At 49.9% G+C, this 114,854-nt stretch carries 121 protein-coding genes, 1 tRNA gene and 1 pseudogene; 51 read left to right on the forward strand and 72 right to left on the reverse strand.

Translation table 11 applies throughout. The features are described from left to right. Window positions 1–275: 275 nt before the first annotated feature. From A9587_RS05580 to A9587_RS05595, 4 genes are all read right to left on the reverse strand, one after another. Window positions 276–698: a DUF977 family protein gene (locus A9587_RS05580; protein WP_001534244.1), complete on the reverse strand. Its 423-nt coding sequence runs from the start codon at window positions 696–698 to the stop codon at window positions 276–278. 40 nt (window positions 699–738) lie between these two features. Beyond that, a complete protein-coding gene (locus A9587_RS05585; protein ID WP_105263273.1) occupies window positions 739–1,833 on the reverse strand; it encodes a phage replisome organizer in 1,095 nt (364 codons plus the stop codon). A gap of 71 nt (window positions 1,834–1,904) precedes the next feature. Next, window positions 1,905–2,330 (reverse strand): toxin YdaT family protein, encoded by a 426-nt coding sequence (locus A9587_RS05590; protein WP_000693883.1) that lies wholly within the window; start codon window positions 2,328–2,330, stop codon window positions 1,905–1,907. Further along, a complete protein-coding gene (locus A9587_RS05595) occupies window positions 2,314–2,556 on the reverse strand; it encodes a Cro/CI family transcriptional regulator (RefSeq protein WP_000747951.1) in 243 nt (80 codons plus the stop codon). Before A9587_RS05595 ends, A9587_RS05590 begins: the two co-directional genes overlap by 17 nt. Before the next feature lie 391 nt (window positions 2,557–2,947). On the opposite strand from A9587_RS05595, the gene A9587_RS24400 reads away from it, so the two are divergent. The 5 genes from A9587_RS24400 (at window position 2,948) to A9587_RS05620 (ending at window position 4,542) form a co-directional block, all read left to right on the forward strand. Further along, window positions 2,948–3,286: a LexA family protein gene (locus A9587_RS24400; protein WP_001397087.1), complete on the forward strand. Its 339-nt coding sequence runs from the start codon at window positions 2,948–2,950 to the stop codon at window positions 3,284–3,286. Between the two features lie 292 nt (window positions 3,287–3,578). Continuing rightward, window positions 3,579–3,734, forward strand: a complete 156-nt coding sequence (locus tag A9587_RS05605) for a DUF1391 family protein (protein ID WP_000379575.1) — start codon at window positions 3,579–3,581, stop codon at window positions 3,732–3,734. A gap of 1 nt (window position 3,735) precedes the next feature. Next, complete coding sequence (gene ydfB / locus A9587_RS25415; RefSeq protein WP_000344964.1) at window positions 3,736–3,864, forward strand: protein YdfB; 129 nt, start codon at window positions 3,736–3,738, stop codon at window positions 3,862–3,864. A gap of 29 nt (window positions 3,865–3,893) precedes the next feature. Next, a complete protein-coding gene (gene ydfC, locus A9587_RS05615) occupies window positions 3,894–4,112 on the forward strand; it encodes a protein YdfC (RefSeq protein ID WP_001171942.1) in 219 nt (72 codons plus the stop codon). 22 nt (window positions 4,113–4,134) lie between these two features. After that, the gene (locus A9587_RS05620; protein WP_105263272.1) at window positions 4,135–4,542 is read left to right on the forward strand and encodes a hypothetical protein; all 408 of its coding nucleotides are present in this window, start codon (window positions 4,135–4,137) and stop codon (window positions 4,540–4,542) included. Here the strand turns inward: A9587_RS05620 and A9587_RS05625 are convergent. Continuing rightward, complete coding sequence (locus tag A9587_RS05625; RefSeq protein WP_000920491.1) at window positions 4,520–4,753, reverse strand: hypothetical protein; 234 nt, start codon at window positions 4,751–4,753, stop codon at window positions 4,520–4,522. The two genes, A9587_RS05620 and A9587_RS05625, sit on opposite strands and share 23 nt — an antisense overlap. A gap of 560 nt (window positions 4,754–5,313) precedes the next feature. Between A9587_RS05625 and dicB the strand changes: the two genes are divergently transcribed. The 5 genes from dicB to A9587_RS05655 all read left to right on the forward strand — a co-directional run bounded on the left by dicB (window position 5,314) and on the right by A9587_RS05655 (window position 9,672). Beyond that, window positions 5,314–5,502 carry a cell division inhibition protein DicB gene (dicB, locus tag A9587_RS05635; protein ID WP_000449192.1) on the forward strand — a complete coding sequence of 63 codons (189 nt, stop codon included), beginning with the start codon at window positions 5,314–5,316 and terminating at the stop codon, window positions 5,500–5,502. Continuing rightward, the gene (locus A9587_RS05640; protein ID WP_001090200.1) at window positions 5,499–5,690 is read left to right on the forward strand and encodes a DUF1482 family protein; all 192 of its coding nucleotides are present in this window, start codon (window positions 5,499–5,501) and stop codon (window positions 5,688–5,690) included. Before dicB ends, A9587_RS05640 begins: the two co-directional genes overlap by 4 nt. 92 nt (window positions 5,691–5,782) lie before the next feature. After that, a complete protein-coding gene (locus A9587_RS05645; protein WP_105281906.1) occupies window positions 5,783–8,254 on the forward strand; it encodes an exonuclease in 2,472 nt (823 codons plus the stop codon). A 61-nt stretch (window positions 8,255–8,315) separates the two neighbouring features. Further along, a complete protein-coding gene (locus A9587_RS05650) occupies window positions 8,316–8,585 on the forward strand; it encodes an excisionase (RefSeq protein ID WP_000003742.1) in 270 nt (89 codons plus the stop codon). Then, a complete protein-coding gene (locus tag A9587_RS05655) occupies window positions 8,554–9,672 on the forward strand; it encodes a phage integrase Arm DNA-binding domain-containing protein (RefSeq protein ID WP_105263270.1) in 1,119 nt (372 codons plus the stop codon). The genes A9587_RS05650 and A9587_RS05655 overlap by 32 nt, the downstream gene beginning before the upstream one ends. A gap of 140 nt (window positions 9,673–9,812) precedes the next feature. On the opposite strand, the gene A9587_RS05660 is transcribed toward A9587_RS05655, so the two are convergent. Continuing rightward, window positions 9,813–11,174, reverse strand: coding sequence for a Fic family protein (locus A9587_RS05660; protein WP_236941993.1), 1,362 nt, complete (start codon window positions 11,172–11,174; stop codon window positions 9,813–9,815). A 384-nt stretch (window positions 11,175–11,558) separates the two neighbouring features. Here A9587_RS05660 and potC point away from each other — a divergent pair, with 384 nt between their 5' ends. The 4 genes from potC to A9587_RS05680 are packed head-to-tail and all read left to right on the forward strand — an operon-like array spanning window position 11,559 to window position 14,692. Further along, window positions 11,559–12,353, forward strand: a complete 795-nt coding sequence (gene potC, locus A9587_RS05665) for a spermidine/putrescine ABC transporter permease PotC (RefSeq protein WP_000580316.1) — start codon at window positions 11,559–11,561, stop codon at window positions 12,351–12,353. Then, entirely contained in the window at window positions 12,350–13,396 is a 1,047-nt protein-coding gene (gene potD / locus A9587_RS05670) for a spermidine/putrescine ABC transporter substrate-binding protein PotD (protein ID WP_000759322.1), read from the forward strand. Before potC ends, potD begins: the two co-directional genes overlap by 4 nt. A 58-nt stretch (window positions 13,397–13,454) precedes the next feature. Next, window positions 13,455–13,910: a DUF3592 domain-containing protein gene (locus tag A9587_RS05675; protein ID WP_001516204.1), complete on the forward strand. Its 456-nt coding sequence runs from the start codon at window positions 13,455–13,457 to the stop codon at window positions 13,908–13,910. Next, on the forward strand, window positions 13,907–14,692 hold the full coding sequence (locus A9587_RS05680; RefSeq protein ID WP_105263269.1) for a TPM domain-containing protein: 786 nt from the start codon (window positions 13,907–13,909) through the stop codon (window positions 14,690–14,692). Before A9587_RS05675 ends, A9587_RS05680 begins: the two co-directional genes overlap by 4 nt. A 138-nt stretch (window positions 14,693–14,830) precedes the next feature. Here the strand turns inward: A9587_RS05680 and cobB are convergent, their stop codons facing one another. From cobB to lolC, 5 genes are read right to left on the reverse strand one after another with little or no spacing between them, the layout of a single operon-like run. After that, entirely contained in the window at window positions 14,831–15,652 is an 822-nt protein-coding gene (gene cobB, locus A9587_RS05685; protein ID WP_016248601.1) for a Sir2 family NAD+-dependent deacetylase, read from the reverse strand. A 15-nt stretch (window positions 15,653–15,667) separates the two neighbouring features. Further along, a complete protein-coding gene (gene nagK / locus A9587_RS05690) occupies window positions 15,668–16,579 on the reverse strand; it encodes an N-acetylglucosamine kinase (protein WP_016261918.1) in 912 nt (303 codons plus the stop codon). A gap of 27 nt (window positions 16,580–16,606) precedes the next feature. Next, window positions 16,607–17,851, reverse strand: coding sequence for a lipoprotein-releasing ABC transporter permease subunit LolE (gene lolE, locus A9587_RS05695; RefSeq protein ID WP_105263268.1), 1,245 nt, complete (start codon window positions 17,849–17,851; stop codon window positions 16,607–16,609). Continuing rightward, on the reverse strand, window positions 17,851–18,552 hold the full coding sequence (gene lolD / locus A9587_RS05700; protein WP_001033706.1) for a lipoprotein-releasing ABC transporter ATP-binding protein LolD: 702 nt from the start codon (window positions 18,550–18,552) through the stop codon (window positions 17,851–17,853). The genes lolE and lolD overlap by 1 nt, the downstream gene beginning before the upstream one ends. Beyond that, complete coding sequence (gene lolC / locus A9587_RS05705) at window positions 18,545–19,744, reverse strand: lipoprotein-releasing ABC transporter permease subunit LolC (RefSeq protein ID WP_000284703.1); 1,200 nt, start codon at window positions 19,742–19,744, stop codon at window positions 18,545–18,547. The genes lolD and lolC overlap by 8 nt, the downstream gene beginning before the upstream one ends. Window positions 19,745–20,005: 261 nt before the next feature. Between lolC and A9587_RS05710 the strand changes: the two genes are divergently transcribed. The 3 genes from A9587_RS05710 to ldtC all read left to right on the forward strand — a co-directional run bounded on the left by A9587_RS05710 (window position 20,006) and on the right by ldtC (window position 25,862). After that, window positions 20,006–21,076, forward strand: a complete 1,071-nt coding sequence (locus tag A9587_RS05710; protein WP_001516199.1) for an acyltransferase family protein — start codon at window positions 20,006–20,008, stop codon at window positions 21,074–21,076. A 127-nt stretch (window positions 21,077–21,203) separates the two neighbouring features. Beyond that, a complete protein-coding gene (mfd, locus tag A9587_RS05715) occupies window positions 21,204–24,650 on the forward strand; it encodes a transcription-repair coupling factor (protein WP_024196607.1) in 3,447 nt (1,148 codons plus the stop codon). A 249-nt stretch (window positions 24,651–24,899) separates the two neighbouring features. Beyond that, window positions 24,900–25,862, forward strand: a complete 963-nt coding sequence (gene ldtC / locus A9587_RS05720) for a L,D-transpeptidase LdtC (RefSeq protein WP_077784515.1) — start codon at window positions 24,900–24,902, stop codon at window positions 25,860–25,862. 82 nt (window positions 25,863–25,944) lie between these two features. Here the strand turns inward: ldtC and bhsA are convergent, their stop codons facing one another. Continuing rightward, entirely contained in the window at window positions 25,945–26,202 is a 258-nt protein-coding gene (bhsA, locus tag A9587_RS05725; protein ID WP_105263267.1) for a multiple stress resistance protein BhsA, read from the reverse strand. 240 nt (window positions 26,203–26,442) lie between these two features. On the opposite strand from bhsA, the gene comR reads away from it, so the two are divergent. Next, entirely contained in the window at window positions 26,443–27,075 is a 633-nt protein-coding gene (comR, locus tag A9587_RS05730) for a TetR family copper-responsive transcriptional repressor ComR (RefSeq protein WP_000179798.1), read from the forward strand. A 61-nt stretch (window positions 27,076–27,136) separates the two neighbouring features. On the opposite strand, the gene A9587_RS05735 is transcribed toward comR, so the two are convergent. From A9587_RS05735 to hinT, 8 genes are all read right to left on the reverse strand, one after another. Next, window positions 27,137–27,676 (reverse strand): glycine zipper 2TM domain-containing protein, encoded by a 540-nt coding sequence (locus A9587_RS05735; RefSeq protein WP_001516195.1) that lies wholly within the window; start codon window positions 27,674–27,676, stop codon window positions 27,137–27,139. A gap of 227 nt (window positions 27,677–27,903) precedes the next feature. Beyond that, window positions 27,904–29,208, reverse strand: a complete 1,305-nt coding sequence (gene ndh / locus A9587_RS05740) for an NADH-quinone dehydrogenase (RefSeq protein WP_010377285.1) — start codon at window positions 29,206–29,208, stop codon at window positions 27,904–27,906. A gap of 386 nt (window positions 29,209–29,594) precedes the next feature. Then, entirely contained in the window at window positions 29,595–30,137 is a 543-nt protein-coding gene (gene ycfP, locus A9587_RS05745; protein WP_000587920.1) for an alpha/beta hydrolase YcfP, read from the reverse strand. Between the two features lie 22 nt (window positions 30,138–30,159). Further along, complete coding sequence (gene nagZ / locus A9587_RS05750; protein WP_000529327.1) at window positions 30,160–31,185, reverse strand: beta-N-acetylhexosaminidase; 1,026 nt, start codon at window positions 31,183–31,185, stop codon at window positions 30,160–30,162. A 10-nt stretch (window positions 31,186–31,195) separates the two neighbouring features. Beyond that, window positions 31,196–32,020, reverse strand: a complete 825-nt coding sequence (thiK, locus tag A9587_RS05755) for a thiamine kinase (RefSeq protein ID WP_001516193.1) — start codon at window positions 32,018–32,020, stop codon at window positions 31,196–31,198. Further along, complete coding sequence (gene lpoB, locus A9587_RS05760) at window positions 32,001–32,642, reverse strand: penicillin-binding protein activator LpoB (protein WP_001516192.1); 642 nt, start codon at window positions 32,640–32,642, stop codon at window positions 32,001–32,003. Before lpoB ends, thiK begins: the two co-directional genes overlap by 20 nt. Window positions 32,643–32,655: 13 nt before the next feature. After that, window positions 32,656–33,033, reverse strand: a complete 378-nt coding sequence (locus tag A9587_RS05765) for a YcfL family protein (protein ID WP_001225274.1) — start codon at window positions 33,031–33,033, stop codon at window positions 32,656–32,658. 2 nt (window positions 33,034–33,035) lie between these two features. After that, window positions 33,036–33,395, reverse strand: a complete 360-nt coding sequence (gene hinT / locus A9587_RS05770; protein WP_010377279.1) for a purine nucleoside phosphoramidase — start codon at window positions 33,393–33,395, stop codon at window positions 33,036–33,038. A 286-nt stretch (window positions 33,396–33,681) separates the two neighbouring features. Here hinT and A9587_RS05775 point away from each other — a divergent pair. Then, a pseudogene (locus A9587_RS05775) lies at window positions 33,682–33,837 on the forward strand (TonB-dependent siderophore receptor); the annotation flags it as partial. A 59-nt stretch (window positions 33,838–33,896) separates the two neighbouring features. Here A9587_RS05775 and ptsG read toward each other — a convergent pair. From ptsG to pabC, 6 genes are all read right to left on the reverse strand, one after another. Next, window positions 33,897–35,330 (reverse strand): PTS glucose transporter subunit IIBC, encoded by a 1,434-nt coding sequence (ptsG, locus tag A9587_RS05780; RefSeq protein ID WP_000475699.1) that lies wholly within the window; start codon window positions 35,328–35,330, stop codon window positions 33,897–33,899. A gap of 294 nt (window positions 35,331–35,624) precedes the next feature. After that, the gene (locus A9587_RS05785; protein WP_105263266.1) at window positions 35,625–36,422 is read right to left on the reverse strand and encodes a metal-dependent hydrolase; all 798 of its coding nucleotides are present in this window, start codon (window positions 36,420–36,422) and stop codon (window positions 35,625–35,627) included. Window positions 36,423–36,432: 10 nt separating this feature from the next. Then, window positions 36,433–37,437, reverse strand: coding sequence for a DNA polymerase III subunit delta' (gene holB, locus A9587_RS05790; RefSeq protein WP_001267909.1), 1,005 nt, complete (start codon window positions 37,435–37,437; stop codon window positions 36,433–36,435). Beyond that, a complete protein-coding gene (gene tmk, locus A9587_RS05795) occupies window positions 37,434–38,075 on the reverse strand; it encodes a dTMP kinase (RefSeq protein WP_001257001.1) in 642 nt (213 codons plus the stop codon). The genes holB and tmk overlap by 4 nt, the downstream gene beginning before the upstream one ends. Then, window positions 38,065–39,087, reverse strand: coding sequence for a cell division protein YceG (gene yceG, locus A9587_RS05800; protein ID WP_000756887.1), 1,023 nt, complete (start codon window positions 39,085–39,087; stop codon window positions 38,065–38,067). Before yceG ends, tmk begins: the two co-directional genes overlap by 11 nt. 2 nt (window positions 39,088–39,089) lie before the next feature. Continuing rightward, window positions 39,090–39,899, reverse strand: coding sequence for an aminodeoxychorismate lyase (gene pabC, locus A9587_RS05805; RefSeq protein WP_105263265.1), 810 nt, complete (start codon window positions 39,897–39,899; stop codon window positions 39,090–39,092). A 382-nt stretch (window positions 39,900–40,281) separates the two neighbouring features. Between pabC and A9587_RS05810 the strand changes: the two genes are divergently transcribed. Genes A9587_RS05810 through A9587_RS05835 form a run of 6 tightly spaced genes read left to right on the forward strand, consistent with a single transcriptional unit; the run spans window position 40,282 to window position 46,235 of the window. After that, window positions 40,282–40,818: a fimbrial protein gene (locus A9587_RS05810; protein ID WP_038354430.1), complete on the forward strand. Its 537-nt coding sequence runs from the start codon at window positions 40,282–40,284 to the stop codon at window positions 40,816–40,818. 59 nt (window positions 40,819–40,877) lie between these two features. After that, window positions 40,878–41,552 carry a fimbrial biogenesis chaperone gene (locus A9587_RS05815; protein ID WP_105263264.1) on the forward strand — a complete coding sequence of 225 codons (675 nt, stop codon included), beginning with the start codon at window positions 40,878–40,880 and terminating at the stop codon, window positions 41,550–41,552. A 29-nt stretch (window positions 41,553–41,581) separates the two neighbouring features. Then, on the forward strand, window positions 41,582–44,152 hold the full coding sequence (locus A9587_RS05820) for a fimbria/pilus outer membrane usher protein (protein WP_105263263.1): 2,571 nt from the start codon (window positions 41,582–41,584) through the stop codon (window positions 44,150–44,152). Further along, on the forward strand, window positions 44,152–45,180 hold the full coding sequence (locus tag A9587_RS05825; RefSeq protein WP_072041559.1) for a fimbrial protein: 1,029 nt from the start codon (window positions 44,152–44,154) through the stop codon (window positions 45,178–45,180). The genes A9587_RS05820 and A9587_RS05825 overlap by 1 nt, the downstream gene beginning before the upstream one ends. A 20-nt stretch (window positions 45,181–45,200) precedes the next feature. After that, entirely contained in the window at window positions 45,201–45,707 is a 507-nt protein-coding gene (locus A9587_RS05830; protein ID WP_038354433.1) for a fimbrial protein, read from the forward strand. 15 nt (window positions 45,708–45,722) lie between these two features. Next, window positions 45,723–46,235 (forward strand): fimbrial protein, encoded by a 513-nt coding sequence (locus A9587_RS05835; protein ID WP_038354434.1) that lies wholly within the window; start codon window positions 45,723–45,725, stop codon window positions 46,233–46,235. A 69-nt stretch (window positions 46,236–46,304) separates the two neighbouring features. Here A9587_RS05835 and fabF read toward each other — a convergent pair whose 3' ends face one another. The 8 genes from fabF to yceD form a co-directional block, all read right to left on the reverse strand. Continuing rightward, window positions 46,305–47,546: a beta-ketoacyl-ACP synthase II gene (gene fabF / locus A9587_RS05840; protein ID WP_000044680.1), complete on the reverse strand. Its 1,242-nt coding sequence runs from the start codon at window positions 47,544–47,546 to the stop codon at window positions 46,305–46,307. A gap of 87 nt (window positions 47,547–47,633) precedes the next feature. Continuing rightward, window positions 47,634–47,870, reverse strand: coding sequence for an acyl carrier protein (acpP, locus tag A9587_RS05845; protein WP_000103754.1), 237 nt, complete (start codon window positions 47,868–47,870; stop codon window positions 47,634–47,636). A gap of 210 nt (window positions 47,871–48,080) precedes the next feature. Beyond that, entirely contained in the window at window positions 48,081–48,815 is a 735-nt protein-coding gene (gene fabG / locus A9587_RS05850; RefSeq protein ID WP_001008542.1) for a 3-oxoacyl-ACP reductase FabG, read from the reverse strand. A 12-nt stretch (window positions 48,816–48,827) separates the two neighbouring features. After that, window positions 48,828–49,757, reverse strand: coding sequence for an ACP S-malonyltransferase (fabD, locus tag A9587_RS05855; protein ID WP_001516187.1), 930 nt, complete (start codon window positions 49,755–49,757; stop codon window positions 48,828–48,830). A gap of 15 nt (window positions 49,758–49,772) precedes the next feature. After that, window positions 49,773–50,726, reverse strand: a complete 954-nt coding sequence (gene fabH / locus A9587_RS05860; protein WP_000288127.1) for a beta-ketoacyl-ACP synthase III — start codon at window positions 50,724–50,726, stop codon at window positions 49,773–49,775. 67 nt (window positions 50,727–50,793) lie between these two features. Beyond that, window positions 50,794–51,864: a phosphate acyltransferase PlsX gene (gene plsX, locus A9587_RS05865; protein WP_000197582.1), complete on the reverse strand. Its 1,071-nt coding sequence runs from the start codon at window positions 51,862–51,864 to the stop codon at window positions 50,794–50,796. A gap of 80 nt (window positions 51,865–51,944) precedes the next feature. Then, entirely contained in the window at window positions 51,945–52,118 is a 174-nt protein-coding gene (rpmF, locus tag A9587_RS05870; protein WP_000290727.1) for a 50S ribosomal protein L32, read from the reverse strand. A 51-nt stretch (window positions 52,119–52,169) separates the two neighbouring features. Next, entirely contained in the window at window positions 52,170–52,691 is a 522-nt protein-coding gene (gene yceD / locus A9587_RS05875) for a 23S rRNA accumulation protein YceD (RefSeq protein ID WP_001174477.1), read from the reverse strand. 198 nt (window positions 52,692–52,889) lie between these two features. Here yceD and yceF point away from each other — a divergent pair, with 198 nt between their 5' ends. After that, window positions 52,890–53,474, forward strand: a complete 585-nt coding sequence (yceF, locus tag A9587_RS05880) for a 7-methyl-GTP pyrophosphatase (RefSeq protein WP_001516185.1) — start codon at window positions 52,890–52,892, stop codon at window positions 53,472–53,474. Between the two features lie 111 nt (window positions 53,475–53,585). On the opposite strand, the gene rluC is transcribed toward yceF, so the two are convergent. Next, complete coding sequence (rluC, locus tag A9587_RS05885) at window positions 53,586–54,545, reverse strand: 23S rRNA pseudouridine(955/2504/2580) synthase RluC (RefSeq protein ID WP_024191859.1); 960 nt, start codon at window positions 54,543–54,545, stop codon at window positions 53,586–53,588. A gap of 572 nt (window positions 54,546–55,117) precedes the next feature. Between rluC and rne the strand changes: the two genes are divergently transcribed. Beyond that, on the forward strand, window positions 55,118–58,297 hold the full coding sequence (rne, locus tag A9587_RS05895) for a ribonuclease E (protein WP_105263262.1): 3,180 nt from the start codon (window positions 55,118–55,120) through the stop codon (window positions 58,295–58,297). Window positions 58,298–58,492: 195 nt separating this feature from the next. On the opposite strand, the gene flgL is transcribed toward rne, so the two are convergent. From flgL to flgB, 11 genes are all read right to left on the reverse strand, one after another. Beyond that, the gene (gene flgL / locus A9587_RS05900) at window positions 58,493–59,446 is read right to left on the reverse strand and encodes a flagellar hook-associated protein FlgL (protein ID WP_001212793.1); all 954 of its coding nucleotides are present in this window, start codon (window positions 59,444–59,446) and stop codon (window positions 58,493–58,495) included. A gap of 12 nt (window positions 59,447–59,458) precedes the next feature. After that, window positions 59,459–61,102 carry a flagellar hook-associated protein FlgK gene (gene flgK, locus A9587_RS05905; protein WP_016242625.1) on the reverse strand — a complete coding sequence of 548 codons (1,644 nt, stop codon included), beginning with the start codon at window positions 61,100–61,102 and terminating at the stop codon, window positions 59,459–59,461. Window positions 61,103–61,167: 65 nt separating this feature from the next. Beyond that, a complete protein-coding gene (gene flgJ, locus A9587_RS05910) occupies window positions 61,168–62,109 on the reverse strand; it encodes a flagellar assembly peptidoglycan hydrolase FlgJ (RefSeq protein ID WP_105263261.1) in 942 nt (313 codons plus the stop codon). Then, complete coding sequence (gene flgI / locus A9587_RS05915) at window positions 62,109–63,206, reverse strand: flagellar basal body P-ring protein FlgI (RefSeq protein ID WP_001516179.1); 1,098 nt, start codon at window positions 63,204–63,206, stop codon at window positions 62,109–62,111. The genes flgJ and flgI overlap by 1 nt, the downstream gene beginning before the upstream one ends. Window positions 63,207–63,217: 11 nt before the next feature. Continuing rightward, window positions 63,218–63,916 (reverse strand): flagellar basal body L-ring protein FlgH, encoded by a 699-nt coding sequence (gene flgH, locus A9587_RS05920; protein WP_016248589.1) that lies wholly within the window; start codon window positions 63,914–63,916, stop codon window positions 63,218–63,220. A gap of 52 nt (window positions 63,917–63,968) precedes the next feature. Next, window positions 63,969–64,751: a flagellar basal-body rod protein FlgG gene (gene flgG, locus A9587_RS05925; protein ID WP_000625823.1), complete on the reverse strand. Its 783-nt coding sequence runs from the start codon at window positions 64,749–64,751 to the stop codon at window positions 63,969–63,971. Between the two features lie 171 nt (window positions 64,752–64,922). Next, entirely contained in the window at window positions 64,923–65,678 is a 756-nt protein-coding gene (gene flgF, locus A9587_RS05930; protein WP_000349270.1) for a flagellar basal-body rod protein FlgF, read from the reverse strand. 19 nt (window positions 65,679–65,697) lie between these two features. Further along, entirely contained in the window at window positions 65,698–66,903 is a 1,206-nt protein-coding gene (flgE, locus tag A9587_RS05935) for a flagellar hook protein FlgE (protein ID WP_000885838.1), read from the reverse strand. 24 nt (window positions 66,904–66,927) lie between these two features. Then, a complete protein-coding gene (flgD, locus tag A9587_RS05940) occupies window positions 66,928–67,623 on the reverse strand; it encodes a flagellar hook assembly protein FlgD (protein ID WP_000020468.1) in 696 nt (231 codons plus the stop codon). 11 nt (window positions 67,624–67,634) lie between these two features. Further along, the gene (gene flgC / locus A9587_RS05945; RefSeq protein WP_001196470.1) at window positions 67,635–68,039 is read right to left on the reverse strand and encodes a flagellar basal body rod protein FlgC; all 405 of its coding nucleotides are present in this window, start codon (window positions 68,037–68,039) and stop codon (window positions 67,635–67,637) included. 3 nt (window positions 68,040–68,042) lie between these two features. Then, the gene (gene flgB, locus A9587_RS05950) at window positions 68,043–68,459 is read right to left on the reverse strand and encodes a flagellar basal body rod protein FlgB (protein ID WP_000884689.1); all 417 of its coding nucleotides are present in this window, start codon (window positions 68,457–68,459) and stop codon (window positions 68,043–68,045) included. A 153-nt stretch (window positions 68,460–68,612) separates the two neighbouring features. Here flgB and flgA point away from each other — a divergent pair, with 153 nt between their 5' ends. The 3 genes from flgA to flgN all read left to right on the forward strand — a co-directional run bounded on the left by flgA (window position 68,613) and on the right by flgN (window position 70,061). Further along, window positions 68,613–69,272 carry a flagellar basal body P-ring formation chaperone FlgA gene (gene flgA / locus A9587_RS05955; RefSeq protein WP_001166613.1) on the forward strand — a complete coding sequence of 220 codons (660 nt, stop codon included), beginning with the start codon at window positions 68,613–68,615 and terminating at the stop codon, window positions 69,270–69,272. Window positions 69,273–69,346: 74 nt separating this feature from the next. Further along, a complete protein-coding gene (gene flgM / locus A9587_RS05960) occupies window positions 69,347–69,640 on the forward strand; it encodes a flagellar biosynthesis anti-sigma factor FlgM (protein WP_000020864.1) in 294 nt (97 codons plus the stop codon). A gap of 4 nt (window positions 69,641–69,644) precedes the next feature. Continuing rightward, window positions 69,645–70,061 carry a flagella biosynthesis chaperone FlgN gene (gene flgN, locus A9587_RS05965; protein WP_105263260.1) on the forward strand — a complete coding sequence of 139 codons (417 nt, stop codon included), beginning with the start codon at window positions 69,645–69,647 and terminating at the stop codon, window positions 70,059–70,061. 39 nt (window positions 70,062–70,100) lie between these two features. Here the strand turns inward: flgN and murJ are convergent, their stop codons facing one another. The 4 genes from murJ to rimJ all read right to left on the reverse strand — a co-directional run bounded on the left by murJ (window position 70,101) and on the right by rimJ (window position 73,913). Beyond that, window positions 70,101–71,636, reverse strand: a complete 1,536-nt coding sequence (murJ, locus tag A9587_RS05970) for a murein biosynthesis integral membrane protein MurJ (RefSeq protein WP_001050690.1) — start codon at window positions 71,634–71,636, stop codon at window positions 70,101–70,103. 109 nt (window positions 71,637–71,745) lie between these two features. Next, a complete protein-coding gene (locus A9587_RS05975) occupies window positions 71,746–72,669 on the reverse strand; it encodes a Gfo/Idh/MocA family protein (RefSeq protein WP_105263259.1) in 924 nt (307 codons plus the stop codon). Window position 72,670: 1 nt separating this feature from the next. Beyond that, window positions 72,671–73,318: a YceH family protein gene (locus A9587_RS05980; RefSeq protein ID WP_000877132.1), complete on the reverse strand. Its 648-nt coding sequence runs from the start codon at window positions 73,316–73,318 to the stop codon at window positions 72,671–72,673. Between the two features lie 10 nt (window positions 73,319–73,328). Continuing rightward, the gene (gene rimJ / locus A9587_RS05985) at window positions 73,329–73,913 is read right to left on the reverse strand and encodes a ribosomal protein S5-alanine N-acetyltransferase (protein ID WP_000468210.1); all 585 of its coding nucleotides are present in this window, start codon (window positions 73,911–73,913) and stop codon (window positions 73,329–73,331) included. A 235-nt stretch (window positions 73,914–74,148) separates the two neighbouring features. Between rimJ and mdtH the strand changes: the two genes are divergently transcribed. From mdtH to A9587_RS06030, 9 genes are all read left to right on the forward strand, one after another. Next, window positions 74,149–75,357, forward strand: coding sequence for a multidrug efflux MFS transporter MdtH (gene mdtH, locus A9587_RS05990; protein WP_105263257.1), 1,209 nt, complete (start codon window positions 74,149–74,151; stop codon window positions 75,355–75,357). A 170-nt stretch (window positions 75,358–75,527) separates the two neighbouring features. Further along, entirely contained in the window at window positions 75,528–76,088 is a 561-nt protein-coding gene (locus A9587_RS05995) for a lipoprotein (protein WP_010377240.1), read from the forward strand. 106 nt (window positions 76,089–76,194) lie between these two features. Further along, window positions 76,195–77,241, forward strand: a complete 1,047-nt coding sequence (pyrC, locus tag A9587_RS06000; RefSeq protein ID WP_000126569.1) for a dihydroorotase — start codon at window positions 76,195–76,197, stop codon at window positions 77,239–77,241. Between the two features lie 74 nt (window positions 77,242–77,315). Then, the gene (gene dinI, locus A9587_RS06005; RefSeq protein WP_001217758.1) at window positions 77,316–77,561 is read left to right on the forward strand and encodes a DNA damage-inducible protein I; all 246 of its coding nucleotides are present in this window, start codon (window positions 77,316–77,318) and stop codon (window positions 77,559–77,561) included. A gap of 275 nt (window positions 77,562–77,836) precedes the next feature. Continuing rightward, on the forward strand, window positions 77,837–78,091 hold the full coding sequence (bssS, locus tag A9587_RS06010; protein WP_105263256.1) for a biofilm formation regulator BssS: 255 nt from the start codon (window positions 77,837–77,839) through the stop codon (window positions 78,089–78,091). 114 nt (window positions 78,092–78,205) lie between these two features. Then, window positions 78,206–79,324 carry an N-methyl-L-tryptophan oxidase gene (gene solA, locus A9587_RS06015; protein WP_105263255.1) on the forward strand — a complete coding sequence of 373 codons (1,119 nt, stop codon included), beginning with the start codon at window positions 78,206–78,208 and terminating at the stop codon, window positions 79,322–79,324. Window positions 79,325–79,372: 48 nt separating this feature from the next. Further along, the gene (locus tag A9587_RS06020; RefSeq protein ID WP_001253738.1) at window positions 79,373–79,486 is read left to right on the forward strand and encodes a YceO family protein; all 114 of its coding nucleotides are present in this window, start codon (window positions 79,373–79,375) and stop codon (window positions 79,484–79,486) included. Between the two features lie 261 nt (window positions 79,487–79,747). Then, window positions 79,748–80,314 (forward strand): cytochrome b, encoded by a 567-nt coding sequence (locus A9587_RS06025; protein WP_010377234.1) that lies wholly within the window; start codon window positions 79,748–79,750, stop codon window positions 80,312–80,314. Between the two features lie 3 nt (window positions 80,315–80,317). Then, a complete protein-coding gene (locus tag A9587_RS06030) occupies window positions 80,318–80,893 on the forward strand; it encodes a YceI family protein (RefSeq protein WP_000749251.1) in 576 nt (191 codons plus the stop codon). Between the two features lie 41 nt (window positions 80,894–80,934). Here A9587_RS06030 and trhO read toward each other — a convergent pair whose 3' ends face one another. After that, entirely contained in the window at window positions 80,935–81,987 is a 1,053-nt protein-coding gene (gene trhO, locus A9587_RS06035) for an oxygen-dependent tRNA uridine(34) hydroxylase TrhO (RefSeq protein WP_001144620.1), read from the reverse strand. Between the two features lie 224 nt (window positions 81,988–82,211). Between trhO and lpxL the strand changes: the two genes are divergently transcribed. The 3 genes from lpxL to A9587_RS06050 all read left to right on the forward strand — a co-directional run bounded on the left by lpxL (window position 82,212) and on the right by A9587_RS06050 (window position 84,993). Beyond that, window positions 82,212–83,132: a kdo(2)-lipid IV(A) lauroyltransferase gene (lpxL, locus tag A9587_RS06040; RefSeq protein WP_001516170.1), complete on the forward strand. Its 921-nt coding sequence runs from the start codon at window positions 82,212–82,214 to the stop codon at window positions 83,130–83,132. A gap of 177 nt (window positions 83,133–83,309) precedes the next feature. Next, the gene (gene mdtG / locus A9587_RS06045; protein WP_000075038.1) at window positions 83,310–84,536 is read left to right on the forward strand and encodes a multidrug efflux MFS transporter MdtG; all 1,227 of its coding nucleotides are present in this window, start codon (window positions 83,310–83,312) and stop codon (window positions 84,534–84,536) included. A gap of 82 nt (window positions 84,537–84,618) precedes the next feature. Continuing rightward, window positions 84,619–84,993: a MysB family protein gene (locus A9587_RS06050; protein ID WP_001516169.1), complete on the forward strand. Its 375-nt coding sequence runs from the start codon at window positions 84,619–84,621 to the stop codon at window positions 84,991–84,993. Here the strand turns inward: A9587_RS06050 and A9587_RS06055 are convergent, their stop codons facing one another. The 3 genes from A9587_RS06055 to mdoG all read right to left on the reverse strand — a co-directional run bounded on the left by A9587_RS06055 (window position 84,994) and on the right by mdoG (window position 89,430). Beyond that, window positions 84,994–85,221: a YceK/YidQ family lipoprotein gene (locus tag A9587_RS06055; protein WP_001211026.1), complete on the reverse strand. Its 228-nt coding sequence runs from the start codon at window positions 85,219–85,221 to the stop codon at window positions 84,994–84,996. 137 nt (window positions 85,222–85,358) lie between these two features. After that, a complete protein-coding gene (mdoH, locus tag A9587_RS06060) occupies window positions 85,359–87,902 on the reverse strand; it encodes a glucans biosynthesis glucosyltransferase MdoH (RefSeq protein WP_010377224.1) in 2,544 nt (847 codons plus the stop codon). After that, a complete protein-coding gene (gene mdoG / locus A9587_RS06065) occupies window positions 87,895–89,430 on the reverse strand; it encodes a glucans biosynthesis protein MdoG (protein WP_010377222.1) in 1,536 nt (511 codons plus the stop codon). The genes mdoH and mdoG overlap by 8 nt, the downstream gene beginning before the upstream one ends. A 393-nt stretch (window positions 89,431–89,823) precedes the next feature. On the opposite strand from mdoG, the gene mdoC reads away from it, so the two are divergent. Next, a complete protein-coding gene (gene mdoC, locus A9587_RS06080; protein ID WP_001516166.1) occupies window positions 89,824–90,981 on the forward strand; it encodes a glucans biosynthesis protein MdoC in 1,158 nt (385 codons plus the stop codon). 7 nt (window positions 90,982–90,988) lie between these two features. Here mdoC and clsC read toward each other — a convergent pair whose 3' ends face one another. The 6 genes from clsC to csgB form a co-directional block, all read right to left on the reverse strand. Further along, complete coding sequence (gene clsC, locus A9587_RS06085) at window positions 90,989–92,470, reverse strand: cardiolipin synthase ClsC (RefSeq protein WP_123057472.1); 1,482 nt, start codon at window positions 92,468–92,470, stop codon at window positions 90,989–90,991. Further along, entirely contained in the window at window positions 92,412–92,945 is a 534-nt protein-coding gene (ymdB, locus tag A9587_RS06090) for an O-acetyl-ADP-ribose deacetylase (protein WP_000842235.1), read from the reverse strand. The genes clsC and ymdB overlap by 59 nt, the downstream gene beginning before the upstream one ends. A gap of 94 nt (window positions 92,946–93,039) precedes the next feature. Further along, entirely contained in the window at window positions 93,040–93,351 is a 312-nt protein-coding gene (locus A9587_RS06095; RefSeq protein ID WP_000489594.1) for a type 1 fimbrial protein, read from the reverse strand. Between the two features lie 121 nt (window positions 93,352–93,472). Further along, the gene (gene csgC / locus A9587_RS06100) at window positions 93,473–93,805 is read right to left on the reverse strand and encodes a curli assembly chaperone CsgC (RefSeq protein ID WP_000992824.1); all 333 of its coding nucleotides are present in this window, start codon (window positions 93,803–93,805) and stop codon (window positions 93,473–93,475) included. Between the two features lie 58 nt (window positions 93,806–93,863). Continuing rightward, window positions 93,864–94,325 (reverse strand): curli major subunit CsgA, encoded by a 462-nt coding sequence (gene csgA / locus A9587_RS06105; protein ID WP_000771420.1) that lies wholly within the window; start codon window positions 94,323–94,325, stop codon window positions 93,864–93,866. Window positions 94,326–94,365: 40 nt separating this feature from the next. After that, window positions 94,366–94,821: a curli minor subunit CsgB gene (gene csgB, locus A9587_RS06110; RefSeq protein ID WP_001516164.1), complete on the reverse strand. Its 456-nt coding sequence runs from the start codon at window positions 94,819–94,821 to the stop codon at window positions 94,366–94,368. Window positions 94,822–95,578: 757 nt separating this feature from the next. Here csgB and csgD point away from each other — a divergent pair. From csgD to csgG, 4 genes are read left to right on the forward strand one after another with little or no spacing between them, the layout of a single operon-like run. Next, window positions 95,579–96,229 (forward strand): biofilm master transcriptional regulator CsgD, encoded by a 651-nt coding sequence (csgD, locus tag A9587_RS06115; RefSeq protein WP_000481523.1) that lies wholly within the window; start codon window positions 95,579–95,581, stop codon window positions 96,227–96,229. A gap of 4 nt (window positions 96,230–96,233) precedes the next feature. Next, window positions 96,234–96,623, forward strand: a complete 390-nt coding sequence (gene csgE, locus A9587_RS06120) for a curli production assembly/transport protein CsgE (RefSeq protein ID WP_000833232.1) — start codon at window positions 96,234–96,236, stop codon at window positions 96,621–96,623. 25 nt (window positions 96,624–96,648) lie between these two features. Beyond that, on the forward strand, window positions 96,649–97,065 hold the full coding sequence (gene csgF, locus A9587_RS06125) for a curli production assembly/transport protein CsgF (protein ID WP_001264092.1): 417 nt from the start codon (window positions 96,649–96,651) through the stop codon (window positions 97,063–97,065). Window positions 97,066–97,091: 26 nt separating this feature from the next. After that, entirely contained in the window at window positions 97,092–97,925 is an 834-nt protein-coding gene (gene csgG / locus A9587_RS06130; RefSeq protein ID WP_001189334.1) for a curli production assembly/transport protein CsgG, read from the forward strand. A 50-nt stretch (window positions 97,926–97,975) separates the two neighbouring features. On the opposite strand, the gene A9587_RS06135 is transcribed toward csgG, so the two are convergent. From A9587_RS06135 to ghrA, 4 genes are all read right to left on the reverse strand, one after another. Further along, window positions 97,976–98,467 carry a DUF1097 domain-containing protein gene (locus A9587_RS06135; RefSeq protein WP_010377210.1) on the reverse strand — a complete coding sequence of 164 codons (492 nt, stop codon included), beginning with the start codon at window positions 98,465–98,467 and terminating at the stop codon, window positions 97,976–97,978. A gap of 101 nt (window positions 98,468–98,568) precedes the next feature. Further along, window positions 98,569–99,123 (reverse strand): molecular chaperone YcdY, encoded by a 555-nt coding sequence (gene ycdY, locus A9587_RS06140; RefSeq protein WP_001516162.1) that lies wholly within the window; start codon window positions 99,121–99,123, stop codon window positions 98,569–98,571. A gap of 23 nt (window positions 99,124–99,146) precedes the next feature. Beyond that, a complete protein-coding gene (gene ycdX / locus A9587_RS06145) occupies window positions 99,147–99,884 on the reverse strand; it encodes a zinc-binding phosphatase (RefSeq protein ID WP_000283676.1) in 738 nt (245 codons plus the stop codon). Window positions 99,885–99,938: 54 nt separating this feature from the next. Beyond that, window positions 99,939–100,877, reverse strand: coding sequence for a glyoxylate/hydroxypyruvate reductase GhrA (gene ghrA, locus A9587_RS06150; RefSeq protein WP_000351274.1), 939 nt, complete (start codon window positions 100,875–100,877; stop codon window positions 99,939–99,941). Between the two features lie 232 nt (window positions 100,878–101,109). On the opposite strand from ghrA, the gene A9587_RS06155 reads away from it, so the two are divergent. Beyond that, window positions 101,110–101,197: transfer RNA gene (locus tag A9587_RS06155), tRNA-Ser, on the forward strand. Window positions 101,198–101,475: 278 nt separating this feature from the next. Here the strand turns inward: A9587_RS06155 and phoH are convergent. The 6 genes from phoH to A9587_RS24625 all read right to left on the reverse strand — a co-directional run bounded on the left by phoH (window position 101,476) and on the right by A9587_RS24625 (window position 108,200). Further along, complete coding sequence (phoH, locus tag A9587_RS06165; protein WP_000533531.1) at window positions 101,476–102,264, reverse strand: phosphate starvation-inducible protein PhoH; 789 nt, start codon at window positions 102,262–102,264, stop codon at window positions 101,476–101,478. A gap of 560 nt (window positions 102,265–102,824) precedes the next feature. Beyond that, on the reverse strand, window positions 102,825–104,096 hold the full coding sequence (efeB, locus tag A9587_RS06170) for an iron uptake transporter deferrochelatase/peroxidase subunit (protein WP_016248580.1): 1,272 nt from the start codon (window positions 104,094–104,096) through the stop codon (window positions 102,825–102,827). Between the two features lie 5 nt (window positions 104,097–104,101). Next, on the reverse strand, window positions 104,102–105,229 hold the full coding sequence (gene efeO, locus A9587_RS06175; protein ID WP_016248579.1) for an iron uptake system protein EfeO: 1,128 nt from the start codon (window positions 105,227–105,229) through the stop codon (window positions 104,102–104,104). A gap of 57 nt (window positions 105,230–105,286) precedes the next feature. After that, window positions 105,287–106,117 carry an iron uptake transporter permease EfeU gene (efeU, locus tag A9587_RS06180; protein WP_000497945.1) on the reverse strand — a complete coding sequence of 277 codons (831 nt, stop codon included), beginning with the start codon at window positions 106,115–106,117 and terminating at the stop codon, window positions 105,287–105,289. A gap of 210 nt (window positions 106,118–106,327) precedes the next feature. After that, on the reverse strand, window positions 106,328–107,836 hold the full coding sequence (putP, locus tag A9587_RS06185) for a sodium/proline symporter PutP (protein ID WP_105263254.1): 1,509 nt from the start codon (window positions 107,834–107,836) through the stop codon (window positions 106,328–106,330). Window positions 107,837–107,996: 160 nt separating this feature from the next. After that, entirely contained in the window at window positions 107,997–108,200 is a 204-nt protein-coding gene (locus A9587_RS24625) for a hypothetical protein (RefSeq protein ID WP_000939659.1), read from the reverse strand. A 57-nt stretch (window positions 108,201–108,257) separates the two neighbouring features. Between A9587_RS24625 and putA the strand changes: the two genes are divergently transcribed. Then, complete coding sequence (putA, locus tag A9587_RS06195) at window positions 108,258–112,220, forward strand: trifunctional transcriptional regulator/proline dehydrogenase/L-glutamate gamma-semialdehyde dehydrogenase (RefSeq protein WP_105263253.1); 3,963 nt, start codon at window positions 108,258–108,260, stop codon at window positions 112,218–112,220. 39 nt (window positions 112,221–112,259) lie between these two features. On the opposite strand, the gene rutR is transcribed toward putA, so the two are convergent. Then, on the reverse strand, window positions 112,260–112,898 hold the full coding sequence (gene rutR, locus A9587_RS06200) for an HTH-type transcriptional regulator RutR (RefSeq protein WP_000191701.1): 639 nt from the start codon (window positions 112,896–112,898) through the stop codon (window positions 112,260–112,262). A gap of 212 nt (window positions 112,899–113,110) precedes the next feature. Further along, window positions 113,111–113,284: a general stress protein gene (locus tag A9587_RS06205; protein ID WP_001273657.1), complete on the reverse strand. Its 174-nt coding sequence runs from the start codon at window positions 113,282–113,284 to the stop codon at window positions 113,111–113,113. A gap of 361 nt (window positions 113,285–113,645) precedes the next feature. Here A9587_RS06205 and wrbA point away from each other — a divergent pair, with 361 nt between their 5' ends. After that, window positions 113,646–114,242, forward strand: coding sequence for an NAD(P)H:quinone oxidoreductase (wrbA, locus tag A9587_RS06215; RefSeq protein WP_001151439.1), 597 nt, complete (start codon window positions 113,646–113,648; stop codon window positions 114,240–114,242). A gap of 20 nt (window positions 114,243–114,262) precedes the next feature. Then, the gene (locus tag A9587_RS06220) at window positions 114,263–114,490 is read left to right on the forward strand and encodes a YccJ family protein (RefSeq protein ID WP_001143120.1); all 228 of its coding nucleotides are present in this window, start codon (window positions 114,263–114,265) and stop codon (window positions 114,488–114,490) included. The last annotated feature ends 364 nt before the right edge of the window (window positions 114,491–114,854 follow it).

The following is a 114,854-nucleotide window of genomic DNA, read 5'->3' on the forward strand; positions in this document are numbered from 1 at the left end:
TTTCTGCATCCCGTATTGGGCACTATGATGCCGGAAATCTGCCAGGTTCCACACCTTCCCGATATTCTCCCCATCCATCACCGCGCTCCGGATTTGATGATTGGGGATGCGTTCATTACATTTACTGGGGAATCCCCCCCTTTACCTGCTCCCATTAAACTAACATAGCACGATGTAAGCAACTTCCGCTTCTGGCACAAAGCGGACAACCACGCTAGCTCTACCCTGTGCCACAAAATGTCAATTTACATCTGAACTAATGCACTTTAATCTCGTCACTTCAAAAAATACCGAACATCCCCCTGATAAAACGACAATATCCGCTGCATAACTTCGCTTTTACGACACTCAGTACAAATTATATTATGACGCCTGTCGTAACGACGTATTTCTCCATCAGGTAATGACCAGATAAGGTCCGGATCAACCGCAGATGGTTTCTTCAGCTTTGCCCTTGAGAGCTTTTTACGGGCATTTTGCCAGTCCTTACGCGCCTGTTCAGACGGGAATAACCCGTAACCAGAGTTGTATACATCGCCACTGGCAACCAGCTCTCTGGCCAGAACGCTCATCAGATATCTTGTTGCCCCAGTTTTAGCTTCCAGTTGTCGTAACGTCTCGCGCCCACTCTGGCGTACGAGTTCAAGAACCTGCCCTTTAATTTTTTCCCGCTCTTCTTGTGTAAAAACTTTTGCCACAAGCCCTCCTGAAAATTACCTCATGACCAGAAATACACACTTACCCCCTGAAGCCCAGTGGAATTTCGGTATCCGGTTCAGAAATATGATTCACACAACGCTGGTTGTTCGTACCGCTTACCGGGAGCAACCAGGGGTTTTCAAAATTCCGGTCCGGTCCAAAAAACGTCGTCGCTCGCTGAACAAATTCCGTTCCCGTTTTCCCGGTAGCCGCCAGGTATCTTGCGTAACGCCTCACACCATCCAGCATGGCCTCTGGTGGCACCCCCTCGCGTAATCTGGCCTTCCAGGCACTGAAAGCGGATTTCTTCGGGTTTGCCCCAGCACGCAACGGGTATTCCCGCCAGACCTGTTCGAACACATCCGGATAATCTACTCGTCCCACAGGCTGCCCGGTGTTTTCCGGGACTACCCGATCGGCTTCCCGCTGAATGGCGGAATCGGCTTCAGGCTGCTGCAGTTGGTGTGATTGCTCCGGCCTTGCGGTCATCACCTGCTGCACAGCGCCCGAATCGGCTTTCAGCGCATACGCTGAATCGGCTTCCGGTGTCGTGCCTGCTGGCTGACCAAGATTGACGGTCTGAACATCCCCTGCCTGGTTCGTGGCGTTTTTTACGCCATGGACCATAGTGTTTTGATCTTCTTGATCTGTATCTTTATCTGTATCTTTATCTGTATCTTTATCTGTATCTTTATCTGTCGTGACTCGTCGTGACATGTGCGTGACATTTCGTGACGCGCCGTGACAATCGCCATTTTGTTCCCGCTTTCTTTCCCTCTCTCGCTGCGCCCTCTTGCGCTCTGCAGGAGATTTTGCGGTTTGCGAAATATTGCCGTTGTCCTCTTTAAGCACCTGGCGTTTTTCCCATCCAGTGATTAAATCACCATCAAGTACCCGCCCCTGCATCGTCTGCAAAATTGAATCAATTACCTCTTCTGTCACGTCGAGCGCACTTGCCAAATCTTCTGTCGTGACATCAATGTGACCTCGCGTGACATTTCGTGACGCGCTCACCAGGAGGTGGATATACACTGCCATCACTGTTGCAATTGGCTGCCCTGACACCCTGGCAATTGTTCGCCACTTAGGGTCATTTGGCATGTCATGCCATAATCTGAGCCAAGCGTTAGCCATACTCACCTCTTCTGATACCGAATCTTTTTACTCACGAGTTGCCGGAAGCGATTCGATATGGCTATTGTCAGTCAATGTACTGCCACAGCATTTCCTGCCGGGCCACCACGGTTCATCTGATTGAAACCGGCGATTGCCACTGCGACAAAATCATCAGCGTCTCTCACCAATCGCTCCCGCGTCTCCACCAGCTCCCGAAAATAAGCTGAACTGTGGCTGCGCATTCTGGCCACCAGCAAAGGTGGCATTGCCTTTTCGATCGCTGGTAACAACGCCTGAATTTTTTCAACTGCATCAGGGGTGTCTTTCTCTACCCAGCGGAAAATTTTCTGGGTATTGCGAGCCAAGGCTTCCGGATGGCTGTCGTCATACAGTTCAGGAAACGTCATACCCAACTCAAAATAAGCCTGGGTTATTCCAGCTGCTGGAACTTTTTCGCCATCAGGACGCGCCCAGGCATTCATCGCCATGCGGATGTGTTCATGCTTGATTTTCATGAATCCCCCCTTGGTTAGAAGGCGGATTATGATCAGAACCGGGAATGACAACCGTCGGTATGTGTAACTCATATTTGAGCGCCCCGGCAGTGACTGCCTGAATTAGCAACGCCCATTTCCACGGAACCTCTTCCCCCCACATGCTGACTGTGGTTTTTGACGTTCCTAGAGCTGCGGCTGTTTTAACAACTCCGCCAAAATAGCCTAATACTTCTGATTTTTTCATGAGTCGCTCCATAAAACTGAACGCCAAAAGTTTAATAATCAAAACCAAAGAAAGTCAAGAAACAAAACCATCTGTGTTTTAAAATCAAAACATGAGCAAGCAAACAATATCTGAACGCATAACCCAACGTATGCATGCGCTAAACCTGAAAGGCAAAGACCTTGTCAATGCCACTGGCGCATCAAAAGGCTCCGTAAGTCAATGGATGAACGGTGGAGGAGCGCCGTCCTCGCGTTACATAAGTTCACTGGCAAAGATATTGAAAGTAAACGAAAATTGGCTTCTTAATGGAGGAGAGTTAAATACAGGTGATTCGCTTGATCTATCTTTACCGCCGATAAAAACGGTTCCGCTACTATCACTTCAGCAGGCAGCAAGCTGGAGTGATTATATGAAAAATTCCTCAATAACCTCTTGTGTGCAGCTTGTCGGAGAAATCCCGGCCAATACCTTTGCAGTTGTTCTAGAGAGTGACAGTATGTCAACATCTGGTGGGGGAGTTTCCATCCCAAATGGTTCAACAGTTTTTGTTGATCCCGATCGAACCGTACAACCAGGAAATATTGTCCTTGCCTTACCCAAAGGGACCACAACACCTGTCATTCGTAAACTGGAGATAGAAGGGCCGGATATTCTTTTAGTCCCCACGAATCCTCGCTACCCTTCAATTATGCTGGATGATCTATCTTGCATATTGGGCGTATGCTTTAAAATTCAACAAGATATTTAACCAACCTCATCTATTTGATTAACTGTATGCCATCGTGATGATGGCTTAACAGCTGCCTGCTTAAAATGTTTTGATAAAAAAACATTGACCTGAAAAGTTCATTTTTCTAAACTTCATTCATTCCCTCACCCCACCCCACAGAATGCAGGGTAATACTTCGAGTTACTAGGCAGTGGTCAGGGGTTAAGTAGCCAGCCCGAGGCGTAAGAACATGACGGCAGGGTTCAACTTTAATAACTATGCAGCAGGTTTTTGTTCCGCTACCCCGGCGTTAAGGGGAAATGAGGTCAACATGGATACTATCGATCTTGGCAACAACGAATCTCTGGTGTACGGCGTGTTTCCCAACCAGGACGGCACATTCACCGCGATGACGTATACCAAAAGCAAAACGTTTAAAACCGAAAATGGTGCCCGTCGCTGGCTGGAAAGAAACTCAGGTGAGTGATATGGATTTCGACACAATCATGGAAAAGGCTTACGAAGAATACTTCGAAGGCCTTGCCGAAGGCGAAGAAGCTCTCAGCTTCAGTGAGTTTAAACAGGCGCTTTCCAGCTCGGCAAAATCTAACGGCTGATAAGCGAAGCAGCACCGCGAGGAATCAGTATGCAGAAACGAGAACCCGTCATCATCGCGCCAGACTATACCGATGATGAACTTTATGAGTGGATGCGCCAGAAAATTAATGCAGCGCAGGATCTGAAATGGGCCAATGAAGCCAGGGCTAAGCAGGCTGAAAATCTGTCCGCTCTGGAGCAGGATATCACCAATCTGGAAAAAGCAGCGGCATTAAGCATTGCCAGAATGATTACATACCCACGTTAATAGCTAACCAACAAGGCTAATAATGGAATTTAAAGATTTACCAAAAGAAATCCAGACAATTGCTGCAACGACTCTCGGTGATAGTCTGGTGAAAATTGACCCGGCATACACCAAAAAAGAAACCATCGATAATATGGTTCGTAATGTGCGCAATGCTTTTTCTGGGCTATATGGTTCTGATAATCAAAAGCAGGAAAGCGACGTTAATGAACGGGTAATTTCTGTTTGCGTGAATGGCCATGTTCTTTCATCAATCAAAACAGAAACAGCAACACTCTTCGATTGCCTTTGCATTGTACAGAGTCTTGTTGATGCCCTGTTTCGTTCAGTGAATTTAGAAAATGATGCAAATCTGCGAGGGCGCACAATAGCACATCCATATGCACATACTTTAGGCTCGGTGGATATCAAAGATCCCACAAATCTTTAATGAAATAGTTAACGCGAATTGTACTTGCTCTTTCAGTTGCTTTCAGAATACGCGTTGAAACTGCTGGCGGTAATTTGGTATTCCATTTATTAAAATCATGCCCGGGAAAGTACTCTTCGAAAATACTTTTAACTGCAGACTCGCCTATTGAAATGCTGCTTACCATGCGATTTTGATAAAGGCATTTAGCAATAAGAGTTGATTTTAACATTCACCCTCCTGAGGGTTGGTAATTAAGGAGTTCTCCACGGGTGAGGTGGAGTGCGTGCGCCGGACACGGGTGAACATCCGGCACTGACAGTTTACTGAAAGGATATTTCCCTGAAAAGTCAGACCATAACGCGAAAGCGCACGGCGAGGTAGTTGGTTCATAGATAGCCTGTCGTTAAATTTTCGTCGACCGTGCGCTTCCGGTTGTGGCACTCCGCGAAATGGCGCGGCGGTAAGTATGGCGGGGTTATTCCTTCCCCGTTGAGGACACCGGGTTGTCAGGTTGACCATACGCTTAAGTGACAACCCCGCTGCAACGCCCTCTGTTATCAATTTTCTGGTGACGTTTGGCGGTATCAGTTTTACTCCGTGACTGCTCTGCCGCCCTTTTTAAAGTGAATTTTGTGATGTGGTGAATGCGGCTGAGCGCACGCGGAACAGTTAAAACCAAAAACAGTGTTATGGGTGGATTCTCTGTATCCGGCGTTAATTGTTAACTGGTTAACGTCACCTGGAGGCACCAGGCACTGCATCACAAAATTCATTGTTGAGGACGCGATAATGGAAACGTTATTACCAAACGTTAATACGTCTGAAGGTTGTTTTGAAATTGGTGTCACTATCAGTAACCCTGTATTTACTGAAGATGCCATTAACAAAAGAAAACACGAACGGGAGTTATTAAATAAAATATGCATTCTTTCAATGCTGGCTCGTTTACGTCCGATACAAAAAGGATGCTGGCAATGAATACAGCATTTGCACTTGTTCTGACAGTTTTTCTTGTTTCCGGAGAGCCAGTTGATATTGCAGTCAGTGTTCACAGGACAATGCAGGAGTGTGTGACTGCAGCAACCGAACAGAAAATTCCCGGTAACTGTTACCCGGTCGATAAAGTTATTCACCAGGATAATAACGAAATCCCGGCAGGTCTTTAAAACAGTTCCGTAATAAACATCCGATTTCATTCTTATATGCCAGCAATGGCAGGGATTTGTTCACCCTTAAATCTGTAATGAGGTAAAACAAAATGAGTAAAGTCTTTATTTGCGCCGCCATTCCGGACGAACAGGCAATAAAGGAAGAAGGTGCAGTCGCTGTAGCCACTGCCATTGAAGCCGGTGATGAACGTCGCGCACGCGCAAAATTTCACTGGCAATTCCTGGAACATTATCCGGCTGCTCAGGACTGCGCTTATAAATTTCTTGTCTGCGAGGATAAACCCGGTATACCCCGCCCTGCCCTCGATTCCTGGGATGCTGAATATATGCAGGAAAACCGCTGGGATGAGGCGTCTGCTTCCTTTGTCCCGGTCGAGACTGAATCCGATCCGATGAACGTCACTTTTGACAACCTAGCCCCTGAAGTACAGAACGCTGTCATGGTTAAGTTCGACACATGTGAAAACATCACTGTTGATATGGTGATTAGCGCACAGGAATTGTTGCAGGAAGACATGGCAACATTCGACGGCCATATCGTTGAAGCGTTGATGAAAATGCCAGAAGTTAACGCCATGTATCCGGAGCTTAAGCTGCATGCCATCGGGTGGGTTAAGCATAAATGTAAGCCTGGTGCCAAATGGCCCGAAATTCAGGCAGAGATGCGCATCTGGAAAAAACGTCGCGAAGGTGAACGCAAGGAAACCGGAAAATACACGTCTGTTGTTGATCTCGCCCGCGCCAGAGCCAATCAACAGCACACTGAAAATTCAACAGGAAAAATCAACCCGGTCATTGCTGCCACTCATCGCGAATACAAGCAGACATGGAAAACACTGGATGACGAACTGGCCTACGCTCTCTGGCCTGGTGATGTGGATGCCGGAAACATTGACGGCAGCATCCATCGCTGGGCAAAAAATGAAGTTATCGACAACGACCGCGAAGACTGGAAGCGTATCTCGGCATCAATGCGCAAACAGCCCGATGCCCTTCGCTACGACCGCCAGACTATTTTTGGCCTTGTCCGTGAACGTCCGATCGACATTCACAAAGACCCTGTGGCACTGAACAAATACATTACTGAATACCTGACTACAAAGGGCGTGTTTGAAGATGAAGGAAGAAATCAGAGCGCAACTGATACTCTCTCGTCGCCAGTACCAGAAACTGATGCAGTGGAAACGGCAATTCCGGACAACGAAAAAACCGAATGCAAAGTGGAAGTCGAACCATCTGTAGAGCGTGAGGGGCCGTTCTACTTCCTCTTCACCGACAAGGGTGGCGAAAAATACGGTCGCGCAAACAAACTTTCTGGTCTGGATAAGGCACTGGCTGCCGGGGCTACTGAAATCACGAAAGAAGAATATTTCGCCCGCAAAAACGGTACATACTCAGGTTCACAACAAAATACTGGTGCATCTGACACGACCGCACAACCAGGGCCGGTAAAAGTTACCGCTGACAAAGTAAACAAAATTATGCAGGCAGCCAATATCAGCCAGCCTGACGCCGATGAACTGCTTGCAGTATCACGTGGTGAATTTGTTGCAGGGATTAGCGATCCGAATGATCCGAAATGGGTGAAGGGGATTGAAACCCGCGATTCTGTGAACCAGAACCAGCAAGAAACGGAACAGAACGACCAGAAAGCGGAACAAAACAGCCCAAATACGCAACAAAACGAGCCAGAAACGAAACAACCTGAACCAGTAGTGCAACAGGAACCGGAAAAGATCTGCACCGCCTGCGGTCAGAGCGGTGGCGGCAACTGCCCTGATTGTGGTGCGGTGATGGGCGACGCAACATACCAGGAAACATTCGATGACAAGAACCAGGTTGAAGTTCAGGAAGACGATTCGGAGAAAATGGAAGGCGCTGAACATCCACACAAGGAGAATGCTGGCAGCGCTCAGGACCACGCCAGCGATAGTGAAACTGGCGAGACGGCAGATCCCTTAATTACGATGAACGGTCATCACTTTATCACATCCACCAGCAGGACGTGTGACCATCTAATGATCGACCTTGAAACCATGGGAAAAAATCCTGAGGCCCCGATTATCTCAATAGGTGCAATATTTTTCGATCCGCAAACCGGAGATATGGGACCGGAATTTAGTAAGACTATCGATCTGGAAACTGCTGGCGGAGTCATTGATCGGGACACCATTAAATGGTGGCTTAAGCAATCACGCGAAGCGCAATCTGCCATTATGACCGATGAAATCCCGTTAGATGATGCACTGTTACAATTGCGGGAATTTATCGACGAAAACTCCGGTGAGTTTTTTGTTCAGGTCTGGGGAAATGGAGCCAACTTCGACAACACGATTTTGCGCCGTTCATACGAACGGCAGGGGATCCCCTGCCCGTGGCGCTACTGCAACGATCGCGATGTACGCACAATCGTTGAACTGGGGAAAGCCATAGACTTCGATGCCAGAACGGCTATTCCATTCGAAGGTGAGCGCCATAATGCACTTGATGACGCCCGTTACCAGGCAAAATACGTTTCAGCTATCTGGCAAAAACTGATCCCGAGCCAGGCTGATTTTTAATGTTCAACCGTCGCCAGTTGTCGTTGGTATTCTGCAACTGGCGCGTTCCGGAGTGATAGCCATGAGCGAACAGTACCTGATAACGCTCGACGAGTGGAAACCAAAACGGTTCAGTCTCCCAATAACAAACACTACCCTGGTGAAATACGGAAAACTAGGATACATCGTTCCAAGACCACAAAAAATTCGTGGGCGTTGGCTGATAGATCGCCGGGCAGTATTTGTTGGACCTGGTGAAACGGGAATTGCGCCGGAAATTCATACTGGCGATGATGATGCACTGAAGGAGATTTTAACTCATGTCACCGAGGCCACGAAAAAACAGCACTGACGTAACCGGTCTTTACGAAAAGTTTGATCGCAGAACTGGCAGGGTTTACTACCAGTATAAAAACCCTGTGACTGGAAAATTTCACGGTCTCGGAACAGACAAAGGCAAAGCAGAAAAAATCGCTTCCACAGCCAATCAGCGAATAGCTGCAGCAGAAGCTGAATATTTCATGCGCAAAATTGATGAAAGTCCGTCAGCAACAAAACGTCGGGGTATCAGATTAAAGGCATGGGTTGATCGATATCTGAAAATACAGGATGCGCGACTGAAAAATGGAGATATTGCAGCTACAACTCACAAAGAAAAAGCCCGAATGGCTGCATACCTGGTTTCCCGTCTGGGAAGCCACCCATTGAAAGAACTGGAAGTAAGAGACTTTGCATTAATACTGGATGAGTGGCTGGATAAAGACATGGTCAGCACAGCGAGAGTAAATCGTGGATTATGGGTTGATATTTATAAAGAAGCACAGCATGCAGGGGAAGTTCCTCCTGGATGGAATCCTCCGGAGGCTACCCGTAAACCGATCCCTAAAGTAACCAGAGCCAGACTCACCCTGGAAGACTGGCAAAAAATTTACAATGCAACGCCTGAAAAACACTTTATCCGTAACGCAATGCTTCTTGCGATTGTAACTGGTCAGCGCCGTGATGACATTTGCCACATGCGTTTTTCAGATGTGTGGAACGAACACTTGCATATCACCCAGGGAAAAACCGGAATGCGTCTGGCGTTACCGCTTACACTACGCTGTGATGCCATTGGGATAACGTTAAAAGAAGTTATTGATGGGTGCCGAGACAGAATATTAAGTCCATATCTAATCCATAGTCGGCACCAGAAACAACCAAAGCCGATGAGTAAAGACAACCTGAGCGACTACTTTGCCAAAGCACGGGATCTAGCTGGGATAATTCCACCAGCAGGAAAAACGCCAACCACATTCCACGAACAGCGCTCTTTATCCGAACGGCTATATCGCGCACAGGGGATCGACACTAAAACGTTACTGGGCCACAAGGTGCAGGCAACAACAGATCGATACAACGACACTCGCGGCCAGGAATGGGTAAAGCTGGTCATTTAGAGAACATAAAATGAAAACGAAAAATACGATTTATCGAGCAATCAAAAAGTTCATTCTTTCAAAGTCCTGAGAGTAATCTCCATCAACAACTGTCAGCATCCCCCTTTATGCCGAGCATCAAACAAAGGGGGATGACATATTTATAATTTTTTAAGTTTATCCAAAACACCTTTAAGAGATTTTGGTGACACATAAAGAGTTTGCTTTCCCCGTTCAATTTTTTCGAACAAGCCACATTCAACCAACGCTCTAAGATCAGAGCGAGCTGTATTATCTGACACATTAAGATTGTCACTAACTTCCTTAACAGTAAATAATTTCCCGACATGTTCAATTGCCACAAATAGTATGGTTTTTTGCCTGTCATTTAATTTACGCATTAATCCACTGGACCATAGCAAACTATCAATCTCAGCCCGTTGGGTAGAGATTTTCTTTATATATTGAGTGAAGTTTGTTGTTGCCCGACAAATCACCTGACATTGATAATCCACAAAATAAGTAAGATCAAAGTTATCCGTTTCTGTATACAGATAGGCCATACCATAGGCCGTAGAAGCTTCTTTCAGCAGACGACTTATTGATATAAATTTGAACGCTGTGTAACCACATTTAAATAAGTACCAATAAAATAAAGCCCTCGCCGTTCTACCATTCCCATCATTAAAAGGGTGCTCATAACCTATCATGAAATGCAATATACATGCTTTAATGAGAGGATGCATATATGAAGATGTAACAGAATCCTCATGTCTAACATTTGCCCATTGGCATATGCTGTCAACCCTTTGTTCCAATTCCCCAAACTCAGGTGGATAATGAACAACATTACCATCATAATCACATATTACTATATCATTTGTGTCTCTAAACTGTCCCGGTTTGTATTTCTCATTATTAATATCTTTGGTTCCGATTGCATGGAATTCCTTGATTAGATCTAATGATAATTCTTCATTTCTTTTATCCCACACACTCCCCATCAAACGATAATTTCCCAAAATCATTCTTTCATCTTCTGTTCTGGGCTTTCTTTGGGCCGACAACATGGCTTTTGCAACAACTGTCGTTGTTGCTGCTCCTTCAAGCTGACTGGAAGATATGGATTCTTCTTCTTTCAAATCATTCATCAAATACTTAACACCCTCTAAGTTTGATATCATAGCTTCAAATGCAGCCTTAGATGTTTGCTGGTCAATAAGTGAACATGCTTTATGCATAGAGGGTAGAATGTTGATTTTAGCAATTTCGCCATTTTTGTCTTTATAGTCAATTTTATTAATATGGGCTTGCCTGGCCATTTGTTGAACAGACCATGCGTAGACCGCATCAACCCCTTTGTCGACTCTATATTGGAAATCTTCCCAATGATGGTACCGCCCCTTCTCATCTGTTACCCTATGATAATTCATAAGTTTAACTAAATCTTTGTTGTTGTCAGATGTAGTTTTTTTGATTATTTCTGCAAAGGACACTACTTTTGGTGGATTTTTGATTTTCATTTTTTATCTCAAAATCGTATCATTTTGAGATAAATTGAACCAAAGATGAAGGCTTGTCAACATACAAACTCCATCTATACGGATCCGCCCGCACAAATCGGAAAATGGAATCTCCTCGCCACATATGGGATGACTCCTATTTTATTGTGTTGACTCAATGGAGAAAGGCTACTGACCATTGGGTATATAGGTCATTTGAATGGGCATTTTTTTCCGATCACCTGGAAAATTGTTGTAAAATTCGCGGCCTTGGTGATGACTGCTTATTTTTTTGGCTGTCTGTTTTGGTGGGAAGTTTTGGAGAGATTTTGGAGAAGAGAAAAAGTTGATTATTTTCAATGCTCTGAAAGCATTCCACCTTCTGAACAAGAAGGTGGAACTCGAATGATCGGTCGACTGCTCCGCGGCGGTTTTATGACCGCTATCTATGCGTACCTGTATATTCCAATCATCATTTTGATTGTGAACTCCTTTAACAGCTCGCGCTTTGGCATCAACTGGCAGGGTTTTACCACCAAATGGTATAGCCTGCTGATGAACAACGATAGTCTGTTACAAGCAGCGCAACATTCACTGACGATGGCGGTGTTTTCAGCGACATTCGCTACGCTTATTGGCTCACTGACGGCTGTTGCGCTGTACCGCTATCGCTTCCGCGGTAAGCCGTTCGTTAGCGGGATGCTGTTTGTGGTAATGATGTCGCCAGATATCGTGATGGCGATTTCCCTGCTGGTGCTGTTTATGCTGCTGGGTATTCAGCTTGGCTTCTGGTCGCTGCTGTTCTCACACATTACCTTCTGCCTGCCATTTGTGGTGGTGACGGTGTATTCGCGTCTGAAAGGCTTTGATGTGCGGATGCTGGAAGCAGCGAAAGATCTCGGTGCCAGCGAGTTCACCATTCTGCGGAAAATCATTCTGCCACTGGCAATGCCAGCGGTGGCGGCGGGTTGGGTGTTAAGCTTTACCCTGTCCATGGACGATGTGGTAGTTTCGTCGTTTGTCACCGGGCCGAGCTATGAAATTCTGCCGTTAAAAATTTATTCGATGGTCAAAGTCGGCGTATCGCCGGAAGTTAACGCGCTGGCAACCATTTTACTGGTGCTGTCGCTGGTGATGGTGATTGCCAGCCAGCTTATTGCTCGTGATAAAACGAAAGGTAACACAGGGGACGTTAAATGAAAAAATGGTCACGCCACCTGCTCGCGGCGGGTGCTCTGGCACTGGGCATGAGCGCCGCTCACGCCGATGACAACAACACGCTGTATTTCTACAACTGGACCGAGTACGTACCGCCAGGACTGCTGGAACAGTTCACTAAAGAAACCGGCATTAAAGTTATCTATTCGACTTATGAGTCGAATGAAACCATGTACGCCAAGCTGAAAACGTACAAAGACGGTGCCTATGACCTGGTGGTTCCTTCAACCTATTACGTCGATAAAATGCGTAAAGAAGGGATGATCCAGAAGATCGACAAGTCGAAGTTAACGAACTTCAGCAACCTCGATCCAGAAATGCTCAACAAGCCATTTGACCCGAATAACGATTACTCCATTCCGTATATCTGGGGCGCGACGGCGATTGGCGTTAACGGTGATGCGGTTGATCCGAAATCCGTGACGAGCTGGGCCGATTTGTGGAAGCCTGAATACAAAGGCAGCCTGCTGCTGACCGACGACGCCCGTGAAGTGTTCCAGATGGCACTGCGTAAGCTGGGTTATTCTGGCAACACCACCGATCCGAAAGAGATTGAAGCCGCGTATAACGAGCTGAAAAAGCTGATGCCAAACGTAGCGGCGTTTAACTCCGATAACCCGGCTAACCCGTACATGGAAGGCGAAGTTAACCTCGGCATGATCTGGAACGGTTCTGCTTTCGTTGCCCGTCAGGCAGGCACGCCAATTGACGTGGTCTGGCCGAAAGAAGGCGGCATTTTCTGGATGGACAGCCTGGCTATTCCGGCAAATGCCAAAAACAAAGAAGGCGCGCTGAAACTGATCAACTTCCTGCTACGTCCGGATGTGGCAAAACAGGTTGCGGAAACTATTGGTTATCCAACACCAAACCTCGCCGCACGTAAACTGTTAAGCCCGGAAGTGGCGAACGACAAGACCCTCTACCCGGATGCCGAAACCATCAAAAATGGCGAATGGCAGAGTGACGTTGGCTCAGCCAGCAGCATTTATGAAGAGTATTATCAGAAGCTGAAAGCAGGACGTTAATTCAGCAAGCGGGCGGAGTTATTACCGCCCGCTTTTTTATTAAGCAAGGATGTTGCTTATGAGTCAGGACAATCAAATTTTATCCCGCGTTTTCCCTGGAGTCGGTCTGATACTCCTCCTTATTTCTATTGTTATCTTTTATAACCAGTTCACCTACAGCAAAAATACTGTACATACCGAAGGGATCATTGTTGATACCGTCTGGCACAATTCACGCCAGATCGGTAATGATGGTTCATGGCATCCTGTTGTCGCATTTCGTCCTACGCCAGACTACACGCTCATTTTCAATTCGAGTATCGGTAGTACTTTTTATGAAGACAGCGAAGGCGATAAAGTTAATGTTTATTATCCTCCAGGACATCCTGAAAAGGCTGAAATAAATAACCCGTGGGTTAATTTTTTCAAATGGGGATTTATCGGCATGATGGGCGTTATTTTTATCGCCGTCGGTTTATTAATCAGTATGCCCTCCTCTAAAAAGACGCGCAGGAAAAGGAAATCCCGCCAATGAAAAAGTTATTTATATTGCTTTACTTACTGATTTTTCTGCCACTGGCGGGAATAAGCCAGCCTGTAATACCCGTAATGAAAACATTCTTTACGGATACCACTGGCACCGTTCCCGATGGCGAGGATATCGCGCGTAAAGCGGAGATCTTTCGTCAACAAACCGGGATTGCGCCATTTATCGTGGTTGTTCCTGACATCAATGAAACCAGTCTCAGGAAAAATGGCAAAGCGATGCTGGCGCATGCGTCATCTTCATTGACTGATGTAAAAGGGAGTGTTCTGTTAATCTTTACTACCCGGGAGCCACGGTTAATTGTGATAACCAACGGCCAGGTTGAAAGCAGTATGGACGATAAACATCTGGGACGGCTGATAGAAAATTACACACTGGCTTATTTAAATGCTGATCTCTGGTATCAGGGTATGAATAATGCACTGGATATTTTACAAGCACAGATATTAAAACAACCGACGCCGCCACTGACATATTATCCGCATCCCGAACAAAAGCATGAGAGTGATCCGCCAGGCAGCACCTCGACATTAGGTTTTATCTCCTGGGCTGCAGCGTTTGTCTTATTTTCCAGGATCTTTTACTACACGACACGTTTTATTTATGCGCTAAAATTTGCAGTAGCTATGACTGTTGCCAATATGGGCTATCAGGCTTTATGCCTGTGTATCGATAATAGCTTTACGATTGCCAGAATATCGCCGCTCTGGGCGGTGCTGATTGGTGTCTGTACGTTTTTTGCCGCGCTGTTATGGCCGAGTAAAAGTTAAAAGAGGTCGGTAAAATGCGCGTGTATTATGCCGGATGCGGCGTGAACGCCTTATCCGGCCTACAAAACCCACAAATTCAATTAATTGTGCCCTTTTATAGGCCTGATAAGCGTAGCGCATCAGGCAATGACTTCTGCTTTATAAGCCCTTCAGCAACTTCTCAACAAACTCTGGCACGACCTGACTTGCCGGGCCGTAATATTTCTCGGCAAACTCATTGCCAACCTGGCTCGGTTCAAGGTTCAGTTCAACCGTATGCGCGCCATGCAGCTTCGCTTCGTGGACAAATCCTGCTGCCGGATAAACATGCCCGGACGTGCCAATAGCAATGAAAATATCCGCCATCGATAACGCCATATAGATTTCATCCATACCGAACGGCATTTCACCAAACCACACCACGTGTGGGCGCAGCGGTGCCGGAAACTGGCAGCAATGGCATTTATCTTCTGGCGTGACATCGCCCGTCCAGTCGAGCACCTGCCCGCTTTGCGTACAGCGTACTTTCAGCAATTCCCCATGCATATGAATCACATTGGTATTGCCCGCGCGTTCATGCAGGTTATCGATATTCTGCGTCACCAGCAAAAAGTGATCGCCCAGGGCGTCTTGCAGTTTTGCCAATGCAAGATGCGCAGCGTTAGGTTGAATTTCTGGCTGCTGTAGTTGACGGCGACGGGCGTTATAAAATGCCTGTACCAGTTCAGGATCGCGGTTAAAGCCTTCTGGCGTCGCGACATCTTCAACACGATGTTCTTCCCACAGGCCGTCTGCAGCGCGAAAGGTACGAATACCTGATTCCGCAGAAATGCCTGCCCCTGTCAGTACGAGTACTCTTGGTTTTTCCATTGCTTCCGGCACCACTTTATCTCTGAAAAAAATACGCTGACGCAAACGCTCGTGCAGGCGGCGTTTGTTTTTACGAAAACGACTTAACCGATGACCCCGACGCGACAGCATAGCAACCTCTATTGATTAATCGGTAAGATGTAAGAAGGCAGCTCCACGCATTCCTCCTGCATCCCCATGACGCGCACGCTCAATGCGTGGGACACGAGCTACAGGTAAGAGATGACGAGGCAACCTGTCCGTTAGTTGCGTTGTGATTGCCGGGAAATTGGATAACCCGCCACCAATGACCAGCAAATCAGGGTCAATGATAGTCAGGATATTTCCCAGACAAACCGCTAATAAATCCAGATAACGCTCAACGTGCGCCCTTGCCTGCTCATCGCCTTGATCGTAAAGCGCAATAATCTCTGGAGCCTGCAACGGTTGATGATAATAATGTTGATACAGCCACGCAAAACCGCGACCAGAAAGATAATTCTCGATACAGCCATGCTGGCCACAACCGCAACGGCGTAACGGGAAATCCAGTCCCATCATGGTTAACGCATCGACCGGCAGACGCATATGCCCAAACTCGCCGGTAATATAGCGTTTTCCCGTCACCGGTTTACCGTTGAATACCAGCCCGCCACCAACGCCAGTACCAAGAATTAACCCCATCACCAACGGATATTGGGTAAATTCCTCATCCCAGGCTTCAGAAAGGACAAAACAGTTGGCATCGTTATTAAGGCGCACATCGCGATCAAGACGTGCGCTCAGGTCGGCACGCAGCGGTTTACCGCTGGCAGCAGGAACATTGACGGCATACAAAGTGCCATCTTCCGTTTCCGGCATTCCAGGAATGCCAATGCCAACAGAACCTTTACAGCCAAAACGCAGGTCAGCTTCGGTCACCAACTCGCACACCGCATCTAAAAATGCGTCATAGCTGTCACGCGGCGTCGACACCCGCTTTTCCCATTGCAGTTGCCGATTGTTATCAAACACGCCAAGCGCAATTTTCGTCCCACCAATATCAAACCCGTAATACATTGCCACTCCTTGTTTTAATGTACTGCCTTACTGGCCGCTAAGGACTCGCGCAGGGTCAATATTACTGGCGCGCCGCGCCGGATACCAACTTGCCAAAAGACTCAGCAACAATGCTGTGACCAGTACGTAGAAGACGTCCAGCCAGTGTAATTCCGATGGCAGAAAGTCAATAAAATAGATGTCACTGGAGAGGAACTGATGACCGATCAGACCTTCAATCCACTCAATAATCGGAGTAAGTTGCAGCGAAACCACCACGCCGATAACCACGCCACACAGGCTGCCAAACAGCCCCGCCAGTAGTCCATACCAGACGAAAATAGCGCGAATTAAACCGTCTTTAGCACCCAGCGTTCTCAATACTGCGATATCGCCGCTCTTGTCTTTCACCGCCATCACTAAGGTGGAGACGATGTTGAAACAGGCTACGCCAATCACCAGTACCATTGCCAGATACATAATGGCGCGGATCATCTGGATATCCCGATACATATAGCCGTAAGTACCGATCCAGCTCTTGATATAGACATAGCTGTTGGTCACTTCACCCGCATCGCGTACCAACTTGTTGGCGTTAAAAACATCCGTCATTTTAAGGGCAATACCTGACACACTGGAACCCATATCAAGATATTGTTGAGCGTCCGTCAGCGGGATCATGGCAAAACTGTGATCAAGTTGACCGCTTAGCTGCAAAATTCCGGTAATTTGCAAGCGCACACGTTTCGGCTGCATCAGCTTATGCTCAGGGTTTGAGTTCGGGATCATGATCGACACCCAATCGCCCTGCTTCACTTTCAACGCATCCGCCACGCCTTTGCCGATAATAATCTGCTGTTCACCGGCTTTAAAATTTTTCCAGGCATCTCCCTGGACAAACGATGGCAGCGCGCTCAGTCGCTGTTCCTGCTGTGGGTCAACACCTTTTACCTGCAGAGCGCGCAAATTTGCACCGCTCTCCACCAGCCCCGTGAAATTGATATATGGCGCAGCGGCGGCAATACCCGGCACTTTCTGCACTTTATCCAGTGCTTCTTGCCAGTTCGTCCACGGCTGATTCACCGCTTCAATTTCACCATGCGGCACCACTGCCAGAATGCGGTTGTTCAGTTCACGTTCGAAGCCGTTCATCGCACTTAAACCGACAATCAATACTGCCACGCCCAGGGCAATGCCAATGGTAGAAATAACGGAGATCAGCGACACCATGCCGCCGCGTCGCCGTCCGCGACTAAAACGCAAGCCAATTAATAACGATAAAGGCATCGCCATTACTCCGCCCCCATCAGGCTCAGTTCCGCCGTCAGACGACCATCACGCATTTCCAGTTGACGGCTCATACGTTTCGCCAGTTGCAGATCGTGAGTAACCACCAGAAAGGCAGTGCCCTGCAGGCGATTCAATTCTCCGAGCAACTGGAAGATGCTGTCAGCGTTACGCGCATCAAGGTTACCAGTAGGTTCATCCGCCAGCACCAGACGCGGGTTATTAACCAGCGCCCGGGCAATCGCCACACGCTGACGCTCACCGCCAGAAAGTTCTGACGGGCGGTGATTCGCCCGGTGCTCCAACCCCACAGCTTTTAGCATTTCCAGCGCCCGACTGTTAATTTCAGCAGGCTTTTTCTTGCCAATCAGCAGCGGCATAGCGACGTTTTCCAGCGCGGTAAAGTCCGGCAGCAGGTGGTGGAACTGATAAATAAAGCCCAACTTCTGGTTGCGCAGTTCCGCTTTCGCCGCCGACGACAGTTTGCTCATCGGCTGACCGCTAAAAATCACATCACCGGAGGTTGGCGTATCCAGCCCGCCCAGTAAATGCAGCAAGGTACTTTTGCCAGAACCGGAGCTACCGACAATGGCCATCATTTCGCCTTCGCCCACGCTGAAACTGACATTGTGCAGCACGTCGGTTTGCACACTGCCTTCCTGATAGCGTTTGCACAGGTTGTCGCATTGCAACAGGATCTTATTCATAACGTAAAGCCTCAGCGGGTTGAGTGGCGGCAGCGCGCCAGGAAGGGTAAAGCGTAGAAAGCAGCGCGATAGCCATCGCCACCAGCGCAATAACAATGACCTGTAAAGGTTCGATAGCGACCGGTAACGCCGCGCCATCAAGCAGGACGCCGATTATCGGCATCAGATTATTTAACTGGCTGGCAAGCAGTGCACCAAGCGCAGCGCCCAGGATCGCACCGATAACGCCAGCGCTGGCTCCTTGTACCATAAAGACCATCATGATTTGTCGTGGAGTTAAGCCTTGTGTCTGTAGGATCGCCACTTCGCCCTGCTTCTCCATTACCATCAGCCCCAGCGATGTAATAATGTTAAACGCTGCAACGGCGACAATCAGACTCAGCAGCAGGCCCATCATATTTTTTTCCATGCGCACGGCCTGGAACAACTCGCCTTTACGATCGCGCCAGTCCTGCCACTTGCTGCCTTCTGGCAGTTTTTGCTGGCTTAAAGAGTCGACTTTCAGCGGCTCATCCAGCCACAGACGCCAGCCGGTGATATTACCCGCCGGATAACGCATCAGACGCGAGGCATCCTCAATATTCACCAGCATTTCATAGCCGTCGACTTCACTGTTGGCAGCAAAAGTGCCAATCACATTGAACAGACGCTGACTTGGAATACGCCCCATCGGCGTAAACTGGCTGGCAGACGGCACCATCACACGGATTTGATCGCCGCGATTGACGCCTAACTGTGAGGCAAGTTGTTCACCGAGGATGACATTATATTTCCCCGGTTCGAGGTCGGCTTGCTTCACATTGACCAGATACGGGGTTAGCGGATCTTTTTGCGCCGGGTCGATACCCAGCATCACCCCGACCGCCACGCTGCGCGCGCTTTGCAGCACCACATCACCTGTAGTGAGAGGCGCAATACGATTTACGCCGTCAAGTTTGACCGCAGTCTCCGGGAGTTGTTGCGGGTTAAGGGAGCCATGCTCCGAAGAGAGAATTGCCTGTGGCATCAGGCCAAGGATGTTGTTTTGCAGTTCGCGCTCAAAACCGTTCATCACTGACAATACCGTGACCAGCGCCATCACCCCGAGGGTAATGCCGATGGTAGAAAGCCAGGAGACGAAACGACCGAAGCGATCCGCTGCACGCCCACGCATATAACGCAGGCCAATAAATAGAGCGACAGGTTGGTACATGAAATCCGTCTGGTTGCTGTTAGCAAAGACACGAGTATATAAGCGAAAGCAGGATGGGTAAACGCCTGAACTGTAAGTGATCGTCAGGGCTAATCTGAAAAGTATCAGTAAATCAATCGGCTAAAGTGTCTCGTTTTCTCATCTGCCTTGTAACCTGATCTTTATCTGAAAAATAACCAAATACAGACAGATACGCATTACACCACGCCTCTCACCCCGCAGGATCAACGGCATGTTAAATTTTATGAGCGTGTTGTCCTGATGAAACAAAAAGAGCTATGGATTAATCAGATCAAAGGGTTATGTATTTGCCTGGTGGTGGTTTATCACTCGGTTGTTACCTTTTATCCGCATCTGACCACTTTCCAGCATCCGTTATCGGAAGTCTTGAGCAAATGCTGGATCTATTTCAATCTTTACCTTGCACCCTTTCGGATGCCGGTCTTTTTCTTTATATCCGGCTATTTGATTCGCCGCTACATCGACAGCGTGCCGTGGGGGAATTGTGTCGATAAACGCATCTGGAGCATCTTTTGGGTGCTGGCGCTTTGGGGCATTGTCCAGTGGCTGGCGTTGAGCGCGCTCAACCAATGGCTGGCACCAGAGCGCGATTTAAACAATACCGCCAATGCTGCTTATGCCGATTCCACCGGCGAGTTCCTGCATGGGATGGCCACCGCCAGCACCAGCTTGTGGTATCTGTATGCCTTAATCGTCTATTTCGTGGTGTGTAAAGCTTTTAACCGCCAGGCACTGCCGTTATTCGCCCTGTTTGTACTGATGAGCGTGGCTGTTAATTTCGTTCCCACACCGTGGTGGGGGATGAACAGTGTGATCCGCAATTTGCCTTATTACAGTCTTGGCGCATGGTTTGGCTCAACGTTGATGACCTACGTTAAAGAGGTGCCGCTACGTCGCCATCTGTTGATAGCAGTGCTGCTGGCTGTTCTGGCGATCGGAGCCTGGTTGTTGAACGTGTCGCTACTACTGTCGCTGGTGTCGATTGTGGTGATTATGAAGCTGTTTTATCAGTTCGAGCAGCGCTTCGGTATGCGTTCCCTCAGCCTGTTGAATGTGATTGGTTCCAACACCATCGCCATCTACACCACCCATCGCATTCTGGTAGAGATATTCAGCTTAAGTCTGATTCCGCAAATAAACGCGGCGCGCTGGTCGCCGCCAATCGAACTGGCGCTCCTGCTGGTTTATCCCTTTGTCAGTTTGTTGATTTGCACACTGGCTGGCTTGCTGGTGCGAAAATTTTCACAACGCGCATTCAACGATCTGTTGTTCTCCCCGCCTTCTCTGCCTGCAACCAGTTACTCTCGCTAAGCCATCGCCCCAGCCGGGGCGATTCAATTTGCTAAACCATGTCGATTCCGGATAATGAACAGCATTGCTTATCAGAGATATGCCCCCATATGTTGAGGCATATCCTAACGAGACTCTGACAACTGTTATGCCTGAACAATATCGTTATACGCTGCCCGTCAAAGCGGGTGAGCAGCGTCTGCTGGGCGAGTTAACCGGAGCTGCCTGCGCGACGCTGGTAGCCGAAATTGCCGAACGTCACGCCGGACCGGTGGTGCTTATTGCACCAGATATGCAAAATGCCCTGCGTTTGCACGATGAAATCAGCCAGTTCACCGACCAGATGGTGATGAACCTGGCGGACTGGGAAACCCTCCCCTACGACAGTTTTTCGCCTCATCAGGACATTATCTCCTCGCGTCTTTCCACCCTTTACCAGTTACCATCAATGCAGCGTGGCGTACTGATTGTTCCGGTGAATACGCTTATGCAGCGCGTTTGCCCGCACAGTTTTCTCCACGGCCATGCGCTGGTAATGAAAAAAGGTCAGCGGTTATCGCGCGATGCATTGCGTACCCAACTGGACAGCGCCGGTTATCGCCATGTTGATCAGGTGATGGAGCACGGCGAATACGCCACGCGTGGTGCGTTGCTGGATCTTTTCCCAATGGGCAGCGAACTGCCTTATCGTCTTGATTTTTTTGATGATGAAATCGACAGCCTGCGGGTATTTGACGTCGACAGCCAGCGCACGCTGGAAGAAGTGGAAGCCATCAACCTGCTGCCCGCACATGAATTTCCGACCGATAAAGCGGCGATTGAGCTGTTCCGCAGTCAGTGGCGCGATACTTTTGAGGTGAAACGCGATCCGGAACATATTTACCAGCAAGTGAGTAAAGGCACGCTGCCTGCCGGGATCGAATACTGGCAGCCGCTGTTCTTCAGCGAACCGCTGCCGCCACTGTTCAGTTATTTCCCGGCCAATACGTTGCTGGTGAATACCGGCGATCTGGAAAACAGTGCCGAACGTTTCCAGGCCGATACGCTGGCGCGTTTTGAAAGTCGCGGCGTCGATCCGATGCGACCGCTATTGCCGCCACAATCGCTCTGGCTGCGAGTGGATGAACTTTTCTCGGCGTTAAAAAACTGGCCTCGCGTGCAGCTTAAAACCGAGCATTTACCGACGAAAGCAGCGAATGCCAATTTAGGTTTTCAGAAACTGCCAGACCTGGCCATTCAGGCGCAACAAAAAGCGCCGCTGGATGCGCTGCGTAAATTTCTCGAATCCTTCGATGGCCCGGTGGTGTTCTCGGTAGAAAGTGAAGGCCGCCGCGAAGCACTCGGGGAACTGCTCGCCCGAATCAAAATTGCCCCGCAACGCATTATGCGTCTCGATGAGGCCAGCGAGCGTGGACGTTATCTGATGATCGGTGCTGCCGAACATGGTTTTATCGATACAGTACGTCATCTGGCGCTGATTTGTGAAAGCGATCTGCTCGGTGAACGTGTTGCCCGTCGTCGTCAGGACTCTCGTCGCGCCATCAACCCAGACACGCTGATCCGCAACCTCGCGGAGCTGCATATCGGCCAGCCGGTTGTTCACCTGGAACATGGCGTCGGGCGCTATGCCGGAATGACCACGCTGGAGGCTGGCGGCATTACGGGCGAGTATCTGATGCTCACCTACGCCAACGACGCCAAACTGTATGTTCCGGTGTCATCGCTGCACCTGATTAGCCGTTACGCCGGTGGCGCAGAAGAAAACGCTCCGCTGCATAAACTTGGCGGAGATGTTTGGTCACGGGCGCGGCAGAAAGCGGCGGAAAAAGTGCGTGATGTGGCAGCAGAACTGCTGGATATCTACGCCCAACGCGCTGCCAAAGAAGGCTTCGCGTTTAAACACGATCGCGAACAATATCAATTGTTCTGCGACAGCTTCCCGTTCGAAACCACGCCGGATCAGGCGCAGGCCATCAACGCAGTTCTTAGCGACATGTGTCGGCCACTGGCAATGGATCGTCTGGTGTGCGGTGACGTTGGCTTTGGTAAAACGGAAGTGGCGATGCGTGCCGCTTTCCTGGCGGTGGAAAACCACAAGCAGGTGGCAGTGCTGGTGCCAACCACCCTCCTCGCCCAACAACACTACGACAACTTCCGCGACCGTTTTGCTAACTGGCCGGTGCGCATCGAAATGATCTCCCGTTTCCGCAGCGCCAAAGAACAGGCGCAAATCCTTACGGAAGTGGCGGAAGGGAAAATCGATATTTTGATCGGCACGCACAAACTGCTGCAAAACGACGTCAAGTTTAAAGATTTGGGCTTGCTGATTGTCGATGAAGAACACCGCTTTGGTGTCCGTCATAAAGAACGCATTAAAGCGATGCGCGCGAACGTCGACATACTGACGCTCACCGCGACACCAATTCCGCGCACGCTGAACATGGCAATGAGTGGAATGCGCGATCTGTCAATTATCGCCACACCGCCCGCCCGTCGTCTGGCGGTCAAAACGTTTGTCCGCGAGTACGACAGCCTGGTCGTCCGGGAGGCCGTCCTGCGTGAAATTTTGCGTGGGGGACAGGTTTATTATCTCTACAATGACGTGGAAAACATCCAGAAAGCCGCCGAACGGCTGGCGGAACTGGTGCCAGAAGCACGAATTGCCATCGGTCACGGGCAGATGCGTGAGCGCGAACTGGAACGGGTGATGAATGATTTCCATCACCAGCGTTTCAACGTGCTGGTTTGTACCACAATTATCGAAACCGGGATCGACATTCCTACCGCCAACACCATTATCATTGAACGCGCGGATCATTTCGGTCTGGCGCAGTTGCACCAGTTGCGCGGTCGCGTCGGACGCTCACACCATCAGGCGTATGCGTGGCTGCTGACGCCACATCCGAAAGCGATGACTCCCGATGCGCAAAAACGTCTCGAGGCGATTGCGTCTCTGGAAGACCTTGGTGCGGGCTTTGCGCTGGCAACTCACGATCTGGAGATTCGCGGTGCGGGTGAACTGCTCGGTGAAGAACAAAGTGGTTCGATGGAAACCATCGGTTTCTCGCTGTATATGGAGTTGCTGGAAAACGCCGTTGATGCGCTGAAAGCCGGACGCGAGCCGTCGCTGGAAGATCTCACCAGCCAGCAAACGGAAGTCGAACTGCGGATGCCGTCGCTACTGCCGGACGATTTCATCCCTGACGTGAATACACGTCTGTCGTTCTATAAACGCATTGCCAGCGCCAAAACGGAAAATGAACTGGAAGAGATCAAAGTAGAGCTTATCGATCGCTTCGGCCTGCTGCCGGATCCGGCACGTACTCTGCTGGAGATTGCCCGCCTGCGCCAGCAAGCGCAGAAGCTGGGGATCCGGAAGCTGGAGGGGAATGAGAAAGGCGGCGTGATCGAATTTGCCGAGAAGAATCACGTGAATCCAGCCTGGTTGATTGGTTTGCTGCAAAAACAGCCGCAGCACTATCGTCTCGATGGCCCGACGCGCCTGAAGTTTATTCAGGATTTGAGCGAGCGGAAACAACGTATCGACTGGGTGCGCCAGTTTATGCGTGAGCTGGAAGAGAACGCCATCGCGTAGTAGTAAATCGGGGGGCGGTTATGCCCCCTTTAGACACAAAGCATAAACAAAATTTGCTACGCTTATCAGGCCTACCGTGTATTGAATTTGCAGGCGGATAAGGCGTTCACACCGCATCGGGCATGAACCAGCATCTCTCCTAATATTTACAAATTCTTTGCACTTCCCTGCACTACCCGACACTGCCACCATTCATAATTCATACTTATCTTTTTATTACAATAACCTTATATTTTTTATGGATTTTTGGTGATGATCAAAACGCGTTTTTCTCGCTGGCTGACGTATTTTACGTTCGCCGCAGCCGTAGCACTGGCGCTACCGGCAAAAGCCAATACCTGGCCGCTGCCGCCTGCGGGTAGTCGTCTGGTTGGTGAAAACAAATTTCATGTGGTGGAGAATGACGGTGGTTCGCTGGAAGCCATCGCCAAAAAATATAACGTCGGTTTCCTGGCGCTGTTACAGGCCAACCCTGGCGTTGATCCGTATGTACCACGAGCCGGAAGCGTGTTAACGATTCCGTTGCAAACGCTGCTGCCGGATGCGCCACGTGAAGGCATTGTGATCAATATTGCAGAGTTACGTCTCTATTATTATCCACCGGGTAAAAATTCGGTGACCGTATATCCGATCGGCATTGGCCAGTTAGGCGGAGACACATTGACGCCAACAATGGTAACTACCGTTTCGGACAAGCGAGCTAACCCAACATGGACACCTACCGCAAACATCCGCGCCCGTTATAAAGCCCAGGGCATCGAACTTCCGGCTGTTGTTCCGGCAGGACCGGATAATCCGATGGGTCATCATGCGATCCGTCTGGCGGCCTATGGCGGCGTTTATTTGCTTCACGGTACAAACGCCGATTTCGGCATTGGTATGCGGGTAAGTTCCGGCTGTATTCGTCTGCGCGATGACGATATCAAAACACTTTTCAGCCAGGTCACCCCTGGCACCAAAGTGAACATTATCAACACACCGATTAAAGTCTCTGCCGAGCCAAATGGCGCACGCCTGGTAGAAGTGCATCAGCCTCTGTCAGAGAAGATTGATGACGATCCGCAATTGTTGCCGATTACGCTCAATAGTGCGATGCAGGCATTTAAAAATGCAGCGCGAACTGACGCCGAAGTAATGCAGCATGTGATGGATGTACGTTCAGGAATGCCGGTGGATGTACGTCGTCATCAAGTTAACCAACAAGCGTTGTAAATACCGGATAAAAAAATCCCCGCGGCACGGCATGTCGCGGGGAAAAAAAGCAGCAGTAGCGGGCATTAATGAGGGTTAATGCTTATTTATAAATTACTGCCGTTCCATGAAGGGTATTCGGGCCGGTTACTGAAGTAATACGGAAAGATTTTGCGCCCATCTCATCCGCTTTTTGTGCCAGTTGTTCTTCCAGCGATCCCAGATTTGTCCCCGCGTTAGCACTGATAGTACCCACTTTTTGTTGACCTTCTGGTGTTGCCTGAACTTCGACAGCCGCAAAGCTGGCAAATGACATGGAGCTTAAAATCGCCGCAGTGATGAGGTTTTTTACGTTTTTCATAATAGTGACCTTATGCAGATGAATGGCGTCGCAAGCAATTACTTAACGATCGATAACTAAATGATAGATGTGATCTGGATCACATACAAGATATTTTTTATAACACTCATTAATTAAATTAAAATTCTTTAAATTTCAGTTAAATAGAGAGCAATTATTTTTCTGCTCTCTGGACTGGTGAACGGTGGTGATTATTTTTATAATAATCATTCATTCACAGCTACAAGGTACAACGGCATCATGGCAACTGACTCAGCACATTGTGTAAAAAAAAGCCGTGGCCGCCCCAAAATGTTCGACAGGGAAGCCGCGCTTGATAAGGCTATGAAACTGTTCTGGCTGCACGGTTATGAAGCAACTTCCCTTGCCGATCTCGTCGAAGCGACCGGAGCCAAAGCGCCGACGCTGTATGCGGAATTCACCAACAAAGAGGGATTATTCCGCGCCGTACTTGACCGCTATATCGACCGTTTTGCCGCAAAGCACGAAGCGCAATTGTTTTGTGAAGAGAAAAGCGTGGAGTCTGCACTGGCAGACTATTTCGCCGCCATCGCGAGCTGTTTTACCAGTAAAGACACCCCTGCAGGTTGCTTTATGATTAACAACTGCGCCACGCTCTCCCCGGATTCTGGAGATATCGCCCATACCGTAAAGTCACGCCACGCGATGCAGGAACGCACCTTGCAACAGTTTTTATGTCAACGCCAGGCTCGCGGGGAAATTCCTGCCCACTGTGACGTAACGCATCTTGCGGAATTTCTTAATTGTATAATTCAGGGGATGTCGATCAGTGCCCGGGAAGGCGCATCGCTGGAAAAACTAATGCAGATTTCGCGGACAACATTGCGCTTATGGCCAGCGCTGGTGAAATAAGACGCAAAAAAAGCCCCTCAGCCTGAGCGAATGAGGGGCTAAATTGCAGAGTACAGCTTTTTTATACTTTGTTATTCAGAACCAGTTGTCCGTTGTTATCCAATGGGATTTGTGTGCCCGGATCGCTACCCATGCGGATTTTGCCCTGCTGATCGCCAATCTTATAGGTCACGTCATATCCCAGCATTTTTTCTGACTTGTCATATACCGTTTTACAACGCTGTTGGGTGGTCGTGTAAGTATCGCTTTCCTGGAGAGAGCCCTGAATCTGATTACCGGCATACCCACCACCAAGCGCCCCCACAACGGTGGCAACATCTTTACCGCGCCCACCGCCAAACTGATGCCCTATAACCCCGCCCGCCACAGCGCCCAGAACCGAACCGGCGATGCGATTTTCATCCTGCACCGGTCGGCGGTGAGTCACCGTGACGTTGCGGCACTCCTGGCGCGGTGTTTTAACTGTTTCCTTGATTGGGATTGCAGAAACAACCTGAGCGTATTGCGGGCCACGTTCAAACACGTTCAGACTGGCTACTGCCGCTACGCCGAGCGCAGCCGCGACACCAATCCCGATACCCGCCAACATTGATTTATTCACGGGAACACCTCCTTCTTTGCAGTTATGCCAATCATGCAAGCGAAGAGGAAAAGCCGCTATCAGACAGAAGATGAAAAACGCGGGAATAGCAGGAAATACTGAATGATTCAGATGAGTCTGAAGGGATGCCTGATGCGACACTTAACGCGTCTTATCAGGCTCACAAATCGTCCTCTTCCTGTAAGGGCGGATGAGGCGTTCACACCACATCCGCCAGTACAAGCCAATTAATGCAGTTTCAGACGCGGACGGATCACGCGGTTAATGCTACCTACCAGCATCATCAGCCCCGTTTTAAAGTAGCCATGCAGCGCAATCTGATGCATGCGGTACAGAGAAACGTACACAAAACGCGCAATACGTCCTTCAATCATCATCGAACCTCGGGTCAGGTTACCCATCAGGCTACCAACGGTAGAGAAGTTCGACAGTGATACCAGCGAACCGTGATCCTTATACTGATAATTTTTTAGTGGTTTACCGTTCATCTGCGCCAGAATATTGTTCATTGCGCAGGTAGCCATCTGATGTGCGGCCTGGGCGCGCGGCGGTACAAAGCCCCCTTCCGGACGCGGACACGACGCACAGTCGCCAATGGCATAAATGTTTGGATCGCGCGTGGTTTGCAGCGTCGGTTCCACCACCAGTTGGTTGATACGGTTGGTTTCCAGCCCACCAATATCTTTCAGGAAATCCGGCGCTTTAATTCCGGCAGCCCACACCATCAGATCGGCCTGAATATATTCGCCATCTTTAGTGTGCAAACCGCCTTCATCGGCACTGGTCACCATCGTTTGCGTCAGTACACGAACGCCCAGTTTCGTTAACTCACTGTGAGCCGCAGCAGAGATACGTGGCGGCAATGCTGGCAAAATTCGCTCGCCCGCTTCCACCAGCGTTACATTCAGGGCTTCGTTGGTCAGCCCTTTGTAACCGTAACTATGTAGTTGTTTCACCGCATTGTGCAGTTCGGCAGAGAGTTCCACGCCAGTAGCGCCGCCGCCGACAATCGCAATGTTCACTTTGCCATTGGCGCCCAAATTAGCAGAGTACTTCAGGAACAGATTCAGCATCTCCTGGTGGAAACGACGCGCCTGGTGCGGGTTATCGAGGAAAATGCAGTTCTCTTTTACACCCGGCGTATTGAAATCGTTGGAGGTGCTGCCCAATGCCATTACCAGCGTGTCATAGGCAATTTTGCGTTCAGGCACCAGCAGTTCGCCTTTTTCGTCGCGCAGTTCAGCAATGGTGATTGTTTTCGCTTCACGATCGATATCAACCACAGAACCCAACTGGAACTGGAAACCATGATTACGTGCATGGGCCAGATAGCTCAGCGCATCAACGCCTTCATCGAGCGATCCAGTCGCCACTTCGTGCAGCAGCGGTTTCCACAGATGGCTGTGGTTACGATCTACCAGCGTAATTTTGGCTTTTTTCTTGCGCCCCAACTTATGTCCAAGCTGTGTCGCCATTTCCAGCCCACCAGCACCGCCGCCGACAATCACAATCTTTTTCAATGGCGTAGTCAACGTGACCCCCTTAAATTTATTAACCAATTGTTAATTAATGGTTATGATCATAGCCCTTAATTAACAGCAGGTTACAGTGATGAAAATGTTCTTCGCTATTGAGAATAACATGAATGGTGCATTGGTCATACCAAAATTGATGTGAATCAAGTTTTGTTGCTGAAAAGATAATCGGATTTACCGGATGAGATCAAAAAACACAGTGCTTTGTTTATTGTTCAAGCAGCTTCGGGAGAGTGAAACAGGGTGAGGTGTTAGGCCTGATAAGATGCACATCAGACATTGGTGCACGGCTGTCGGATGCGGCGTGGACGCCTTATCCGACCTACAGAATCCGGGGCGCATCAGATAGCGGCAAGGTTACCTGATGCGACCGATGATAGCTTTTAACCGAGGGTTTTGAACGCTTTAATACGCTGCAAATGCGGGGAGATGTTTTTGAACTTGTGCGTCTGCTCTTCGTCCCAGACAATCTCGTAATAATGATGCAACTCTTCAGATGTCCGCTGGCTATTAAGCGCTTCATCGTGACGCGACAAGATCACCAGGCAACGATCGCGATTCTTCTCGCGGAAGTTGGTCACACACTTAGTAGCAATATCAGCGTACTCTTCCGGGCGATCAATCTTCCCTTCCATGTTTTCATAAGGGAACAGATTAGGGTTGAAGATCACCTGGCGGATATCACAGAGAAAACCAATCCGCTCCGCCCAGTAACCACCCAGCCCAACACCGCAAATTAACGGGCGCTCGTCAACATTCAGTTGCAGCATTTTGTCCACTTCTTTGAGCAGATGCTGCATATCGTGTTTCGGGTGCAGAGTGCTGTAGCTTATCAGCCGTACATCGGGATCAATAAACTGCAATTGTAAGACTTTTTCGTGGTTACCCGGACTGTTAGAGTCAAAACCGTGTAAATAGATAATCATCGCTTCCTCACATAAGCCAGGGTTAGTGACTTGCTTTCTCTTCCTGCCAGCGTTCATGTAACTGATTCAGACGGGCGCTGATCTCTTTCCAGCGAGCCAAGTCCATCAGTTCCTGTCGCGAAAATGAACCTTTATGATACAAACGTGTAACACGTTCTGCCTTGATCGGTGACAGATTATCTAACACGCTGACGGCCCCTTTACGATTATTGCAGACCAGGATCATATCGCAACCCGCATCCAGTGATGCCTGCCCACGTTCAGCATAACTGCCCATAATCGCTGCGCCTTCCATCGATAAATCGTCAGAGAAAATCACACCGTCAAAACCCAGTTCCTGACGTAAAACGGTCTTAAGCCAGTGGGGAGATCCGCTCGCCGGACGCGGATCAACATCACTGTAGATCACATGCGCAGGCATAATGGCGTCGAGTTTATTTTCGCGAATTAACGTGCTGAAGACTGACATATCTTTGGCACGAATTTCCGCTTGCGGACGCGGATCACACGGCGTCTCTTTATGTGAGTCAGCAGTTACTGCGCCGTGACCAGGAAAGTGTTTACCGGTGGTTTTCATTCCGGCTTCATGCATACCATCAATAAATCGGCTGGCGATTGCGAGGGCTTTTTCTGGATCAGCATGATAAGAACGCTCACCAATCGCCGCGCTGATATGCCCTACGTCCAGCACTGGCGCAAAGCTGATATCAATATCCATAGCGATCATTTCGCTGGCCATTAACCAACCCGCCTCTTGCGCCAGTTTGCCACCCTCTTCCATTCCCAGCAGTGCAGCGAATGATTGCGCCGCCGGTAAGCAGGTAAAACCCTCACGAAAACGCTGCACACGCCCACCTTCCTGATCCACCGCCACCACCAGGTGATTGCGCGAAGCTGCTCGGATCTGACGCACCAGTTCGCGTAACTGCTCTGGATCGTGATAGTTACGCGTAAAGAGAATCAGCCCTCCGACCAGCGGATGCGCGAGAATCTCACGCTCTTCCGCGTCCAGTTCGTAACCTTCAACATCCAACATTACTGGACCCACACTGCTCTCCTTATTGTTTTATTGATAGCTGCCGCCAGGTGTCATTGGCCAGCCTGATAAATTGTTGATCGCCGGTTTGTTGCCAGCGGTACTCAAACCACCCTGCTTTCAGCATCAGCAACCAGGGAAACCAGCGCCTGACCTGACGCCACAATTGCGCCGGATTAATCTTCGCCCGCACGGCATAATCATTAACCAACCGTCGGTGCTGGTCAGTATTTTCCACCCACACCGCCGCCAGTTCCAGCGCGATATCGCCATCACCGGCATACTCCCAGTCGATGAGTTTTAACCCTGACGCGCTATGCACCAGGTTTCCGGCATGAACATCCATATGCAACGGACTCAGGCGTAGTGGCTGTGGTTCCCGCGCTTTGCGCAGACGTTTCAACATTCGCAGCCACCCCGTTGTTCGCCGCGCAGGATCGCTTTGCTGCCAGTACAGTTCCAGTAGCGGCAACAACGTTACTCGCCAGCCAAAACGCGGTTGTTGATGCAAATAATACAGCAAGCCAGCCAGTTCGTCGGTATCTGGCAATTGCGTTTTTACCTCGCCGGGTAAATAGTCAACCACCATCCAGCCACGAAGATATAAATGCGGCTTTGGCGCAAGGTATGCAGGTAATTGTGATAACACCCGATACTGACGTAAAAACGCGGACTGCGACGCATCAGGATCGTGCGGCTGACGCACAACAAAACGCTGATCCTTATATTCAATGAGAAAACTCCCGCCGCTAAGCCCATGATTAAACGTCGCGACGGGATGATACTGCGGAAAATAGCGCGACAGTAATTCGTCGCGCGTGATGGGATTATTGCTGCTGAACGGCACCTTTACCTGACCAAATAATTTCGCCCGTCTGCACCAACATCAGTTGCATTTGTAGGGTCGGTGCATTGACGTTGCCAGAGGCACTGGAGTAAAGCACGTAATGAGCTCCGACATTGCGAGCAATGCCTATGGCTTTACTACGCGTGCCTAAGCTGTCCTGCGGCGACAAACCTAGCTGCTGCTTAGCCATAGAAAGCTGCTGGGCGGAAACAAGGGTAAATTTACCGTTATTGGCCAGCGCATTACGCAGCGTTTCAGTCGCTTCTCCGGTATTCAGCGAACCGTTAGTACGGTTGTTAACGCTATCAACCAGCAGAACGCTCCCCGCAGTCACGCCATCAGCCCCAAGCATCTTACTGACCATTGGTTGCATTGCGCCATTCCAGTCATAATGACGAATATGCGGTGCAGGAGGCGCGGTTTGATCTTCGTGCTCAATTGGCCCTGGCTGCTGCGGGATCGTCGGCACCGATGGCACCGTGGGTACTGGCTGTTGCGGCTCGGCAGGTTGCTCCGGCGCAGGTTTCACCTCTTCTACCGGTGCGGGTTCACGTGGCCCCACACACCCGGCGAGAAACATCGCCAGCGCGGTGATTAAGGCGTAGCGACTCATTTTTGTCATCAAGATTCACCCCTTACAAATAAATATAAAGTCTGACTTTGTGCGCCCCAAGATAATTGGCGCTGCCGTACAGAGTCACCGCTGAACGCGCGGGAATCGTGACACTGCGTGGCGTTTCCAGAGGATGCATCTCCAGCCCTCTGGCGTCATACCAATAAAAACGATAATGAACGGTAACGGGTTCTTGCCTTTCGTTATAGAGCGTCGAGGATGCTGAAGACTGAATGTCAGACATTGAAAAAACAGGCTTTTCTGCGCTGATACCAGCAGCCAGAAGTGATGACTCCATCACCAGAGATTGTTCATCATTCACCGGAATTTCCGGATGTGAGCGACAACCCACCAGCAATAACAGCGCCAGAGACACCAGCCCAAAGCATCCTTTTCTCATCGTTACAGACCTTTATGCGCCAGCATTGGCCCCAACGGACGGCCACCCAGCAGGTGCATATGGATGTGGTACACCTCTTGTCCACCATGACGGTTGGTATTCATGATCAAACGGTAACCATCTTCGGCAATCCCTTCCTGCTCAGCGATTTTTGCCGCCACGGTGATCATGCGCCCCAGCGCCTGCTCATGCTCGGTTGACACGTCATTCACGGTAGGAATGAGGATATTAGGAATGATCAGAATATGTGTTGGCGCTTGCGGCGAAATATCGCGAAACGCCGTTACCAGATCATCCTGGTAAACGATATCGGAGGGGATCTCACGACGAATAATTTTGCTGAAAATAGTTTCTTCTGCCACGACATTTTCCTTTTTCATAATAGCCATGCGTTGCGCCATGCTACGCCGCGCCACACTGCGAGTATAGAGTATGGTCGAGTTAAACCCGCTCTTTCAACCTTAACTCACGATTTATTAAGCAAAAAATCGCTTTACTGCCGCATACATCGCTATTATTCCCATTTCCGCCTGCTAATGAACCGAAAACATGATTTCTCTTTAGTTTATATATTAAACAGGGATACACAGCCGCCATTGTTACCCGCCTGTATTGCGTTGGCATTATTCTTTCGCGCCGAAAACGACAGTTGATCTGTTCACCCGTTATCAGGTGACAAAAAACTTCTCGTTACAGGGGAACGTCAATAACCTGTTCGATAAAACCTATGATCCCAACGTAGAAGGTTCTATCGTCTACAGCGCACCGCGTAATTTCAGCATTACCGGAACGTACCCGTTCTGATTGACGCCAGTAAAAAAGGCAGCCATTCGGCTGCCTTAGTCTCCCCAACATCTTACGGATTAGTGGTTACGGATGTACTCATCCATTTCAGTTTTCAGGTTATCGGATTTAGTACCGAAAATCGCCTGAACACCAGAACCAGCAACCACTACGCCCGCTGCGCCCAGTTTTTTCAGGCCAGCCTGATCCACTTTGGACACATCAGCAACGCTGACGCGCAAACGGGTAATACATGCGTCGAGGTTAGTGATGTTTTCTTTACCGCCAAATGCGGCAACCAGAGCCGGTGCCATTTCGCTAGTACCGGTTGCTTTCGCATCTTCAGTTGCGTCTTCACGGCCCGGCGTTTTCAGATCCAGAGCTTTAATCAGCACGCGGAAGATAGTGTAGTAAACAATCGCATAACCGATACCGACAATCGGGAACAGCCACAGGTTGCTGCTGTTACCAGACAGTACGATAAAGTCAATCAGACCGTGCGAGAACGAAGTACCGTCACGCATCCCCAGCAGAATACAGATTGGGAATGCCAGACCTGCCAAAATCGCGTGGATGATGTACAGGATCGGCGCAACGAACATGAAGGAGAACTCGATCGGCTCGGTGATACCGGTCAGGAACGAGGTCAGTGCCGCGGAGATCATGATACCGCCCACTTTAGCGCGGTTTTCTGGTTTAGCAGAGTGCCAGATAGCAATCGCGGCAGCCGGCAGACCGTACATTTTGAACAGGAAGCCGCCAGACAGTTTACCCGCAGTCGGGTCACCCGCCATATAACGCGGAATATCGCCGTGGAACACCTGACCTGCGGCATTGGTGTATTCACCAATCTGCATCTGGAAAGGTACGTTCCAGATGTGGTGCAGACCAAACGGTACCAGGCAGCGTTCGATGAAGCCGTAGATACCAAACGCAACTACCGGGTTCTGGTAAGCAGCCCACTGGGAGAAGGTCTGGATTGCGGAACCAATTGGCGGCCAAATGAAGGACAGCACAACGCCAGTAAAGATGGCAGCCAGGCCAGAAATGATCGGCACAAAGCGTTTACCGGCAAAGAAGCCAAGATACTCAGGCAGCTTAATACGGTAGAAACGGTTAAACATGTACGCTGCAATCGCACCGGAGATGATCCCCCCGAGTACGCCTGTATCCGCCAGATGTTTAGCGGCAATTTCTTCAGCAGGTAAATGCAGTACCAGCGGCGCAACCACGGCCATGGTTTTTACCATGATGCCATAGGCAACAACTGCGGCCAGCGCAGATACGCCATCGTTATTGGTAAAGCCGAGGGCAACACCAATCGCAAAAATCAGTGGCATGTTTGCAAAGACGGAACCGCCTGCTTCTGCCATAACATGCGATACAACGGCGGGTAGCCAGCTGAAATTCGCGGAACCGACGCCCAGCAGAATACCTGCGATAGGCAGTACGGATACCGGCAGCATCAGCGATTTACCGACCTTTTGCAGGTTAGCAAATGCATTCTTAAACATAATTGAGAGTGCTCCTGAGTATGGGTGCTTTTTTAACGTTCTCACGCGTGGCAAGGGGGGAGAGCCTTACCGTATACAGGGCATCTAAGCGCCCCTTATTTATTACACAGAGTAAAATAATTCAATGTTGATTTGTTTGACGGTTATCACGTTTCAACTTCTGGTCATGAGAGAAGTTGCACATTTTGACAAAACATATGTCAAGATATTTCAAACGTGGTTATCCACCGCCCAATTTGCGGCGGTGAACTTTACTCGTTTTACCCATTAATTACGAGCTTAAAAAAAATTCATTCAACAGATGGATTGAAGGCGGGAAGCGTCGATGTGAAACAGACGGGCGAAGTTATCGGTGGTTACCTGCGCCAGTTCTTCAACGGCAACACCTTTCAACACAGCCATGTATTCTGCAACGTCACGAACCATCGCAGGTTGATTCTCTTTTCCTCGATGCGGTACGGGTGCCAGATAAGGTGAGTCAGTTTCGACCAACAACCGATCCAGAGGCACATAGCGCGCGGCATCGCGTAGCTGTTCCGCATTTCGGAAGGTCACAATGCCGGAGAAGGAGATGTAAAATCCGAGATCCAGTAACTTGCCCGCTGTTTCTCTGTCCTCTGTAAAACAGTGTAGTACGCCACCGCAATCCGTCACTCTTTCTTCGCGCAGAATTGCCAGCGTATCGGCACGGGCATCGCGCGTATGAACGATAACCGGTTTGTTCAGTTCGCGGCCAATCTGGATATGGTGAATAAAGGACTCTTGCTGACGCACTTTAGTTTCCGGCGTGTAATAATAATCCAGCCCGGTTTCACCCAGCGCAACAACCCCCTCTTCTGCCGCCAGGCGGCGTAAATCTTTCACATCGTAGGGATCGTTCTGGTTGAGCGGATGTACACCGCAAGAAAATGCAACGTTGTCACGTTCGCCTACCAGATCTCGCATATGCAAGTAACCCGGTAATGTCGTGGCAACCGCCAGACAAAATTTCACATCGCGCGCGGCGGCTTTCGCCAGAACGTCATCCACGTCCTTATGCAAAGATTCATAATTCAGACCATCAAGATGGCAGTGTGAGTCGACTAAAAACATAATGTCTCTCTTAAAGATGAGGAACCGGTAACACAACGCCCGGTTGCAGGTAATGCTCAATACGCAGTAAAAGATCGGTGATGAGAAGCTCGCGGTTTACGCCTGTGACAGAAATTAACTGTTCACGACTTTGGCAAACATCCCCCAGTATAGCCTGCAGGCGAGAGGGAGAAAGCTGGTTTGCCAGCGCGGCGACAACGCCAGGAACATCAACATTGGTGACATGTGAGGCGTCATAATGGCGTTTGAGCGCATCCATCAACAAAGTTGCCAGCCAATGTAAACGCGCCGGAGCTTGTTCGTGATTAAGTGCCGACAACATCGAATACCAGTCGCCAGATTGCACGCTATGTGCCAACGCCTGACAAAGAGTCTCACGTGCCTGCCAGGTATCTCCCTGAAACAACACCAACGCCGCACCAGGCGAACCGGCGCTCAGGCGCAATGCGGTGAGTATGGCCTCTGGTGACATTGTCACTTCACGCGCAAGCCAGCTCACCGCGTACTGTTCTGGCGGTGGTGCAAGGTAATGCAAGCGACAACGGCTGCGCAGTGTGGCCAGTAAGCGTTCAATTTCTCGTGTAGCGAGGAAAAACCAGGTTTCCGCTGGCGGCTCTTCCAGAGTTTTCAGCAAGGCATTAGCAGCAGCATCAGTCAGCAAGGCGGCATCGGTGACCCAGACAACTTTTGCACCGCCTAAGCGTGCGTGCTCATTCAATTTTTCAGTGACTTCACGCACAGCATCAATGCCCAGCGCGTTCTTTCCTTTTTCAGGTGCAAGAGTGTAATAATCGGGATGTGTCCCCGCCTGCATCAACTGGCATCCACGACAGTGACCACAGCTTTTGTGGCCCTGCGGTTGTTGGCAAAGTAAATAACGGCTCAGAGCATAGATTAAGGCATCATCGCCCATACCGGGTAACGCCTGAATCAGTAGCGCATGGTGACCCCTTCCGGCCTGATAGCTGGCTACCAGTTTTTCGAAATCAGGTCGTAACCATGGATACCATCTCATGCGTCCTGCTCCTTAACCCAGTGAGTCACGGTGGTGCGAATCGCGTCCATAACGGCTTCCAGCGGCTGGGTAGCATCAATGGTATGAATGCTTTTATCTTGTGCGGCCAGTTCCAGGTAGCGGGCGCGGGTACGATTAAAGAAATCAAAAGACTCTTGCTCAATGCGATCCAGCTCGCCACGCGCACGTGCGCGCTTAAGGCCGACTTCTGGGGTAACATCGAGATAGAGCGTTAAGTCAGGGCGAAAATCCCCAAGAACGGCATCACGTAACGTTGCCAGCATATGCTGGTCAATACCACGGCCACCGCCCTGATACGCCTGAGTGGAGAGATCGTGGCGATCGCCAATCACCCAGGTTCCATTAGCCAGCGCGGGTTTGATGACAGTCTCGACCAACTGAACGCGCGCGGCATAAAACATCAGCACTTCGGCTTTATCGGTAATGACTTCATCGCCTACCGATTTGATATCCAGCACCAGGCTTCTTAACTTTTCGGCAAGTTGCGTGCCGCCAGGTTCCCGAGTGAAAACCATGTCACGGATACCCAGTTGCTCAAGCGTCTCGACCACCACGTTACGCGCGGTAGTTTTGCCTGCACCTTCCAGCCCTTCAATGACGATATACTTACTGCGCATTTTTTTCCTTAAGCACTTTCAGATAATCCTGCACAGACTTGTTATGACTGGCAAGATTGGTATTAAACGTGTGACCGCCTTTACCATCGGCCACAAAATAGAGATACGGCGTTTTTGCCGGATGCGCAGCAGCCTTCAGCGAATCCGCCCCCGGTGTTGCAATTGCGCCTGGCGGCAGACCGGTAATGGTATAAGTGTTATACGCTGTTGGTGCTTCCAGATCTGCACGGGAAAGCTTGCCATTATAACGCTCTCCCATCCCGTAAATCACCGTCGGGTCGGTCTGCAGACGCATGCCAATACGTAAACGGTTGATAAATACCGAGGCAACCTGATCGCGTTCACTGGCAACGGCCGTTTCTTTTTCGATAATCGACGCCATGGTCACCAGTTGGTTTTTATCTTTATAGGGCAGCCCATCTGCACGGCCTTCCCAGGCGCTATCGACCGCTTTCACCATTTTCTTGTGCGCTCGTTTGAGTAACGCGACATCAGTGGTATTGGCGGTATACATCCAGGTATCTGGCCAGAACCAGCCTTCAATCCACTCCGGGTTTTCCAGCTCCAGCGCCTGTGCCACGGTGGCGTATTTATCGTCGCTCAACGTGTGCTTAACATACGGTGCCTCACGCAATTGTTTGAGGTAATCGCTCAGACGCATCCCTTCCACCAGGCGTAGCGGGAACTGCGCTTCTTTACCGCTTTCCAGCAATTTCAGCATCTCGCGCACGGTCATCTGTGGTGTAAAACGGTAAGTACCGGCTTTGAAATGAGAAAGATCCGGCTCGATACGCAGCAACCATTGAAATACACGTGGGCGATTGATGATCTTATCGGCATAAAGTTGTTCACCGAGCCCCCGTCGCCCGGTCCCCGGTTTCAAGGTAAATATAGTCTCTTCTTTAATAAGTAATTTGCTGTCAGCAAGGTGGCGAACTTTCCAGACGCCCACACCAGCGGCGATACCCAGTACCACCAGCAATAACAAGACAATCAATAACACTTTTTTCATGACTAATTCGGGTGCTCACAAAGTGGGGCTAAATATTCATATAGCGTTGTTGACGAAAAGGAGACATCGTCACAAGCGCGTACAGGGATAATCGGCATTAGCGCATTACAAACTATCATCTCATCCGCCTGCATCACTTCTTCCAGTGTGGCTTGCACTTCGACAACCTGATAAGAGGATTGTGCCAGTAAACGAATACAGAATTGTCGCATAATGCCGTTGACACCAGCCTGATCCAGACGCGGCGTATAAACTACGTTGTTCTTGCGCCAGAACAAATTAGCCGCACAGCATTCCGTAACCCACCCTTCGCTGTCAAGAACCAGCGCCTCATCAGCGTTTGTCTGCTCAAGATGAGAGCGGATCAGTACTTGCTCAAGGCGATTCAGATGTTTAATACCTGCAAGATGAGGATTGCGCCCCAGCCGTACAGGGCTCAGTGCCAGGGAAATGCCCTCTTGCCGCCAGCGGGCATAATGCTCTGGATATTCAGATACAGTCAAAATACGGGTTGGTGTATAGCAACTGACTGCACCGTATCCTCGACCTCCACAGCCTCGGCTAATGATCACTTTCAGAACACCATTCTGTGATTTTTGTGCTAAACATTGCATTTCGTCTGCCAGGAGTTCCCAATCTGTATATAGAATATTTAACCGCGAACACGCATCGCGAAGACGAGACAGATGGGAGGACAGCAACACGACTTGCCCGTCAACAATACGCGCGGTGGTAAAACATCCATCACCAAACTGAATACTTCTATCGCCAACTGGCAGATTTTCATTACAATACCCATTAATTAAAGGCATTTTTATCTCCGGACTTAAATATACTGAATCAGCTTAATTTCCATTTTGGCAAGAGTTTAGATTATTTTTCACCATTTGTGTCTTACATCTGAAAGTTAGTCAGTTTTATCCTTGCAATATATTCACACATTCAATAAAACATATCAATGTTCGAGGTGACATCATGTCATCTGCCGCCTTACATTCACCCAAATCATTATTCAAATTCTCCACAACATATACACACAAATTATTATTTAAGATAAATTTAAAAATACATTTAGAAGAAATAATTTGTTAAAGGCAATAATATTAATATAATGAAAAGGCCTGTGACATTTAATGTTCACTGGATGGTGAATATTTTTCGCTGTGAAAATAAACAAATACAAGGACAATGTTAATGAAAGTTAAACTAGCCGCACTGGCTTTAGCAACAACCGTGGGGCTTTCCGCAAACGCCTATGCAGATGACGGTAAAATCGATTTTACTGGCAATATTATTGAAGCCGGTTGTACTGTAGACAGTACTCTTACTACACCTCAAACAGTTAAATTAGGCGATGTTGCAAAAACCGCATTTAATGGCGCAGGTACTACTGCCGCAAATACCCGTTTTATCCTTGCTTTGAGCAACTGCCCAGATGCTCTCAAAAGCAAAGCGGTTGTCGTAAAATACGACGGCACGCCGGACAGTACTAACGGTGATTATCTTCAATTAACTGGCTACGGTACTGCTGGCGTTGCTAAAGGTGTCGCTATCCAGCTACTTAATGCCTCCGGTACTGCATTACCGTTAGCAACCTCTTCCGAAGCTAAGAACATTAGCGCAACCGGTGATGCTAAGTTGACCTTCTTTGCGCGTTATATCGCAACTGACGCCGTCGTTAGCGCTGGTACTGCTAACAGCACCGTGAACTTTACGCTGGCATATAACTAATACTCGCATTTTATTAAGGTAAAACCGGAGCATTCCGGTTTTACTTTCGAGGTTAATTAATGAAATCATTAAAGACACTGATTGCTACGGCATTATTTTTAACCATAAACACAGCGCATGCGGGTGTTATTATTGGCGGCACAAGGGTTGTGTATCAGGGTGAGAAAAAAGAAACCTCACTAAACATTAAAAATCCCGACAAATACTCATACCTGGTGCAGTCATGGATTGACGAGGATGACAGCAACAACAAAAAAACCTCTTTTATCATCACACCTCCATTGTTCCGTTTAGGTGCAAACGAAGAAAACATGCTGCGAATTATTCACACCGGTGACAATTTACCCACCGATCGTGAATCCATGTACTGGATGAATATAAAAACGGTTCCTGCGACGGAAGCGACACCGACCACAAATACGTTACAAATTGCGATAAAGACACGCATCAAACTCATTTATCGCCCGGTGGGTCTGTCTGATGTACCGGAAAAGTCAACGGATAAGCTGTCCTGGCGGCGGAATGGTCAGCAGTTGGTCGTCACCAATCCAACGCCCTATTACATGAACTTTAGCACCGTCAACATTGGTAACACGATGGTCAAAGACGCCACTTATGTTGCACCAATGGATAGCGCGAGCTTCACTATTCCTTCAAATGCGACAGGCAACGTCACCTGGACACTGATCTCAGATTTTGGTTCCACAGGTAACGAACATCGCGCCACGTTGTAAATTTTTACTCTAACCCGAAGGATAACGGAATGTCCGCAGACGTCAGACAAAAAAGAAAAATTCTCAGCAAGATAGCCTGCTTTATTGCCTTGCAATGCTCAATTTCGGCGTCTAATCCTGCATTTGCACGCGAATATTTCAACCCCGCCCTGCTCGGTATTGACGGCCCGAATACAGACCTAATCGATTTGAGTTCTTTCAGCGAAGGAATTGGGCAAATGCCTGGGACTTATCGTGTTGATATAATCATCAACCAGATGGCTCAGGGCACATATGATATTCCGTTTACGATGCAAAAAGAGACGAACGGAAATTCTTCATTACAACCTTGCATTAGCCCGGAAATGTTAAAGACATTTGGTGTTCGTACCGAACAATTTCCACAACTGAACAACAGCAGCGAGTGCGCCAATTTGTCCGCCATTCCGATGGCCAGCACTGAGTTTATATTCAACCGTCAGCAATTGATGATCACTGTGCCACAAGCCGCAATGAACAATTCAGTGCGTGGCTTTGTTCCCCCTGAACGGCTTGATGAAGGCATAAACGCGCTACTGCTCAACTACAATTTCTCGGGCGCGAATACCGCCACGCGAAATTCCGACGGTACAGACACCGACAGCTACTATCTCAACCTGCTTCCCTGCCTCAACATTGGCCCATGGCGAGTGCGTAACTATAGTACCTGGAGTCGAGACACCTCCGGTGGAGATAAGCAGGAAAACTGGGATTCAATTTATACTTACGCGCAGCGTAATATTATCGCACTGAAAAGCCAATTGACCGTCGGCGATAGCACTTCCGCGTCGGACATGTTTGACAGCGTGCCTTTTCGCGGCGCTCAAATAGCCTCCGATGACGATATGTTACCTGATAGCATGCGCGGGTATGCCCCTATGGTACGCGGAATCGCCCGTACCAATGCCCAGGTGATTATTAAACAGAACGGCTACACCATTTATCAGACTTATGTCTCGCCGGGTGCGTTTGAAATTACCGATATGTACCCTACCGGCAGCAGCGGCGATCTGGATGTCACGGTCAAAGAAGCCGACGGCAGTGAACAGCACCAGATTATTCCGTTTGCATCCGTACCGATATTGCAACGTGAAGGCCGGCTGAAATATAGCCTGACCAGTGGACAATATCGCCCCTACGATAACAATGTTGAAACGCCATGGTTCACACAAAGCACGGCTATCTACGGCCTGCCAGCCGGTTTCACACTCTATGGCGGCGGTCAGTTCTCTCAACATTATCAATCGCTATTAGGCGGTTTGGGTAAAAACTTCGGTACCTTAGGCGCAGTTTCCGTTGATGTCGCACAAGCCTGGTCACAGCAGCAGGATCAAGACAAAATAGGAGGTCAGTCATGGCGAATTCGTTACAGCAAGAATTTCCTTGAGACTGGCACGAATATTTCGATATCTGGTTATCGCTACTCGACATCTGGCTACTACAGCTTGCAGGAAGTGCTGGATACCTGGCGTGATAGCAACAAGAATACGACTGACGATCGGCGGCGCAATCGCGCAGAATTTTTGCTCGCGCAAAACCTCGGTTTAAACTATGGCTCCCTCTCGCTAAACGCAATCAGTGAAGATTACTGGAACAGCGATCGGAAGATGCGTTCGATTGGCGCAGGCTATAGCAATAGCTGGAATAACATTACTTTCAACATCAATTACAGTTATAACCGCAACACGAGCAACAGCAGCATCACGGCCAATAATAATGGACAGACGATCTACGACGAAGATCAGATCCTCTCACTGAGTATCAGCCTTCCGCTCGATCGTTGGCTAAGTAATAGTTCGGCAAGTTATAACCTGAACACCAGTAAAAAAGGCAATACCAACCATTCAATTGGGTTAAATGGCAGTGCCCTCGAGCAACAAAATTTGAACTGGAGCTTGCAGGAAAGCCAAACAAACCATGGAGAGGGTAACGGCGGCTACGCCAGTGTGGATTACCAGGGAACTTACGCCAGACTCAATGCAGCCTATAGCTATGATCAAAACCAGCAACGTGTGAACTACGGTATTGAAGGTGGCGTTGTAGCACATGCCGACGGTATTACATTGAGTCAGTCGTTAGGGGAAACCGTCGCCCTGGTGCAGGCACCTGGTGCCAATGGGGTTAGCGTGTCCAACCAAACTGGCGTCAAAACGGATTACCGTGGCTACACGATCGTTCCGTTCGTCAACGCATATAAGGAAAATGCCATTTCACTGGAAACCGAGACACTACCTGATGATGCCGATCTCACCATTTCCAGCAGAACAGTTACACCAACCCGTGGAGCAATTGTACGCGCCACCTTCAACACACAAGTGGGTAAGCGCGTACTCATAAACTTAACCCGACCAGGTGGAACAGCAGTACCATTTGGCGCACTGGCATCCATCGATAAGAGCACCAGCGCACAAGGCTTTATTGTGGGCGATAACGGTCAGGTATATCTCACAGGTATGACAGAAAGCGGTGCGCTAAAAGTGAAGTGGGGAAATGGTGTGGGTGACTCTTGCCAGGTATCATTTAATTTACCCGTCACCGCACAAACGGGTGGTGTCATTCAGACAAACGGGGTCTGTAAATAATGCAATATACAATTTTCAATCATAATGGAAAAAAAACTTTCCGCCGCACCACTATCCTCCGTCTGTTTGCCGCCATTGGGATGGCAACAAGCCCGGTAATAGTATCTGCAACCACATTTGATTTAAGCGCCGCTGATACGTCAACCAAACCATATATATTATCTAATACCGGTATTCCTGCGCAGGTAGGGGGAAAAACCTGGTTTGATGACTGGGGGCAGAACTGGTCGCTAAAAGTTTCTGGGGGCGGGTCGGGTACTGCTTATGCAGAAGTGACGATTAATGGGCAAGAGGTAGCAGGTTTTACTGGAGATGATGGCGCTACCGTTTATAAAACGAGTAACCCTGGTATTGGTATTGCCTATCAAGTAACTTACAGGCCTGACGTCTCAACACCGATAAAGGTTTTCAACCCGCCATTCCGGCTGGATTTTTCCGGTGCAGGCGCGGGTGGATTCTTCATTGTTCGCTATGAACTTATCAGACTGACTGACTTCTTGCCTGCCGGGCAGATTGTTCCACCTACAGTTACGGTGACTTATCATAATCCCGATGGAACCAGTAAGACGTTTACTGCCCGCTCGGGTACTAGCGGTCAACCAAAGTACACGGCCTGCACCATCACGGCACCAAAAGAGATAAAACTGCCAACGCTTTATGGCAAAGATTTAGTTAATGGTGTCCAGGGTGAGACAAGTGTTCCAAAAATAAGTTTAACCAATTGCCCGGGAGCAATGGATAGCATCAACTATAAATTCACAGCAACCTACGGCACACATGACGCGGCAAATGGCGTTATGAAGGCACAAACCGGTAATGATTATGCCAAAAATGTCTATATAAGATTTATGAATGGCGATAATACTCCCTACAACCAATTAAACAGCCCTAAAAAATTAACGAGTTATATTGGTTCAGGAAATTACGATTTGCCTGATTTTAAAGTTGGTTATTTCATCGACGATATAAATACAGTCACTGCCGGAAAGGTAAACTCCGCGCTTCAACTCGACGTGACTTATAACTGAACCTAAAGGAGAATATTATTATGGATAAAAAAATTGGTATAATAGCAGCTGCGTTAGTAAGTTTATTTTCTATCAACAGTTATGCTGTCGATATTAATATCACAGGGTTAGTCATCGCTTCGCCATGCATTGTGAATGGCAATAATCCGTCATTAGACGTTAATCTGGGTAATGATATTTTAGCCGATAGTCTGTCCACAGCGGGTAGTGCTACAAGCTGGAAAGATTTCACCCTTTCCCTGACTAACTGCCCTGCCTCCACCACCTCTTTTAGCGTGGCTTTTTCCGGCACAACTGATACCGATACCGATTACTATAAAAATACTGGTGGTGCAACCAATCTAAAACTGGAGCTTACAAATCAGGCTGGCGATGTGTCATTTAAAAACGGTGCGTCTCTGCAAAATGTCATTATCCCTGGTACTCACACTTACGATTTGAAGATGCGCTCTCGCGCGGTCTCCAAAGGCAACGTGATGCCTGGTTCTATTCAAGGTCAGGTTCAGGCAACCTTTACCTACCAGTAAATGCAGGAAGGCATCATGACGCGACAGGTTCTCAAATACATTCCCGCACTGGTATGCATGTGGGTTACCGGGGCACCCGCTGCAGATATTAATCTCAGTGGAACGGTAGTAGCGGCGGCCTGTACCGTTGATACGAATACCAAAGCGCAGACAGTGACGTTTCAACAGGCGCGCGCCGTAGATTATAAAACGGTAGGCAGTACCAGTGAATGGCAGGATTTCCAACTGTCGCTTTCCGGCTGCCCTGCTTCTACTACGCAGGTTACAGCATCATTCAGTGGCGATGCAGATACTGTAGATCCAACGAAATTTAGCAACAGTCTGGGAAATGCCACAGGGATGGCGTTGCAGATAATGACGCGCGACCATTTGACTGAAATCCAGCCGCTGGGCGCATTGACCGTAGGCGTTAACAGCACACAGAATAGCGTGATATTTCCACTCTCTGCCCGCTTGTACACTCCTACTGGCGTAGTAACGGCAGGTGAGTTTAAAACGGTTGTGCAGTTTTCTTTTACCTACCAGTAAATCTATCGGAAGACAAAAAAAAAAGCGGAGCGCCTGAGCGTTCCGCTTTTTTATTTGCTTCGCGAATCTTTAAACGCGTTTAAAGATCAACGAACCGTTAGTGCCACCGAAGCCGAAGGAGTTACACAGGGTGTACTCCATTCCGCTTACCTGGCGCGCTTCATGCGGCACAAAATCCAGGTCGCAGCCTTCATCCGGGTTATCCAGGTTGATGGTCGGCGGAACAGCCTGATCGCGCAGGGCCAGGATGGAGTAGATAGACTCTACTGCACCCGCTGCACCTAACAGGTGACCAGTCATGGATTTCGTGGAACTTACCAGCACACGGCTTGCAGCTTCACCGAAGATGGTTTTCACTGCCTGCGCTTCGGCCTTATCGCCTGCTGGCGTTGAAGTACCGTGCGCGTTAACGTAGCCAATCTGGCTCGCTTCAATGCCTGCATCACGCAAAGCATTCGCCATTGCCAGTGCTGCGCCTGCGCCATTTTCCGGCGGCGACGTCATATGGTAGGCATCGCTGCTCATACCAAAGCCGACAAGTTCAGCGTAAATTTTCGCACCGCGTTTTTTTGCGTGTTCGTACTCTTCGAGCACCAGCATACCGGCGCCATCGCCCAGTACGAAACCATCACGCTCTTTATCCCACGGGCGGCTGGCCGCTTGCGGGTTATCATTGCGGGTAGATAATGCACGTGCCGCGCCGAAACCACCAACGCCCAGCGGCGTACTGGCTTTCTCTGCGCCACCTGCAACCATCACGTCAGCATCGCCATACGCGATAATACGCGCAGCATGGCCAATGTTATGCACGCCAGACGTACAGGCGGTCGCGATAGAGATGCTTGGGCCACGCAGGCCATACATGATAGTCAGGTGACCTGCCACCATGTTCACAATCGTTGACGGAACGAAGAATGGGCTGATCTTACGTGGACCACCGTTCATCAGAGATGTGTGGTTTTCTTCGATCAGTCCGAGGCCGCCAATCCCGGAGCCAATTGCGGCACCAATGCGGGTTGCGTTCTCTTCCGTTATTTCAAGGCCAGAATCCTGCATGGCCTGAACGCCAGCGACAATTCCATATTGAATGAAGGCATCCATCTTGCGCTGTTCTTTGCGCGAGATAATGTCCTCACAGTTAAAATCCTTTACTAAGCCAGCAAATTTCGTTGCATAGGCGCTAGTATCGAAATGGTCGATTAGGCTGATGCCACTCTGACCGGCAAGCAGAGCTTTCCAGGTAGACTCTACGGTATTGCCGACAGGAGACAACATGCCCAGTCCGGTCACAACTACACGACGCTTAGACACGTTTGTCCTCCAGGGAGGGAAAAAATGATTCTAGTGGGACAAAAAGATAAAACTCAGGCGGTCGAACGACCGCCTGGAGATGTTCACTTACGCCTGGTGGCCGTTGATGTAATCAATGGCAGCCTGAACGGTGGTGATTTTCTCAGCTTCTTCGTCCGGAATCTCAGTATCAAACTCTTCTTCCAGAGCCATTACCAGCTCAACGGTGTCAAGAGAATCCGCGCCCAGGTCTTCAACGAAAGAAGCATTGTTGGTAACTTCTTCCTGCTTAACGCCCAGCTGTTCGCCGATAATTTTCTTAACGCGTTCTTCGATAGTGCTCATACTCTTAAATTTCCTATCAAAACTCGCTTTCGCGATGGTTTTCGTAGTGTATAAAATGTTGAAAAATTTGCAACTAAATCCCGGCAGGTCTTACCACGATTTTACGCTATTTTGAGGCCATACCCCCCAACAACGCAAATCATTTTGCACTAATTATTACTCATAACCACGCAGACTGCGCGCAACATGAGCATTTTGTGCAATTCGCGGTCAGACCATGTACATCCCGCCGTTCACATGCAAAGTTTCACCCGTGATGTAAGCTGCTTCGTCGGATGCCAGGAATGCAACCGCGTTGGCGATTTCCTGTGCGCCGCCAAGGCGACCCGCAGGAACCTGCGCCAGGATACCCGCACGCTGGTCATCGCTCAGCGCACGTGTCATGTCCGTTTCAATAAAGCCCGGAGCAACAACGTTTACAGTAATACCGCGTGACGCAACTTCGCGCGCCAGTGATTTACTGAAGCCGATCAAGCCCGCTTTCGCCGCAGCGTAGTTGGCCTGACCGCCATTTCCCATGGTACCAACCACAGAACCGATAGTGATAATACGACCATGACGCTTTTTCATCATAGCGCGCATTACCGCTTTTGACAGACGGAAAACAGATGAAAGGTTGGTTTCGATAATATCGTTCCACTCATCATCTTTCATTCGCATTAACAGGTTATCACGAGTGATACCGGCATTATTGACCAGGATATCGACTTCACCAAATTCTGCGCGAATTTTTTCCAGAACAGATTCGATAGATGCCGGGTCGGTCACATTCAACATCAGACCTTTACCGTTAGCACCTAAATAATCACTGATCGCCTGAGCGCCGCTTTCACTGGTCGCAGTGCCGATAACTTTCGCACCACGGGCTGCGAGCGTTTCAGCAATTGCGCGGCCAATCCCACGGCTTGCACCGGTTACCAGTGCGATTTTTCCTTCAAAATTCATGATTTTCCTCTTTTAAAGCTCGAGCGCCGCTGCCATCGCTGAAGGTTCATTCAGCGCCGAGGCGGTCAGGGTGTCGACAATGCGTTTTGTCAGGCCAGTAAGCACTTTGCCCGGGCCGACTTCATAAAGATGTTCTACGCCTTGCGTTGCCATGTATTCAACGGACTTCGTCCACTGAACTGGGTTATAAAGCTGGCGCACCAGGGCATCACGGATGGCATCACCATTGGTTTCGCATTTCACATCAACGTTGTTCACAACCGGAACGGTTGGGGCGTTAAAAGTGATTTTTGCTAATTCAACAGCCAGCTTGTCGGCAGCCGGTTTCATCAACGCACAATGAGACGGAACGCTCACTGGCAACGGCAACGCACGTTTTGCGCCAGCAGCTTTACAGGCAGCACCTGCACGCTCAACCGCTTCTTTATGACCGGCAATAACCACTTGGCCCGGAGAGTTGAAGTTTACCGGAGAAACCACCTGGCCTTCCGCTGCTTCTTCACAAGCCTTAGCAATAGACGCATCATCCAGACCGATGATTGCCGCCATTGCGCCAGTCCCTTCCGGTACAGCTTCCTGCATGAACTTGCCGCGCATCTCAACCAGACGCACCGCATCAGCAAAATCAATCACACCAGCACAAACCAGCGCGGAGTATTCGCCCAGGCTGTGACCAGCCATCATTGCTGGAGCTTTGCCGCCTTGCTGCTGCCATACGCGATACAGCGCAACAGATGCAGCTAACAGTGCTGGCTGGGTTTGCCAGGTTTTATTCAGTTCTTCGGCTGGCCCCTGCTGGGTCAGCGCCCACAGGTCGTAGCCCAGCGCTGCAGAAGCTTCAGCAAACGTTTCTTCAACAATGGGATAGCTCGCCGCCATATCAGCCAGCATTCCAACGGTTTGAGAACCCTGTCCAGGGAACACAAATGCAAATTGCGTCATCTTTAAATCCTTATCCTAGAAACGAACCAGCGCGGAGCCCCAGGTAAACCCACCGCCAAAGGCTTCAAGCAGGACCAACTGACCAGGCTTAATACGCCCATCGCGTACCGCTTCATCAAGTGCACAAGGCACAGAAGCAGCAGAGGTATTACCATGGCGATCCAGGGTCACGACGACATTGTCCATCGACATGCCGAGTTTTTTCGCCGTTGCGCTGATAATACGCAGGTTCGCCTGATGCGGAACCAGCCAGTCCAGTTGAGAACGGTCAAGATTATTCGCCGCCAGCGTCTCATCAACGATGTGCGCAAGCTCAGTTACCGCGACCTTGAAGACTTCGTTGCCTGCCATAGTCAGATGAATTGAATTCTCTGGATTCACACGGTCAGCGTTAGGCAGCGTCAGCAATTCACCATAGCTGCCGTCGGCATGCAGATGGGTGGAGATAATTCCTGGCTCTTCAGAGGCGGCCAGCACCGCAGCGCCCGCACCATCACCAAAAATGATAATGGTCCCGCGATCTGTTGGATCGCAGGTGCGCGCCAGTACATCGGAACCGACGACCAGAGCATACTTCACCGCACCAGATTTCACATATTGATCAGCTACGCTCAGGGCGTAGGTGAAACCTGCACAGGCTGCGGCAACGTCAAACGCCGGGCAACCTTTAATGCCCAACATGCTTTGAATCTGACATGCTGCGCTCGGGAAGGCGTGCGTGGCAGAAGTCGTTGCCACAACAATCAGGCCAATCTGGTCTTTGTCGATACCCGCCATTTCAATTGCACGTGTCGCCGCTTCGAAGCCCATGGTAGAAACGGTTTCGTTTGGTGCAGCAATATGACGTTCACGGATGCCAGTACGAGTAACAATCCACTCGTCAGAGGTATCCACCATTTTTTCCAGATCGGCGTTTGTCCGCACTTGTTCGGGCAGATAGCTGCCAGTACCAATAATCTTCGTATACATGTACGCTCAGTCACTTTTCGGTTATATACCGTCACTTGCAAACTGCGAGTTCGCTGGCAGCGTCCTGCTACCGCAGAGTTCCGCTTTTGCCACCGTCCAGCAGCTCAAAACCAGCTGGGTATACAGATTTCAGGCGAGCGGCAATTCGCTGAGGAACTTGTCGCTGCACCGCCTGCACTGCCTGTTCAATCGCGACCGCAAAAGCTCGCTGATTGGCCGCACCATGACTTTTTATCACCGTGCCGCGCAATCCTAACAGACAGGCGCCGTTATACTGGTCGGGGTTGAGGTGACTGAATCGCCTCGTCAGGCTCTTTTGTAGCCAACGCTTTAATAACAGTAGCCACCACGACCGTTTTTTCCCTTCTCCCTGGGATTTCAGCAGAGAAAGGAACATCCTGACAACACCTTCCATCGTCTTTAATGTGACATTTCCTGTAAAACCGTCACAGACCAACACATCTGTCTTGCCAGTTAATAACTCATTGGCTTCAAGATAGCCGATATAATTGACAGAAGGGATTGTTTTAAGCACAGCTGAGGCGTCCCGAATACTGTCGAGACCCTTTACTTCTTCTTCACCAATATTGAGCAACGCCACGCGAGGGTTAGGGATTTCCACCACCTCTTCTGCCAAAACAGAGCCCATAATGGCGAATTGCACCAACATTGTGCTATCACAATCGACGTTGGCCCCTAAATCGAGAACCACCGTTTTGCCCTTTTGCTGATGCGGTAACACCGTCACCAACGCCGGACGCTCAATCCCCTCCAGGGGTTTGAGCAATAATTTTGCCAGTCCCATCAGCGCCCCGGTATTACCGGCACTGACACAGGCCTGCGCTCGCCCCTCTTTCACCAGTTCCAAAGCCACGCGCATTGAGCTACCACGACTGCCGCGGATAGCTTGCGAAGGCCGGGCATCACTGGCGATAACTGACTGCGCAGGGATAATCTGCAAACGCGAACGTTGTTCGAAGTCAGCTTTAGCAAGTAATGGCGTGATGGCGTCGGGATTACCGACTAAAAGAAGAGTGAGTTGCGAATTAGAGTTCAGTGCCTGCAAAGCTGCAGGCACTGTCACAGAAGGGCCAAAATCGCCCCCCATGACATCTAACGCCAGGGTTAGACGTGTCAAGGTATCGTCGCCGCCCGGTTTGGTCTTTCCCCAGTTACCTGGGGAAAATCCTCACTAAGCTTCATCACGCAGACGCGTGATTACTTAGCGATGACCTTGCGGCCGCGGTAGTAACCGTCGGCAGTGATGTGGTGACGCAGGTGTTTTTCACCAGAAGTTTTGTCTACAGACAGGCTGGTGACTGCGGTCAGCGCGTCATGGGAACGACGCATGCCACGTTTGGAACGGGTTGGTTTATTCTGTTGTACGGCCATGGACCTTACTCCTCAATTACGGTTTATCCCCGATCCAACGGGGAGCACCAATTACTTACGCTTTAAGCTGGCTAATACGGCAAATGGGTTTGGTTTTTGCGCTTCATCAGGCAATTCACCAAAGACCATGTCCGCTTCGGACACTTCACAGTGTTCAGAATCATGCACCGGAACTACCGGCAAGGCGAGGATGATTTCATCTTCAACCATTGCAAGCAGATCGATTTCACCGAATTCGTTAACCTCAATCGGTTCATACGTTTCCGGCAGTGCTTCAGCCTGTTCGTCTGAACGCACAGGACTAAAACAATACGTTGTGTAGACCTGATGAGAAAACGGCTTCCCGCAACGCTGACACTCGAGCGTTACCGTCACCTTCGCATCGCCGTTTAACACTGCGAGACGTTGGTTATCGATAGCGAACGACATGGAGCATTCCACATCACTGTCCACACTGACTACAGATTCAGCGACGCGCTCAACCTGATCAGGAGTATAAATACCCTGGTAATCAAGGCGTTTTTGAGCCGTACGAACCGGATCGAGAGTCAGGGGTAATTTTACCTTTTGCATAGGGCGCGCATATTAACTTTGTAACGTCATAGAGTCAAAGAAAAAGGCAGCCTGTGGTTGCCTTTTGCCAATAATTCGCACACATTGCGGGTTACTGCTTTATTTTCGTTCAGTGCTGACAACGAACATCAACCTGCAAAACGAAGCGCATAGTTTAAAATGGCTATCATCAATACGCTATATCTGATGGAAAAAAATATGTCTAAACTTATTTTAGCCTCCACCTCGCCCTGGCGCCGCGCTCTACTTGAAAAACTGCAAATCTCTTTCGAATGTGCCGCGCCGGAGGTCGACGAAACCCCGCATAGCGATGAATCACCTCGCCAACTGGTGCTTCGACTGGCGCAAGAAAAAGCGCAATCCTTAGCATCACGTTATCCAGACCATTTAATTATTGGTTCTGACCAGGTGTGTGTTCTTGATGGTGAAATCACCGGTAAACCGTTAACGGAAGAAAATGCGCGCCTGCAATTACGCAAAGCCAGCGGCAATATTGTCACCTTTTATACCGGGCTGGCATTGTATAATTCCGCCAACGGACATCTGCAAACAGAAGTGGAACCATTTGACGTCCATTTCCGTCATCTGAGCGAGGCGGAGATTGATAATTACGTGCGTAAGGAGCATCCCCTGCACTGTGCAGGTAGCTTTAAGAGTGAAGGCTTTGGCATTACGCTATTCGAGCGTTTAGAAGGGCGTGACCCTAACACGCTGGTTGGTTTGCCGCTTATTGCGCTCTGTCAGATGTTACGTCGGGAAGGGAAAAACCCGCTGATGGGATAATTTTATGGGCCGGACGCGTTTACGCCGCATCCGGCAATTGGTGCTGACTGCCTGATGCGGCGTAAACGCCTTATCAGGCCTACCGCCTACTATCTGATTTATATGCTCGCATTAACGCGTATTACGCAGTTTCTGCAAACAACGCTTCAAACCATCATCCATCGGCGCTTCGATACGCATCACCTCACCCGTTCCCGGATGGGTAAACTTCAACGCCGCGGCGTGCAGGAATAAACGATTTAATCCCGTTCCCGCTTCAGTGAGTTGTTTATCAAATTCGCGGTCGCCGTAACGATCATCAAAGGCAATCGGATGACCAGCGTATTGCGTATGCACACGGATCTGGTGTGTACGACCGGTCACCGGGCTACAACGCACCAGCGTGGCAAACGCATAGCGTTCTTCCACTTTGAAGCGCGTTTCTGACGGCTTACCCTCCTGGCTCACACGCACAATACGCTCACCGCTTTGCAGAATGTTTTTCAGCAACGGCGCTTGCACGCTTTTCACGTGTGACTGCCACTGACCGCGCACCAGCGCCAGGTAATCTTTTTGCATACCTTTTTCACGTAATTGCTCATGTAGAGAACGTAACGCCGAGCGTTTTTTCGCTACCAGCAGTACACCAGAGGTGTCCCGGTCGAGCCGATGCACCAGTTCAAGGAACCGCGCTTCGGGGCGCAACGCCCTCAGTCCTTCAATAACGCCGAAACTTAAACCACTGCCGCCATGTACTGCTGTGCCAGACGGTTTATTCAACACCAGGATATGATCATCTTCATATAAGATGACATCCGCCAGCGCAGCGACTTTTTGCAGATGCGGCGAAACCGCGTCTTCTTCCCGTTCAGCAACGCGAACCGGCGGAATACGCACTTCATCGCCAGCTTCGAGTTTATATTCAGGCTTAATACGTTTTTTGTTCACCCGTACTTCGCCTTTACGCAAAATACGGTAGATCATACTTTTTGGTACGCCTTTCAATTGGGTACGCAAAAAGTTGTCGATACGTTGCCCCGCTTCATCAGCGGTAATAGCAACAATTTTTACGGATGGAGTCTCTGTTTTCATGGTGGGCGATTCTAAATAGCCAGCAGGATTCGCGCCACTCATTTTTCTATGCTTATATTTAGTTCTGCACCTTATTACTTCCCAGCGCAATCACTTAATTGCTGGTTATTAAACCAATCACCAGCAAGAAGTGAAAAAACTGTGAGTAAGTGGGTGATAAATGGTAAAAGTCATCTTGCTATAACAAGGCTTGCAGTGGAATAATGAGAACGTTTCCGTGTCCAACCTTGTTAAAACAAGAAATTTTACGGAATAACCCATTTTGCCCGACCGATCATCAACGCAGCAATGGCGTAAGACGTATTGATCTTTCAGGCAGTTAGCGGGCTGCGGGTTGCAGTCCTTACCGGTAGATGGAAATATTTCTGGAGAGTAATACCCAGTCTGTTTCTCTGATAATTGCGCTGTTTTTCCGCATGAAAAACGGGCAACCGACACTCTGCGCCTCTTTGAGCTGACGATAACCGTGAGGTTGGCGACGCGACTAGACACGAGGCCATCGGTTCACACCCGGAAAGGCGTTACTTTGCCCGCAGCTTAGTCGTCAATGTAAGAATAATGAGTAAGTTACGATGAAAAGAATGTTAATCAACGCAACTCAGCAGGAAGAGTTGCGCGTTGCCCTTGTAGATGGGCAGCGTCTGTATGATCTGGATATCGAAAGTCCAGGGCATGAACAGAAAAAGGCGAACATCTACAAAGGTAAAATCACCCGCATTGAACCGAGTCTGGAAGCTGCTTTTGTTGATTACGGCGCTGAACGTCACGGTTTCCTCCCACTAAAAGAAATTGCCCGCGAATATTTCCCTGCTAACTACAGTGCTCATGGCCGCCCCAACATTAAAGATGTGTTGCGTGAAGGTCAGGAGGTCATTGTTCAGATCGATAAAGAAGAGCGCGGTAACAAAGGCGCAGCACTGACCACCTTTATCAGCCTGGCGGGTAGCTATCTGGTTCTGATGCCGAACAACCCGCGCGCGGGTGGCATTTCTCGCCGTATCGAAGGCGACGACCGTACCGAATTAAAAGAAGCACTGGCAAGCCTTGAACTGCCTGAAGGCATGGGGCTTATCGTGCGTACTGCTGGCGTCGGCAAATCTGCCGAGGCGCTCCAGTGGGATCTGAGCTTCCGTCTGAAACACTGGGAAGCGATCAAAAAAGCCGCTGAAAGCCGCCCTGCTCCGTTCCTGATTCACCAGGAAAGCAACGTTATCGTTCGCGCTTTCCGCGACTACCTGCGTCAGGACATAGGTGAAATCCTTATTGATAACCCGAAAGTGCTCGAACTGGCGCGTCAGCATATCGCCGCGTTGGGCCGCCCGGATTTCAGCAGCAAAATCAAACTGTACACGGGTGAAATTCCACTGTTCAGCCACTACCAGATTGAATCGCAGATCGAGTCCGCTTTCCAGCGTGAAGTTCGTCTGCCGTCCGGTGGTTCTATTGTTATCGACAGCACCGAAGCGTTAACCGCCATCGACATCAACTCCGCACGCGCAACCCGCGGCGGTGATATCGAAGAAACCGCGTTTAACACTAACCTGGAAGCTGCTGATGAGATTGCTCGTCAGTTGCGTCTGCGTGACCTCGGCGGCCTGATTGTTATCGACTTTATTGACATGACGCCAGTACGCCACCAGCGTGCGGTAGAAAACCGTCTGCGTGAAGCGGTGCGTCAGGATCGTGCGCGTATTCAAATCAGCCATATTTCTCGCTTCGGCCTGCTCGAGATGTCCCGTCAGCGCCTTAGCCCATCGCTGGGTGAATCCAGCCATCACGTCTGCCCGCGTTGCTCCGGTACTGGCACCGTGCGTGACAACGAATCCCTGTCGCTCTCTATTCTGCGTCTGATTGAAGAAGAAGCCCTGAAAGAGAACACTCAGGAAGTCCACGCTATTGTTCCTGTCCCCATTGCTTCTTACCTGCTGAACGAAAAACGTTCTGCGGTGAATGCAATTGAAACCCGTCAGGACGGCGTGCGCTGCGTGATTGTACCAAACGATCAGATGGAAACTCCGCACTACCACGTGCTGCGCGTGCGTAAAGGAGAAGAGACGCCGACCTTAAGCTACATGCTGCCAAAACTGCATGAAGAAGCGATGGCATTACCTTCTGAGGAAGAATTCCCTGAACGTAAACGCCCGGAACAACCTGCACTGGCAACCTTCGCCATGCCGGATGTTCCACCAGCGCCAACCCCGGCTGAAACTGTAGCACCGGCAGCAACCCCAGCACCGAAAGCTGCGCCGACAACGCCTGCTGCTCCAGCACAACCAGGCCTGTTGAGCCGTCTTTTCAACGCACTGAAATCGTTGTTCAGCGGCGGCGAAGAAACCAAACCGGCCGAGCAACCCGCGTCGAAAGCAGAAGCAAAACCGGAGCGCCAACAGGATCGCCGTAAGCCTCGCCAGAACAACCGCCGTGACCGTAATGAACGCCGCGATACACGTAGTGAGCGTACAGAGGGCAGCGATAATCGCGAAGAAAACCGTCGTAATCGTCGCCAGGCACAGCAGCAGACTGCCGAGGCTCGTGAGAACCGTCAGCAGACCGATGTAACTGAAAAAGCACGCACCACTGACGAGCAGCAAGCACCGCGTCGTGAACGTAGCCGTCGCCGTAACGACGATAAACGTCAGGTGCAACAAGAAGCTAAAGCGCTGAATGTTGAAGAGCCATCTGTTCAGGAAACCGACCAGGAAGAACGTGTACGTCCGGTTCAACCACGTCGTAAACAGCGTCAACTGAACCAAAAAGTGCGTTACGAGCAAAGCGTTGCTGAAGAAGTTGTAGTCGCACCGGTGGTTGAAGAAACCGTCGCTGCCGAGCCTGTTATGCAGGAAACGCCTGCCCAGCGAACTGAACTGGTAAAAGTTCCGCTGCCTGTGGTTGCGCAAACTGCGCCGGAACAGCAAGAAGAGAACAATGCCGATAACCGTGACAACGGTGGCATGCCACGTCGTTCTCGTCGTTCGCCTCGTCACCTGCGCGTAAGTGGCCAGCGTCGTCGCCGCTATCGTGACGAGCGTTATCCGGTTCAGTCACCAATGCCGTTAACTGTAGCGTGCGCATCTCCGGAACTGGCCTCTGGCAAAGTCTGGATCCGCTACCCGGTTGTACGTCCGCAAGATGTACAGGTTGAAGAACAACGCGAGCAGGAAGAAGTACAGGTTCAGCCGATGGTGACTGAAGTCCCTGTCACCGCCGCTGTGGAGCCAGTCATTGCCGCGCCGGTTGTTGAAGAAGTAACTGAAGTCGTAGAAGCACCTGTTCAGGTTGCCGAACCGCAAGTGGTTGAAACGACGCATCCTGAAGTGATTGCCGCTGCAGTAACTGAACAGCCGCAGGTGATTGCCGGAGCTGATGTTGCCGTAGCGCAGGAAGTTGCAGAGCACGCAGAACCAGTGGTTGAACCGCAGGAAGAGACGGCTGATATTGAAGAAGTTGCCGAAACTGCCGAGGTTGTGATTGCCGAACCTGAAGTCGTTGCTCAACCTGCCGCGCCTGTGGTCGCTGAAGTTGCAGCAGAGGTTGAAACAGTAGCCCCTGTTGAAGCCGAGGTAGTCGTAGAGCATAACCACGCTACCGCGCCGATGACACGTGCTCCGGCACCGGAATATGTTCCGGAAGCGCCGCGCCACAGTGATTGGCAGCGTCCAGCCTTTGCCTTCGAAGGTAAAGGTGCCGCAGGTGGTCATACGGCGACGCATCATGCCTCTGCCGCCCCTGCGCGTCCGCAACCTGTTGAGTAATCATTAACTCAAAGCGATCAAGCCCTGGCAACCGCCGGGGCTTTTTTTATTTCAGTTATGAATCAATATATTCAACTTCACCCAATGGTATTCTTGCCAGCCACACTCAAAAATAAGGCAAAAAAATGCCCGCTCAGGCGATCCCAGAGCGGGCAGACAAAACATACCCAGTTTCATGATATGTTTGAAAAGTGCTTATTTATTGAGCTGAAAAAGCGATAATCCTTGCATATCAGTAAACGCTTTGTACGACGCCTGCAACGCCGTTTGCTGCATGATGTAAGATGAAATCGTCGCGTTCCAGTCCACATCAACCAAATCACTCATCTGCTGCGTCTGACCTAAAGCGCGATCGCTACCTAATGAATCCAGCGACTCCAGTTCGTTCAACTGTGTGCCTAATTCCGCACGTACGGTGAGCACATTATTCAGCGAGTTTTTCAGGCCACGGTTAGTTTTATCTAATGCCGCAGCAGCGGTTTCTTTATCCGCTTCACTATCTGCAACCGGTGTTTTCAGCGCAGCGATGGCGCTATCCAGCATAGCAAAAAGGCTGGTTTCAGAATCGCTACCATCTGGTTCCGCTACCGCATTACTGGTAATGCTATTAAAAATTTTGTCGCCGGTATGCCCTATCACCATCGAACGCGAAGCATCAACCTGTTGCTTAATACTTTCAGTTCCGCCGACATATTCACCTTTCGCTTCGCTAAACGGTGCGGATTCGGTTTTATAACCAGCAAAAATGTAGCGCCCGTTACCGTCAGTGGTATTCGCCAGATTCAACAACTGGTCGCGGAGTCCCTGAATATCCGTGGCTAACGATGCCCGATCATCGTCACTTAACGTGCCGTTGCTGGCGTAGACAATTTTTTCCTGGGCGTTCTGGATTGCCGTAGTAACCTGGCTAAGCACACTCTCTTCCAGCGACACTTTTTGCGTCGCGAAAGTACGCGCCAGCGTGTACTGACTGTTTTGCGCCTGCGCTTGTGAGAGCACGACAGCTTGTGATGCAGCAATGGGATCGTCAGAAGGGTTAACAACTCGCTTACCCGTCGACATCTGTTCGCCATACTTCATCCATTCCGCCTGGGAACTGGTGATACCGCGCATATTTTGCTGGTACATCATCTGGGTACTGAAACGCATTTTTTCTCTCCCTTAGCGAATGTTAATAAGCGCATCGAAAATGGCGTTCGCCGTCTGCAGAACCTGCGCATTCGCCAGGTAGTACTGCTGAAAACGTTGCAAGTTGCCGTACTCTTCATCAAGGTTGACGCCGGAAATAGATTGCTGCTGATTAGAGAGTTGCGTCACCACATTACCTTGCGTCGTACTGCTGGTTTTCAACGTAGCAGTTTTATTGCCGATATCACTCACTAACGAGGCATAGGCGTCGTTGAAGGATTTCGCCCCGCCCACCGTTTTACTGTTGCTTTGCAAATCCAGCAGCGCCTGACCATTACGGTTATCGCTCTCACCAGCGGTTTTATCGCTCGCCATGGCGATTTTCGCTTCGTCGGTGATTAAAACGTCCATGTTGACGATGGCATCGCTTACCGGTTTCAACGTGAAGCTGTCATTAGCATCTGGTGTGCCGATAAACGTCAACTCCAGACCGTCAAACGAAACTTTACCGTCGGCATCTGGCGTCACCGTAAAAGTAGTATTGCTGGCAAGGCGGGTGACCTGCCACTGATTATTGTTGAAAGAGATTTTGTAATCTGTTGCCAGCACCGCGGAGCCGTCGGTCACCGTGGCGCTGATCGCGCTACTACCCTGGTTTTTAGTATTCTCCAGCACAGCCGGTTTCCCGATGGCAAAAAAATCTTTCCCTGTATCGCCATTGGCATCAAACCCGTCTTTGTGTTGAGTATTGAAAGCCCCGGCAAATGCCAGCGCCAGTTGTCCGAGCGTATTGCGCGTCTGGTCGAGATCCTGAGAACGGAATGTCAGAAGGCCGCCCAGCGACCCGGTATTCAGTAATTTCTCCGGGATCTCGATATTGCCCACAGTACTATCAACATAAGCGACTGTCGTGCGGGAAGGATCGGCGCTGGACGGTACTGCCGCCAACTGACGCGCCGTGCTGCCCTGAACCAGTGAGTAACCATTGGCCATCGTGATGTTGTAAGTGCCGCCATCCTGAACGCTGACTTCTACACCAACGATCTGGTTTAATTCGCTCACCAGTTGATCACGTTGATCCAGCAGTTCGTTAGGTGACGCCCCTGCCCCCACACCTGTCAGGCGTGAGATTTGATCGTTCAGACTGGCGATTTGTTTAGCATAATTGTTGATCTGGTCAACGCTGGCACCTATCGCGATATTGACCTGTTTATCCTGGTCGCGCAGATACTGATCGGTGGTTTTAAACTGGTTTACCAGCCCTTCTGCTTTACCGATAAGCGCCTGACGTGCCGCCGGATCTTCCGCGTTACTGACCAGTGTTTGCAGACTGGTGAAGAAATCCTGCATCTGTGTTGCCAGCGAGGTCGTGCTGCCAGAGAGCATATTGTCGATTTTCGACATCTGTTCATAGCGGGAAGTCAGACCGCTACTCTGGGTTTGCGCCGCACGTAACTGGTTGGTAATAAACGCATCATACTCACGTTGCACACCGGATACGTAGACACCATTGCCAACCCAACCACCTGCACCCAGAGTGCTGTTGGCCTGCGCCATAATGGTGGTTTGGCGGGTATATCCGGCAACGTTATAGCTGGAAATATTATTACTCGCCGTATTTAACGCTGCCTGCGCCGCGTTAAGTCCGCTCATGGCGTTATTGATCAAGCTGGACATGGAGGTTCCTTATAAGCCTTCAATTACAGAGCATTATCGGCAGACACCCGCCGGACTTGAGTTCTTCAGAACAGATTATCGATACTCATGTTGTAAGTTTTGCTCACTTTGTCGCTTACCGATTTCATCTGCTGAATCATATGGGTTAGTTTGCGGGCATAATGAGGATCGGTCGCATATCCCGCGTCCTGTAATGCCTGCGCCCCCTGCTCAGCGCTTTTGGCATTCGTCACGGCGGCGTAACGCGGATTACGTGTTAATAGACCGACATAATCTGAAAGCGCTTCAAGATATGAGCTGTAAACCCGGAACTTCGCCTTTACTTTCTTCGCTTCGCCATTTTCATATTCGGTGGTGGTAATTTCAGTGATCGGCCCTTTCCAATTGCCGGAGGCTTTGACGCCAAACAGGTTATAGCTTGGCTCACCATTTTCACGACGGATTTGCCGTTGTCCCCAGCCTGATTCCAGCGCCGCCTGGGCAAGGATCAGATGATGCGGCACACCACTTTGCTGGCTTGCCCGTTGGGCGGGAAGCGAGAGTTGCGCGAGGAACGCTTTGCTGTCACCAGGTAGCGAATCATCGTAGTTACGTGGTACGGCTTTTTGCACCAGTTGCGAGATCGCCTGGTTTTGGTAACGCATCACAGTTTCAAGCGGGAATTTCATCGGTGCCGCTGGCGTTGCTTCATCTGGCAACGGCTGCTCTGGTGTCATCTGTTTAACCATCATCTCCGCCAGCCCCAGACCTTTGCCTGCTGTCATCTGTTGGGCAATCTGCTGGTCATACATACTGGTGTAGAGTCGGGTATGCTCGCTGCTGAACAGGCCATCTTTCGGTAAGGCTTCACGCATACTTTTCAGCATCATCTGCACGAACATCCCTTCTACCTGACGAGCCACCGGGCGAATATTTGCCGCCGGATCTTCACCCACTTTCGCTTTCAGGTCATTAAGCGATTGTGCATCCCAGGCGGCACTGGCCAGCAGTTTGCTGTCGCTAATCATCAAATGATTTCCAGTTTTGCCCGCAGACATCCCGCGCTTTGCATCGATTGCAGTATGGACATCAGATCCATCGGCGTAGCCCCCAATGCATTGAGCGCGCGCACTACGTTATTGAGGCTGGCGCTTGAACGCACGCTTTGCAGCGAACCACCGCTCTGACGTAAGTCGATCTGCGTTTGTGGGGTTACCACGGTTTCTCCACCACCAAACGGCGTATCTGGCTGGCTGACATTCACCTGCCGATTCACCGTAACCGAGAGGTTGCCCTGTGCCACCGCGCAGCTATCGAGGGTCACTTCACGATTCATCACCACTGAACCGGTACGCGAGTTAATAATCACTTTGGCGTCCTGCGGAGTGACATTGACCTGCATGTTCTGGATATCGGCAAGGAAACGCACCTGGGAACTGTTGCCACTCGGCACGCGTACCTGAATAGTTCGCGCATCTAACGCCGTCGCGTTGCCGTATCCGCGTGTGCGGTTGATGGTATCGGCAATTTCCTGCGCCAGGGTGAAATCTTCCTCATTTAGCTGCAAATTGAAGGTATTGCCAGCACCAAACTGGCTGGGCAATTCGCGCTCAATAATTGCACCATTGGTGATCCGTCCGCCATTCAATTGGTTAACCTGAACACTGCTGCCCCCCGCCGATGCGCCTGCGCCGCCGACCAGAATATTGCCCTGCGCCAGCGCATACACCTGGCTATCGACACCCTTAAGCGGTGTCATCAGCAGCGTACCGCCACGCAGACTTTTGGCGTTACCCATCGACGACACCACGACATCAATGGTTTGCCCCTGGCGTCCAAAAGGCGGAAGTGACGCCGTCACCATTACCGCAGCGACGTTTTTTAACTGCATATTGGTGCCTGTCGGAACGGTAATTCCCAACTGCGAGAGCATGTTATTTAGCGTTTGCGTGGTAAACGGCGTCTGGGTCGTCTGGTCACCCGTACCATCCAGGCCAACTACCAACCCATAACCAATCAGCGAGTTTTGCCGTACGCCCTGAACGCTGGTGAGATCGCGAATACGGTCGGCCTGCGCCACGACCGCAACCAGTAGAAGAATGAATGCAGAGAGAAATTTAATCACCACAGCCTCACTTACATTGGCGACAGGTTAAGGAAGAAACGCTGTAACCAGCCCATATTTTGTGCTTCGTTAATGTAGCCATTGCCAACGTACTCAATGCGCGCATCCGCCACCTGGGTAGACGGTACGGTGTTGCTACCACTGATAGTGCGTGGATTGACCACGCCGGAGAAGCGAATAAATTCGGTGCCCTGATTAATGGCGATCTGTTTTTCACCCACCACATGCAGGTTACCGTTTACCAGCACTTGATCGACCGTCACCGTCAACGTGCCGCTGAAGGTATTGCTGGCATTGGCTCCACCTTTCCCGTTAAAGCTATTGCCGCCAGAGGCATCGACATCAGCGCGGGCATTACCAAACAGCCCCTGCAAATAGCGCGGCACAGTATCAAAGCCAAAATTGGTTTTACCGTCGCGGCTGGCATTAGCGGAAGAACTCTTGCTGGCACTGACGTTTTCCTGCAACACAATGGTCAGCGTATCGCCAATATTACGTGGGCGGCGATCTTCAAACAGCGGTTGATAGCCATAGTTAATCGGCTGAGCAGACTGGAATATGGAACCGTTGGCGACGGGTGTCGGACCAGGAACCGGCTGTGCAGTAGTCGCCCCCTGTACCAACGGCGTGGAGGGTATCCAGGCACAGCCGGTCAGTGAAAACACCAACAAGCTGGAAATGGCGTAAATGCGCGCAGCGTTTTTTTGCATGGCTATCATCTTTAAAAATCAGTAAACCGGTGAACCAGCCACCGGTTATGCCTTAGAGTTGCGTCAGTTTTTGCAGCATCTGATCAGTGGTAGATACCGCTTTACTGTTGATTTCGTAGGCACGTTGTACCTGAATCATGTTGACCAGTTCTTCCGCCACGTTGACGTTAGATGTTTCAACATACCCTTGATACAGCAGCCCCGCGCCGTTCAGACCCGGTGTACTTTCGTTCGGTGCGCCGGAGGATTGCGTTTCGGTGTAGAGGTTTTCGCCAATGCTCTCCAGCCCAGTGTCGTTCATAAAGGTAGTGAGATTAAGCTGCCCAACCTGAACCGGAGCCGCCTGGCCTTGCTGGGTTACGCTGACCACGCCATCACGACCGATGGTGATGCTTAACGCATTCGCTGGAATGGTGATCGCAGGCTGTACCTGAAAACCACCCGCCGTCACCAACTGCCCGTTCTGATCCACCTGGAAAGAGCCGTCGCGGGTGTAGGCCGATGAGCCATCCGGCAGCATGATCTGGAAAAAACCCTGCCCTTTAATCGCCACATCTTTGCTGTTATTGGTTTGCGACAGGTTGCCCTGACTGTGTAGGCGTTCAGTGGCAACCGGACGCACACCAGTACCGATTTGTAACCCGGACGGCAAGGTGGTTTGTTCGGAAGACTGCGCTCCAGGCTGGCGAATGGTTTGATAAAGCAGATCTTCAAACACCGCCCGCTGACGCTTGAAACCGTTGGTACTGACGTTTGCCAGGTTGTTGGCAATGACGTCCATATTGGTTTGCTGGGCGTCGAGGCCGGTTTTGGCGATCCATAATGAACTGATCATAAAATGTCCTGTAGTGGAGTGCTGACCACGTGCATATGTCTTTTTACCGGATGCGGCGTAAACGCCTTATCCGGCCTACAAGATCTCGCAAATTCAATACATTGCGATGCAACTCGTAAGCCCGATAAAATTGCGCATCAGGTAACTTATGCTTGTCACTTATCCTTTCAATTAACTCATCGAAAGCAGTTGATTGGCACGGCCTGCGTTATCATCAACGCTGCTGATAACCTTCATCTGCATTTCAAAACGCCGCGCGCTGGCAATCATGTCGCTCATCGCCGCAACAGCATTGACATTACTGCCTTCCAGCACGCCCGACATCACCCGTAACGTCGGGTCTGCCTGAAGTTCCGCTCCACGTGTGGCCTGACTTTCAGCAGTCAAACGAAAAATGCCGTCATCGCCGCGCTGCACTTCACTGCCCGTAGCTTTCACCAGTTTCAGCCGCCCGACTGGAGCGACGGTATTTGCCGGATCGCCAGAATTCAGCGCCGAGATAGTACCATCGGCAGCAATAGTGATTTCCGCCCCTTCCGGCACAGCAATCGGCCCCGCCTCACCAATCACCGGATGCCCCTGAATCGTCAGTTGCCCGGTGGGATCAACCTGAATGCTGCCATTACGCGTATATCCTTCGCTACCGTCAGCGGTCTGCACGGCCAGCCAGCCGTCTTGCTGTAACGCAACATCCAGCGGACGTGAGGTGTAATCCATCTTGCCGGGCGTCATGTCTGCCCCTGGCGTAGATGCCGTCACCAGCGTGCGTGTAGGCAGCGAAAGTCCCTCTACCGGCACTGCACGTAAGGCGTTTATCTGCGCGCGAAAACCAGGTGTAGATGCATTCGCCAGATTACTGGCAGTTACCGCTTGCTGATTCAGCGTCTGGCTGGCGGCCCCCATCGCGGTATAGATTGCGTGATCCATTGAGCTATCCCGTCAGCGATTAGCGTAAGTTAACCAGCGTGTTGAGGATCTGGTCCTGGGTTTTGATAGTCTGGGCGTTGGACTGATAGTTACGCTGGGCGACAATCATATTGACCAGTTCTTTGCTGAGATCGACATTGGACGCTTCCAGCGCACCATTGGTCAGCGTGCCAAAATTGCCTGTTCCGGCAGTCCCCAACAGCGCCACGCCAGAAGATTGCGTCGCAGACCAGACATTATCGCCTTCGGACGCCAGTCCTTCGTTGTTAGCGAAGTTAGCCAGCACAATCTGCCCCAACAGTTGGGTTTGTTCGTTGGAATAGTTGCCGACTACCGTACCGTCATCGTTGATTTGGTAACTCACCAGATCGCCCGGTTTGTAGCCGTTCTGGGTGGTTGCCACGATGTTGTTCGCACCGGTGTTTTGTTGCATGGAGTTGAGGAAACTTAACGAGAATGAGGCGGGATCTGCACCGTTAATTGCACCGGTGGCAACTAACGCAGAAGCACCAGATGTCAGAGTTCCATTCGCATCAAACGCCAGTGTTGTTACTTGCTTAGCGATACTGGCTGCATCACTACTATCCTGGGTGTAAACATCCCAGTTATTATCCCCGGTCTTCACAAAGTAGACGCTCATGTCATGAGCATTCCCCTGGCTGTCAAATACCGTTACCGAACCTTTTTTGTTATAGCTATCCGCATCGCTGGCATCGAAAGTTTTGACTGTCGGAAGAGGATCACTGGAGTTAAGGTTGATCTGCATTGACGCCGTTGTCGTCGTTTTCGCCGCCATCAGGGTATTCGGAATCGAAATATTGCCTGGATTCGCCCCCTGCTGAATAGTCGGTGGTGTGCCGGTTGCCGGATACCCCGTTAACTGTAAACCTTGCATATTCACCAGATTACGGTTTTCATCGAGTTTAAATTGCCCGTTACGGCTGTAAAACACTGAGCCGTTACTGTCTACGAGGCGGAAGAAACCGTTCTGGCTGATGGCAACGTCAAGGCCACGTCCTGTATTCGTGGTCGTTCCATCGGTAAAATCCTGGGTAATGCCGGCAACTTTTACCCCCAGCCCCACTTTAGAACCCGCGAACATATCAGCAAAAGAAGCCGTACCGGATTTAAAACCATAGGTGGCGGAGTTGGCGATATTGTTGCCAATAACATCGAGGTTGGTGGCGGCTGCGTTTAATCCGCTAACCGCTTGAGAAAAGGCCATGACTGACTCCTGAAATGTGAAGGCTTAAATTATCTGCCGTACTTCGTCGAGAGTGGTGGTGCCGTAAGTGCCGAGATCCAGCGTATTACCGTTGTTACCGCGGATCACGCCCTGCACCAGAGCAAACTGCAGCGGTTGCGCAACTAACTGCGTACCACCGTTACTGGCGCTAATCGCCACGTTATAAGAACCATTCGGTGCGGTTGTGCCGTCAGTTAATGTGCCGTCCCAGGTGAAACTGTGGACTCCGGCGGTCAGTTCACCGATATCAATCGTGCGTACAACCGCGCCATTTTTATCAGTGATCGTGGCGGTGACTTTGTCTGCCGCCTGTTGCAGTTCAACACCAAACGGCGTGGTCGTGGTTACCGCCCCTTCTTCACTGCCAGTACCGGCAAGAATGGTGGTGCCGGGGATCATCACACCATGACCAATCAGGTTACTGGCCTGTAGCGACTGACTGTTGTCTATCTGTCCGGAAATCGAACCGAGTGTAGTATTGAGTTTTTCAATCCCGCTAACCGTGCTGATTTGCGCCAGTTGCGATGTCAACTCGTTGTTCTCCATCGGATTGGTCGGATCCTGATTTTTCAGTTGCGCCACCAGCAACGTCAGAAAACTGCTTTGCAAATCTGCAGCGTTACTGCCAGTGAGCGAACTACTGCTGGTAGTACTGACACCAGTGTTTGTCGGATCGGTAGTGGTTACCGCAATGGACATGGTTTTCTCCTTTATTGACCGAGCGTGAGGGTCTTCAGCATCATGCTTTTCACCGTGTTGAGGACTTCAACGTTGGCCTGATAACTGCGTGATGCCGACATGGTGTTAACCATCTCCCCAACCACATCCACGTTTGGCATTTTCACGTAACCCTTCGCGTCCGCCAGTGGATTTCCCGGCTCATATACCAGTTTGTCTGGCGCCTGGCTTTCAATCACGTCAGCCACTTTCACCCCACCTGTCGCGGTTCCCGGCGCGGCGTTCACCTGAAACACCACCTGTTTCGCCCGATAAGGTTGTCCGTCTGGCCCTGTCACGCTATCGGCATTCGCCAGATTACTGGCCGCTACGTTCAGACGCTGGGACTGGGCAGTTAACGCCGACCCGGCGATCTCAAAAATATTCAGCAGTGCCATCCGTTAATTTCCGCTCTGTAAAACGTTCATCATGCCTTTGATTTGCCCACTCAACGCGCTAAGGCTCATCTGATATTGCAGGCTGTTATCGGCAAACTGGGTGCGTTCGCGATCCATATCGACGGTATTGCCGTCCAGCGAAGGCTGATCCGGAATACGGTATTGCAGTTCTGCGGAAGGAGGCGTCAGCGCCTGCGCCGGAATGTGTTGCGTTGAGGTCATGGTCAGGGCCACCACACTGGTTTCATCCCGTCCACGCAGCATTACTTTTTTAAGTTCACTGGCAAAATCTATATCGCGCGCCTGATAACCAGGGGTATCGGCGTTGGCGATGTTTGCCGCCAGCACTTCCTGACGATGGGCGCGCAGATTGAGCGCCTCTTGTTGAAAACGTAAGGCGGCGTCGAGCTTATCGAGCATATCTCCTCCGCAGATATCAAAATTCTGCCGTCAGCTTAAAGGCTTTAGGCGCGCGTTATCGGCGGAATAAACGCAAAATGGGTCGCTATTTATGCCGTTGATGGTCACGCCGCGCGGGTACAATTTAGCCTGTAGAAATGGCTGGGGGCGGAAATGCAAATAATGAAGCATGGCGTGGTACTCATCGCGATACTGTTCAGCCCGCTGAGTACGGCTGGCGATTTCACATCACAATTGAAAACCTTTTTTGTGGTACAACTGGCGGGGTTGAGTGATGAGGTTCGTATCTCTATTCGCACGCCCCCCCATTTACTGCCTGCGTGTGAACAGCCATTGTTTTCCATCACCAGTAATTCCCGCCTGTGGGGCAATGTGAATGTGCTGGCACGCTGCGGCAACGACAAACGATATGTGCAAGTCAATGTGCAGGCCACCGGGAATTATGTCGTTGCCGCGATGCCCATTGTGCGGGGAGGAAAACTGGAATCTGCCAGCGTCAAACTGAAACGCGGACGGCTGGATACCTTACCGCCACGTACTGTACTGGATGTTAATCAACTGGTTGATGCAGTCAGTCTGCGCGATCTGACGCCCGGGCAGCCAATACAACTAACCATGCTGCGCCAGGCCTGGCGAGTAAAAGCCGGACAGCGTGTCAACGTGATCGCCAGTGGCGATGGTTTCAGCGCTAATGCTGAAGGTCAGGCGCTGAACAACGCGGCGGTTGCGCAAAATGCTCGTGTCCGCATGGTGTCGGGTCAGGTGGTCAGTGGTGTGGTGGATGCGGATGGGAATATTCTTATAAACCTGTAATCTGTTAAAGATTGACCGACTATTGCCGATAAATAAGCAACAAATGATAAAAGCGCCTCAATGAGGAATAAACCATGAGTATTGACCGCACCGCTCCCCTGAAGCCCATAAGCACCGTTCAGCCACGCGAAACCAGTGACACTCCGGTAGCCAATACCCGCTCGACAAAAACGACCGCCGCCGCCAGTACCAGTGTGACATTAAGCGATGCACAAGCAAAGCTGATGCAACCAGGCAGCAGTGATATCAATCTTGAGCGCGTAGAAGCGTTGAAACTGGCGATTCGTAACGGTGAACTAAAGATAGATGTCGGCAAAATTGCCGATGCACTGATCAGCGAAGTGCAACAAGACTTACTGAGTAAATAAACGTATGACGCGTCTTGCAGAGATCCTCGACCAGATGTCCGCAGTGCTTAACGAGCTTAAAACGGTGATGGAGCAAGAGCTGCAACATCTCTCTATGGGGCAGATCAACGGCAGTCAGTTACAACGGATTACAGAACAAAAAAGCTCACTGCTGGCGACGCTGGATTACCTCGAGCAGTTACGTCGGCAAATACCGGATGCCGCAAACAGCAACGATATCGCACAATGCTGGCAGGAAATTACCGTAAAAACGCAGCAACTGCGTCAGTTAAATCAACATAACGGCTGGCTACTGGAAGGACAGATTGAGCGCAATCAACAGGCGCTGGAAATGCTGAAACCACATCAGGAGCCGACGCTGTACGGGGCCAACGGTCAAACCTCAACGCCCCATCGCGGCGGTAAAAAGATATCTATCTGAAGATTTTCTCCGGCCTGCAATGCAGGCCGGGATTGGTTATTAAGCCGTCCGACGGGCAAACTCTTTGACTTTAAAGCCCAGCACCGCCAGCGCGGCAAAGTACGCCGCAATTCCCGCGACAACTACCGCCATCAAACGCAGTAAGCGCCAGGGCATAGTACCCAATGACCAGTCCGGCATGATGTGCAACATACCTAAAAGTACGCCAGACATCACCAGCACTGCTACCACCAGACGCAGCAGAAACGCAGTCCAACCGGGTTGCGGGGTAAAGATTTTCTGCTTACGCAACTGCCAGTAAAGCAGCGAGGCATTCAGGCAAGCTGCCAGACCAATGGAAAGCGACAGTCCGGCATGTTTCAACGGGCCGATAAACGCCAGGTTCATCAACTGCGTCAAAATCAGCGTGACGATGGCAATTTTCACCGGTGTTTTAATATCCTGGCGGGAATAAAAACCCGGAGCCAGCACTTTCACCACAATCAGGCCGATCAACCCCACTGAATAGGCAATCAATGCCCGCTGAGTCATCAGCGCATCAAAGGCGGTAAATTTACCGTACTGGAACAGCGAAACAGTTAATGGACCAGAGAGAATACCCAACGCTACCGCGCTCGGCAGCGCCAGCAGGAAACAAAGACGCAGGCCCCAGTCCATCAAGCGGTTGTATTCATCATGATTACCGCTGGCAAAACTTTTCGACAGCGACGGCAGCAAAATAGTCCCCAGCGCCACGCCCAGTACGCCAGACGGAAACTCCATTAAACGGTCGGCGTAGTACATCCACGACACGGAACCTGAGGCAAGAAACGAAGCAAAAATGGTGTTGATGATCAAGGAGATCTGACTAACAGAAACACCAAGGATTGCCGGGCCCATCTGTTTCACCACGCGCATTGCTCCTGCATCGTGAAAGTTAATGCGCGGCAGAACCAACATGCCGATCTTCTTCAGGTGCGGTAGCTGATACACCAGTTGCAGTATACCGCCCACCGTAACAGCCCACGCCAGCGCCAGCACCGGCGGATTAAAGTACGGTGCAGCAAACAGCGCAAAACCAATCATGCTGATGTTAAGTAACGTCGGGGCAAATGCCGGAATCGAGAAACGGTTCCAGGTATTCAAAATAGCCCCCACCAGCGATGCCAGGGAGATCAGCAAAATATAGGGAAAAGTGATCTGCAATAGCTGAGTGGTCAGCGCGAATTTGTCGGCGGTGTCAGCAAAGCCCGGCGCGGTCACCATTATCACCCACGGTGCGGCGAGCATCCCGGCAACGGTCACAACCGCCAGTGCCAGCGTCAGCAGGCCCGAGACATAAGAGACAAAGACCCGAGTTGCATCTTCACCTTGCTTGCTTTTATATTCCGCCAGAATCGGCACGAATGCCTGGGAGAATGCCCCTTCGGCAAAGATACGGCGCAACAAGTTAGGAAGTTTGAAAGCGACGAAAAAAGCGTCGGTTGCCATCCCTGCGCCAAAAATTCTGGCGACAATAGCGTCACGTGCAAAGCCAAGCACACGCGAAAACATGGTCATCGAGCTGACAGCGGCCAGCGATTTTAATAAATTCATTGGTGTTCTAATCCAGACCCACGAACAAAACGCCTGCAACGCAGGCGCTGAAAGAGGCGAATAGTCTACCTGGATTATGGTGAATTGCTACCGCCAGATGTTACAGGGTTTATTCACTCATCGCGTCTCGCCAGAGTTTGTCAACGATGCGCTGCGCCAGTACTGCCTGCTCACCAGCAGTTTGTGGAACTGTCTGATTTTGCACGCATTCGATGAAATGATGCGCGCAGCCAACAAATCCACGCTGCTCGGGGGTACTTTGCCAGCCGGGAATCGGTTTGTGCACCACACCCTGCCCGCGCTCCTCGCGCCATTCACGCATATCCGTAATGTCGATGAGCGCGCCGTCGGTCACGGCCTGCACCGTTTCACGCTGGCTACCAGCACGGCGATGCATGCAGGTGGTGATTTGCAAAGGCCCCACCGAAAAATGGTGCTCGGCAAACAACATTTCGCCAGACTCGTTAGTCAACAGCGAACCACCGTCAAGGGAGGCTTTGCCGCCAGACAGCCACAGAGCAGTGTCAACCACATGCAGATAATCATCCAGCAACGTGAAATAAAGATCGTGTGGCCCGACGCTATGAGTACGATGTTTATCCATTCTCAGCGACACTGCGGTGGCAAGTTGCGTTTTTAGCTCACTGTAGAGCGGTGCAAAGCGACGGTTAAAACCGACCATCAACGTCAGTTTTTTCCGCGCCGCCAGTTCCACCAGCCGCTCGGCATCGCGCAGATTTTCTGCCAGGGGTTTATCGACACAGACATGAACGCCAGCATTTAATAACGCACTGACCACTTCAAAATGACTGGCGGTGCTGGAGTGGACAAAAACTGCATCGCAACTGGCAGCAAGGTTAGATAACGAATCGGCATAAGGAATGCGCCAGCTTTCACAAATGGGTAGAGCTTTCTCGCGCGTTGGCGACCATGCCCCCTGTAACGTCCAGTCAGACGCTGCCGCCAGCACCGGTAACCACGCTTTTTGCGCGATCCCTCCTAACCCCACTACGCCGATACGTAATTTTTTCACTTTAATCTCCCAGATGGGCCAGCAACGAATCAAGACGCTGTTTCAGTTCTGCCACTTCGATTTCCAGTGCTTCGACACGGGCCTGTAAATCACCTTCAACCGCCTTCGACGGTTCCGTTACCACAGGTTGCTCATCTATCTCACCACTGAAAAGATGCATATAGCGACTTTCGCGTTTACCCGGTTCGCGAGCCAGACGCACCACAAAAGGGCCATCTTCGCGATTCGCCAGTTGTTCCAGCGTCGACTCCACTTCCGCCATATCGCTAAATTCATACATTCGCGCCGCGCGGCTGCGCAGTTCACCCGGCGTCTGGGCACCACGCAATAACAACGTGGTGATTAACGCCACTTCTGCGGCGCTCAGTTTCAGATCGCCAAATTCTGAATTACAAAAGCGTTGCTCATATTTGGTGACCCGATTACCAAAACCGCTCACCGTGCGTAAATAATGACGTTTTACCAGATTATCCAACTGCTCCTGCACTTCAGATTCGCTTAAGTTCATTACCGGTTCACGGTTCGTTTTCTGATTACAGGCCGTGACTACGCTATTCACGGAGAGCGGGTATTGCTCCGGCGTCGTCACCTGTTTTTCCAGTAAACAGCCAATCACGCGGGCTTCCAGTGCGGTAAGTTGATACTTCATAACATTCTCCTTAGCGGCCGGGCGTCCAGTCCGGGGTGGTTAATGCCGTCAGCACGTGATCGCGCCATTGTCCATCAATCAACAGATAATCTTTCGCATAACCTTCTTTTTCAAAACCCAGTCGCGCCAGCAAATCACCGCTACGTTTATTGTGCGGCATATAGTTGGCCATAATGCGATGAATGTGTTGGGTACGCTGCATATAACGAATGGCGGCGGTCAGGGCTTCAAACATTAGCCCCTTGCCCTGCCATTTTTGTCCGATTGAATAACCGAGATAGCAGGCATGGAAAGATCCTCGCACCACATTAGAAAAATTGGCAACGCCAATAATCTCTTTCTCATCCGGGTCGAACAACCCAAAATAGAATGCAGAACCTTGTTTATGAAATTCATTAATCATGCTTAACCTGGCCTGCCAGCCTGAAGGGTAGCAGTGGCTTTCGTCGCGCACTGGTTCCCAGGGCTTGAGAAAATGGCGATTTTCTGCGTAATAGTCCGCCAGCCGCCAGGCATCACGTTCATGCACCAGACGCACGACCAGTCGGTCTGTGGTTAAGCGCACTTTTGGCACGTTACTACGATAGCCAAACATTCTATACCTACTCCTTCCCGTAACGTCTTTAATACGCTGTAAGTATTACTATACCTGCGCAACCAGAACCTGTGAAAAGTCCAAAATGCCATTTCCTGCATTATTCACATATTTGATAAAAACTCTCTATCAAAGAGGACTTTCGATAAAAAAATATTGTCCCGGGAAATATGGGAAAAGTATTAGCGACCATGCAGAATAGAAAGTGCTCATCTTTTATTTCCCGGGAGGGGAAATGTCGCGCGTTTCACAGGCCAGGAACCTGGGTAAATATTTCCTGCTCATCGATAATATGCTGGTCGTGCTGGGGTTCTTTGTTGTCTTCCCCCTGATCTCTATCCGCTTCGTTGATCAAATGGGCTGGGCAGCCGTGATGGTCGGTATTGCTCTCGGTCTGCGTCAGTTCATTCAGCAAGGTTTAGGCATTTTTTGCGGCGCAATTGCCGACCGCTTTGGCGCAAAACCGATGATCGTCACCGGAATGCTGATGCGCGCCGCGGGATTTGCCACTATGGGGATCGCCCACGAGCCATGGATGCTGTGGTTTTCCTGCCTTCTCTCAGGTCTTGGCGGTACTCTGTTCGATCCGCCGCGTTCGGCACTGGTGGTCAAATTGATCCGCCCGCAACAGCGTGGACGTTTTTTCTCCCTGTTGATGATGCAGGACAGTGCTGGTGCGGTCATTGGCGCATTATTAGGTAGCTGGCTGTTGCAATACGATTTCCGCCTGGTCTGCGCGACGGGTGCAATTTTGTTTGTGCTGTGTGCGGCATTTAATGCCTGGTTGTTACCGGCATGGAAACTTTCTACCGTGCGTACGCCAGTCCGCGAAGGCATGGCCCGCGTGATGCGCGATAAACGTTTTGTCACCTATGTTCTGACGCTGGCAGGCTACTACATGCTGGCCGTTCAGGTAATGCTGATGCTGCCGATTATGGTCAACGATATCGCCGGAGCGCCCTCTGCCGTTAAATGGATGTATGCCATTGAAGCGTGTCTCTCCTTAACGTTGCTTTACCCTATCGCCCGCTGGAGCGAAAGACGTTTTCGTCTGGAACACCGATTGATGGCTGGGCTATTGGTCATGTCGTTAAGCATGATACCGGTTGGAATGGTCAGCAATCTGCAACAACTCTTCACCCTGATTTGTCTATTTTATATCGGTTCAATCATTGCCGAACCTGCGCGTGAAACCCTAAGCGCCTCGCTGGCAGATGCACGAGCGCGCGGCAGCTATATGGGGTTTAGTCGTCTGGGCCTGGCAATTGGCGGTGCTATCGGTTATGTCGGTGGCGGCTGGCTGTTTGACCTGGGTAAATCGGCGCAGCAACCAGAACTACCGTGGATAATGTTGGGCATTATTGGCATTATCACCTTCGTTGCGATGGGGTGGCAATTTAGCCAGAAACGCGCTACGCGTCGGTTGCTGGAACGCGACGCCTGAAAATGCCATGCTTTCTGTTACCATTGTTCGCCCAGTCAATCTACTCGCCGCAGCAACCTGTTATTACCTGTCGCCGCTGTTTTCAGTTTTTTCTGCTGGCGGGTTTAACGCTGGTGACACATGCTGCGTTGTGTCAGGATATTGACGCAGATTTCATGTCGAGGACTACCATGAACAAGTTTTTATTTGCCGCTGCATTGATCATCAGCGGCCTGCTCGTTGGCTGTAATCAACTCACCCAGTACACGATTAGCGAACAAGAAATTAACCAGTCGCTTGCGAAACATAATAATTTCTCAAAAGATATCGGTTTGCCCGGTGTGGCTGATGCCCATATCGTTCTGACAAATCTGGCCAGTCAAATTGGCCGCGAAGAGCCAAATAAGATCACCTTAACCGGTGATGCCAATCTGGATATGAACTCTCTTTTCGGCAGCCAGAAAGCAACCATGAAACTGAAGCTGAAGGCGCTGCCGGTGTTTGATAAAGAAAAAGGCGCGATCTTCCTGAAAGAGATGGAAGTGGTCGACGCAACGGTGCAGCCAGAAAAAATGCAAACGGTAATGCAAACATTGCTTCCCTATTTGAACCAGGCACTACGCAATTACTTCAACCAGCAACCGGCTTACGTTCTGCGCGAAGATGGTAGTCAGGGTGAAGCAATGGCGAAAAAACTGGCGAAAGGTATTGAGGTGAAACCTGGCGAAATTGTCATTCCGTTTACTGATTAAACACGAAGGGCGCATTCGCGCCCTTTATTTTTCGTGCAAAGGAAAACGTTTCCGCTTATCCTTTGTGTCCGGCAAAAACATCCCTTCAGCCGGAGCATAGAGATTAATGACTGCACCATCCCAGGTATTAAAGATCCGCCGCCCAGACGACTGGCACCTTCACCTCCGCGATGGCGACATGTTAAAAACTGTCGTGCCGTATACCAGCAAAACTTATGGCCGGGCCATCGTTATGCCCAATCTGGCTCCGCCCATAACGACCGTCGAAGCTGCCGTAGCGTATCGCCAGCGTATTCTTGACGCCGTACCTGCCGGACACGATTTCACCCCGCTGATGACCTGTTATTTAACAGATTCGCTGGCCCCCAATGAATTGGAGCGTGGATTTAACGAAGGCGTGTTCACCGCGGCAAAACTTTACCCGGCAAACGCTACCACCAACTCCAGCCACGGTGTGACGTCGGTTGACACTATCATGCCGGTACTTGAGCGAATGGAAAAAATTGGCATGCCGCTGCTGGTGCACGGAGAAGTTACACACGCCGATATCGACATTTTTGACCGTGAAGCCCGCTTTATTGAAACGGTTATGGAGCCACTGCGCCAGCGCCTGACTGCGCTGAAAGTGGTTTTTGAGCACATCACCACTAAAGATGCTGCCGAATATGTTCGTGACGGTAATGAATTGCTGGCCGCTACTATTACCCCCCAGCATCTGATGTTTAATCGTAACCATATGCTGGTTGGCGGTGTACGTCCGCACCTGTACTGCCTGCCCATTCTCAAACGTAATGTGCATCAACAGGCACTGCGTGAGCTGGTCGCCAGTGGCTTTAATCGCGTTTTTCTCGGGACTGACTCCGCACCACATGCACGTCATCGCAAAGAGAGTAGCTGCGGTTGTGCAGGCTGTTTTAATGCACCAACGGCGCTGGGCAGTTACGCCACTGTATTTGAAGAAATGGATGCGTTGCAGCACTTTGAAGCGTTCTGTTCTTTAAACGGCCCGCAGTTCTATGGTTTACCGGTCAACGAATCGTTTATTGAACTGGTACGCGAAGAGCAACAAGTTGCTGAAAGCATCGCTCTGACCGACGACACGCTGGTGCCATTCCTGGCCGGAGAAACGGTTCGCTGGACAGTTAAACAATAAAAAAACGTAGCACCCTGTTGTCATTAGGTTATTTTACCTGTATAAATAACCAGTATATTTAACAGGGGGCTATTATGAGAATTGAAGTCACCATCGCGAAAACTTCTCCATTACCTGCCGGGGCTATTGACGCTCTGGCAGGTGAACTTTCCCGCCGTATTCAGTATGCGTTTCCTGATAACGAAAGCCATGTGTCTGTTCGTTATGCTTCAGCCAATAATTTATCGGTTATTGGCGCGACAAAAGAAGATAAACAACGTATTAGCGAAATTCTGCAAGAAACATGGGAAAGCGCAGATGACTGGTTCGTTAGCGAATAATATGCAGTAATGTTTGTTTTGCCGGGTCGCCCCGGCTTTTTTATTTTGCGTACAAATCTTCTACACTTCCTCAAAATAATTGCACAATATGCTAAAAAAATATGAATGACATGCTGTTTTATTGTTCATATAAATCTTAAAACCAAAAAAATATCTCTTTCCCCCTTTAAAAATTCGGTGAACACCCTTACTTATTGGTATACTGAAGTTGCTTCAGATAAAAACGCATTGAACCTCGAATAACGTTGTCTAGTAACACGAATTAGGGGGCCATGATGGAAAAAAACAATGAAGTCATTCAGACTCATCCGCTCGTAGGGTGGGACATCAGCACCGTTGATAGCTATGATGCGCTGATGTTGCGTTTGCACTACCAGACCCCAAATAAGTCCGATCAGGAAGGGACTGAAGTTGGTCAGACACTCTGGTTAACTACTGATGTTGCCAGACAATTTATTTCGATATTAGAAGCAGGAATCGCCAAAATTGAATCTGGTGATTTCCATGTAAATGAGTATCGGCGTCATTAACATGACATGACCATCCACCCAAAAGGCACCTGACCGGTGCCTTTACCATTTCTGGGTTGTATATCTGCATTCACTTAATTACTCTGCTTGTACCATGAGAGCAGAGAGAAAAAAATGAAATACGATCTCATCATTATTGGCAGCGGTTCCGTAGGTGCTGCAGCCGGGTATTATGCCACCCAGGCCGGTTTGAAAGTGCTGATGACCGACGCCCATATGCCACCACATCAACACGGCAGTCACCACGGTGATACGCGATTAATTCGCCATGCTTATGGTGAAGGCGAAAAATATGTTCCGTTAGTGCTTCGCGCGCAAACGTTGTGGGATGAACTCTCCCATTACAACGAAGAAGACCCTATTTTTGTGCGCTCTGGCGTCATCAACCTTGGTCCTTCTGACTCCAAATTCCTCACCAACGTTGCCCACAGTGCGGAACAGTGGCAACTCAACGTCGAAAAACTGGATGCGCAAGCGATTATGGCCCGCTGGCCGGAAATACGCGTCCCGGACAACTACATCGGCTTATTTGAAGCTGATTCCGGCTTTTTGCGCAGTGAACTGGCGATTAAAACCTGGATCAAACTGGCGAATGAAGCTGGCTGCGCGCAACTGTTTAATTGCCCGGTCACCGCTATTCACCATGATGACAACGGCGTAACCATTACAACGGCTGATGGCGAGTATCAGGCAAAGAAAGCGATCGTCTGCGCGGGAACCTGGGTAAAAGACCTGCTACCAGAACTCCCGATTCAGCCAGTACGCAAAGTATTTGCCTGGTATCAGGCAGATGGTCGTTATAGCGTTAAAAATAAATTTCCGGCGTTTACTGGCGAACTGCCCAATGGCGATCAATATTACGGTTTTCCTGCCGAAAATGACGCTCTGAAGATTGGTAAACATAACGGTGGTCAGGTGATTCATTCCGCGGATGAACGAGTTCCATTTGCGGAAATTACCAGCGACGGTTCTGAAGCCTTCCCATTCTTGCGCCAGGTGTTGCCAGGTATTGGCTGCTGCCTGTACGGCGCTTCCTGCACCTATGATAATTCGCCTGACGAAGATTTTATTATCGATACCCTGCCCGGTCACGATAATACGCTGCTGATTACCGGCCTGAGTGGGCACGGCTTTAAATTTGCGTCGGTTTTAGGGGAAATAGCCGCTGACTTTGCACAAGACAAAAAAAGCAATTTTGATTTGACGCCATTCAGACTTTCCCGCTTCCAATAATCATCATTACGGCCTCCAAAATGAGGCCGTTTTTACAGGAGTTTTTTAATGCGTCGTTTGGTGAACTATCTCATCAATAATATTCGCGAACACTTCATGCTTTATCTTGTTCTTTGGTCACTGCTGGCGATTATGGATCTCATCTATGTATTTTATTTCTAACCCGTAATCACTGACATAAATTGACAAATATTTAATATCTCTTTCATTTGGTGTGAAAATTTGAATAAGCTTATTCCTGCAATAACCGCATTCACCAGATTTCACTCATCCTGAAACAACTAAACTTATGAAGATCTCTTCATTATTAAATCAAAATTATTGAAATAAAAATAAATATCATTCGAATTGTTATTTTTAAGTTGCAATTCATTCTCCGACACGCCATTTTCATTCTCTCGCAAATATGTTTCGGATGCCCTTATGCCACTTACAAATACCCCTGAACGCTATGGCGTTATATCAACAGCCTTTCATTGGCTAAGTGCAATCATTGTCTATGGCATGTTTGCTTTGGGTCTGTGGATGGTAACGCTCAGTTATTACGATGGCTGGTATCACAAAGCACCAGAACTGCATAAAAGCATCGGTATTCTGTTAATGATGGGGCTGGTTGTTCGTATTCTGTGGCGTGTCATATCCCCACCGCCAGGTCCGTTGCAAAATTATTCGCTTATGACTCGTCTTGGTGCAAAGACTGGACATCTTGCGCTATACCTCTTGCTCTTCGCCATTGGCATCAGTGGCTATCTGATCTCTACCGCCGATGGCAAACCGATCAGCGTTTTTGGCTGGTTTGACGTTCCCGCAACCCTTGCCGATACTGGCGCGCAGGCTGACTTAGCCGGTGCCCTGCATTTTTGGCTGGCGTGGAGCGTGGTCGTTCTGTCCGTTATGCACGGATTTATGGCTCTGAAGCATCATTTCATCGATAAAGACGACACCCTGAAGCGCATGCTGGGAAAATCGTCATCTGACTATGGAGTTTAAAAAATGAAAAAAAGCCTGCTTGGTTTAACCTTCGCTTCACTGATGTTCTCTGCCGGTTCAGCTATCGCCGCCGATTATAAAATTGACAAAGAAGGCCAGCACGCCTTTGTCAATTTCCGCATCCAGCATCTGGGTTACAGTTGGTTGTACGGCACATTTAAAGATTTCGACGGTACATTTACGTTTGATGAAAAGGATCCTGCAGCCGATAAAGTGAATGTGACTATTAACACCACCAGTGTTGATACCAATCACGCCGAGCGCGATAAACATCTCCGCAGCGCGGATTTCCTTAATACAGCAAAATATCCGCAGGCAACCTTCTCCTCCACCAGCGTGAAGAAAAACGGTGACGAGCTGGATATTACTGGTGATCTGACGCTGAATGGCGTGACCAAACCAGTAACGCTGGAAGCGAAATTGATTGGCCAGGGCGACGATCCGTGGGGCGGTAAACGTGCGGGTTTTGAGGCTGAAGGGAAAATTAAGCTAAAAGACTTCAATATCAAGACAGATTTAGGCGCGGCTTCGCAGGAAGTTGATCTGATTATTTCAGTTGAAGGCATACAACAGAAGTAGTGCTGAGATGTTGCCGGATGACACGCATCCGGCACGAATGTTTATTCTGTTGGATCAGGAATAACCAGTGTCGTGTTCAGGCGTCCACGTGATTTATTAAAGATCTTATTGCCATTTTCCCGCCCGGCACGGAGACGTCGCTGTTCTTCTGGCGGTAACGCGCTTTCTTCACAGCAAATCTCACTACAACAGCCTTTGAATTTCTCGGCGCACGCCGGACACTGAATGAACAGCAGGTGGCAACCATCATTTTTGCAGTTGGTATGGCTGTCGCACGGTGTGCCACATTGATGACAATGCGCGATAATTTCATCAGAGATGCGCTCCCCCATCCGCTCATCAAAAACGAAATTTTTACCAATAAAGCGGACCGGCAGACCTTGTTCCCGCGCTTTGCGGGCGTATTCAATAATGCCGCCTTCGATATGCCAGACTTTATTGAATCCGCTATGTTTCATCCAGGCACTGGCCTTTTCGCAACGAATACCACCGGTGCAGTACATCACGATTTTTTTATCTTTATGCGCCTGCATCATCTCAACCGCTTTCGGCAGTTGCTCACGGAAGGTATCAGCCGGAATTTCGAGCGCGTTTTCAAAATGCCCCACTTCGTATTCATAGTGGTTGCGCATGTCGATAAACAGCGTATCTGGATCGTCAAGCATGGCGTTCACTTCCGCCGCTTGTAGATATTCCCCGACGTTACTGGCGTCAAATTGAGGATCGTCAATACCATCGGCAACAATTCGTTCGCGGACTTTCATGCGCAGCACCCAGAAGGATTTCCCGTCATCATCCAGCGCAATATTCAGACGTAATCCGTTTAAAGCAGGGTCAAAAGCATAAAGCTGTGCGCGAAATGTCTCTACGTTGCTCGCCGGTACGCTGATTTGTGCGTTGATCCCTTCACGTGCCAGATAGACCCGCCCAAAGACATTCAACGCAGTAAATAGCTGATATAAAGCATCGCGGGTCGCCCTGGGATCGGCAATTTGGAAATATTTATAGAACGACATGGTGGTGCGTGGTTCGCTCTCGGCCAGCATTTTGGCTTTCAGCGCGTCATTAGAAATGCGGTTGTGTAACACTGGCATGGTGTACGGTTCCTGCGGGGTGGGTAAGTAAAAATCCGCGGCATCATATAGCAATTATCGATAATTAACATCCACACATTTTACGCTACATTTGCACATTAAAAATTAATAATGGTTTACATGCGCGGCAATTTCACCCAATCCCCGGTCACAAATTTTGGTTGCGGACGAAAAAATGCGACAATACATACAATTGCCCGTATAGGTTGAAAGACAGGATTGATATGACGAATCTACCCAAGTTCTCCACCGCACTGCTTCATCCGCGTTATTGGTTAACCTGGTTGGGTATTGGCGTACTTTGGTTGGTCGTTCAGTTACCCTACCCAATTATCTACCGCCTCGGCATCGCGGCGGGACGACTGGCGTTACGTTTTATGAAACGACGCGCCAAAATTGTGCACCGCAACCTGGAACTGTGCTTCCCGGAGATGAGTGAACAGGAACGCCGTGAAATGGTGGTGAAGAATTTCGAATCCGTTGGCATGGGGCTGATGGAGACTGGCATGGCATGGTTCTGGCCGGACCGTCGGGTTGCCCGTTGGACAGAAGTGATCGGCATGGAACATATCCGTGACGTGCAGGCACAAAAGCGCGGCATCCTGTTAGTTGGCATCCATTTTCTGACTCTGGAACTGGGCGCAAGGCAATTTGGTATGCAGGAACCGGGTATCGGTGTCTATCGCCCGAACGATAATCCATTGATCGACTGGCTGCAAACCTGGGGGCGTCTGCGTTCGAATAAATCGATGCTCGATCGCAAAGATTTAAAAGGAATGATTAAAGCACTGAAGAAAGGCGAAGTGGTCTGGTATGCACCAGATCACGATTACGGTCCACGCTCAAGCGTTTTTGTGCCGCTGTTTGCCGTTGAACAGGCGGCGACCACCAGCGGCACCTGGATGCTGGCCAGAATGTCTGGTGCGTGTCTGGTGCCGTTTGTTCCGCGTCGTAAGCCAGATGGCAAAGGGTATCAATTGATCATGCTGCCGCCAGAGTGTTCACCTCCGCTGGATAACGCTGAAACCACCGCTGCGTGGATGAATAAAGTGGTAGAAAAATGCATCATGATGGCGCCGGAACAGTACATGTGGCTGCATCGTCGCTTTAAAACGCGCCCGCAAGGCGTACCTTCTCGCTATTAATACATATTCACAGGCCGGATAAGATGCCTGCGTCACATCCGGCCTGTCAGCATCAAATCCCCTGATTTAGCGATAAAAGCTCTCTGCGTTGCACCACCTATAAGTCAGGCGCATAATTAGTGTGCTTATTTTTTCTTCTTATGTTCACCGCGCCTGGCGCACCAACAGCGGATTGCTATGTCACCCTCTGATAATGACACCTCCATAAACTGGAAACGAAACCTGATCGTTGCCTGGCTAGGTTGTTTTCTCACCGGCGCCGCCTTCAGTCTGGTGATGCCGTTCTTACCCCTCTACGTTGAGCAACTTGGCGTCACCGGTCACAGTGAGCTGAATATGTGGTCCGGAATTGTCTTCAGTATTACCTTTTTATTTTCTGCTATCGCCTCCCCGTTTTGGGGCGGGCTTGCCGATCGCAAAGGCCGAAAAATTATGCTATTGCGCTCGGCTCTCGGGATGGGCATCGTGATGGTGTTGATGGGGTTGGCGCAAAATATCTGGCAGTTCCTGATCCTGCGGGCGCTACTGGGGCTGCTCGGTGGATTTGTTCCCAACGCCAACGCCTTAATCGCCACCCAGGTCCCACGCAACAAAAGCGGCTGGGCGCTGGGGACACTCTCTACCGGTGGGGTTAGTGGCGCGTTGCTCGGCCCAATGGCTGGCGGTCTGCTCGCGGATAGCTACGGCTTACGTCCGGTGTTCTTTATCACCGCTAGCGTGCTGCTACTCTGTTTTTTTGTCACCCTATTTTGTATCAAAGAAAAATTCCAACCGGTCAGCAAAAAAGAGATGCTGCACATGCGGGAAGTCGTAACGTCACTTAAAAACCCAAAACTGGTACTCAGCCTGTTTGTCACGACGTTAATTATCCAGATTGCCACCGGTTCAATCGCCCCAATCCTGACGCTGTATGTCCGCGAACTGGCCGGCAATGTCAGTAATATCGCGTTTATCAGCGGGATGATCGCCTCAGTCCCCGGCGTGGCAGCTCTACTTAGCGCACCACGACTCGGCAAACTTGGCGATCGAATCGGACCAGAAAAGATTCTGATAACTGCGCTGATCTTTTCTGTACTGCTGTTGATCCCAATGTCTTATGTCCAGACGCCATTGCAACTGGGGATTTTACGGTTTTTACTCGGTGCTGCAGATGGTGCTTTGCTCCCCGCCGTACAGACGCTGCTGGTTTACAATTCGACCAACCAAATCGCCGGTCGCATTTTCAGTTATAACCAGTCGTTTCGTGATATTGGCAACGTTACGGGGCCATTGATGGGGGCCGCTATCTCAGCAAACTATGGCTTCCGGGCAGTATTTCTGGTTACTGCCGGAGTCGTTCTGTTTAACGCTGTCTATTCCTGGAACAGCCTGCGTCGCCGCCGATTCCCCCAGGTATCGAACTGATTTTTCGCCTTTCATACTTGCAAAAGCGGAGAATCAGCTATTCTTTCCCTGAATACCTCATCAAATCAAAGGGAGAATCGTGATGACTATGTACGCAACGCTTGAAGAAGCCATTGATGCCGCACGCGAAGAATTTCTTGCTGACAATCCCGGCATCGACGCCGAAGAAGCGAATGTGCAACAGTTCAATGTCCAAAAATACATTCTGCAAGATGGCGACATTATGTGGCAGGTTGAGTTTTACGCCGATGAAGGCGAAGAAGGTGAATGCCTGCCAATGTTCAGTGGAGAAGCCGCACAGAGCATATTTGATGGCGATTATGATGAGATTGAAATCCGCCAGGAATGGCAGGAAGAAAATACTCTGCATGAATGGGACGAAGGCGAATTCCAGCTTGAGCCTCCGCTGGATACCGAAGAAGGGCGCACAGCAGCCGATGAGTGGGATGAACGTTAATTACTCATATGCTCCGTGGTGAATGTCGATCGGCAGCAGTAAGGTATCAAAGACTAAAGAGAATGGAAGATCAAGGATCGTGACATAGCGCCATGCGGAGTCACGCACATCCCATTGCACACCTGGATAATATTGATTGCCATGCCCCTGCCCCGGTATGGTGCGGCTGATGATGCTGCCACAACCACTCAGCAAAGCAACCATGATGCCTACCAAAATGAAACGCATTCGTACCCTCTTCTGTAAAAAAATACCGGCATTACGCCGGTATTTTTATTGGCTCGTTGTTTTTGCCGGATGTGGTGTGAACGCCTTATCCGATCTACGAAACCTTGCAAATTCAATATATTGCAGGTAACTACGCTTTATTGCGAAGCCACATCCGGTTTACGTAATGCCAGTGGATTCAGCTTTATCCCTTCGTAGTAACTCACCCATGAAGAATATTTCTCCGGGGAATTCCACACACGGAAATGCAGGCGTGCCATGGTCACCGGATCGCTCAACAGCACCAGGCGGCGATCGCGATTCAGCTTCTCTGGCGTCTCGTTCAGCGCCTGTTCAACGTGGCGATCGCGGGCGATTTCCAGCACCTTACTGGCGCGGTGACGCGCGGTGGCCATTGCCATTGCCAGGGCATTAAACGACGGATTAAACACCGCGTGCATAAAGCCATCGTCGAGAGAACGTTGACGGTTCATCTCAAGGAAACGATCGGTATCGACCAGTACCTGCGGCGGTGAATACTCTTCCGGGATCAGGAACAGTTTCCAGCGTTTCGTGCGCAAACCAACGGTTGTACGGCTGGAGATCACCGAAACAAACGGTGACAGGATCAACGAGAAGACAATCGGTGCCAGCCAGAACAGAAAACGCAGATCCAGCCACGCCATACCGACCGCCCACACTAACCCCAGCAATAACTGAGAGCCGTGGCGTTTAAACGCTTCGCCCCAGGAAGTGGAGTCATCATCACGCTGCGGTGAATTCCACACCACTTCCCAACCGAGGAAGGCGCTGACCACGAATACCGTATGAAACAGCATGCGTACCGGTGCCAACAACACGGAGAACAGCACTTCTAACAACAACGATAACGTCACGCGCCAGAAGCCGCCATACTCTTTCGTCCCTTTGCACCAGATGAGCAAAATACTCAACAACTTCGGCAGGAACAGCAGCACCATGGTCGAGGCAAACAGCGCAATAGCCAGTTCAGGACGCCACTGTGGCCACACCGGGAACAACTGCCGTGGTTGCAGAAAGTATTGCGGCTCGGTCAGCGCGTGCACTACCTGCAATGCGGTAGAAAGCGCGAGGAACATAAACCACAGCGGTGCGGAAAGATAAGACATCACACCTGTCAGGAACACCGCGCGGTGTACCGGGTGCATCCCTTTCACCAGGAACAGACGGAAGTTCATCAAGTTACCGTGGCACCAGCGGCGGTCACGTTTTAGCTCATCAAGCAGATTAGGGGGCAGCTCTTCATAAGAGCCAGGAAGATCGTAAGCAATCCATACCCCCCAGCCTGCACGGCGCATCAGTGCGGCTTCCACAAAGTCATGCGAAAGAATTGAACCAGCAAATGATCCTTCACCAGGTAGCGGTGCCAGCGCACAATGCTCGATAAACGGTTTCACGCGGATTATCGCGTTATGCCCCCAGTAGTGCGACTCACCGAGTTGCCAGAAGTGCAAACCGGCAGTGAACAATGGCCCATAGACACGGGTAGCAAACTGCTGGCAGCGCGCATACAGCGTATCCATACCGGACGCTTTCGGTGAAGACTGGATAATCCCGGCATTCGGATTGGCTTCCATCAGGCGCACCAGACCACACAAGCAATCACCGGTCATCACTGAGTCGGCATCCAGCACCACCATGTAGCTGTACTGACTGCCCCAGCGACGGCAGAAGTCATCGATATTACCGCTCTTACGCTTCACGCGACGACGGCGACGGCGATAGAAAATCTGACCTTCGCCACCGACTTCAGCGATCAGCTCCATCCACGCTTTTTGTTCTGCCACACAGATGTCTGGGTTGTAGCTGTCACTCAGAATATAGACATCAAAGTGTTGAGCATTGCCGGTGGCTTTTACCGATTCCCACGTTGCGCGCAAGCCTGCAAAGACGCGGTTCACATCCTCATTACAAATAGGCATGATCAATGCCGTGCGATGCTCCGGATTTAACGGCTCATCACCAACGGTTGACGCAGATATACTGTATTTATCGCGACCAATAAGTAACTGCAGGAAGCCCATCAGCGCCGTCCAGAACCCGGCAGACACCCAACAGAAAAGAACAGCGAAGAGGATCAGAATGCCGGTTTGCAGCATATAAGGCAGGAGCTGCATGAAGGAAACCCACAGATCCTGACCAACCATATCAACCGGATTAATCAACGCCCATCCCTGATACGGCAGAATCGTCTTCATGTACCAAGTGGCGACAACAGTTTGCGCCAACGTCAGGATAAGCAGGATGTAACGACGGATTGTCCCGACGGTACGCCACTTTTGCTCACTTTCCTGCTCTTCTTTGGTCAACCGGGCCAGATAGCGCGGCGTCACATCGCGCCCACGCAGACGATCCCAGAATCGCCCTACCGGATTAGTTCGCCACGGATCGGGAAACATAGAGGAGCGTTTTGCTTTCGGCATTGCCTGAAGCTGGTCGCGTCCTTCGTCGTCTTTAATTAACTGTCCATCAGCAAGCGAATCAGGCCAGGCTTGTTCCAGACGTGCCTTTACCGAGCCTTGTGGGGAGTCATCCTCCCGCGCATAGATCCGGTGTTCAGCATCCAGCGCCTGATGAACAGCGCGGATATCGGTCTTCGGCAATGCCGCTTTCTCGCTTGCAGAGATGGGCATTGCGTCAATGTACTCGGTTGTCTTATTCATTGGCAGGTAACTGGTAGCTCCAGGTTTCACTCAACGTCTGATCGGCATTCACCAGCGCAGCACGCATTTCAGTGGTTTTCTTGGCATCTTTCACTTTCACACGCATCACCAGACGCCAGCCTTTAGTAACCGGGTTATAACGCACCGTGCTTTCGACAATCTCACCATTATCGCCAATGCTGGTTTGCGCGGTGACCGGCGTATCCTCTGGCAGTTTTTTCATTTCTGCGCCGGTGAAATCGACCACAAAGGCAATAGTGCCATCAGGCTGGCGAATCAGGTTCGACTGCTTTACATCGCCCGTTGAACGGCGCGTCTGCTGCACCCAGGCGTTATCAGGCGCGTGAAGTTTGTCTTCGTCACGACTGAAGGTGATGGTGTATTTAAAGTTCATCTCTTTGCCCGGCTCCGGCAACTGATCCGGTGTCCAGTAAGCGACGATGTTATCGTTGGTTTCATCGTTGGTTGGAATTTCTACCAGCTCAACGCTGCCTTTACCCCACTCCCCTTTCGGCGTTACCCAGGCGCTAGGACGCAAATCATAACGATCGTCGAGATCTTCAAAACGGGAGAAATCGCGGCCGCGTTGCAGTAGACCGAAACCTTGAGGGTTCTCCATCGAGAAACTGCTGATCGCCAGATGTTTCGGGTTGTTCAGCGGACGCCAGATCCACTCACCGTTACCAGCATGGATAGAAAGGCCGTTAGAATCGTGCAATTCCGGACGATAGTTATTCGCCGGAGATGGCTGATTCGGCCCGAACAGGAACATACTGGTTAACGGTGCAACGCCCAGTTTGCCGACTTTATCGCGCAGGTAAATTTTCGATTGCACATCAACAACCGTGTCACGTCCCGGCATAACAACGAACTTGTAAGCGCCTGTCGCACGCGGCGAATCAAGCAGCGCATAAATCGTTAAACGTTTGTCAGTCGGTTTTGGACGCTCGATCCAGAATTCTTTAAATCGCGGAAATTCTTCACCGGATGGCAAAGCGGTATCAATTGCCAGGCCACGGGCAGAAAGACCGTAAACCTGACCTGCGCCAATCACGCGAAAATAGCTGGCCCCGAGCATGCTGACGATTTCATCGTTTTTATCTTTGCTGTTGATCGGGTAAAGCACTTTAAAACCGGCGAAGCCAAGATCTTTTACCGTGTCTTTGTCATGCTGAACATCACCGAAAGTGAAATAATCCGGACTGTATTTGATTCTTTTTACTGCCGTCGCGGTGACTTCGTTGATTTTGACCGGCGTGTCGAAGTACATACCTTGATGGTAGAACTCGAGCTTGAATGGGGTCTTCAGATTGTTCCAGTAGGCTTTGTCATGATTAAACTGGATCTGCTGATAGTCCGCGTATTTCATGTCGCGGAAAACGGAGGGCAAGTTACTTTTAGGTGCCTCATAGCCTTTCCCGGCTAAGGATTGAGCTTGCTTTGCGACATCGTCAATGCTGAAGGCCCAGCCTGGCGATGTATACAGAGTTAACATTACTGCAGCGCTCAACCAACGCATTTTCATCATTTGTAGTTTATGTTTCATAATAAGTAAGCACTTCCCCCTTTGTGTGCTTATATCGATCCGATCTATTTTAATGGATAACCAGCCATTCCGACAACAGAATCCCGGTATTATTCGGCGTACCGGCTCATGGATTAAGCACCTGATTGCAACCGTTTTCACTTTCCGTGCTTCTCCTAAAGACAGAAGGAGCGAGTTCGTGTAGGGTTTGCCAGCAAATTTATTTATCAACCGTCTTACAGGCGCTTCCATTTTGGTTCGTGGTAGCGGTTATGCCGCATAAAAACACACTTGAAATCTGCGCCACATGTGGCCAGGTCGGTGTCGCTACGGCAAAAGCCTAAAGGCATTACCCGGTCGGGATAAGACGAAAAATCCGAGATTAGTTAACCATATATGAATCCAGTACCCGCGCAGCGTGAATATTTCCTCGACTCCATCCGCGCATGGTTGATGTTGTTAGGGATCCCTTTTCATATTTCTTTAATTTATTCAAGCCACACCTGGCATGTGAATAGCGCAGAACCATCATGGTGGCTGACGCTTTTTAACGATTTTATCCACGCCTTCCGTATGCAGGTATTTTTCGTTATTTCCGGGTATTTTTCCTACATGCTGTTTTTGCGCTACCCATTGAAAAAATGGTGGAAAGTGCGCGTTGAGCGCGTAGGTATCCCGATGTTAACGGCAATTCCCCTGCTCACCTTGCCGCAATTCATTATGCTGCAATATGTCAAAGGCAAAGCGGAAAGCTGGCCTGGGCTATCATTGTATGACAAATATAATACTCTGGCCTGGGAATTAGTCTCGCATCTGTGGTTTTTACTGGTGCTGGTCGTTATGACGACACTGTGCGTGTGGATATTTAAGCGCATCAGAAATAATTTAGAAAATTCAGATAAGGCGAATAAATCTTTCTCGATGGTTAAGCTATCGATATTATTTTTCTGTCTGGGTGTTGGCTATGCAGCAATAAGAAGAACACTATTTATCATTTATCCGCCCATTTTAAGCGATGGCATGTTCAATTTTATTTTCATGCAGACGCTGTTTTATATGCCGTTCTTTATTCTCGGTGCACTGGCTTTCATTTTTCCTAACCTTAAAGCTTTGTTTACCACCCCATCTCGCGGCTGTACCCTCGCGGCAGCACTGGCATTTATGGCTTATTTGCTCAATCAACGTTACGGCAGTGGCGATGCTTGGATGTATGAAACTGAGTCGGTGATCACGATGGTGCTCGGACTGTGGATGGTTAATGTGGTCTTCTCCTTCGGCCACCGCCTGCTTAATTTTCAGTCGGCACGGGTAACTTATTTTGTCAACGCGTCGCTGTTTATCTACCTGGTTCACCACCCGTTAACGCTCTTTTTCGGCGCATACATCACCCCGCATATCACCTCAAATTGGCTTGGTTTTCTCTGCGGTCTGATATTTGTGATAGGGATTGCGATAATTCTGTACGAAATTCATTTACGCATTCCGTTGCTGAAGTTTTTATTCTCTGGCAAACCGAACGTGAAGCGTGAGAATGATAAAGCGCCAGCCCGTTAAGCCACGTTTATAATAACCATTCAACGGGCAATATTGACGCCAGTCTGACCATAACCCGCTTCCAGAAACTGGTCGCGGGTTCTTTTTTGAGGATAATATCTTCCTTCCCATGACGATCGACCCAGTTGATCCTTCCCCAACGATCCAAACGGAGCTGCCAGGCCGCATCATACTGACTCTGCATAAAGCGTTTATCGATTAATTGCGCCAGCGTTTCACTCTCTATCACCAGGCCCATTTCAGTATTGAGCAGCGTTGAACGCGGATCGAAATTGAATGAGCCAATAAACACTATTTTGCCATCGACACTAAACGTTTTGGCATGCAGACTTGCGCCAGAATTCCCGGTTATACCGCGATCGTGCAGCGTTCCGCTCTGTTCCCGCGTCGGCTTCAGTTCATATAATTCAACGCCATAGCGGAGCAATTTTTTGCGCCAGCGGGCATACCCGGCATGAACGACAGCGACATCGTTAGCGGCAAGTGAATTGGTTAAGATAGCTATCTTGACCCCTTTTCTCACCATTCGTAAAAGCTGCGCCACTCCCGCGCGCGTTGGCACAAAATAGGAAGAGATAATATCAATACGTTCGCTGGGTGAGCCCATGATATCGAACAGACGTTGCGGCAGCAGTGAATGGCGTTTTGCCTTGCCCTCCCCTTTCGCGGGATCATCACTTAATAAACGCGTTCTTGCCCAGATTAGCGGCAATGTCCCGTCAATCAGTTGATTTATAAAAGGACTTAACTCCATTTGGCGCAAATAGCGATGTGTCCCGCTGTCGTTGTACCAGGACGCAGGTAGCTCAATGCGGTCAGCCATTTCGCCATCGGGAACATCCAGCACCTGCTGCAACGGTGAAACCGATTTGCAATACCAGTAGCGGGCGAAATCATCGGCAACGTCCTCAACAACTGGCCCGATTGCCATGACATCTAAATCAGAAAAAAGCGGCTCTTCCCCCGCACCAAAATAAGCGTCGCCAATGTTTCGCCCGCCCACCAGCGTTACCACACCATCAACGGTAAAACTTTTATTATGCATACGGCGATTGAGGCGGGAAAAATCGGTGATATAGCCAAGCGGGCGCAACAAACGAAACGAGAAAGGATTGAAAAGCCGGACTTCAATACGCGGGTGACTATCGAGCAAGCGTAAAATGTCATCAAGCCCGGGGGTATTGTTGTCATCGAGCAACAACCGGACGCGAACGCCACGCTTCGCTGCGGCTAACAGGGCGGAAAACAGCAACCGCCCCGACATATCGTCCTGCCAAATGTAGTACTGAACATCCAGCGTATGTTCCGCCATTTCCGCCAGATAATATCTTGCGGCAAACGCATCCAGGCTTTTATCAAGAGGGAAAATGCCGCATTTTCCAGGATGTTGCGAGCACAACGGCAGCACCGCGCTCGCCAGCCGGGGCAAATCATTCATCTCCTTGTTGGGTAAGGAGTCTTTCGTAGAGGTGGGCGTTTTCTGCATCATAACAGACAAAGTATACTTGCTCAGGTAAAGCGTGACGGGTAATAAATTCCGAAACGGTTTTTACAGCTATTTCAGCCGCAGCAGCACGCGGGTAACCATATACACCAGTGCTAATGGCAGGAAAAGCCACTGACGAATAACCGTTCGCAGCCACCAGTCGCAGACTATTGAGATAGGCATCCTGCAATAACTGGTCTTCATTTTGTTCGCCCCCGCGCCAGACTGGCCCAACGGTATGCACAACTGCTTTGGCAGGAAGATCGCCTGCAAGAGTAATGACTGCATGTCCCGTAGGGCAATCGCCCTGTTGCTGACGAACTTTTAAACAAGCATCCAGCAAGGCCGGACCAGCAGCGCGATGAATAGCGCCATCAACACCGCCGCCCCCCATTAATGATGGATTTGCCGCATTAACAATAACATCAACGGCCAGTTTGGTAATATCACCCTGCACAACATGAATACGCGATTTCATAACGCCTCCTTACACCATCTTGTTCCTTAAGTGTACAGCAGGGCTTTTAGGGAAATCGCATTTTTGTTGTCAGCAACGTGAGTTGCTCAGAAACTTAGTTATATTCGATGTTCATCACAGCCAGCTTTTTCTGCTCATCAAGGTACTGCACTTTTACTGAGGCAATTTGCGGATTTTTGACGTTACCGCTCATCAACTCTTTGCTGGAATAGGTTTTGTCCGGAACCGAACCATTCTGCATACAGGTCATTTCTGGTGGTGCCTGAAGAGTACTGACATCACATGTCGGTTCTACAATTTGACCACGAAAATAGATCACGCCACCTTGTGCATTACTGCCTGCGATGGCAATAAAAGGGTAAACCAGACTGCCGAGCATAAGAGAGTTTAAAAATGGTCTGAACATTTATTCTATTTCCTCAATGATTAATCATCCTTGAGGGTTGCTGTTATCCATACTGTCAGGTTGGCCGATTCGCATCAGACCATTCTCTCCCGATTCATTTTATGCTCAATATATCAACGCATTAAGACTTTCCTGAAGATGGCGGCCATTGTTGTGATAAATGCAGTGACTGTCCATCAGAAACAGTAACAACTATTTTCACTCGATCGTCCGGGGAAATATTTAAGCTCAATTTTGTCAAAGCAATGGGTTGATTAGCGGGCACTGAGAGGGTCTTTTCTTGCTTCGTCTGGCTTTGCCCAGAACTGCCTTCGCGCAGAGACAATATTTGTACCCGACACAGGCAAGATTGTGTCAGGGTGACTTCAGGGATAATGGTGTACATGTCGCCTTGCTGGGTCGTATTAAAGGTTATCTGGCTGGAAAGCGCCGCGAGAAGTAATAACGCGTTCATACTATTCTCCCGAAAAAAAACAGGGCTTACGCCCTGTTTCTGTCATACAAATTCTGTATTAGTACTGATGAGCGGTCGCGTTGTTACCAAAGCCAACCTGAGTTACGTTGACGCTGGAGTTAGATGCAGTCTGGTCAACAGCAGCACCGTTACCACCACCGAACTGTTTAACGGTCATAGTAGAATCTTTACCATTCCACTGATCGAGAGTAGCGCTGTTACCGAAACCACGCTGAGTCAGATCGATTGAGCTGTCATCAGAACCTTGTCCAACATCAGCGCCGTTACCGCCGCCATGCTGGGTAATAGTCAGATCGGAGTTGCGGGCATCAGCCTGCAATGCAACAGCAGAGTTACCGCCGCCGTACTGGTAAATATTCAGCTCTGAATTCGGGCCGCTGTTATTGCCGCCACCACCGTGGTTGCCGCCGCCACCGCCGCCGTACTGAGGAATAGCACCTGCCAGAGCACTACCAGAGAATACGATTGCTGCAATTGCTGCTACTTTTAAAAGTTTCATGTAAAACCCCCATCGGATTGATTTAAAAGTCGTATGGAAATTAACGTTGTGTCACGCGAATAGCCATTTGCGACTGTCTCTGCACTACAATTGCCGTTTTTTGAGTACCATACTGAGTAATATTTGCTTTATTACCAGAACCTTTCTGGATAATCATTGCAGTATTACCATATGCGCCTTGCGATATACTGGCATCGTTGGCATTGCCCGTCTGGTCAATATACGCAAGGTTATAATCTCCTTTCTGGTCAATCCTGGCTCGGTTACTATTACCTTCTTGCGAAATAACCGACAAAAGTTTAGAGCCTCCCTGCCGTAACTGCGCGCTATTATTAGCGCCAGTTTGACCAATTATGGCTGCCTGATTAAATGAAGACTTACTCAATTCATTTACCGCAAAGTTATATTCTGAATTAGCCAAATCATAACCTGCCGCGGCTGCAATCCCAGGCGCACCCAGTACTGTTAACATCATAAATAACAATCTGTTTTTCATGTTGTCACCCTGGACCTGGTCGTACATTAAAGAAATTTAAATCACTTCAACTTGGTTGTTAACGCAAACCGCTTTTTGTTAACGCTGCGTTACGATGGAAAGTATGTCTGTAGAAATATTTTTAATAACTCACCCACGCGTTGTATTTTTCTTTTTTTGTTCATACCAAAGTATTAAAACTCGCGTAAATACGCTGTTATTTACGTAAAAAATATTTTGTTTACTTTTAAATTGCTATTTTTTGACCGCAAAAATTCAACGGACGGCCTCTCTGCACAAGTCGAGAAGATTACGTCGATATGTCTGTTCAACAAGCCGTGACAAACATCGTCTTTTTGCAGCAAAAATTTGTCCAGGGAGAACCTCCGAAAAATTAAGAAATTTCCGCGCAACAAAAGGACTATGTGGGAATAAATTTTATATGCATAATTATGGACTTAGCGTTATTTGTATGACTTTTTAAAATTGTGCAATAAAAGCTATATGTACAACTTTTCTATCATTTCTAAACTTAATCACCTCGCAGCGTTAACATTTTTAAATGTCAGATTACATTCTGTTACACGTTTAACACTTGCTTTAAGATTTGTAATAGCTAGATTGAAATCAGATGTAATCCATTAGTTTTATATTTTACCCATTTAGGGTTGATTTATTACTACACACAGCAGTGCAACATCTGTCAGTACTTCTGGTGCCTCTATTTTTAGAGGTAGCTGTCAGGTGTGCGATTAATAAAAAAAAGCGGGGTTTCATCATGTTTAATGAAGTCCATAGTGTTCATGGTCATACTTTACTGTTGATCACTAAACCTTCCTTGCAGGCGACAGCGTTATTGCAGCATTTAAAACAATCGCTGGCAATCACAGGAAAACTGCATAATATTCAACGTTCTCTGGACGATATATCTTCTGGCTGCATTATTCTGTTGGATATGATGGAAGCAGATAAAAAGCTCATTCATTACTGGCAGGATACATTAAGCAGAAAACACAACAACATTAAAACAATGTTGTTAAATACCCCAGATGATTATCCGTACCGCGACATTGAAAACTGGCCACATATCAATGGTGTTTTTTACGCCATGGAGGATCAAGAACGCGTAGTCAATGGGTTGCAAGGCGTCTTACGTGGTGAATGCTACTTTACGCAAAAGCTTGCCAGTTACCTGATTACACATTCCGGTAACTATCGTTATAACAGCACGGAATCTGCCCTCCTTACTCATAGGGAAAAAGAGATCCTTAATAAGCTGCGTATCGGCGCCTCCAATAACGAGATTGCTCGTTCGCTGTTCATCAGCGAAAATACGGTTAAAACGCATCTTTATAATCTTTTCAAGAAGATAGCTGTAAAAAACCGAACACAAGCGGTCTCATGGGCAAACGATAACCTCAGGCGATAAAGCCATGAAACGTTATTTATGCTGGATTGTAGCAGCAGAACTTCTCTTCGCTGCGGGCAATGTTCACGCCGTTGAGGTAGAAGTACCGGGATTGTTAACTGACCATACTGTTTCATCTATTGGGCACGATTTTTACCGTGCCTTTAGTGATAAATGGGAAAGTGACTACACCGGTAATTTAACGATTAATGAAAGACCCAGTGCACGATGGGGAAGCTGGATCACAATAACGGTGAATCAGGACGTTATTTTCCAGACATTTTTATTCCCGTTGAAAAGAGACTTCGAGAAAACTGTCGTCTTTGCACTGATACAAACTGAAGAAGCACTAAATCGTCGCCAGATAAATCAAGCGTTATTGGGTACGGGCGATTTGGCGCATGATGAATTCTAAATAAAAAATTTGTCAGGAGGCTGCAATGCGTGTCAAACATGCAGTAGTTCTACTCATGCTTATTTCTCCATTAAGTTGGGCTGGAACTATGACCTTTCAGTTCCGCAACCCAAACTTTGGTGGCAACCCGAATAACGGCGCTTTTTTATTAAATAGCGCCCAGGCACAGAACTCATATAAAGATCCCAGCTATAACGATGACTTTGGCATTGAAACACCATCAGCGCTGGATAACTTCACCCAGGCTATTCAGTCACAAATTTTAGGTGGCCTGCTGTCGAATATTAACACTGGCAAACCGGGCCGAATGGTGACTAACGAATATATTATCGATATTGCCAACCGCGATGGTCAATTGCAGTTGAACGTGACAGATCGTAAAACCGGACAAACTTCGACTATTGAAGTGTCGGGTTTACAAAATAACTCAACCGATTTTTAAGCCCCAGCTTCATAAGGAAATTAATCATGCAGCGCTTATTTGTTTTGGTTGCCGTCATGTTGCTGAGCGGATGCTTAACCGCCCCACCAAAAGAAGCCGCCAAGCCAACATTAATGCCTCGAGCCCAGAGCTATAAAGATTTGACCCATTTACCTGCACCAACGGGTAAGATCTTTGTTTCGGTATACAACATTCAGGACGAAACCGGGCAATTTAAAGCCTACCCGGCGAGTAACTTCTCCACTGCTGTTCCGCAAAGCGCCACCGCGATGCTGGTCACGGCATTGAAAGATTCTCGCTGGTTTATACCGCTGGAACGTCAGGGCCTACAAAACCTGCTCAACGAACGCAAGATTATTCGTGCAGCACAGGAAAACGGTACTGTAGCGGTAAACAACCGAATCCCGCTTCAATCGCTGACCGCAGCCAATATCATGGTTGAAGGCTCAATTATTGGTTATGAAAGCAACGTCAAATCGGGCGGTGTTGGGGCGAGATACTTTGGTATTGGTGCAGACACGCAATACCAACTTGATCAAATCGCCGTGAACCTGCGCGTCGTCAATGTGAGTACCGGTGAGATCCTTTCTTCGGTGAACACCAGTAAGACAATCCTTTCCTATGAAGTCCAGGCGGGTGTCTTCCGCTTTATTGACTACCAACGGTTACTGGAAGGGGAAGTGGGTTATACCTCTAACGAGCCGGTTATGCTGTGCCTGATGTCAGCCATCGAAACAGGCGTTATCTTCCTGATTAACGACGGTATCGACCGTGGCCTGTGGGATTTGCAGAATAAAGCAGAACGGCAGAATGACATTCTGGTGAAATACCGCCACTTATCAGTACCGCCGGAATCCTGATACATAAAAAAGCTGGCTCTTTACTATTCAATCTAAAGCGTGAGTGCTCCTCACGCTTTATTTTTGACTTGTTGCTCTCGCTGAGCGGACTTAGCACCGCGCGCTGCCAGCCAAAGACCGCTGTTTTTCATCGCGTAGCCAAACACCAACCCAAGCGCCAGAGAGGGTAAAACCAGCTTCCAGTTCCCCTGCCCGGCAAACGTCGCACATGCGCCGATAAATGTACCAGGGACAAACGACAACAACAGATGTTTAGCCTGAATACACATCAGAAAAGCCACAATCCCCGTTATGACATAACCGAGAATTTCCAGATGTGGTGCCAGCGCACTACCGTGAATAATAACCATCGCCCACACCATGCCACTCAGCAACGTTGCAGCGGAGATTGCCAGTCCTTTCAAACCACCCTGTGGACAGGCAAAGTAGGCCGTGCAGCCCAGGAAACCCGCCCAGCTAAGTAAGCCAAGAGAAACAGCCACCCATCCCCAGATACCGGAGAGAATGCCTGTTGTGATTGCAATAGAGAGAAGTATGTTCATGCCGCGCATAATAGCAGAAAACGCGAAATTGAATGAGATCGAGCACACATTTTATGCAACGGCAAATTATAGATTGCAGTTATAAGTGACGCGAGTCACATTTATTCTTCTGACTGTTCCTCAAGTTCATCCCACATTGCGCTAATGGCATCACGGGTCAGCGGTGCCATGGTACGCCAGAACGGCGTGGTCGCATGGGCCTCAACTTTACCGAGAAATGCGCCGCACCAGGGCAACAGATACTCGCTGAACAGTGTTTCCAGCGCTTCGCTTTCATCTTCTGTTGACTGATCTTCCAACCAGGAAGCTGCCAGCAATAAAGTACCGATATGATCCGCTGGCGTATCCGCTAACGGCATCCCGCGTTCGGAAAGAAAAGCACGCACTTCTGCTTCAGTGGCACCCTCAACCCAGGCGCTGCGATAAGGCGAAACTGCGCATTCATCTCCGACAAATAGTGCATTGTAATCGGCAGATACTTGCGCCATATCACAGCTTTTCTGCAAGCGCGCCAGTAATTCATCCTGTTCCAGCGGCCAGTTCGCCGCCAGTTTTCCTTCACGAATCAAGGTAAACAGCGGAACCAGTAAAGGGTCCTGCGGTTGGCGGTAATAGAGCGAACCCAGTACACGACACAGGATAGAAAACTCGTTCATTAATTTATTTCCGTTAATAACAATTAAAGATCAGCAAATTCTGCAATTGGTGCCATACCGCGAGATTCAAGGAAGTTCAGTAAGCGGCGCGGTGAAACATTCAGAATACGCTCTTGCGGAAAATCAACCGCGTCGAGGATTTTACGACACTCTGCAAAGTCCCCCATGGTAAACGCGGTGTGAGAATCCGATCCTAACGCGACCCAGCCACCGGCATCGCGCACCGCCGCAGCCACTGCACGGCAGTTTTCTTCACTGCCCTTACGCGAATGTAAGAATGAGGAATTATTAATTTCCAGCGCCACCTGATATTTAGCCGCTGCTTCGGCAACAGCGTTAAAATCTATGGAATATTTGGGGTTCCCCGGATGGCTTATAATATGCACATTACCACTGGCAATAGTCGCGATCATCGCTTGCGTGTTAGTGGCTTTATCATGTGGTGCAAAAACTGGTTCATGAAAACCAGCAATGATCAAATCCAGCGACTCAAACATTTTGCCGCTGCAGTCAATTTCACCATCAACGTTTTTGATGTTGGCTTCGATTCCACGCAGGATCCCTACCCCATCGACCACTCGCGGCCAGATACGCATATTAATGAAGTGCCAATGGTGCGGTGCATCTTCCATATCCGGGCCATGATCGGTGATCGCAAAAAGTTTAATGCCCTTCTGTTTGGCCTGGGCAATGTAATCACTTAATGTGCTATATGCATGCGTACTGGCAACGGTATGCATATGAAGGTCGACGGGATACATAACTCTCTCCTGTATTCAATTACCGCCAAGGATAGCAGGAATCCGGAAGCTTTATTAGTAGCCTCGAGCGCGATCGACCTGCCCGCTAGCAGTCTCCCCTCGTTCAAGTTGCGTAATGGTGCGTGCAATATACTCCACCGCTTCAGCAGGTCGGGTAATGGCTGCAACATGTGGTGTTATTGTCACACGTGGATGTTGCCAGAGCCGACTTTCCGACGGTAAGGGTTCACGATTAAAAACATCCAGCATCGCCGCTTTAACCTTACCGCTATCCAGCGCCGCGAGCAGGTCATCTTCTACTACATGAACGCCACGCGCCAGATTCAGGAGATACGCGCCATCCGGTAATTTTTCTAATAATTGTTGATTAATAATGCCGGCCGTTTCGGGGGTATTCGGTAGAAGATTAATCAATACGCGGCATTGGCTCAGAAATGCGTGCAACTCTTCGCTTCCGGCAAAGCTTTGAACACCAGGCCAGGATTTACGAGTGCGACTCCAACAACGCAATGGAAAGCGCCAGGTTCGCAAACTCTGTGCGACTTTACTGCCCAATACACCAGCCCCCAGAATGCCGATAGTAAAATCTTCCCGGTGATATTCAGGCAGTGGTTGCCAAAGCGAAGCATTTTGTTGCTCGCGATAATCGTCAAAGCGCCGAAACCAGTGCAACACCTGGCTCACTGCGTACTCCTGCATTTGCTCGCCCATACCGGTATCTTCCAGGCGAAAAAGCGGAATAGACGGTTTCAACATTTCAGGGTGTGTCTGTAATTTACTCAAAATCGAATCAACACCAGCACCCAACGCGAACACCGCCTTAAGGTCACGCCCTGCCAGCATCCCGACCGGAGGATGCCAGACCAAAGCATAATCCGCAGGATGATTATCGCCGGTTTCCCATGCTCTGACTCTTGCATGTGGAAGCGATTTCCCTAGCGCATCAATCCACCATTGGGTATCAAACGTTGGGTGATAAAAGATGATATCCATACTGACTCCCGAAAAATCTGAGCGAAATTTATTCGCACTTATCGTTATGATCTACAAAGACCACCAGCATAACAAATCAGCGGTCGGTGGCAAAAAAAGCAGATTTCGCTTATTAAAACTGCATATTGATTGAAGTTTGAATAAACGCGCGATTTTTTTAAAAAGTTTGTTGACCTCAGGCCATGATTTCCCTAAATTAGCGCCCGTTCCAGCAAGACAGGAACAACAATTTGGTGAGGTGTCCGAGTGGCTGAAGGAGCACGCCTGGAAAGTGTGTATACGGCAACGTATCGGGGGTTCGAATCCCCCCCTCACCGCCATATTTTAAGAAGAGCTCGTACGAAAGTACGGGCTTTTTTTTCGCATATTGCATACACCGGGGGGGATGAGAAGCCCCGGCCGGGGTTCTCAGATTGTTGACACTGTGCGCTTTGTTCATGCCGGATGTGGCATGAACGTCTTATCCGCCCCACAAAATCTCGCAAATTCAATACATTGTGATTATCTTGTAGGTCTGATAAGCGTAGCGCATCAGGCATCTTACGTTTGTCATCAATCTCAAAGCCCGGCTCGCCCGGGCTTTGAACCAATAATACACTTAGCTGTAAGCATGTAGCGTTCGTTGGCAAAGTGCCGAACGTACGCAATCATCTTTGCCGAATCGGACAATCCCGATCATCTCATCTTCTTCAAAACGTTCCAGAGCGTCACTTAATCCGGATCGCACGCCGCGAGGTAAATCGCATTGCGTGATATCACCGTTGACGATAACCGTCACGTTTTCCCCGAGGCGGGTTAAAAACATTTTCATTTGCGCGGCAGTCACATTCTGCGCCTCGTCAAGAATGACAACTGCATTTTCAAAGGTACGTCCACGCATGTAGGCGAACGGCGCGATTTCCACCTTCCCTATTTCCGGTCGCAGGCAATACTGCATAAAGGAAGCCCCCAGGCGCCGGACAAGCACGTCATAGACCGGGCGAAAATAAGGAGCAAACTTTTCTGCAATATCTCCAGGTAAGAAGCCAAGATCTTCATCGGCCTGCAATACTGGACGGGTGACGATAATCCTGTCGACATCCTTATGAATCAGAGCCTCTGCCGCTTTTGCAGCACTGATCCAGGTTTTGCCGCACCCGGCTTCGCCAGTGGCAAATATAAGCTGCTTACTCTCAATAGCCTTCAGATAGTGCAATTGCGCTTCATTTCGCGCGGCGATTGGCGAAGTATCACGACTGTCGCGAGCCATGCCAATGGCTTCTACGCCGCTCATCTGCACAAGCGAGGTGACCGATTCTTCTTCACGCTGTTTATGGCTACGCGAATCCCGTCTCAGCACACGTTTTGCCTCGCGACGAGCTTTGATCACTGCTTTTTGTCTTCCCATGGAGAGCACCTTGAGTTGTTTGTATTCATCACACGCGCCGTTGGCAGCGCGATTATGCGCACGAACATCAGAGGGTTGGCTTCCTTGTAAGCCATAGTTTGCTTTTGGAAATAACACCGAAAACGGCTACGCGCACCGTTAAAGGCGTCGGTAACACGAATAAAGAAAGGAAGTGGATGAGAATGTAGAGTGACGCAGTTGCTACCGGAGGAGAAGTCTCCGCGTTTGGTCGAGCGTTGATTGTCAAAAACATGTCCAGTACAGGACGTTACCATCCGCGATCTCCATAGTGACTGACTATCACTGCCGGGAACTACCGCTGTTACATAATAAGTACAACAGATCTCTCATTCATTGCAACAATATATTTACTTATATTTAACTATAAACCACCATTTTGATGACATTAGCTTGTATCGCAAAGATGACAGTGTGATGACAAAAACGAGCAATTTGGGTCGATATTAGTGTGCTCTGTACCCTAACCGTAGGCATGATAAGACGCGCAAGCGTCGCATCAGGCATCAGAGCACGAACGCCAGATACGGCGTAAACAAACATTAAACCCGCAATAACGCGCTTCCCAGGTAATCGTTCGCATCCTTCACCCCCGGCAGCGCAAAAAAATACCCCCCGCCGATGGGTTTGACGTATTCCTCCAGAGCCTCACCATTCAGCCTTTTTTGAACTGTCAGGAAGCCTTTTTCCAGATCGTGTTGGTAGCAGACAAACAAAAGCCCCATATCAAGTTGCCCGGAGTTGGTGACACCCAACGAATAACTGTAGCCGCGACGCAGCATCAGGCTGGACTCACTCTCTGGCGTGCGGGGATTCGCCAGCCGGATATGGCTGTCCAGCGCAATCACCTTCCCTTCAGGGTCACTGGCGTAATCCGGTACATCATGCTCATGCTGCATACCCAGCGGTGCACCGGTTTGTTTATCTCGACCAAAAATCGTCTGCTGCTCTTTCAGTGGTGTTCTGTCCCAAAACTCCACCCGAAACTGAATTAAACGCACGGCCTGGTAGCTGCCACCAATAGTCCAGGCTGGCTCCTGCTGATCTGCCGTTACCCACACCACTTTTTGCATCAGTTTCGTATTCTGGCTGTCGGGATTGGCGGTGCCATCTTTGAAGCCCAGCAAATTAATCGGCGTCTCTTTGCCTTTGCTACGCGCCGCATGATCGGAAATAAACCCTTCCCGTTTCCAGCGAACGCTGAGTAAATCTGGCGTGTGTTTAATGATATCGCGCAGCGCATGGATCACCGTGTCCTGGGTGTTAGCGCAAATCTGCAACAGCACATCACCATGACACAATGCTGCATCCAGCGAGTCGTTAGGGAAACGCGTCATCTTCTGCAACTTTTTCGGCATCTGCGACGCAAGGCCAAACCGCTCATCAAACAACGAATGCCCCACAGACAGTGTAATAGTGAGATTATCAGGCGCAATGTATCCGCCGAGAATGCCGGAATCGAGTGGCGGCAAGCGAGGATTGGGCGTTTCTGGTGCCACTCCGCCCTGAGTCAGAAAAGCAAACCGCTGAGTCAGCAAACGAAACAGCCGCTCAAGATCGGCTTTATCGCTGGCCAGCACATCAAACGCCACCAGCATCATTGCAGCTTGCTGTGGTGTCAGAATGCCCGCCTGATGCTCACCATAAAAAGGTTGTTTCTCATTGCGCGCTTCTGGCGAAAGCGTACCCGGCGCACTTTGCACTTTTTGCGCATGAGCGACCGGGCAACTCCCTGCCAGCGCCAGCGCGCCAATCCCTTTCAGTAAACGTCGGCGTGACGGTTCATTCACGCCGTTTTCATTTTTGTACTGCATAACGCTTAATCCAGTCCCAGCACACCGCGAAGTTGCGCCAGATCTTCTGCCAGCGCAGTAATCGGCCCTTTCAGCGCGTTACGGTCGGCATCGGTCAGCTTATCGTAGGTTTCAAAACCGTCTTTAGTTCGATATTTCGCCAGAATGGTATCGACTTTTTTGAAGTTGGCGTCAACTTTCGCCAGCAGTTCTGGATTAGCTTTTTGTAATTGTGGACGCAGCAGATCGACAATTTTCTGAGAGCCTTCAATGTTTGCCTGGAAGTCCCACAGATCGGTATGGCTGTAGCGATCTTCTTCACCACTGATTTTGCTGGCTGCCACTTCTTCGATCAGCCCGGCTGCGCCACCAACGACTTTTGATGGCGGGAAAGCCAGTTCACTGATACGTTTTTGCAAATCGACCACATCGGTATAAAGCTGATCAGCGTACTTATCCATCCCTTTGGTGGTGTTGTCGCCAAACAGCGCTTTTTCCAGACGGTGGAAACCGGTGAATTTCGGGTCAGCCGCTTTTTGTTCGTAATCATCCTCACGCGCGTCAATGCTGCCATCCAGATCAGAGAACAGTTCAGCGATTGGTTCAATGCGCTCATAGTGCTGGCGCGTCGGGGCATACAGTGCTTTGGCTTTTTCGATATCACCTGCTTTGATGGCGTCGGTAAAGGCTTTGGTATCGGTAACCAGTTGCGCGGTTTCCGCCATGACATACGCTTTATATTCGGTAATTGCACCGCCAAGACTTAACAGCGCATCGCTTTGCGCCGCATCCGCCGTCGCCTCGCCTTTGACGATCAACTTCCCTTTCGGGTTAGTCAGCAGACCGCAGGTCATATCGTATTCACCTGGCTGTAAATTCGCCGTCATTTTCTGGCTAAAACCAGGGGCGATATTTTCCCGCTCTTCCACCACCATCACACCTTTGAGGATCTCCCACTCCAGTGCCTTCTGGCTGTGATTCTGAATAATGAACTGCGTTTTACCGGCGTTGACCGTAATGGTCATCGGTTCGCACTGTTTATCCGTCACAGTTACTTTGACCTGCGGAACATCAGCAGCGTTAGCCATAAAAGCGGTGGAGAAAAGCGCAGCCACGCTCAGGTACAGTGCGCTACGGCGGAAGTTAATGGTCATGACGAGACTATCCCTTTAAAGTATGTTGTAACTAAGTAAGAGTTTGCGTCGTATTCGTTACACGGAGCGAGACGCTGTCGTACCGGTACGTGGCGGCAGAGCAAACGCCACCAGCGCCGGGATGAGATAAATAAACCAGACGGCCACTTCGCTGACGCTGGGCGCTTCCTGATAACCAAAAATACCTTCCATCAGCGTACCGAACAGAGAGTGAGTTGAGAGCACCGCGCTCATATCGAAGGCGATTTCCTGGAAGTGGTTCCACAGTCCGGCTTCATGAAATGCGCGAATGGCACCAGCGGCCAGCCCTGCGGCGACGAAGAGGATAAACAGGCTCGTCCATTTGAAAAATGCGCCAAGATTCAGGCGAATCCCCCCCCAGTAGAGCAAGAAACCGAGCACTACGGCAGTAGCGAGACCAAGCATTGCGCCCAGCGGCGGCCAAATCCCGACATCCTGTTGAAATGCCGCCAGCAAGAAAAAGACCGACTCCAGCCCTTCCCTTGCAACGGCAAAAAAGACCATCATCACCAGCGCCCAGCCGTGATGGTTTCCGCGCTGCAATGCGCTATCGACCGCCTGTTCCAGTTGCACTTTGACGTTGCGCGACACTTTGCGCATCCAGAAAACCATCCAGGTGAGGATCACCACGGCAATCACCGCCACGATACCTTCAAACAGTTCTTGTTCTTTTTGTGGGAATTCGCCGGTGGTTTCATTAATGAAGATGCCCAGTCCCAGGCACAACGCGGCGGCAAGCAACACGCCAATCCACATCACACCAATCCATCGGCCCCGCTGGGTACGCTTAAGATAGCTGGCAATCAAACTAACAATCAGCGCGGCTTCAAGTCCTTCGCGCAACATAATGAGAAACGGAACAAACATGCCACCCACCCTTAAACGTTTTTCTGAGTCAATCTATGCAAAGAAAAGTAAATCGCAGTGATAGCGATTATCATTACGGCGAAGGAAAACACAAGCGAAATGTAGTGATAATGATGATGAAATGTAAAAATACTTTGAAAGAAAACACAGAGGGCAATCACTGATTGCCCTCTGTCTGCTGCCTGTTATGTTTCGGTAAAACGCCTTCCCTTAGCTTTCCTGCAACCGTGACGGTGGCACCGAATGATAATGCGCATCCGCTTCAGCAAAACGTTTTTGCATCGCCGCTGACGGTGCTTTACCCAGCAAACTGAACACCACAATCCCAATGCTGCCGAAGATAAAGCCCGGAATAATTTCGTACAGCCCCAGCCAGCCGAACTGTTTCCAGACGATAACCGTAAGCGCGCCAATAATCATCCCCGCCAGCGCACCGTTGCGCGTCATGCGTGACCACATTACCGAGAACAGCACGACCGGACCAAACGCCGCACCAAAACCTGCCCACGCGTAGCTCACCAGACCCAGCACGCGGTTTTCCGGGTTTGCCGCCAACGCAATGGCCACCAGCGCCACCACCAGCACCATCACGCGCCCAACCCACACCAGTTCTTTCTGGCTGGCATGTTTACGCAGAAACGCTTTGTACAGATCTTCGGTAATCGCACTGGAACATACCAGCAACTGACAGCTTAATGTTGACATCACCGCTGCCAGAATCGCTGACAACAGAATTCCGGCAATCCACGGATTAAACAGAATTTGCGCCAGTTCGATAAATACGCGTTCAGCATTCTGGTTTACCGCACCCGCTACCGCCGGATGATCATTAAAGTAAGCAATACCAAAGAAGCCGACAGCCACCGCTCCGGCCAGGCAGAGGATCATCCAGGTCATGCTGATACGACGCGCATGGACGATGCTATGGTGGGAATCCGCTGCCATAAAACGCGCCAGAATATGCGGCTGCCCGAAGTAGCCCAGCCCCCACCCCATCAGCGAGATAATGGCGACAAAGTTCAGGCCTTTGAGCATATCAACGTTTTCAATGCTCTTTTGTTTGATCACTTCCAGCGAGTCACCAAAACCACCGACGCTGATAATCACGATCACCGGAGTGAGGATCAGCGCAAAAATCATCAGGCTGGCCTGCACGGTATCGGTCCAGCTCACCGCGAGGAAACCGCCAATAAAGGTATAAAGGATGGTCGCCGCCGCACCTGCCCACAGAGCCGTTTCGTAGCTCATGCCGAAGGTGCTTTCAAACAGACGTGCGCCAGCCACAATGCCCGAAGCACAATAAATAGTGAAAAACAGTAAAATAACCAGCGCGGAGATAATACGCAAAATACGGCTTTTATCTTCAAAGCGCCCGGTGAAATAGTCCGGCAGAGTTAAGGCGTTATTGTTGTATTCGGTATGAACACGCAACCGCCCGGCCACCAGTTTCCAGTTGATCCACGCGCCTAATGTCAGGCCAATGGCGATCCAGCTTTCTGAAATCCCGGAAAGAAATACCGCGCCCGGCAACCCCATTAATAACCAGCCGCTCATATCCGACGCACCCGCCGATAATGCCGTTACAAATGGGCCAAGACTGCGGCCACCCAAAATATAATCGTCAAAGTTTTTGGTTGATCGCCAGGCGATAAACCCAATCAATATCATGCCAAAGATATAGACACAAAACGTCACCAACATCGGTGTGCTAATAGCCATCTAAAGTCTCCAAAAAAATATTATCGGCAATGTCGAAACTTGCCGTTATATCTGCCACCGGAACGGGGTAACAGAGTTTATGTTTACCAGGGCGACCGTATCCTGCCGTAAGCGCTGGTTATTCACAATCGATTTAACACATCATTTACATCAATTTTTATTACCCAGCGATACTATTTTCCATCAGGTTGCACTCCCTCACATTTTTTGCGGTTGCACCTTTCAAAAATGTTAACTGCCGCAGAGAAAAAGTCTGCGTTACTTTTTTAATTCCTGTCATAACGATTACTTTTATTAACATTTCATTCATTTTTAAGCTTGCTACGCAGGTCACATTTAACGCAGTTGCACAAAGTTGCAACATAATGGATATTTCACGATAACGTTAAGTTGCACCTTTCAGAACAACAGGAGTAATGGCATGGGAACCACCACTATGGGGGTTAAGCTGGACGACGCGACGCGTGAGCGTATTAAGTCTGCCGCGACACGTATCGATCGCACACCACACTGGTTAATTAAGCAGGCGATTTTTTCTTATCTCGAACAACTTGAAAACAGCGATACCTTGCCGGAGCTACCTGCGCTGCTTTCTGGCGCGGCCAATGAGAGCGATGAAGCACCGAATCCGGCAGATGAACCACACCAGCCTTTCCTCGATTTTGCCGAGCAAATTTTGCCGCAGTCGGTTTCCCGCGCCGCCATCACCGCCGCGTATCGCCGCCCGGAAACAGAAGCTGTTTCCATGTTACTGGAACAAGCTCGTCTGCCACAGCCGGTTGCTGAACAGGCGCATAAACTGGCATATCAACTGGCGGATAAACTGCGTAACCAAAAAAACGCCAGTGGTCGCGCAGGCATGGTTCAGGGACTATTGCAGGAGTTTTCGCTGTCATCACAGGAAGGTGTAGCGCTGATGTGTCTGGCAGAAGCGTTACTGCGTATCCCCGATAAAGCCACCCGTGACGCCTTAATTCGCGACAAAATCAGCAATGGTAACTGGCAGTCACATATTGGTCGTAGCCCGTCGCTGTTTGTTAATGCCGCCACCTGGGGGCTACTTTTTACCGGTAAACTGGTTTCTACCCATAACGAAGCCAGCCTCTCCCGTTCGCTGAACCGCATTATCGGTAAGAGCGGTGAACCACTGATCCGCAAAGGTGTGGATATGGCGATGCGTCTGATGGGTGAACAGTTCGTCACCGGCGAAACCATCGCGGAGGCGTTAGCCAATGCCCGTAAGCTGGAAGAGAAAGGTTTCCGTTACTCATACGATATGCTGGGCGAAGCCGCGCTAACCGCAGCGGACGCGCAGGCGTATATGGTCTCTTATCAGCAGGCTATCCACGCGATTGGTAAAGCCTCTAACGGACGCGGTATCTACGAAGGCCCGGGGATCTCAATTAAGCTCTCCGCCCTACACCCGCGTTACAGCCGCGCGCAGTATGACCGCGTGATGGACGAACTTTACCCGCGCCTGAAATCCCTGACGCTGCTGGCACGCCAGTACGATATTGGTATTAACATCGATGCCGAAGAGGCCGATCGTCTGGAGATCTCCCTCGATCTGCTGGAAAAACTCTGTTTCGAGCCAGAACTGGCAGGCTGGAACGGCATCGGTTTTGTTATTCAGGCTTATCAGAAACGCTGCCCGATGGTAATTGATTACCTGATTGATCTGGCGACCCGTAGCCGTCGCCGCCTGATGATTCGTCTGGTGAAAGGCGCGTACTGGGACAGTGAAATCAAGCGAGCACAGATGGACGGCCTTGAAGGCTATCCGGTTTATACCCGCAAGGTGTACACCGATGTTTCTTATCTCGCCTGTGCGAAAAAGCTGCTGGCGGTGCCGAATTTAATCTACCCGCAGTTCGCGACACACAACGCCCACACGCTGGCGGCGATTTATCAACTGGCGGGACAGAACTACTATCCGGGTCAGTATGAGTTCCAGTGCCTGCATGGTATGGGCGAGCCGCTGTATGAGCAGGTCACCGGGAAAGTTGCCGACGGCAAACTTAACCGTCCGTGTCGTATTTATGCGCCGGTTGGCACACATGAGACGCTGCTGGCGTATCTGGTGCGTCGTCTGCTGGAAAACGGTGCTAACACCTCGTTCGTTAACCGCATTGCCGACACCTCTCTGCCACTGGATGAACTGGTTGCCGATCCGGTCGCTGCCGTAGAAAAAATAGCGCAGCAGGAAGGGCAAACCGGATTACCGCATCCGAAAATTCCCCTGCCGCGCGATCTCTACGGTCGCGGGCGCGACAACTCGGCAGGGTTAGATCTCGCCAATGAACACCGTCTGGCGTCACTCTCCTCTGCTCTGCTCAACAGTGCGCTGCAAAAGTGGCAGGCCTTGCCAATGCTGGAACAACCGGTTGCGGCAGGCGAAATGTCGCCCGTTATCAACCCGGCGGAACCGAAAGATATTGTGGGCTATGTGCGTGAAGCCACGCCACGTGAAGTGGACCAGGCACTGGAAAATGCCGTCAACAATGCGCCTATCTGGTTTGCCACCCCTCCGGCTGAACGCGCAGCGATTTTGCATCGCGCTGCCGTGCTAATGGAAAGTCAGATGCAGCAACTGATTGGTATTCTGGTGCGTGAAGCCGGAAAAACGTTCAGTAACGCCATTGCCGAAGTGCGTGAAGCCGTTGATTTTCTCCACTACTACGCCGGACAGGTACGTGATGATTTCGCTAACGAAACGCATCGTCCTTTAGGCCCCGTGGTATGTATCAGCCCGTGGAACTTCCCGCTGGCCATTTTCACCGGGCAAATTGCTGCCGCGCTGGCGGCAGGTAACAGCGTACTGGCAAAACCGGCGGAGCAAACGCCGCTGATTGCGGCGCAAGGGATCGCCATTTTGCTGGAAGCGGGTGTGCCGCCAGGCGTAGTACAATTGCTGCCAGGTCAGGGTGAAACCGTGGGCGCACAACTGACGGGTGATGATCGTGTGCGCGGGGTGATGTTCACCGGTTCAACCGAAGTCGCTACCTTGCTACAACGCAATATCGCCAGCCGTCTGGACGCTCAGGGTCGCCCTATTCCGCTTATCGCTGAAACCGGTGGGATGAACGCGATGATTGTCGATTCTTCAGCACTGACTGAACAAGTAGTAATAGATGTACTGGCCTCGGCGTTCGACAGCGCAGGCCAGCGTTGTTCGGCGCTACGCGTGCTGTGTTTGCAAGATGAGATTGCCGATCACACGTTGAAAATGCTGCGCGGCGCAATGGCCGAGTGCCGAATGGGCAATCCGGGTCGCCTGACCACCGATATCGGGCCGGTGATCGATAGCGAAGCGAAAGCGAATATTGAGCGTCATATTCAGACCATGCGCAGCAAAGGCCGTCCGGTGTTTCAGACAGTGCGGGAAAACAGTGAAGATGCCCGTGAATGGCAAAGCGGCACTTTTGTCGCGCCGACGCTGATCGAACTGGATAGCTTTGCTGAATTGCAAAAAGAAGTCTTTGGCCCGGTGCTACATGTAGTGCGCTACAACCGTAATCAATTACCGGAGCTGATCGAGCAGATTAACGCTTCCGGCTATGGCCTGACGCTCGGTGTCCATACGCGTATTGATGAAACTATCGCCCAGGTCACTGGCTCGGCACATGTCGGCAACCTTTATGTTAACCGTAATATGGTTGGCGCAGTAGTTGGTGTGCAGCCGTTCGGCGGCGAAGGGTTGTCCGGTACAGGCCCGAAAGCGGGGGGGCCGCTCTATCTCTACCGTCTGCTGGCGAATCGCCCGGAAAGTGCACTGGCGGTGACGCTCGCACGTCAGGATGCAGAGTATCCGGTTGATGCCCAACTGAAAGCAGCATTAATTCAGCCACTGAATGCGCTGCGGGAATGGGCATCAAACCGAACAGAATTGCAGGCGTTATGTACGCAATATGGCGAGCTGGCACAGGCAGGAACACAGCGATTACTGCCAGGACCGACGGGTGAACGTAATACCTGGACGCTGCTGCCGCGTGAGCGCGTGCTGTGTATTGCGGATGATGAACAGGATGCATTAACCCAGCTTGCCGCCGTGCTGGCTGTGGGCAGCCAGGTGCTGTGGCCGGATGACGCGCTGCATCGTCAGTTAGTGAAGGCATTGCCATCGGCAGTCAGCGAACGTATTCAACTGGCGAAAGCGGAAAATATTACCGCTCAACCGTTTGATGCGGTGATCTTCCACGGTGATTCGGATCAGCTTCGGGCGTTGTGTGAAGCGGTTGCCGCACGGGACGGTGCGATTGTTTCGGTGCAGGGGTTTGCCCGTGGCGAAAGCAATATCCTGCTGGAACGGCTGTATATTGAACGCTCGCTGAGTGTGAATACCGCTGCCGCCGGAGGTAACGCCAGTTTGATGACGATCGGTTAAACAGGTAGCCGGAGGATGTCGCAACCTCCTCCGGCATCATTAACGTGGTCGGATCCCTTCAATAATAATCCGCTGCACGTTTTCAACCGTTTGATTGAAAAACACCTCATCGCGCAATGTCGCGCCCGTTACCGCCTCCACCTGGGGAGCGAAATCAGCGTAATGTTGGGTGGAAGCCCAAATCATAAAAATCAGATGCTGCGGGTCAATCGGCGCGAGTTTGCCGCTTTTGACCCAACCGGCAATCAGCGCCGATTTCTCATCAATTAACGCCTTCAGGTCGCCGGTCAGTTCATCCATCAACAGCGGCGCGCCAGCCAGCATCTCCATACAGAACAGGCGCGAAGCCTGCGGATAATCACGGGAAACTTCCAGCTTCAGCCGGATGTACTCTTTGATCGCCGCCAGCGGAGCGAAATCTTCACGAAACGCCTTTAACGGTGCCAGCCAGATATCCAGAATTTGCCGCAGCACGGCAATATACAGTGCCTCTTTCGACGGGAAGTAATACAGCAGATTGGTTTTTGAAACGCCCGCCAACTCTGCAATTTGCTCCAGTCTTGTGCCGTGAAAACCGAATTGTGAAAAAGTGTCCAGTGCCGCGCTAAGAATCGCTTTTTTCTTCGCGCTCACTGCGCGCGAACGTTTACCCGTTGTTTTCACTGCGCCTTGCGTCATGCGCTCTCCCCTCTTGTCGATGGGCAACAGGATAGCAAAATCAGCACAATGCCTCGACCATCAACATTCGCAATATGAATGGAATAAGCGAGAAGGTATTAACGTGAGGATATAAAGGAGAACACCAGAACGAAAAAACCGCCGGGGTTTCCGGCGGTGGTGGCTAATGACGCGCGTCAGACAAAAACGCATTCGTCATTGATTAAGCCCGGCTATTTGTCGCTTTTGCCGTGACTGCTTTTACCACCTTTTTTTCCTGCTTCAGATGCGCGCTGCGGGTCATTTTTGAAATTCCCCCCGCTGTGCTGTCCACCTTTTTTACCTGCTTCTGATGCTCTTTCGCGGTCTTCTGCAAAATTGCCGGAACCGCCTCGATGGTTTGCCATTACTGACCTCCGTCATCATAGTGCCCAGGATTAACGCGGCGTATGGCGGATACCATATTTTCGCTACGTGGGACTAAGCTTAGTGAACTGACGCGGGTAAGCCTGCGTTTGGTAATATCCTGCAACAGCTTCTTAGCGAGAATAGATATCATTTCTGATAATCAGCCATAAGCCGCTCTTATGATTAAAAAAACGCTATGAGATAAAAATGTATCATTTTGCGACAAAATTACAGGCTTGTGAAAGTTGTTATAAATCAAATAAGTGGTTGTGAAATTTGCACTCTGAAAAGGACGTCTTATCTTTAAATGAGTGGTAGCGAATCGCTACGGAATAGAGATAACACGAGGAGTGGTTAGAAATGGCTAAAGTTCTGGTGCTTTATTATTCCATGTACGGACATATTGAAACGATGGCGCGTGCAGTCGCAGAAGGCGCAAGCAAAGTCGATGGCGCAGAAGTTGTCGTTAAGCGTGTACCGGAAACCATGCAGCCGCAATTATTCGAAAAAGCAGGCGGTAAACCGCAAACTGCGCCCGTTGCAACCCCGCAAGAACTGGCCGATTACGATGCCATCATTTTTGGTACGCCGACCCGCTTTGGCAATATGTCAGGGCAGATGCGTACCTTCCTGGATCAGACTGGCGGCCTGTGGGCTTCCGGTGCGCTGTACGGCAAACTGGCGAGCGTCTTTAGCTCTACCGGAACTGGCGGCGGTCAGGAACAAACCATTACTTCCACCTGGACGACCCTTGCGCATCACGGCATGGTGATTGTCCCCATTGGCTACGCAGCGCAGGAATTATTTGACGTCTCGCAGGTTCGCGGCGGAACGCCTTACGGCGCTACCACCATTGCAGGCGGTGACGGTTCGCGCCAGCCCAGCCAGGAAGAGTTGTCTATCGCACGTTACCAGGGGGAATATGTTGCTGGTCTGGCAGTCAAACTTAATGGCTAATCTTCAACAGGAGGATACGCATGCCAACTCAAGAAGCGAAAGCCCATCACGTGGGTGAATGGGCATCTCTGCGCAATACGTCGCCGGAAATAGCCGAGGCCATTTTTGAAGTCGCCGGGTATGACGAAAAAATGGCGGAAAAAATTTGGGAAGAAGGTAGCGATGAAGTGTTAGTCAAAGCCTTTGCCAAAACCGATAAAGATTCGCTTTTTTGGGGCGAACAGACCATCGAACGTAAAAACGTTTAATCCGCAATTCCCCCGCTTCTCGCGGGGGAGCTTTCAAATTGTTGACAAAGTGCGCTTTGTTCATGTCGGATGCGGCGTAAACGCCTTATCCGACCTACATGATCGTGCAAATTCGATATAGTGCAATTCTCGGGTAGACCTGATAAACGTAGCACATCAGGCAATCTAACATTTGTCATCTGCCCCATACTCCCCCGCTTCTCGCGGGGGAGCTTTCAAATTGTTAACAAAGTGCGCTTTGTTCATGTCGGATGCGGCGTGAACGCCTTATCCGACCTACATGATCGTGCAAATTCGATATAGTGCAATTCTCGGGTAGGCCTGATAAACGTAGCGCATCAGGCAATCTAACATTTGTCATCTG

Source organism: Escherichia sp. MOD1-EC6162 (assembly GCF_002965125.1).
In the GTDB taxonomy this organism is placed as follows: Bacteria; Pseudomonadota; Gammaproteobacteria; order Enterobacterales; family Enterobacteriaceae; genus Escherichia; species Escherichia marmotae.

Bases quoted from the DNA above. Each gene is read 5' to 3' on its own strand.
- mdoG (WP_010377222.1), bottom strand. From the start codon at position 89,430: ATGATGAAAATGCGTTGGTTGAGCGCTGCAGTAATGTTAACTCTGTAT.
- nagK (WP_016261918.1), bottom strand. From the start codon at position 16,579: ATGTATTACGGGTTTGATATTGGTGGGACGAAAATTGCGCTTGGCGTG.
- A9587_RS05835 (WP_038354434.1), top strand. From the start codon at position 45,723: ATGACGCGACAGGTTCTCAAATACATTCCCGCACTGGTATGCATGTGG.
- yceD (WP_001174477.1), bottom strand. From the start codon at position 52,691: ATGCAAAAGGTAAAATTACCCCTGACTCTCGATCCGGTTCGTACGGCT.
- A9587_RS05585 (WP_105263273.1), bottom strand. From the start codon at position 1,833: ATGGCTAACGCTTGGCTCAGATTATGGCATGACATGCCAAATGACCCT.
- A9587_RS05640 (WP_001090200.1), top strand. From the start codon at position 5,499: ATGAATACAGCATTTGCACTTGTTCTGACAGTTTTTCTTGTTTCCGGA.
- csgA (WP_000771420.1), bottom strand. From the start codon at position 94,325: ATGAAACTTTTAAAAGTAGCAGCAATTGCAGCAATCGTATTCTCTGGT.
- flgL (WP_001212793.1), bottom strand. From the start codon at position 59,446: ATGCGTTTCAGTACCCAGATGATGTACCAGCAAAATATGCGCGGTATC.
- A9587_RS06135 (WP_010377210.1), bottom strand. From the start codon at position 98,467: ATGAACATACTTCTCTCTATTGCAATCACAACAGGCATTCTCTCCGGT.
- A9587_RS05825 (WP_072041559.1), top strand. From the start codon at position 44,152: ATGCAATATACAATTTTCAATCATAATGGAAAAAAAACTTTCCGCCGC.
- A9587_RS05650 (WP_000003742.1), top strand. From the start codon at position 8,316: ATGAGCGAACAGTACCTGATAACGCTCGACGAGTGGAAACCAAAACGG.
- flgD (WP_000020468.1), bottom strand. From the start codon at position 67,623: ATGTCCATTGCGGTAACCACTACCGATCCGACAAACACTGGTGTCAGT.
- bssS (WP_105263256.1), top strand. From the start codon at position 77,837: ATGGAAAAAAACAATGAAGTCATTCAGACTCATCCGCTCGTAGGGTGG.
- potD (WP_000759322.1), top strand. From the start codon at position 12,350: ATGAAAAAATGGTCACGCCACCTGCTCGCGGCGGGTGCTCTGGCACTG.
- A9587_RS06025 (WP_010377234.1), top strand. From the start codon at position 79,748: ATGCCACTTACAAATACCCCTGAACGCTATGGCGTTATATCAACAGCC.
- flgK (WP_016242625.1), bottom strand. From the start codon at position 61,102: ATGTCCAGCTTGATCAATAACGCCATGAGCGGACTTAACGCGGCGCAG.
- csgC (WP_000992824.1), bottom strand. From the start codon at position 93,805: ATGAACGCGTTATTACTTCTCGCGGCGCTTTCCAGCCAGATAACCTTT.
- fabH (WP_000288127.1), bottom strand. From the start codon at position 50,726: ATGTATACGAAGATTATTGGTACTGGCAGCTATCTGCCCGAACAAGTG.
- efeU (WP_000497945.1), bottom strand. From the start codon at position 106,117: ATGTTTGTTCCGTTTCTCATTATGTTGCGCGAAGGACTTGAAGCCGCG.
- rutR (WP_000191701.1), bottom strand. From the start codon at position 112,898: ATGACGCAAGGCGCAGTGAAAACAACGGGTAAACGTTCGCGCGCAGTG.
- mdoC (WP_001516166.1), top strand. From the start codon at position 89,824: ATGAATCCAGTACCCGCGCAGCGTGAATATTTCCTCGACTCCATCCGC.
- ycdY (WP_001516162.1), bottom strand. From the start codon at position 99,123: ATGAACGAGTTTTCTATCCTGTGTCGTGTACTGGGTTCGCTCTATTAC.
- rne (WP_105263262.1), top strand. From the start codon at position 55,118: ATGAAAAGAATGTTAATCAACGCAACTCAGCAGGAAGAGTTGCGCGTT.
- acpP (WP_000103754.1), bottom strand. From the start codon at position 47,870: ATGAGCACTATCGAAGAACGCGTTAAGAAAATTATCGGCGAACAGCTG.
- A9587_RS05710 (WP_001516199.1), top strand. From the start codon at position 20,006: ATGAAACAAAAAGAGCTATGGATTAATCAGATCAAAGGGTTATGTATT.
- flgG (WP_000625823.1), bottom strand. From the start codon at position 64,751: ATGATCAGTTCATTATGGATCGCCAAAACCGGCCTCGACGCCCAGCAA.
- A9587_RS05675 (WP_001516204.1), top strand. From the start codon at position 13,455: ATGAGTCAGGACAATCAAATTTTATCCCGCGTTTTCCCTGGAGTCGGT.
- trhO (WP_001144620.1), bottom strand. From the start codon at position 81,987: ATGCCAGTGTTACACAACCGCATTTCTAATGACGCGCTGAAAGCCAAA.
- ptsG (WP_000475699.1), bottom strand. From the start codon at position 35,330: ATGTTTAAGAATGCATTTGCTAACCTGCAAAAGGTCGGTAAATCGCTG.
- lolD (WP_001033706.1), bottom strand. From the start codon at position 18,552: ATGAATAAGATCCTGTTGCAATGCGACAACCTGTGCAAACGCTATCAG.
- phoH (WP_000533531.1), bottom strand. From the start codon at position 102,264: ATGGGAAGACAAAAAGCAGTGATCAAAGCTCGTCGCGAGGCAAAACGT.
- dicB (WP_000449192.1), top strand. From the start codon at position 5,314: ATGGAAACGTTATTACCAAACGTTAATACGTCTGAAGGTTGTTTTGAA.
- bhsA (WP_105263267.1), bottom strand. From the start codon at position 26,202: ATGAAAAACGTAAAAAACCTCATCACTGCGGCGATTTTAAGCTCCATG.
- A9587_RS05605 (WP_000379575.1), top strand. From the start codon at position 3,579: ATGGATACTATCGATCTTGGCAACAACGAATCTCTGGTGTACGGCGTG.
- rpmF (WP_000290727.1), bottom strand. From the start codon at position 52,118: ATGGCCGTACAACAGAATAAACCAACCCGTTCCAAACGTGGCATGCGT.
- yceG (WP_000756887.1), bottom strand. From the start codon at position 39,087: ATGAAAAAAGTGTTATTGATTGTCTTGTTATTGCTGGTGGTACTGGGT.
- A9587_RS05820 (WP_105263263.1), top strand. From the start codon at position 41,582: ATGTCCGCAGACGTCAGACAAAAAAGAAAAATTCTCAGCAAGATAGCC.
- comR (WP_000179798.1), top strand. From the start codon at position 26,443: ATGGCAACTGACTCAGCACATTGTGTAAAAAAAAGCCGTGGCCGCCCC.
- mdtG (WP_000075038.1), top strand. From the start codon at position 83,310: ATGTCACCCTCTGATAATGACACCTCCATAAACTGGAAACGAAACCTG.
- A9587_RS24625 (WP_000939659.1), bottom strand. From the start codon at position 108,200: ATGTTGCAACTTTGTGCAACTGCGTTAAATGTGACCTGCGTAGCAAGC.
- A9587_RS06030 (WP_000749251.1), top strand. From the start codon at position 80,318: ATGAAAAAAAGCCTGCTTGGTTTAACCTTCGCTTCACTGATGTTCTCT.
- dinI (WP_001217758.1), top strand. From the start codon at position 77,316: ATGAGAATTGAAGTCACCATCGCGAAAACTTCTCCATTACCTGCCGGG.
- putA (WP_105263253.1), top strand. From the start codon at position 108,258: ATGGGAACCACCACTATGGGGGTTAAGCTGGACGACGCGACGCGTGAG.
- ycfP (WP_000587920.1), bottom strand. From the start codon at position 30,137: ATGATTATCTATTTACACGGTTTTGACTCTAACAGTCCGGGTAACCAC.
- A9587_RS06220 (WP_001143120.1), top strand. From the start codon at position 114,263: ATGCCAACTCAAGAAGCGAAAGCCCATCACGTGGGTGAATGGGCATCT.
- flgB (WP_000884689.1), bottom strand. From the start codon at position 68,459: ATGCTCGATAAGCTCGACGCCGCCTTACGTTTTCAACAAGAGGCGCTC.
- rluC (WP_024191859.1), bottom strand. From the start codon at position 54,545: ATGAAAACAGAGACTCCATCCGTAAAAATTGTTGCTATTACCGCTGAT.
- flgH (WP_016248589.1), bottom strand. From the start codon at position 63,916: ATGCAAAAAAACGCTGCGCGCATTTACGCCATTTCCAGCTTGTTGGTG.
- fabD (WP_001516187.1), bottom strand. From the start codon at position 49,757: ATGACGCAATTTGCATTTGTGTTCCCTGGACAGGGTTCTCAAACCGTT.
- csgF (WP_001264092.1), top strand. From the start codon at position 96,649: ATGCGTGTCAAACATGCAGTAGTTCTACTCATGCTTATTTCTCCATTA.
- solA (WP_105263255.1), top strand. From the start codon at position 78,206: ATGAAATACGATCTCATCATTATTGGCAGCGGTTCCGTAGGTGCTGCA.
- A9587_RS05660 (WP_236941993.1), bottom strand. From the start codon at position 11,174: ATGAAAATCAAAAATCCACCAAAAGTAGTGTCCTTTGCAGAAATAATC.
- flgF (WP_000349270.1), bottom strand. From the start codon at position 65,678: ATGGATCACGCAATCTATACCGCGATGGGGGCCGCCAGCCAGACGCTG.
- cobB (WP_016248601.1), bottom strand. From the start codon at position 15,652: ATGCTGTCGCGTCGGGGTCATCGGTTAAGTCGTTTTCGTAAAAACAAA.
- flgA (WP_001166613.1), top strand. From the start codon at position 68,613: ATGCAAATAATGAAGCATGGCGTGGTACTCATCGCGATACTGTTCAGC.
- mfd (WP_024196607.1), top strand. From the start codon at position 21,204: ATGCCTGAACAATATCGTTATACGCTGCCCGTCAAAGCGGGTGAGCAG.
- A9587_RS05980 (WP_000877132.1), bottom strand. From the start codon at position 73,318: ATGAAGTATCAACTTACCGCACTGGAAGCCCGCGTGATTGGCTGTTTA.
- A9587_RS05645 (WP_105281906.1), top strand. From the start codon at position 5,783: ATGAGTAAAGTCTTTATTTGCGCCGCCATTCCGGACGAACAGGCAATA.
- flgN (WP_105263260.1), top strand. From the start codon at position 69,645: ATGACGCGTCTTGCAGAGATCCTCGACCAGATGTCCGCAGTGCTTAAC.
- A9587_RS05680 (WP_105263269.1), top strand. From the start codon at position 13,907: ATGAAAAAGTTATTTATATTGCTTTACTTACTGATTTTTCTGCCACTG.
- murJ (WP_001050690.1), bottom strand. From the start codon at position 71,636: ATGAATTTATTAAAATCGCTGGCCGCTGTCAGCTCGATGACCATGTTT.
- ydfC (WP_001171942.1), top strand. From the start codon at position 3,894: ATGCAGAAACGAGAACCCGTCATCATCGCGCCAGACTATACCGATGAT.
- putP (WP_105263254.1), bottom strand. From the start codon at position 107,836: ATGGCTATTAGCACACCGATGTTGGTGACGTTTTGTGTCTATATCTTT.
- A9587_RS05655 (WP_105263270.1), top strand. From the start codon at position 8,554: ATGTCACCGAGGCCACGAAAAAACAGCACTGACGTAACCGGTCTTTAC.
- A9587_RS05625 (WP_000920491.1), bottom strand. From the start codon at position 4,753: ATGTTAAAATCAACTCTTATTGCTAAATGCCTTTATCAAAATCGCATG.
- ymdB (WP_000842235.1), bottom strand. From the start codon at position 92,945: ATGAAATCGCGTATTCATGTTGTGCAGGGTGATATTACCAAACTGGCC.
- csgG (WP_001189334.1), top strand. From the start codon at position 97,092: ATGCAGCGCTTATTTGTTTTGGTTGCCGTCATGTTGCTGAGCGGATGC.
- wrbA (WP_001151439.1), top strand. From the start codon at position 113,646: ATGGCTAAAGTTCTGGTGCTTTATTATTCCATGTACGGACATATTGAA.
- rimJ (WP_000468210.1), bottom strand. From the start codon at position 73,913: ATGTTTGGCTATCGTAGTAACGTGCCAAAAGTGCGCTTAACCACAGAC.
- A9587_RS05995 (WP_010377240.1), top strand. From the start codon at position 75,528: ATGAACAAGTTTTTATTTGCCGCTGCATTGATCATCAGCGGCCTGCTC.
- mdoH (WP_010377224.1), bottom strand. From the start codon at position 87,902: ATGAATAAGACAACCGAGTACATTGACGCAATGCCCATCTCTGCAAGC.
- ydfB (WP_000344964.1), top strand. From the start codon at position 3,736: ATGGATTTCGACACAATCATGGAAAAGGCTTACGAAGAATACTTCGAA.
- fabG (WP_001008542.1), bottom strand. From the start codon at position 48,815: ATGAATTTTGAAGGAAAAATCGCACTGGTAACCGGTGCAAGCCGTGGG.
- A9587_RS05815 (WP_105263264.1), top strand. From the start codon at position 40,878: ATGAAATCATTAAAGACACTGATTGCTACGGCATTATTTTTAACCATA.
- A9587_RS05590 (WP_000693883.1), bottom strand. From the start codon at position 2,330: ATGAAAATCAAGCATGAACACATCCGCATGGCGATGAATGCCTGGGCG.
- A9587_RS05830 (WP_038354433.1), top strand. From the start codon at position 45,201: ATGGATAAAAAAATTGGTATAATAGCAGCTGCGTTAGTAAGTTTATTT.
- A9587_RS06020 (WP_001253738.1), top strand. From the start codon at position 79,373: ATGCGTCGTTTGGTGAACTATCTCATCAATAATATTCGCGAACACTTC.
- holB (WP_001267909.1), bottom strand. From the start codon at position 37,437: ATGAGATGGTATCCATGGTTACGACCTGATTTCGAAAAACTGGTAGCC.
- mdtH (WP_105263257.1), top strand. From the start codon at position 74,149: ATGTCGCGCGTTTCACAGGCCAGGAACCTGGGTAAATATTTCCTGCTC.
- A9587_RS24400 (WP_001397087.1), top strand. From the start codon at position 2,948: ATGAAAAATTCCTCAATAACCTCTTGTGTGCAGCTTGTCGGAGAAATC.
- yceF (WP_001516185.1), top strand. From the start codon at position 52,890: ATGTCTAAACTTATTTTAGCCTCCACCTCGCCCTGGCGCCGCGCTCTA.
- A9587_RS05810 (WP_038354430.1), top strand. From the start codon at position 40,282: ATGAAAGTTAAACTAGCCGCACTGGCTTTAGCAACAACCGTGGGGCTT.
- A9587_RS06095 (WP_000489594.1), bottom strand. From the start codon at position 93,351: ATGTTCAGACCATTTTTAAACTCTCTTATGCTCGGCAGTCTGGTTTAC.
- clsC (WP_123057472.1), bottom strand. From the start codon at position 92,470: ATGATGCAGAAAACGCCCACCTCTACGAAAGACTCCTTACCCAACAAG.
- A9587_RS05785 (WP_105263266.1), bottom strand. From the start codon at position 36,422: ATGTTTTTAGTCGACTCACACTGCCATCTTGATGGTCTGAATTATGAA.
- potC (WP_000580316.1), top strand. From the start codon at position 11,559: ATGATCGGTCGACTGCTCCGCGGCGGTTTTATGACCGCTATCTATGCG.
- flgC (WP_001196470.1), bottom strand. From the start codon at position 68,039: ATGGCACTGCTGAATATTTTTGAGATCGCCGGGTCGGCGTTAACTGCC.
- A9587_RS05620 (WP_105263272.1), top strand. From the start codon at position 4,135: ATGGAATTTAAAGATTTACCAAAAGAAATCCAGACAATTGCTGCAACG.
- A9587_RS06205 (WP_001273657.1), bottom strand. From the start codon at position 113,284: ATGGCAAACCATCGAGGCGGTTCCGGCAATTTTGCAGAAGACCGCGAA.
- csgB (WP_001516164.1), bottom strand. From the start codon at position 94,821: ATGAAAAACAGATTGTTATTTATGATGTTAACAGTACTGGGTGCGCCT.
- lpoB (WP_001516192.1), bottom strand. From the start codon at position 32,642: ATGACAAAAATGAGTCGCTACGCCTTAATCACCGCGCTGGCGATGTTT.
- csgE (WP_000833232.1), top strand. From the start codon at position 96,234: ATGAAACGTTATTTATGCTGGATTGTAGCAGCAGAACTTCTCTTCGCT.
- ghrA (WP_000351274.1), bottom strand. From the start codon at position 100,877: ATGGATATCATCTTTTATCACCCAACGTTTGATACCCAATGGTGGATT.
- pyrC (WP_000126569.1), top strand. From the start codon at position 76,195: ATGACTGCACCATCCCAGGTATTAAAGATCCGCCGCCCAGACGACTGG.
- pabC (WP_105263265.1), bottom strand. From the start codon at position 39,899: ATGCCTTTAATTAATGGGTATTGTAATGAAAATCTGCCAGTTGGCGAT.
- A9587_RS05595 (WP_000747951.1), bottom strand. From the start codon at position 2,556: ATGAAAAAATCAGAAGTATTAGGCTATTTTGGCGGAGTTGTTAAAACA.
- efeO (WP_016248579.1), bottom strand. From the start codon at position 105,229: ATGACCATTAACTTCCGCCGTAGCGCACTGTACCTGAGCGTGGCTGCG.
- A9587_RS05765 (WP_001225274.1), bottom strand. From the start codon at position 33,033: ATGAGAAAAGGATGCTTTGGGCTGGTGTCTCTGGCGCTGTTATTGCTG.
- flgJ (WP_105263261.1), bottom strand. From the start codon at position 62,109: ATGATTAGCGACAGCAAACTGCTGGCCAGTGCCGCCTGGGATGCACAA.
- A9587_RS06050 (WP_001516169.1), top strand. From the start codon at position 84,619: ATGACTATGTACGCAACGCTTGAAGAAGCCATTGATGCCGCACGCGAA.
- lolE (WP_105263268.1), bottom strand. From the start codon at position 17,851: ATGGCGATGCCTTTATCGTTATTAATTGGCTTGCGTTTTAGTCGCGGA.
- efeB (WP_016248580.1), bottom strand. From the start codon at position 104,096: ATGCAGTACAAAAATGAAAACGGCGTGAATGAACCGTCACGCCGACGT.
- A9587_RS06055 (WP_001211026.1), bottom strand. From the start codon at position 85,221: ATGCGTTTCATTTTGGTAGGCATCATGGTTGCTTTGCTGAGTGGTTGT.
- flgE (WP_000885838.1), bottom strand. From the start codon at position 66,903: ATGGCCTTTTCTCAAGCGGTTAGCGGATTAAACGCAGCCGCCACCAAC.
- csgD (WP_000481523.1), top strand. From the start codon at position 95,579: ATGTTTAATGAAGTCCATAGTGTTCATGGTCATACTTTACTGTTGATC.
- lpxL (WP_001516170.1), top strand. From the start codon at position 82,212: ATGACGAATCTACCCAAGTTCTCCACCGCACTGCTTCATCCGCGTTAT.
- tmk (WP_001257001.1), bottom strand. From the start codon at position 38,075: ATGCGCAGTAAGTATATCGTCATTGAAGGGCTGGAAGGTGCAGGCAAA.
- ycdX (WP_000283676.1), bottom strand. From the start codon at position 99,884: ATGTATCCCGTCGACCTTCATATGCATACCGTTGCCAGTACGCATGCA.
- lolC (WP_000284703.1), bottom strand. From the start codon at position 19,744: ATGTACCAACCTGTCGCTCTATTTATTGGCCTGCGTTATATGCGTGGG.
- flgM (WP_000020864.1), top strand. From the start codon at position 69,347: ATGAGTATTGACCGCACCGCTCCCCTGAAGCCCATAAGCACCGTTCAG.